The following is a 113,141-nucleotide window of genomic DNA, read 5'->3' as shown; positions in this document are numbered from 1 at the left end:
TCACGGCGGCATGGGCTTCATCGAAGAGACGGGCGCTGCGCAGTACTATCGCGACGCCCGTATCCTGACCATCTATGAAGGCACCACGGCGATTCAGGCGAACGATCTGATCGGGCGCAAAACGTTGCGCGACGACGGAGCGGTGGCGAAGGCGATCCTCGGCCAGATCGATCGGACGTTGGGAGAACTGCAAGACTGTGGGTCGTTCTCGTCCAATCCGGCGTTCCGGTCGTTGCATAAGCGGCTCACGGCCGGCCGCGAGGCTCTGGCAAACGCGGTGCAATTCATGCTCGATAACGCCAAACGCGATCCGAACGCAGTGTTTGCCGGCGGGGTGGCCTATCTGAAGCTGGCTGGCATCGTACTGGCGGGCTGGCAGTTTGCCCGCGCGCTGCTGGTGGCGGCCGAGAAACACGCCGACGACACATCGTTCTACGACTCGAAGATCGCAACCGCTCACTTCTTTGCCGATCACATCCTGCCCCAAGCCGTCGCGTTCGAGGCATCCATCGTCAGTGCGAAGAACAACGAAGGCATGTTGGCGCTGAGTGAAGACCAGTTCTAAAGAAAAGGCAGGCAGTCGTGACAGACGCAAATCTCATTGAGCAGTACGGCCCGCGCGAGTCGATGGAATACGACGTGGTGATCGTCGGCGGCGGCCCGGCTGGCTTGTCTGCAGCGATCCGCCTGAAGCAGCGCGCCGCGGACAAAGGCGTCGAGCTTGGCGTGTGCGTACTGGAAAAAGGCTCGGAGATCGGGGCGCATATCCTGTCGGGCGCGGTGATGGACCCGCGCGCCATCACCGAACTGATCCCGGACTGGAAGGAAAAAGGCGCGCCGCTTACCGTGGACGTGACCGAAGACCGCTTTCTGTTTCTGACGGAAACCGGCTCGAAAAGCGTGCCGACCTGGGCGCTGCCGGAGAACTTCAAGAACCACGGCAATTATGTGATCAGCCTCGCGAACGTCACGCGCTGGCTGGGCCAGCAGGCCGAAGCGCTGGGCGTCGAGATTTTTCCGGGCTTTCCGGCGGCTGAAGTGCTTTACCACGACGACGGTTCCGTCAAAGGGGTCGCGACCGGCAATCTGGGCATCGGCAAGGATGGCCAGCCGACCGAGAACTTCCAGCTCGGCATGGAACTGCACGCGAAATACACGCTCTTCTGCGAAGGCGCGCGCGGGCATCTGGGCCGTCAGCTGAACGATAAGTTCAGGCTGCGCGAAGGCGTCGATCCGCAGGTCTACGGGATCGGCATCAAGGAACTGTGGGAGATCGATCCGGCAAAGCACAAGCCCGGTCTCGTGATGCACACCGCCGGCTGGCCGCTGCAAAACGATACGTATGGCGGCTCGTTCCTCTATCACATGGATAACAACCAGGTGGTGGTCGGCTTCGTGGTCGGCCTCGGCTACACGAATCCGTATCTGTCGCCGTTCGAGGAATTCCAGCGCTACAAGACGCATCCGGCGATCCGCGCGGTTCTGGAAGGCGGCAAGCGCGTGTCATACGGCGCGCGCGCGATCACTGCGGGCGGCCTGATGTCGCTGCCGAAACTGGTGTTCCCCGGCGGCGCGCTGGTCGGCGACGATGCGGGCTTTCTGAACGCATCGCGGATCAAGGGTTCGCATGCGGCGATCAAGACCGGCATGCTCGCCGCCGACGCCGCATTCGATGCCGTACAGGCCGGCCGAACCAGCGATGAACTGACGGCCTACCCGGAGTCGTTCAAAACGTCGTGGCTGCATACCGAGCTGTACCGCGCGCGCAATTTCAAGCAGTGGATGAGCAAGGGCCTGTACCTGGGCACGCTGATGGTCGGCATCGAGCAGAAGCTGCTGGGCGGCAATGTACCGTGGACGCTGCATCATCAGCATTGGGATCACGAGATGCTCAAGCCCGCGTCGCAGTGCAAGCCGATCACGTATCCGAAGCCGGATGGCAAGCTGACGTTCGACCGGCTCTCGTCAGTGTTCATTTCGAACACGAATCACGAAGAGAACCAGCCGGCGCATCTGACGCTGAAAGACCCGACCGTGCCGGTGAACGTGAACTGGCGGACCTATGCGGGTCCGGAATCGCGTTACTGCCCGGCCGCGGTGTATGAGTTCGTGAAGAACGACGACGGCAGCGAGCGGCTCGTGATCAATGCGCAGAACTGCGTGCATTGCAAAACCTGCGACATCAAGGACCCGACGCAGAACATCGTGTGGGTCACGCCGGAAGGCGGCGGCGGGCCGAACTATCCGAACATGTGAAGCGTTACGCTTGCGCCCCCTATCGCCGCCGGGGACGCACGCCGGCTAGAACGTACCGCTGCGCGCGTCGGCGCCCATGCGGTAATTCCGGTTACTCTGATCAGGATTGCGGTTCACCAACGCTCGCGCATAGAGCGGATGGTGCAGACTCCGCACTTCATGTTCGAGCCTGAAGCAGTGCGCGCCGCTCACCGGATCGATCAGATCGGCGAAGCGGAATTGATGAGGTTCCTCGCCATACGTCAACTCGCGCGCGGCGAGTCGCGTGTAGGCTTCTGAGAAGTTTGCGATATAAATCTGGATGTGATGGCCATCGTATTCCGGACTTGCCGCGAGCGTCTCTGCGTAGACGATTTGCTGATGCGTGCCGACCGCGACTACCGCCAGCTGCAAACCGTCGGATTCGCGTGTCTGAACGGACGCATTCAACATCTCGCGGTAAAACGCGGCAATCGGCCCCGTGCAACCGACCGGCACATCGAGTTGCACATAAGCGATGCCGAGATCGATCCCTGACCATGGAACCTTCGCCTCACGCGCAGCCGGATCGAGGCAGTCGTAACGGTTGCCCCATGGACAGGTGACCTCTACGCGATCAGCCCGCTCGGTCCATCCGAACGCAGTGCCGTCCAGCACCGGCCGAACGTCGCGCAACCGCGCAAGCAGCGAACGACGCTCGCCCACCACGAGCGCAACATGCCCGCGCAGCCGCTGGGGGTTGCCCTGCGGCAAGTGGATCTGCGAACGGCCGATGTTGATCCACATGTTCGTCACGCCGGTCATCAGATAGGGATCGCGCGTGAGCCCAAGTCCGCTGACATAGAAAGCAGTCGCGAGACGCTGGTCGGGTATCGTGAGGTTGACATGCTCTAGCAACACCAGATTGCTTGTATCGTCGTGTGTGTAGTCGAACCGTTGCATCGGGTTGCCCTTGGACAATTCAAACATCCGCTACTGTGATGGGGACGGCGCGGCAGGCATTTGCCACGCGTCCTGCCGCGAAGCGTTGAATCGGAGAACGTTGCGCCAGTCGTCGATTATGCTCTTGCTATATGATGCATATCAATTGCGAGGTTGAAGCTTGCCGCTGACTACTTCGGATTTGGAAAGCCAAGCGCATCCGCCTTCGTTCTCAGTTCCGCGAAACGGCCGCCTGCCGGGCTCACGGCCGTGTCGGGGACAGCGCCGCCCGGCGTAACCTGGCTTTTATCCAGTTGTGCAATGCCCGTCACCGCCGAAGTCACGCTGGACACCGCACACGCCGCGCCGAACACGGCCTGCGTGACGGGGATGGCGGGCGCATCCGTGCGCGGGGCGGCCGCCAGATTCAACGCATAGGCCAGGTTGACAGTTCCCGGGTCGCTTGCCCGCACGCCGAGCGGGTCGAGCCCGAAGCGCCATGCAAGCAGCTGGTGAATCGAACTCGGATCGAACGGATAGCGCGACACACTGTTCGCACGCACGCGCGTACCCAACAACATGCAAGGCACGCGAAAGCCGAGTCGCCCGTCGTTGCCCACGGCGCTTTCAGCGGCCGACACCGGCCTCACGGGCGGCGCGACATGTTCCATGAAGCCACCCCATTCGTCATAGACGATGATCAAAAGCGTCTTGCTCCAGTTCGGGCCTGTCCGCAATGCATCGTAGATCTGTCCCAGCAGCACCTGGCCGTTGCGCACGTCGGCATGCGGATGGTCGTCGTTCGAGGTCCCTTGTGTTTCACCGCCGAAACTCGGATCGACCATGCAGAACGACGGCAGCGACCCAGACGCAGCATCGGTCAGGAACTGGGCAAACGGCTTGGAGCGTCCGACGTATCGGGTTCCATAGAGCGCCGTGAACGGCACGTCGTGAAAATAGTAGGTTGACGAAACGTTCTTCGCGTCGAGCCGGTCCCAGATGGTCGGTAACGACGACGAGTCGAGCGTGTCGCTCAGACGATCCGTTTCACCGCTATGCAGGTAGATCCGGTTCGGGTACGTGTCGGCGAGAATGCCGCTCATGTAGTAGTCGCAAACCGTGTATTGCGCAACAGCGCCTCGATAAAACTCGAGGTCAGCGGCCTGAAAATAGCCGATTGGCAGAAGGTCGCCGGGTGTGAGGCTGGTGCCCACTGTCCGCAGAAAGCCGTTCAGCGCGCCGTTGGCCAGATGGATGCGGCCGGCGTCGTACGAGTGGTTGGGGTCCGCAAATGCGCAGCCCTGGAACCCATAGGCAGGATCTGCCGTGAGCGCAAACGACGTGCGCGCTGTGCCGAACACATCGGTAAACGTGCGCCCTTGCTGCGCGCCCTCGGCGTTTGGAACCCAACCGAGCAGGTGGTCGAAGGAGCGATTTTCCATCGTGACCAGCACGATGTGGTCGATGCCGGAAGTCGCCGGATCGGGCAGTTGAGGACGCGGAAGGTTTGCGCGATCCGGCGGGATTGCGCCGACCACAGGATGCGTCGACCCGCTCGATCCGGCGCCGCCACCTCCGCTCCCGCAAGCCGACAACGCGACCGAACTTGCCAGTGCGGCGAGAATTTTTCGGCGCCCGGGATCGGGCGAATGGGTGGGCCGAGTGCTCATATTGTTATCTCCTATGGGTCCATGAGTGGGTCGCGCGGCCGCGTTCGTGCCGCCGTGGTGCGACGCCAATCGAGGGACGTAGCATTTATTGTTCCCCCTGCCGCCGTGTAGCGACGACCTTTGAAGATGAGCATGGCTTTACGTACGTCCCCGCAGCATGCCGACACCGTCGAAGCCCGACCGGCGCTCCAGGTGCCGGCTACCCGCCGCTAACCGCGGCTCAAGGAATCGTTGAGCAGTTCGAGCGTTTCGAGCGCTCCGCCCGCGAGTCCGATACCGCGATAGGCGGCAATGCCCGGATCATTGGGATTGATACGGATGATGTGAGAGCCGACACGCTCGCTGAAATGACGAACGGTGGGGATGGTCTTGCCGGCGCCGATCTCTACGACGACAAGTCGTTTGACCGAAGCGAGCCACGCATATAAGCGCGTCTCTTGCGCTTGCGTGCGCAGCGCGTTCCAGTCGAAGTCCCCGAACATGAGAATGTTCGGCCGCGCGATTGCTCCGCAGTGCGGACAGGCCGGCACATCGCCAAGCAGACGACAGTGAGCCTCGTCGACAATCGGTTCGAATGCCTGCGCCGACCATATCGCATCCGAACACAATTCGGAGCACTGCATCATGTGGATCGAGCCGTGGCATTCCGCTACGAGGCCGTCATGAAAACCGGCTTTCTGAAATTGACCGTCGACATTGCTGGTGAAAACCGCCGCTCCGTCCGGCATCGCTTCAGCCCAACGACGCAGTATCTGGAAGCCGCGGTGAGGCACGGTGCGCCGATAGAGCTGCAGTCGGTGTCCATAGAATCCCCAGTAGAGCTCCGGAGCGCTGGCTAATGCTCGCGGGTTGGCCATGTCCTGGAACGTCAATTGATGATCTTTCAACGGCGGATAGGCGCGCCAGAATCCCTGGGCGCCGCGAAAATCGGGCAGGCCCGAGTCCACTCCCATACCGGCACCGGCCGTGATCAGCAAGCCGTCCGCCTCACGCAGCCATGAGACCGCGCGCTTGAATTTCTCGCCTTCTTTCATTGGGTCAGCTCTCCTCAGGCGACAATGATGCGGTGGTCTCAGCGGTTCGGCAAGCGCATCGATTGCGCAACGACTGACACTGTTTCGGGGTCGGTGGTTGTCGATGTTCATCAGTGGGTGAGCAAACGCCGCTCGCGGTGCGGGCATGTGACCTGCTACCGGATCTCCTGTAGAGCCAACTATTCGACCGTCCATCCGACAGTCAACCCGGAGCCCGATAATGAAAGCCAAAGGACTGATTTGCGCGAGCGCTCTCGCCGTTCTCTGCGCGTCGCCGGGCACGTTCGCCCAGGTGGCCGGACTGCAACCGCTCGGCGGCACCGTCGAGCAGACCAATGCGCTGCTCAAGGGTTGGAGCGTGCGCCGTGCCCTCATCGACGAGCCGGTCTACAACGATCTCAACGACAAGGTCGGCAGCATCTATGACGTCATCATTTCGCCGGACCGCAAGGCAACGTACGCCGTTGTGTCGGTCGGCGGCTTCCTCGGCATGGGCAAGCACTATGTAGCGATCCCGGTCGATCACTTCGAGATTCGCGACGGCAATCTCTTCCTCGCGGGCGCGACGAAGGAAGCGTTGAAGTCGGTGCCTGAATTCGAGTACAACAAACTGGAAAAGGCGACCAGGCCGCATAAGGTGAAGGCAGAGTAGCGCCTGTCCGGCGACGGCGGTCTTCACGCTCGCGCCGGCGTGGACCGTCGCATTCAACGATTGCCGGCCGTCACCAGTTCGAGCGGCGTTTCGATCACCTTCGACAAGTCTCTTTGCTTTCTGCGCTCGGTCAGCGCCTTCAATGCCACATCGATGCCGAATACCGCTTGCCTGTCGGCAAACTGATTGACCGTCGCGAGCACGCGGCCGTCGGCGAGCAAGGGCTTGATGGCGTCGATGGCGTTATATCCGGTGACATACACAGCGCCGCTGCGGCCCGCGTCGCGAATCGCATCGACCGCACCCATCGCCATGTTGTCGTTGCCGCATAACAGCGCGCGTATCTGCGGATGCTCGCCGAGCATCTTCGATGCAACGTCGCGCCCTTTGCCGTATTCCCAGTTGCCGGGCTCGGTCGCGACGACCTTCACGCCGGCGGCGTCCATCGCGTCTTTGCTGCCGGCCGTGCGTTGCTTTGCATTGCGGTCCGCAGGAATGCCTTCAATGATGCCCACTTCGTCGCCCGGCCCCAGCTTCGCGGCAAGATAATTGCCGACCAGCGTCGCGCCTTTGCGATTGTCCGGCCCGACGAACGGCACCACAATGCCGGCCGACGCCTGGGCTGCGTCGTCGAGCGGATTGTCTATGGCGATCGTGATGATGCCGGCCTTGATCGCGCGCGCCACGACAACCGTCAGTGCCTTCGAGTCGGTCGGCGCAATGACGATCGCATTCATCTTCGCCTTGATCATCTCGCCGACCATCTGGATTTGCGCGGCCGTGTCGGTCTCTTTCACCGTTCCCCGAATCGTCAAGGCGAATTGCGACGCGTAATGCTCCTCATAGTTGCGCGCGGCGCCGACCATTGCCACCGTGAACGGATCGGCGAGCGACTTCAACACGAGTCCGATCTTGAGCTTGCCGCCTTGCGCGTCGGCGCGCGAGGCGCCGGCGAGACTCGCCGCGGCCAGCGCGCCGGCAATCAGCATGCGGCGTCGCGGATTGAGCGTCATCGCTTCCTCCTTTCAGGCCGGGCTCGGGAATGGCGCTCAACGATCCAATGCATGCGGATCGAGGCCCGCCCCTCTCAATGCCACCGTGATCCTCAAACGCCCGTCACCGCGAGCAAACGAGCCGCGATTTCGTCGAACAGCGGCCGGCTATCGATATCTTCATTCAGGCAGCGGTCCCTCAACGCGATCAGCGTCGCGGCGCCGGGCGCGTGCTGATCGCGTTCGTTGCATCGTTCGAGCAGTTCTTCGAGCAGACAACCATACGCTCTGACTTCGAGGCGCTGCAGCGCGATCGCGGTGGGGGCATCGTCGGCGGCATGAAAAGATGCTGCGCCGAAATCGCCCAGCAGCGCATGACCCTCGCCATCATGCAGGATATTGTGCGCATACAGATCGCCGTGCATGACGCCTCGCTGATGCAAATGACTCGCCGCCGCTGCAATGCCGTGCGCAATACCCAACAACGAGCCCAGCTCAAAGCGCGTGCCCGGATGGTAGATGTCGCGCGTGCACGATTCGAGGCTCGGCGGACCGGCGAGGTTCGTGTATTGCGGATCGATCAGCTCCATCACGAGACCGTGCGCGCCCGCGGGATGATCCTGCACTTTTCCCGTTAGCGGGATCAGGTTCGCATGGTCGCCGCCCTGAATGCAAGCGGCCATTTCGCAGTCGGGCAAGCCGTCGCTGGTCACGGCGCCCTTGAACACCTTGACGGCGACCGCGCGCGATGCGTGCTCGTCGCGGCGCATGAATTGCGCGCGATAGATGACGCCGGATGCGCCTTCGCCCAATGGCCGTTCAAGCGTCAACTCGTCCCAGCCAATGCCGGCGATCGGCGTATCGGTCAGCGCGGCCTTCTGCAGCGCCTCGCTGAACGGATTGCCGGCATAAGCGAGCCAGCAGAGCCGCGGCAGACGCAGCAGCCACGCCGGCAGTCCGCTCAGCCGGTTCGCCGCGAGCCGCAGCAGCTCGAGCCGCGAGCAGGCGGCCAGTTCCTCGGGCAGCGCGCGCAGCCGGTTGCCGGCCAACATCAGCTTCTGCAATTGCGTGCAGCCGCCAATCTGCGCAGGCAGCGCCTCTATCGCGTTGTCGGTGAGAATCAGCCAACGCAGCTGCCGTGGGAGCGCACGGCCGGACACCTTGCGGATACGGTTGGCCTTGAAGCCGACCATGCTCAATTGCGGGCACTCGCCCAGCACCTCCGGCAACTCCGTGAACGGGTTGTTGGACGCAAAGAGAATCCGCAATTTGCCCAGTCGCGGCAGATCGTCGGGGAGTGCCGTAAGCGCATTACCCGAGAGGTCGAGTACTTCCAGCGTGTCGGCGAGATCGAAAATCTCGCGCGGAAATTCGCGCAGGCCGCACGCCAGTTTGAGATGGCGCGAGCCCGTCAGTCGTCCGGCCCGCAGTTGTTCTAAAGTCGTCGTCACAGTGGTGGAAAAGATGTCTGGCTAGCGGTGCGCGCCATATCGAAGCTCCCGATTCTACTGAGTCATGGGCGAGACGCTAGCACGGCGTGGTGCGGCGGCGCCCCTATCGCGCGCCATGCCGCCGACATCTTATGAATCGAACGGCAAAGACGGTACAGTGACAGGCCGGCTGCAATCCAGCCAGCAGGCGTGAGCCCGAATCAAATAGCAAGAACTGGAACGTCTTCGGAGAGAACGGGTTTTACGCTGTCGAATAGGGGCGCGCTTTCAGTGCGGATTCGCTGACCGGCGTCACCCGCCTCTGTGCCGCCAATCAGCCAGGAGCAAGCAAAGTGACATACGCATACAAATTGATGGATTCGCCCGTCGGCCAGTTGAAGCTCGTCGCGAACGGCGAACGCCTCGCCGCGATCCTGTGGGAGAACGACAAGCCCAACCGGGTACGGCTCGGCGAATTAAGCGAAGAGAAAGAGCGTCCCGTACTGGTCGAAACCGAGCGGCAATTGAATGAGTATTTCGCCGGTACACGCCAGACATTCGATGTCGCGCTCGATTTTCAGGGCACGCCGTTCCAGCAAAAAGTCTGGCACGCGCTGTTGACCATTCCGTACGGGCAGACTCGCCGCTACGCGGAAATCGCGCAGCAGATCGGCAATGTCAATGCGGTGCGAGCGGTCGGCGCGGCGAACGGCAGGAATCCAATTTCCATCGTCGCGCCTTGCCATCGCGTGATCGGCGCGTCGGGCGAACTGACCGGTTTTGCGGGCGGCCTCGCCAACAAGATGCTGCTGTTGTCGCTAGAGGCCGGACAGACTTCATTGGAAGCGGCGGCTTCTGGTCAGACGCATGCGCAACCTCGAACTGAAACGCGATCTGCCGCGACAAAGGCCCAGGCAAAGGCCGCCCGCGATGTGCGGGGCCGGGGTACCCAGGCGGCGCTGTTCGGCAACTAGCCGCGAGCGCGCGGCAATGGGCCACCCGTTGGCCGGCATGAACCCGGATAACAGCGCTTAATGCATCTATCCTTAAGAAGCCCTTTGGGCATCAACTAGGAGGATGACATGCGCATGCTTCTCAACATACGAATCCCGCACGAACCGTTCAATACGATGGTGCGCGACGGCAGCATCGGCGACGTGATGGCGAAGATTCTCGAAGATCTGAAACCGGAGACGATCTACTTCACCGAGCAGCGCGGACACCGGGGCGCTGTGCTCGCGGTGAACATCGACGACGCATCGGCCATTCCGTCGCTCGCGGAGCCGTGGTTTCTCAAGTTCAACGCGGACTGCGAACTGCGCATTGCAATGTTGCCGGAAGACCTGATGAAAGCCGGGCTGGACAAGCTCGGCTCGAAGTGGAAATAGCGGGCAGACAGCGAGGCGGGTGACGCGCGTTCGCAATTCAGCGGCGCGCCTTCACCCGCCCATGCAATCGGTCACGAGCGCGCCCCGCAGTGCTCCCGAAGAATCGCCACCGCAGCCGTGGCCGCGACCTGGCAGCCGAGGACGATGTGCTCCTCTGCCGTATCTTCGATAAAGTCGTGACTCACCCCGCCGATGCTCGGCACGAACATCATGCACGCCGGCATGCAGCGCGCGATGACCTGCGCATCGTGCGCGGCCCCGCTCGGCATGCGCAGCCATTGTCCCGGCGCGATGCTGTCGGCGGCTCTGGCCAGATGGTCCGCGAGCGCCGCATGCATGGTCACCGGTGCCATCGGCGCGTCGAGGCTCGTCAGTTCCACGCTGACCTGATTGCGCGCATTGAAGTCGCGCACCAGTTCCGCGAGCTTGTTCTCCATTGCCTGCAAGCGCGCGGCATTGGCGTCGCGGAATTGCAGGTACATGTCGGCCGAGCCGGGCACCACACTCAACGAACCCGGATCGAGTTCGATGCGGCCCACAGTCCACACCGTATCGGCATCCGCGAGTTGCGCGAACGCGTGGTTCATCGTGCCGATAAAAGCGACCAGCGCAGCGCCAGCGTCGCGACGGATCGCCATTGGCGTGGTGCCGGCGTGATTGCGCTGCCCCGTGAAGCGCAAGCGCAACTCGCGCAAGCCGACAATCGTCGTGACGACGCCGATCGCTTTGCCGGCCGCTTCGAGGCGGCCACCCTGCTCGATATGCGGCTCCAGATAGGCCACGTGGCGCCCGGGTTCGAAGCGCACGCGCGGCCGTTCAGCCAGACCTGCGGCTTGTAGCGCATCTGCGAGGCGCTGGCCCTCGCGATTCGCGGCGCACCGAAGCGAATCGTCGATCGGATCGCCGACGAAACTGCGGCTACCGAGCAAGCCCGAAAACGTGCCCTCTTCGTCGATCCACGATGCCACGTCTATCGCGAGATGTCTGGTCGCGTCGCTTTGCGCGAGCGCGCGCGCGATCTCCAGTCCGTAGATCACGCCCATCGCGCCGTCGAGCCAGCCGCCGGTCGGTTGCGTGTCGGTATGAGAGCCGATCACGAGCGCCGGGCCGCTGTTGCGCGAACGCCCGAACACCGTCCCCACGCCGTCGATGCTCGCGTCGAGCCCCGCTTCCGTCATTCGTTCGACGAGCCATCGGCGCGACGCCAGGTCCACGGGCGAAAGCGCAAGCCGCACCACGCCGGGCCCGGTAGCACCGAAACTACGCAGCCGCTTGAGGTCGGCCAACAAGCGGTCCGGATCGATCGTCAGCACGTTTAGATCTCCTTTCATTGATGGGCGCGCTGCCCGGCCACCGTGCAGTGCGGCGGCGAAGCATGCCGTAAGCTTGGCCCATTAACATAAGCCAACCCGGATTATGCGGCGCGCCTCACCTCATTGATCGACTCCCGATAGAAAGAAGCCACGGCATGACCACACTCGAAGCATTCAATCAGGCGCTTTTTCTAAAGCTCAATGCGACGCCGTCGACACCCGCACCGCTCATCGGCCTTGCGCGCTTCATCGCCGACTATGCCATCTATCTCGTGCCGCTGGCGCTGGTCGCAATGTGGCTCTCCGGCGACCCACGCCGACGCGAAAGCGCGCTGCGGGCGTGCTGCGTGGCCTCGCTCGCACTAGGCATCAATCAGCTCATCGCTCTGGTGTGGCCGCATCCTCGGCCGTTCATGCTCGGCATCGGCCATACCTTACTCCACCACGCACCGGACTCGTCGTTTCCGAGCGACCACGCGACCATCTTCGCGTCGATCGCACTGAGCTTTCTGGTAGACGGCGTGCGCCGCTATGGCGTCGCCATGCTGTTGTCGGGTGTGGGGGTGGCGTGGGCACGCGTCTTTGTCGGCGTGCATTTTCCATTCGACATGGCGGGCGCGGTCGCTGTCGCATACGTAGCGTTTCTGCTGATCGCGCCGCTCTGGCGATGGTTCGGCGAGAGCACGACGCGAGCGCTGATCGCGGTGTACCGCAAGCTGCTGGCGTGGCCGATTGCGCGCGGCTGGCTGTCGCTTTAGCGCCGCGCATTCCGTTGGCCGCGGCAACGCCCGAAATTGCCGACGCCCCCGCGGCTTTTCCCCGCGCGGGCACGATGGCGCCAGGCTTTAGCGCACCAGACAAGGCCGCTTGTTATCAAACTTCCAGTTCGGAATCAGGTATTGCATAGCGACCCCGTCGTCGCGCGCGCCCAGGCCGTGCTGCTGATACAGCGCGTGCGCCTTTTCGATCTCGTCCATGTCCAGTTCCACGCCGAGCCCCGGCGCCTGCGGCACCTTCACCTTGCCGCCGACGATCTGCAACGGCTCGCGCGTCAGACGCTGACCGTCCTGCCAGATCCAGTGCGTGTCGATCGCCGTGATCTTGCCGGGCGCGGCAGCGGCGACATGGGTGAACATCGCGAGCGAAATGTCGAAGTGGTTGTTCGAATGCGAACCCCAGGTGAGTCCCCAGTCGTTACACATCTGCGCGACGCGCACCGAGCCCTGCATGGTCCAGAAATGCGGATCGGCCAGCGGAATATCCACCGACTGCAGCTGGATGGCGTGGCCCATCTGGCGCCAGTCGGTGGCGATCATGTTGGTTGCGGTCGGCAGGCCCGTCGCACGGCGGAATTCGGCCATCACCTCGCGGCCCGAATAGCCGTTTTCCGCACCGCACGGATCTTCCGCATAAGCGAGCACGTCGTGCTGATCGCGGCACAGGCGCACCGCTTCGGCAAGCGACCACGCGCCGTTCGGATCGAGCGTCACGCGCGCGCGGGGAAAACGTTCAGCCAGCGCGGTGACCGCTTCGATTTCCGCATCGCCGGCCAGCACGCCGCCCTTGAGCTTGAAATCGTTGAAGCCGTAGCGGGCCTGCGCGGCCTCAGCCAGCCGCACGACCGCTTCGGGTGTCAGCGCCTGTTCGGTACGCACGCGCTCCCAGTCGTCGCGCCCTTCGGCGCCGCTCGCGTACGGCAGATCGGTCTTGTTGCGATCGCCGATATAAAACAGGTAGCCCAGCATTTCCACTTCATCGCGTTGCTGGCCTTCACCGAGCAAGGCCGCGACCGGCACGCCCAGATGCTGGCCGAGCAGATCGAGCAGCGCGGCTTCGAGCGCGGTGACGGCGTGAATGGTCGTGCGCAGATCGAACGTCTGCAAGCCTCGGCCGCCCGCGTCGCGATCGGCGAACTGCGTGCGCGCTTTGTTCAGGACTGCTTGCAAATTGCCGATCGACTGACCGACGACGAACGCCCGCGCGTCGTCGATTGTCTTGCGGATATTCTCGCCGCCGGGGACTTCGCCGACGCCGGTGTGGCCCGCGCTGTCGCGCAGAATCACGATATTGCGCGTGAAGAACGGACCGTGTGCGCCGCTCAGATTCAGCAACATGCTGTCGCGGCCGGCGACCGGCACGACGCGCAGCTCGGTCACGATCGGCGTGGCGTTCGATCCGGAAGGTTTCGTGGACATGAGGATTGGCTCTGTTGGTGAGTAAGCCGGCGGCTGGACGTCATCGCAACCGTTGCGTGCGCTCGACGCGGACACCGGCGGGAAATCGGAAAACGCGTGACGCACGATCGACCGTGCTGCGCTCCAGTGTAGTCAATGCGCTTTGCTCTGCAATGTCTCGGGGAGCGCGCTGCGCTCGCCGCGGCGAGTGCGCGTGAAGAAACCGGCCGCGGCCGCGATCAGCGAGGCGACGCCCAGGCCATACAGGCCGCCGGTAATCGAACCGGTGTGCTGCTGCAGATAGCCGAAAGTGGCCGGCGCGAAGAACCCGCCGAGATTACCCAGCGAGTTGATCAGCGCGATCACGCCGGCGGCCACGCGGGCATCCAGGTAGCCCTGCGGAATCGGCCAGAAGAGCGAGGACGCCGCCTTGAAGCCGATCGCGGAAAAGCAGATCGCGACGAACGACGTGACCGGATTGCCGGAGGTCGACGCGAACAGACCGCAAGCCGCGATGACGAGCGCCACCGCGAGCCATGCCTGCTGGAAGCGCCATTTCGCCGAGAGCAACGCGAAGCAGTACATCGCCACCATCGCAATCAGCCACGGAATGGCGTTGAGCATGCCGACTTCGAAGTCGGACAGGCCGCCCATCTTGCGGATGATGGTCGGCAGCCAGAAAGTGGCCGCATAAATGGTCAGCTGGATCGCGAAATACAACAGGCAGAACAGCACGATCTGGGGGTCTTTCAGCAGCTTGAGCGTCGGCAGATGCGCGCCGCCGTGCGCTTCGCGTTCGGCCTGCTCCGCCGCGATCGAACTCGATAGAACGCTCTGTTCTTCAGCGGTGAGCCACGACGCGTCGCGAATATGCGACTTGAGCAGCATCCAGCTCACTGCGCACAGCACGATCGAAAATCCGCCTTCGATCAGGAACATCCACTGCCAGCCTTGCAGCCCGAAGCCGCGAATGGACAGCAGCGTGCCGGTAATCGGACCGGACAGCACGGATGCGAGTGCCGAGCCGGAGAGAAATACCGCCACCGCCTTGCCGCGCTCTTTCTGCGGCAGCCATTGCGTGAAGTAATAGACCACGCCGGGGAAGAAGCCGGCTTCGGCCACGCCGAGCAGGAAGCGCAGTACGAAGAAGGACGTGTCGTTCCACACGAACGCCATGGCCGCCGCCACCAGCCCCCACGTGCCCATGATGCGGGTGAGCCACGCACGCGCGCCGTACTTCTGCATCAGCACGTTCGACGGCACTTCGAACAGCGCGTAGCCGATAAAGAACAAACCGCTGCCCAGGCCATAGGCCGCGGCGCCGATGCCCAGGTCCGCATGCATGTGCGAATTGACGAAGCCGATGTTCACGCGGTCGATGTAGTTCGCGATGAACATGATGAGGAAGAGCGGCAGGACGTGCCGCTTCACCTTGGAAACGGCGGACTCGAGCGGGTTGATTGCGGCGGTGAGAGCAGAGGTCAAGGTTGTCTCCAGAGTCGATCGCGCGGGCGACCGTCGAACACGAGGCGGGCGGCGGACGCCCGGTGTCATATGTCGTCTGATGACATCTTATCGTTAATCGCGTGTCAGTTTCTATTGGGTGTTTACCCTGCGAAATGGGCTTCGTAGGCGTGATCAGTCGTTCTAAAGCGGTTCTGGAAGTTTCGGAACCGCCGAAAATACGACGTCTGATGACAGTACTGCTTTGCTACCACCAGTCTCGCGCCGAGCGCCCCTTCGACACCAAAAGCAGCCGTCGTCCCGCAGCAAGGTCCAGCAGGCAGCCAGCGCCGCCGTCCAGCCGGGAATCGAGTAAAGTCCTGTGCGATACTTTGCGGACAGTCCCGATTACCGCACCGCCGCTGTCGCCCGCACGTTCAAGCGTCCGCATCCCGCCGAACAGCCAACTAGCCACAAAATGTCCAGCCTAACTGAAAAGGTGGTGGCCACCCTTTCCGATGAAATCCGCCGTGGCGCCCTGCGGCCGGGCGACCGCATTCCCACCGAAGTCGCGATGATGAAGCAGTTGTCGGTGAGCCGCTCGGTGGTTCGCGAGGCAATCTCGCGCTTGCAGGCGGCCAACGTGGTGGAGACGCGCCACGGCATCGGCACCTTCGTGTTGGCGCCTGCGGCCGAGAAGCCGGTGCAGCTGGCCGCCGCCGACCTCACCAGCATGCTGGACGTGATGGCGATCATCGAATTCCGTATCGACGTCGAAGCGGCCGCAGCCGCGCTGGCCGCAGCACGGCGCACTGAACAGAACCTCAAGCAGATCCGCGCGGCGCTGGGGCGCTTCGAGTCAGAACTCGAACGCGGCAGCACCGATACGCTCGCGCACGACATCGAGTTTCATCTGCAGATCGCGCGAGCGAGCGGCAATCGCTACTTCTTCGACGTGCTCAGCCAGCTCGGCCGCGCAGTGAGCCCGCGCACCCGGCTCGGATCGGCCGAGATCGCGGAACTCGACCATATCGAGCACCTGCGCAACGTGCTCGGCGAGCACCAGATGATCTATCGGGCGATCGAACGGCAGGACCCCGACGACGCGCGCGCCGCGATGCGTATGCATCTGAGCAACAGCCGCGAGAGGCTGCGGCGCGCGCACGAGTTGAGTCGAGGCGAGGGCTGACTGCGGCGGTCGGGGTGGTCGCGGGTTCGCCGCATGCTCGGCTTGGCCGAGGCTCAATTTTCACGATACGAAACGGTGCGTTGCTGGGTAAAAACTCGTGCTGCGAAGCACAAACCTGGCATTTCGCAATGCCGCCCCACGTTGCACATCGCAAAATGACTCTCTCAATACACTGATTTTTAAAGGCTTTTTTTGCTGGACGGAAACACCGAAGACTCTCTTGCGCCGCTACTCGCTGACGTAGACTCTTTCACAGGAGCGCAGGATTCAGGCAGCCGAATTGAATGGGCCGGCAAACCGCGGTCGGCGGGGCCATCCAACCGATGCATGAATCCACTGCGCAGCGCGGTTTCTTTAATGGCAATTGGGAGACGAAAAATGAAAGGTTTCCGCTTCGGTTCGACGCAGGGCGCGTTTTACATTTTGCCGGCTCAGGATGGTTGGGAGGCAACCTACGGCAACGAAACGCTCGGTGAATTTTCGAGCCCGCAACAGGCAGCCGACGACCTCGCCCGCGGCTTGACCTGCCCGCATCTGTCGGAGAGCGACGACACGTCCACGCTCGAAATTCCAGAGAAACTGTCCGATTGGGAAATCGTCCACGTGTGATGGCGGTCATCACCGCTGGCCAAATGAACGCAGAAACGACGATGGCGCTCTCGAGCGCCATCGTCTTGCTTACTGCTTACTTAGTGGGTCGTTTGCCGCTTGCGCAGCCGCGTTGCCACGCAACGCCGACTCGACTTATGCGACCGAGTCCACGATTTTGTTCAGCGTCGCGCTCGGGCGCATTGCCCGGCTCGTCAGTTCCACATCCGGACGATAGTAGCCGCCAATGTTGACCGGCTTGCCCTGCACCGCACCCAGCTCTTCGACGATCTTCGCTTCGTTGTCGGCCATCGCCTTCGCGACGCCGGCGAACTGAGCCTCCAGCGCTGCGTCTTCGGTTTGCGCGGCCAGTGCTTCGGCCCAGTACATCGCGAGATAGAAGTGGCTGCCGCGGTTGTCGATACCGCCCACCTTGCGCGCCGGGGACTTGTCGTTGTCGAGGAACTTGCCGGTCGCCTGGTCCAGCGTCCTGGCCAGAATCTGCGCCTTCGGGTTGTGGTACGCATTGCTCAGGTGTTCGAGCGACGCGGCCAGCGCCAGAAATTCACCCAGCGAGTCCCAACGCAGGAAGCCTTCTTCAACCAGTTGCTGAACGTGCTTCGGAGCCGAGCCGCCCGCGCCCGTTTCAAACATGCCGCCACCGGCCATCAGCGGGACGATCGACAGCATTTTCGCGCTGGTGCCCAGTTCCATGATCGGGAACAGGTCGGTCAGGTAGTCGCGCAGCACGTTGCCGGTGACCGAGATGGTGTCTTTGCCGGCGCGAATACGCTCGACCGAGAACTTCGTCGCTTCGACCGGCGTCATGATGCGGATGTCCAGACCGCTGGTGTCGTGATCCTTCAGGTACTGCTCGACTTTCTTGATGATCTGCGCGTCGTGAGCGCGCGCCGCGTCCAGCCAGAAAACGGCCGGTGTGCCGCTCGCGCGGGCGCGGTTGACCGCGAGCTTGACCCAGTCCTGCACCGGCGCGTCCTTGGTCTGGCACATGCGCCAGATGTCGCCCGCTTCCACCGGCTGCTCGAGCAGCACCGTGCCGGCTGCGTCGGTCACGCGAACTACGCCGTTTGACGGGATCTGGAAGGTCTTGTCGTGCGAGCCGTATTCTTCGGCGGCTTGCGCCATCAGGCCGACGTTCGGCACCGTGCCCATCGTAACCGGGTCGAATGCGCCGTGCTTCTTGCAGTCTTCGATCACGGCCTGATAGACATCCGCGTAACAACGGTCCGGGATCACTGCTTTCACATCGTGCAGTCCGCCATCCGCGCCCCACATCTTGCCCGACTCGCGAATCATGGCCGGCATCGACGCGTCGACGATCACGTCGCTCGGCACGTGCAGGCTGGTGATGCCCTTGTCCGAATTGACCATCGCCAGTGGCGGGCGCTGCTCGTATTGCGCCTTGATGTCGGCTTCGATCGCCGCGACCGTTTCGGCCGGCAGGTCCTTCAGGCGCGCGTACAGGTCGCCGATACCGTTGTTCGGGTTGAAGCCGACCTTCGCCAGCGCGTCGGCGTGCTTGCTTAGCACGTCTTTGTAAAACACCGACACCACGTGACCGAAGATGATCGGATCGGACACCTTCATCATGGTGGCTTTCAGGTGCACCGAGAACAGCACGCCCTTGCTCTTCGCATCGGCGATTTCCGCTTCGATGAAGCTGCGCAGCGCTTTCTTGCTCAGCACGGAAGCGTCGATGATCTCGCCGGCCTGCACCGCCGTCTTGTCCTTGAGGACCGTCTTCGTGCCGTCGGCGGCCGTCAGTTCGATCTTCACGCTACCCGCTGCGGCGATCAGCGCCGACTTTTCGCTGCCGTAGAAATCGCCGCCGCTCATGTGCGCGACGTGCGACTTCGAGTCCGCGCGCCACGCGCCCATCTTGTGCGGGTGCTTGCGTGCGTAGTTCTTCACCGACAGCGGCGCGCGGCGGTCCGAATTGCCTTCGCGCAGCACCGGGTTGACCGCGCTGCCCTTGATCTTGTCGTAGCGAGCCTTGACGTCCTTCTCGGCGTCGGTGGTCGCGACGTCCGGGTAGGCCGGCAGCTTGTAGCCCTGGTCGCGCAGTTCCGAAATGGCGGCCTTCAGCTGCGGCACGGATGCGCTGATGTTTGGCAGCTTGATGATGTTGGCTTCGGGGCGCGTGGTGAGTCCACCGAGTTCCGCGAGATCGTCTGAGCCCTTCTGTTGCGCGCTCAGGTAGTCCGGGAATGCAGCAATGATCCGGCCGGCGAGCGAGATGTCGCGCGTTTCGACGCTGACGCCGGACGAGCGCGTGAACGCCTTGACGATCGGCAGCAGCGAATAAGTCGCCAGAGCAGGCGCTTCGTCGGTCAGGGTGTAGATGATCTTCGGCGGTGTGGACATGTTCGATGCTTTGCTAGATGAAGTGATAGACAGAGCGTGGGTAGCGCTGAGCCAGCGAAGTTGCGACGAAGCAGCAAAAACGCAGCGCAACCTACGGCACTACTTTTTACGGCCCGACCGTGAGTATATGCGCGTTTTGCTCCGTTCGCTGCGAAACAAACAGGTCCAGAGACCCTCGTCGAGGGGGACAAGCCCCGCCAGATAAGGCTTTCAGGCCGATGACAGCTGTCTTGAAACTGATGTCTTATAGATGACTTGCGGCGTCCCCAATGGCTTGGCCGGCACTGGGAAGGCGCGCAAAAATGGGATCGCAGTGCTTCGGCGCGCCCGCAAGGCGCCCTCACATCACCGCGGCCCGCTCATCGAAAGCTCGCGCAAACGTCACGCTGATGTGCACGCCCTTGCCGCCCGCGCCGGGCTTCAGCGCAATCTCGCCATGATGCGTGTCCGCGATTTCCCGCACGATCGCGAGGCCCAACCCCGTTCCTTCCGTATCCGCCGACGCCCGGAAGAACGGTTCGAACACCCGGCTGCGCGACTCCGCTGGAATGCCTGGGCCGTCGTCGAGCACGCTGACGGTCACGCTATCGGCGTCGGCCTGCACGGCCACCGTCACGTGGCCGCCGCTACCGGTGTAGCGAATCGCGTTCTCCGCGAGATTGGCGATCAGCGCCTGCAGCAGGCCGCGATGGCCGGCCACCGGTGCGGGACCGTTCAATTCGGCGCCGAGATCGATATTGCGCGCCTGCGCAAGCAGTGCGAGGTCTTCCACGACTTCCAACGCGAGCGGCACGAGGTCGACGGTTTCCATCGCGAGTTGGGTGTTGTCGGCGGCCTCGGCCTGCGCCAGCAGCAACAGCTTGTTGGTAAGCCCCACCATCGAACGATTGCTCCGGTGCATCGCGGCAAGCGCTTCGTCGAGCGCGGGATTCATGCCGTCCTGCTGACGCGCGAACTGCAACTGCGTGCCGAGCAGCGTCAGCGGCGTGCGCAACTGATGCGCGGCGTCGGCAATGAAACGCCGTTGCGCGGCCACCTGCACGCCGAGCCGCGCGATGCACTGATTGATCGCTTCGACGATCGGCCGCAACTCGGTGTGCAGACGTTCGACGCGAATCGGCTCGAGCTGCATGGGATCGCGGTCGGCAACTTCCTCTTTGACTTTCATCAGCGGGCGCAATTCGAACGTGAGTCCGATGCACACCAGCGCGACCGCCAGCACGATCATCGCGATCTGCCTCAGAAGTTGCGGCTGCCACAATTGCCGGGCCATCGCGTCGCGTGAACGCATGGTTTTGCCGACCGTGATCCGCACCGGGCGCGTCGCGCCATTGTCGTACATGAGCCGCACGATGCCGACCGCGCGTACCCGCTGACCGTGCAGCACCGTATCGTAGTGGTCCGGCGTGTCGGCCGCCTGCGACACACGCGGCGCGAAATCCGGCGTGCCCGCGAGGAGCCGCCCATCGTCGACGCGCACGCTGTAGAACACCTGGTCGCCATAGGGGGACGCGAACACTTCGAGTGCGGCGGGCGGCACGTCGACACGCAGAAAGCCATCGACCCATTCCACTTCGCCCGCGATCATCCGCGCAGACGAGATCAACTGATTGTCCTGCACCAGATCCGCCGTGCGCCGCACGTTGTCGTATTCGGCCTTGCCGGTGACGAACACATATAACGCGAGCGGCACCAGCAACCACCACAACAGGCGCATCCGCAGGCTATTGGTCATCGTCTTTCTTGCGCAGCAGATAGCCCAGCCCGCGCAGCGTGACGATAGCCGCGGAGCTGCTGTCGAGCTTCTTGCGCAGACGCGAAATGTAGATCTCGACCGCGTCCTCGCTCGGCTCGTCGGCGAGCGTGAAGATTGCATCGACCAGCGCCGGCTTCGTCACCGTTTTGCCGAGCCGCAGGATCAGCGCCTCCAGCACGGAACGCTCGCGCGGCGTGACGTGCAGCGGTGCGCCTTTCAGTGTGAACTGGCGCGTGTCGATGTCGAACGCGAGATCGCCGCACACCACTTCGCTCGCCTTCGACGGCGACTGGCGGCGAATCGCCACCTTGATCCGTGCGACCAGCTCGCGCACTTCGAATGGCTTGACGAGGTAATCGTCCGCGCCGGCACCGAGCAGGTCCACCTTTTCGTCGATCGACCCGCTCGCGGTCAGGATCAGCACCGGCGTCGCGTCGCCGCGCTGGCGCAAGCGGCGCAGCACGTTCTTTCCGGATAGCTTCGGCAGATTCAGGTCGAGCAGGATCACGTCGTAGTGATTGGTGCGCAGCAATTGATCGGCCGCGTCGCCGTCCTGCACCGCGTCGAGTGCGAACGCCTCCTGCTCCAACATCTTCGCGAGCCAGTGGGACAGCGTGGGGTTGTCTTCGATCAGCAGCAGCTTCATGGCGGGAACGGCAGGAGTCAGGCCGTCGATTGTGCCGTAAATCAAGCGGTTTGCGCGCTTGCCATGCGATTTGCGGCCTGCGCTCGCGCGCGGCCAGTCTGGGCTGGCAGCTCGCCTCGGGTTAACACCCATGATTTGCCCCACGCTCCGAAAGCTGCCAGAAGGTTTCCAGTTTTTATAATCGCCGTCATTCACCCAGAAAGCGCCGCGCGTCGATCATGCGGTGACTAAACCTAAGGAGACTGCTCCATGCGTAACTTGCGCCAGATTGCCGCTGTATCAGGTGTTGCGTTCACCCTCGCCGCCGCCTCGGCCGCCGCTCACGCCGAAAAGCTCACGATCATGGTCGGCGGCGCCACCAAGATCATCTATCTGCCGGCCAAGCTCACGGAACAACTCGGCTACTTCAAGGACGAAGGCCTCGACGTCGAGATTCTCTCGCAACCGGCCGGCGTCGATGCGGAAAACGAACTGCTCGCGGGCGCGGTGCAAGGCGTGGTGGGCTTCTACGATCACACGATCGACCTGCAAAGCAAGGGCAAGGAAGTTCAGGCGCTGGTGGTCTTCGGCCAGGTGCCAGGCGAAGTGGAGATGGTGTCCACCAAGGCGGCCGGCAACTTCAAGAGCATGGCCGACGCGAAGGGCAAAACCCTCGGCGTGACTGGGCTCGGCTCGTCGACCAGCTTCCTCACGCAATACCTCGCGCAGCGTGCGGGCGTGCCCTCCACGCAATACACGCTGCTGCCGGTGGGCGCGGACAACAGCTTCATTGCGGCCATCAAGCAAAGCCGCATCGACGCCGGCATGACGACCGAGCCGACCGTCTCGCAACTGCTGAAGACCGGCGACGCGAAGGTGCTGGTCGACATGCGCACGCTCGAAGGCACGCGCGCCGCGCTCGGCGGCACTTATCCGGCTTCGAGCTTCTACGTGCAGCGCGCGTGGGCCGAGTCGCATAAGGACGACGCCGCCAAGCTCTCACACGCGTTTGCGCGCACGCTGAACTTCATCTCGACGCATAGCGCCGAAGACATCGCCGCGAAGATGCCGAAAGACTATTACGGCAACAACAAAGACCTGTATGTCGGCGCGCTGAAGGCGTCGCTGCCGATGTTCACGAAGGACGGCAAGATGCCCGCCGACGGCCCGGATACGGTGCTCAAGGTGCTGTCGGCGTTCAATCCTTCGGTGAAGGGCAAGCACATCGATCTCGCCAAGACGTATAGCAACGACTACCTGTCGGCGCCGGTCAAGACCGCGGCGAAGTAAGTCGCTTTCAACATCATGAGCAAGCAGGAAAACCGAGAGGCCTCCCCGATGAATCAAGCTATGTCACGCGATACGCCAGCGATCGAAATGCGCAACGTGTCGTGCCGTTTCATTTCTCCGGACGGCAAGGCGACGATCGCATTGCGCGACTTCAGCATGTCTGTGGCACGCGGCGAATTCGTCGCGGTGGTCGGCCCCACCGGTTGCGGCAAGTCAACCACGCTCAGCATGATCACCGGACTGCTGAAGCCCACTACCGGCGAAGTGCGTGTCATGGGCGCGCCGGTGGACGGCATCGACCCGCGCATCGGCTTCGTGTTTCAGGCGGACGCCGTATTCCCGTGGCGCTCGGTGCTCGACAACGTGGCTGCCGGTCCGCTGTATCGCGGCCGTTCGAAGTCGGCCGCCTACGACGAGGCCAACGAATGGCTGCGCCGCGTGGGTCTGGACAAGTTCGGCAAGCACTATCCGCATCAACTTTCCGGCGGCATGCGCAAGCGCGTGGCGCTCGCGCAGACCTTCATCAACAAGCCGGAAATCCTGCTGATGGACGAGCCGTTCTCGGCGCTCGACATGCAAACCCGCACGCTGATGCAGGACGAACTGCTGCAATTGTGGGGGGGTGCGGGCTCCGTCGTGTTCGTCACGCACGACCTCGAAGAAGCGATTGCGCTCGCCGACCGCGTTTTCGTGCTCACCGCCCGCCCGGCAACGCTGAAGAAAGTGTACGAGATCGATCTGCCGCGTCCGCGCGTCACGTCGGAAGTTCGCTACGACCCGCGTTTCATCGAAATCTCGCGCGACATCTGGCACGACCTGCGCGAAGAAGTGCAGATCGGCTAATCAAGGAACGGCAAATATGTCTACTACCTCTCAACACATGATGCCGTCGGGCATCGATGCCGCGTCGCTCGCCCAGGTCGAACGCGTCGCGCAAAAACGCATCCGGCAGCGTCGCGCGCTGGTGATCACGCTGCGCGTACTCGTGCTGGTCGTCGTGCTCGGCGGATGGGAATTGTCCGCGCGCCTGAAGTGGATCGACCCGTTCTTCTTCTCGATGCCGAGCGCGATCTTCGATCAGATCGTCGACTGGTTCGTGAACGGCACCTCGCAGGGGCCGCTGCTCACGCAAGTGTGGGTCACGCTCGAAGAAACCGGACTCGGCTTCCTGATCGGCTCGGTGGCGGGCATTTTCTGCGGCATCGTGCTCGGCCGCAACAAACTGCTGTCCGATGTGTTTAGCCTCTACATCAAGATCGCCAACTCGATTCCGCGCGTGGTGCTCGGCTCGGTGTTCGTGATTGCGCTGGGTCTCGGCATGGCGTCGAAGGTGGCGCTGGCGGTGGTAATGGTGTTCTTCGTCGTGTTCGCCAATGCTTTCCAGGGTGTGCGTGAAGCGGATCGCTACATGATCGCCAATGCGCAGATTCTCGGCGCGTCGCGCCGTCAGGTGACGACTTCGGTAGTGATTCCGTCGGCGCTGAGCTGGATTCTCGCGAGCTTGCATGTGAGCTTCGGCTTCGCGCTCGTCGGCGCCGTGGTCGGCGAATTCCTCGGCTCGAAGCAGGGTATCGGTCTGTTGATCTCCACCGCGCAAGGGGCGTTCAATGCAAGCGGCGTATTCGCGGCGATGATCGTGCTGGCCGTGGTCGCGTTGGCCGCCGATTATCTGTTGACCGCAATCGAGCACCGTTTGCTGAAGTGGCGGCCGCAAGCGGTTTGAGCTAGCCCTATTGAGCGGGCAATTCGGCCCTGCATTTCCCGGTTTAGAAGATCGATGCCGTTCAGTCCAGTGCGGGGCTGAACGGCATTTTCTTTGGTAGCTCCGTCGCTGCACGCCCCAGTCACGAGGCTCGGCGCCTGACGTCACGCGCGGCGTTGCAGTTTAGCCAGTCCAGCACCGCAAGGCCCTTTCGCCGCCGCCCGTTTTGCGCTACGTTGACAACGCCGGCCAGTCGAGCAGATACAGCCGACACGGCGATACGCATGCGGAATCCATCCCCTCCACTACTGGAGCGACGAAGATGAGTGACGTGCACGACGGCGCACAGAAGGACCCGATCGATCATGTGGTCCTGCTGCTGATGGAGAATCACTCTTTCGATCAAATGCTCGGCTGTCTCGACGCGGTGCACCCAGGATTGGACGGCGTGCGCAACTCGGCGTCCCGCTCCAATGACGACGGCAAAGGGCATACATTCTTCGTTCGCGAGACGCGCGAGCGGCAAATGCACCTCGATCCGGATCATGGGCATCGTGCGGTGCTGGATCAGATTGCAGGAGGCAACAGCGGCTTCGTACGCTCCTTCACCCACGACTACCCGCACAGCAGTCACGCCGCGCGGCAAGACATCATGGGTTATTACCCGCTCGGTTTTCTTCCCGCGCTTCACACGCTGGGTTCGCGGTTCACCGTGTGCGACCGATGGTTTGCGTCGATGCCGGGCCCCACCTGGCCCAACCGCTATTTCGCGCTCACGGGTACCTCGAAGGGAGAGGTGGGCATGCCCTCGGGGCTCGATGCGCTCAATCCCGTGTGGTACAACGGCCAGGACCAGGACACGATCTTCGACCGTCTGAATGCCGCGCGCAAAACGTGGAAGATCTACTTCTACGATTTTCCGGCCTCGCTGCTATTGAAAAACCAGCGTCGGGCGGAGAACCTCGCCAACTATCACCTGTTCGACACCTTCTTCAGCGACGCGGCCGGTCCTGCCGACGCATTCCCGCAGTTCGTACTCATCGAGCCGAAGTACTTTGGCGAAGCGCAAAACGACGACCATCCGCCGCACAACGTGATGAAGGCACAGAAGCTGATTGCGGATACCTACAATGCACTGCGTTCCAACCGGGCGTTGTGGGAAAAAACATTGTTGGTTGTCCTTTACGATGAGCACGGCGGCTTCTACGATCACGTCGTGCCGCCGTCCGACGCTGTCGCGCCCGACGAGCACACCGGCAGCTTCAGCTTCACGCAGCTCGGCGTGCGGGTGCCCGCCATTCTGGTGTCGCCATGGTGCGAGGCAGGCGTGTGTCATGCGCAATTCGATCACTGTAGTGTGCTCAAGTATCTCTGCGACAAGTGGCAATTGCCGCCGCTCGGCAATCGCACGCGGGCCGCGGCCAGCATCGGTCTCGCGGTTCGCTGCACGGGCGAGCCCCGCACCGATACCCCGGCGTATATCCGCGTGAGCAATCAATCGCTGATCCCCCAGCATGTGGAGTTGGAAAAGAAATCGTCGAACGCCAACCAGCATGGGCTGCACCATTTCGCCGACCATTTGCATGCGGAACTGGATCGACTGGCGTCGAATGTGGTGAAGTCGGCCGCGGATTTCGCCCGCACGGAGAATGCGTGGGTTCGCTTCAAGAGCGCATTCGGTTCGGCGTTGATGAGTGTCGGACAGTGGCTCAGCCGGGACTTCTATCAAGCGAAAGCGCAGCGCGAGGCGCGTACGAGTCGGGCGTTCACGCGCTTATCGCAAGCCGCGCCTGGCGGCGGGAAAGCGCCGCAACGCGACGCGAGCGCGCCCAAACAGCAAGGTTGAGCACCGGACGCGAGCCCGCATGGGGTCGCCACGTTGCGGGTCTTTGTCTCAAAATTGGCAACAAACCTTGCCTGAATCGGCTCTTACTCTCTCCAGTTCACAAAACTACAATGCAATCACTGACTACGAACGAGAACGTTCGCAGCAAGACAAAAACCGAACTGGAGGTAGTTAATCATGAAATCGCTCATTCAAGCCGTTGTTATCGCCGCTGTGCTGGCCGCTCCTGTCGCTTCGTTTGCGCAGTCCAACCAGCCCATCACCCGCGCCCAGGTGCGCGCCGAACTGGTTCAACTCGAAAAGGCCGGCTATCAACCGGGTCACGCCGATCCGCACTACCCGGCTGACATCCAGGCCGCGCAAGCTCGTGTCAATGCGCAAGACGGCACCGCACAAGCGGCAGCAAGCGGCTTTGGCGGCACGGTAAGCGGCTCGACGCAATCGGGCCGTGTGGCTGCGGCCCCGGGTGCGAAGTCGATTTATTTCGGCCAGTAAGCAGCCGTCAAGCGGTAGCGAGTTACCAGCGAGTTGCCCGGCGACATCATCGCAGGCAGTATCTCGTGCACTCACCCGCACTTAGCGCGCCCTGAGGCGCGCACCCGACTCAAATGAACTGGCCCGCGACCGAACCATTGCGATCGCGGGCCAGTTTTTGTATTCCACACCTCCGTCATCGGGTTCCCGATGACTTCGCCCGGATCTTCGCGGTCTGGGCACTTTTTCGCGGCGCTATTGGTGCACTGTCGATATCTGGCTTGACGCGTGTTTCAGTCGTCAGGCCCCGCGATCGCGATCAATCGCGTGCAATCATATCGCCCACTCGACCACGGCCGGTTACGAGACAGCTCGACAGGAAATTCTCCGCCTGGCTGCTGGCCCCCGCCTCTGCAAAGCCTTTCTTCAACGCGTTCGATTTGACCAGTTCCGCGCCCTGGCGGCAGGTTATGGTCCCTGTCTCTCCCGCTTGCGCACGCATCAATGCCCTGTCCGCCATCAGATAGCCGAGCAGCAAAACCACGGCAATATTGAACGCTTGTCTCATGCTTCGCCTCCTTTCGAAAGAGACTAACGCGATCCAGCGATGCATGGTCCTAGGGGTTTCCCGATTCTGCCGTATTCAATGATGCAGATTAAATGAGCGGAGATCTCGCACGTCTCCTATTGAACCGCATACCCTAGTTCTTATTGATCCAGCGTTGATTGCGCTACGTTCAAAGGCGCGCTTCAATCTGCCCGATGCGTTTGTCGATCGCATTACGCACCCGAACATTCGACGGCACAAGCAGCACCGAGGACGCAATGATCCGATACACCGTGTTGCGCCGTACCTTCGAGACCTTCCGCGGATCGAGCCACGCATCGTTATCCACCAGCAACAGCAGGGTCTCGAGGCCAATCAGAATCGGCCATAAACAGGCAAGCCGCAAACGCACCGAAAATGCGGGAATCGCCAGCGTGTAGTCCAGCGCTTCGCGAAAGTGATCGAGCGTCTTGCGCAACAGGTCGACCAGCAGCGGCCGCGCGCGCAGCGAGTTGGCCGGCACCAGCAGATCCTGCACGCTCAACCCATGCCGATCCAGCAGGCTCTGCGGAAGATAGCAGCGGCCGATCCGCAAGTCCTTGCCGCAATCTCGCAGCACGTTGGTCATCTGCAGCGCTTTACCGAAGCGCACGCCCCGGCGCGCCATCGTGTCGAGCTGCTCGTTCAGCGTGCCCGGCATGTGCGCATAGGTCATCGTGGTCCAGAACTCGCCGACGCAACCCGCCACCAGATACGTATAGCGGTCGAGATCGTCATAGTCGCGCAGCGCGGCGATCTGGCCGGACTGTTCATCGGGGAAGGTGCGCAAATCGAATTCCATCCCTTCGGTCAGCATCGACACAATGCCGCGCACCGCCTTGCGATCCGCTTCGCTGAGTTGCAAGAGCACGTCGAGCGCAGGTCCCAACGATTCGAGCAGTGTCTTTTCGTCCGATTGCGTCTGCTGGCGCGCGACCTGGTCGGCCATGCGGCGTAACAGCGCGCCGTCATCGGTTGCGCCGTTCACCTGATCGCGCAGCGACAGCAGCAGCGCAAGACGTTGCTCGGGCGGGATCAGCGAGGTGTCGGCAATCGTGTCGGCCGCGCGCGCGAGCAGGTACGCGAGACCGATCGGATCGCGCATGCCGGCGGGCAGCACGCGCAGCGTGAGATAAAAGGAGCGTGAAACGCCTTTCAGGAGCGGGCCGAGAAGGAAGGCCCGGGTCGGATTCGGCATGGATGGAGGCGGGTCGGTATTGGGCCAGGAAGCGGGGCAAATATCAGGCGCTGCGGAATTGTATACGGCGAGGCGTCTTTGCGATGCGTCGGCGGCCTTTTCCGAGCGCGCATTGCCTCACGTTCGAGGCTGCCGGGCTGAACGCCGGTGGCGGTCCGCGCGCTGGACCTCGAAGCAAGCCGATCGGCGGGCATTGCCTGATGCAGGCAAACATGGCTACCCGTTACCGCTCCGCAATCGACGCATGGCTGACTTTTGAACCGAAGCTCGCTGCGCGGCGTCTGGGCCGGCGCCCGATTGTCGCGAGTATGGCGCAGTGATATCCGGGCTCGCCGTAAAATCACTTCCCGGAACACCCGGCTTGACGCTGTTCGTGGCAACAAATCAAGGCGCAGCGGCAATGGTCGAGCGGTCTAGTCTCCGCCATCAATGCTTCAACGCGACTGCGATCGTTTCCATCGAAAACCACCTCCAAGGAGTGTGCTGCTCCGGGCAGAGGCGGCTGCAATATTGCCGATGAGTGGTTGCAGCGCGCGATCGCAGGAATTAAGGAAATGCACGGCAGCGAGGACGCCCGCAGGGAAGTCGCACAACGGCAGTCGCCACGCCCGCACACTGAACGCTCGCCCACCGACGGATTGCACAATCAGAACGAACGCTCTGCGACGCTCGCCCACGCCATAAAGAACAAACCCGGCGCGCTCGGGCCGGGTTCGGGGTGACTGCTACTGTCCGGGCAAATACCGGCGCAAGTCCATCCGGCAAGGTAAGAGGATCAGGATCGCATTCACATTGGAGCGAGAAACAGACGCCCATGCTCCAGCTCCTGTTCCAATGAATTCTGCGGTATATCACCGGGCACTTTCATCGATGAATTCACATATAGTGCTCTGTCCAGAAACGGACCCACATTAGCGTGCAGATCCAATGCAGAGCGAGACGCAACGATAGCCCAGTCTGGATCCCACGCTTGAGCCAAGGCGGTTGCCACTTGCAGGACTTGATCGAATGAAGTCGTATCAAAGCGAGGCGGAAGCTTAAGAACGATCGCATTAGACAATCCAGCTACGGCTGAGTACAGCCCACACTTCATCGTCAAAGACGATGCTTCTTCATTGCCGCCGCCGTTCCAAACCGACATGCGATATCCCAACTCGTCAATGACTTCGCCGCCGACGTCCCTTCGATTACGCCCCTTCATGAACAATTCGACGAGCGCATCCGTTGACAGGTCAATGGGCTCTGCCTGCGTCGCTTCGGAACGACTACGGCCTAGCGGACGCCAACCTTTTAAATATCCGGAGGCCTGCGAAAGCGACACGAAGAACTGACCTGCGCGGCAGGCACAAGCATCGACTGGCTCCCGCCGTGAGCCCCAATAAGCAGCGGCAACGTAGGTTTCCAAAAGCATCGTCCTTTACTTTGGAGGCTGGTAAATAACCGAAACACCTTTAATGCCTTCGTCACTCAGCAGGTTCTTGATCGCCGTGGCGGCTGATGGCTCAGCCACGCTCCATTGGATCGATTGTCGGCGGGGCAAAAGCTGGCCGTCACCGGCACCACCCAGTTGGGCGGTAGCGCCACGCTGTCGGGCGCAAACATCACGACCGGCGGCACGACCACGGTATCGGGCGCGCTGAACGCCACCGCGCAGAACACGCTGGACCTGTCCGCCGGGCAACTGACCGTCGTAAAGGATGCCACCCTGACGGGCACAAACGTCTCGACGGGTGGTGCACTGATCGGCGGCAACCTGACGGCGAACGCGAGCAAACAGCTGACGACTGGCGGCAGCAATACGTCGGTTCAGGGTGCGGCGAACCTGACGGGCACCAACGGCGTCACAAATACCAGCAGCGTGCTGTCAGGTGGGCCGCTGACGGTCACGGGTGCAAACGTCACGAACGGTGCTGGCGCGAACCTGATCTCGACCGCCGCGACGACCGTCAACGCGACCGATGTGAATAACGCCGGCTCGATCGCCGGGCTGACGACGGCCGTCACCGCAAATGGCAGCCTGACGAACAACAATGGCGCGATCATCGGGACGAACGCGCTGAACGTCGCGACCGGCACCTGTCAATGAGTCAATGTCGCCACAAGCACAGGCTTACCAAACGCAAATCACTGGCGTTGCGGGGCAGGCGTACGTTGTCAGCTTCACACTGCCGTTGGACTGCGCGGTGCCAACCGACAGGCTGCCGCCGGCGGTCATGCTCAGATCCTGCACCGACTGCACGGTTGCACCCGCAGCAGAGATGTCGCCCGCGGCGTTCACCGCGTACTGGTTCGCCAGTGCGTTGCCGCTCATCGACACATTGCCTGCGCTCGTGAGCGTCGCGCCCTGCTGCGCATAGGTCGAGCCGGCGACGATATCCCCGTTCGACGTGACGACCAGATTGCCCGCAGTGGCCGCGAGAGGCCCGAGCGCACGCACCCCCACCCCGGCGGCGTTCGACACGATGAAAATCTGTCCGGCCGTAACGGAACCGTACCGGCTCGCGTCGATCGCGTAGCCGCTCGAGGTTGGGGCGACTGGCACGCCATTGGCGGCCGTCGCGTAGCTGTTCCCGGCCGCTCCTGCGCTGACCGGTGTAACGGTCTGGTTGCCGGCAATGACGTTGACGCGCTGGTCTGCATAAAGAGGCGCAGCGATTGAGACAGATTGCCCGATCAGATCGAGATTGCCGACGGTGCCTTCGATGCCGGCGCCCGGCGTACCGTTGGCGCCCGCTGGCCCGCTGATGCTGATGTCGCCGGATATGACGGCATACCCGAGCGCGGCCGCGTGGGTAAAGTCGGTTGACGATCCGCCCACGCCACTGAGAAACTGCGCGGCACCTGTGGTGAGCGTCAGGTTCGTCGCGTTCGTGACGCTCAGACCGTTAACGCTTATTCCATTCGGATTGCTTACGATCAGGGCGGCAGGCGATCCGAAAACTTCGAGCGGACCCGCCAGGACACTTCTGTATTGTGTGCCGGTCGACGTCACCTGCGCGAGAATCGTACTCGCGGTCCGTCCCGCCAGATTAGGGTTTGCGCCGAGCGTGCCGCCCAGCAGCGGCGTGCCGCTGACCAGGCTGTTATTGACCACGAGGCCTGTGCCATCCACATTCAGCGACTGAAAATTATTGACGCTGATGCCGTTTGCGTTGGGCGCGGTGATATTGACCGCGGGTACAGCCGTGCTTGTCTGCGTGAGAGAAGGCTGAAACTGGATCGGCGCGCGTGGATCAACGATGGGCGCGGCCTGTGCGACTTCGTCAAACAGGAAAGAGACTGATGCCGCGTACATCACGAATGCCATGACCGACGCGGTCGCGCGCATCCACAGCGGACGCCGCGATACGCCCGGCTGATAGCCGATTATGAAGTGGCGTGCTTCGAGTGCAGTGTTACGTTGTGCTAATCGGTGGAATCTCTCTCGGTCCAGTCGGCGCATGGGGTCCCGCGTTATTCGTATTATCTATGGTCGTGCTGCGCGAACTATAGCTGCGAATCGAATCCCGGAATGTCAACAAAGTTGTATGTGACAAAAATTCATAGTGGCTTTATTCAAAGCTGATAAGTTCGCGGGGGCTGACTGCAGGACTGCAGTGCGCGACATGGCGACCGATTTCAGGGCGGCACCATGACGACCGCGATCGCCGTACCGTTACTCGTGAGCATCATCATCGCCGTCCGTAATTGGCCGCGTCGAACTCGGGCACGCGCTTGCAGAACTCCCGTTCGAGGTCGGGATCCGGGTTGCAAACCAGGAGATCGACGGCGTCGTCGCTGCTCGCGACTCAGCCCATCCGCTCAGGAGCGGCGCCTCGGCCGATGAGAAGGCGCTCGCTCCGCGACAGCAACAAAACCGCCCCCAGCGCTTCGTAAGCGATGCCTCCATGTCTTCCTCCAATGCCAGCATTCATTGTCGTCGAGGTCGACGGAGTTACAGTGGATGCCATGGCGTCGCACTGCGCAGCCGGTGCGTGCTCGCGTCGGAACCGTTCAATAGTGGCGATCGCTGTCTCGCACATTGCGCCTGCTGCGCAGCTCAGAGCCCCGCCACAACGGCATTCGTTCGCCAACTGCTCCGCGCCCGGCTAGAATCGCGGACATCAATGCCGTTGCGCGTCACCGCTCGCCGCGGGAACGCAGATTGCTCATACTGATGGTTCGAGCTATTGGACGGCGCGAGCCCGAGCCTTCGCTTCTCCGCACCTACATAACAGATTGACAATGACTACCCCCGAATCCCAGCTACCCCTCCGGCCTGTCGAAATGCAATCCAGCGCGATCCGGGCCAACATGGAAACCGGGGTCCCCGGGTTCGACGATATCCTGGGCGGCGGGCTGGTCCGTGGCGGCGTTTATCTGCTCGAGGGCATGGCCGGTGCAGGCAAGACGATCCTGTCGAGCCAGATCGGTTTTCATCGCGTGGGGCAGGGCGACAAGGTGCTGTACATGACCTTGATCGCCGAATCGCACGACAAGCTGTTAGCGCACCTGAAAGGCCTGAGCTTCTTCGACGAGACCGCGGTCGCGCAGCAAATGCTGTTCGTGTCCGGCTATCACGAACTCATGCAGGGCGGCCTCGATGGCTTCCTCAAACTGATTGCGTCAAGCATTTACGACTACCGGCCGAGCCTGATGATCATCGACGGCTTTCGCAGTGCGCGCGAATTCAGTGAAACGGAGTTGTCGCTGTCGAAGTTCATTCACGAGCTAAATGCACTGGTCGCCGCGATGAATTGCACCACCTTGCTGCTCGCGCCGCTCTCAGGCAACGAACCGCATCCTGAGCACACGTTAGTCGACGGCCTAATCGAACTGAACCGCCATAGCGACGGCATGCGCCGTGCCCGCGAGATCGAAGTCCACAAGATGCGCGCGCGCAACCATCTGATGGGCAAGCATTTCTTCCGTATCGCCGAAAGCGGGCTGCTGATGTTCCCGCGGCTCGAAGCGCAGTGCGCGATGCCGCCGGGCCCGGCCAATCTGACGACGCGCCTCGGTTTCGGCTTGCCTCGTCTGGACAGCCTGCTCGGCGGCGGCTTCGCGCAGGGCTCCACGACCACGCTGATCGGACCATCCGGGGTCGGCAAGACCATGCTTTGCCTGCAGTTTCTCGCGGCCGGCCTGGCGCGCGGCGAGCGCTGCGTGTACCTGGGGTTCTACGAAGGTCCGCAACGGCTGATCGGCAAAGCCGAGGCGGTGTCCATCAGACTGTCCGAAGCGCATCGGGATGGCCGCCTCGTCATCCAATGGCAACCGGCGATCGAACTCGCGATCGACGAACTCGCGGCCAAGGCGCTCGATGCAGTCAAAAAGGTCGGCGCGTCGCGCATCGTGATCGACGGTGTAGAGGGGTTCCGCGATTCCGCGTTACGCAGCGACCGCTTCGGCTTGTTCCTGAACGCGATGCTGCATCAGTTGCGCGAAGCCGGCATTACGACGCTACTCACCGAAGAGCTGCCCCTTTACGCCGAGCCGGGTTACGCCAGAAGCGTGCGGGTCTCGGCGCTGACCGAAAACCTTATCCTGCTGCGCTATGCCGAGGCGGACACCGGCCTGCGGCGGATGATCTCCGTGGTCAAGCAGCGCGAGAGCGCGCATGACACGTCGCTGCGCGAACTGGTGATTACCTCGCAAGGACTCGATGTGATCGACGGCCCTGCCAATTCCACCGACGCGGGGTCAACGCCGGGGCTATCGACGACGCTGCAACCGCGGCGAAACACGTAGCCGCCATGAAAACCATTCTGGTCGTGGACGACGAGTTCGACATTCTCACGGTCTGGCGACTACTGCTGGAGCGGCACGGCTACGCGGTGATGACGGCGTCGAACGGCGCCGCGGCGCTGGAACTCATCAACGCTCGCCGGCCCGACGTCATCGTGTCCGACTGCATGATGCCGATCATGTCGGGATTGCAGTTATGCGCCGCACTGAATACGGATCCCGACTTGCGCTCGATTCCGATCCTTCTGTGCAGCGCGGCTTCGGATATTCCCGTGCAGCCGAACCCCACCATCGCGTACGCGCGCAAGCCGCTGTCGTTCGACGCACTGCTTGCGATTCTCGAACGAATTTCGTCATCGGCTTGAATCAAAGAGGCGGTACAGCAAGTGGGGCACTAGGCAAGCGCGGTGCGGCGGTGGCCGTTCATCGCGGGCCGCGCGGCTTGCGGCGGGAAGACGTTCCACGATCCGTCGTCATGGCGAAAGAAGAAGATCGACAGCAGGCCGCCTGGCCGCAGCGCCTGAACGCAGACATAACGCTGATGCGACGTCCTGTGACAAAACGCCACGACGCGCGCGGGCATCGACGGCGTAGGCGCGAGCCATTTGTCGACGGCCCAGTGCAAGGTCTTTTCGGTGGCAGCCATGATGGTCTCCTTGAATCCTTTTGCTCGAATCACTGAAATGCGGTGTCGTCCGGTACGTGCGTGGCGTCGCGCAGGATTACGCCAATTGCGCGGCACCGTGAACGCCCCTCACGCCACTCTCGATAAAAGCCTTCACCAGGCACGCGAGCGCAAGCACGCCGGCACGCGGATGGCGCAAGCAGCAGTGCACCTGTTCGCTGCGGCTTTCGCCGAGCAGGCACCATGCGCAGAAGTGTTCGCAGTTGTTGGTCAACAGGCGGTAGCGGTTTTCCCCGAGACGTGAGCGCGCGCGGCGCACGGCCTCGTCGCCGGCATAACGGGCGCTGGGCGTCGAGCGGATCGACAGCGGGTGGCCGGCGGCGAAGCAGGTCAACTCCACTTCCTCGACCGGGCCCCGATGCGCGGAGCCCGCGAAGCCCGCGTAGTGGACCACCCGCCCATTGCCGACGTAGATGCCGTGGTGTTCGTAGCCGCGCCGTTGTGTGACCAGATGCGCGCCGATCGGCAAGTCGATGGTGGACGTCGTAGCCTCACGTGAATCGCGGCCTTCCACGTTCGTCTTCAGAGGATGGGTGCTCATGGCTCGCCTCGTTTGCATTTCCAACACTGTTGCGAGGACCTTTGCATCATTCGGGCCATGTGCGGCCAACCCTTTATCCTCAGCACTTGCGGGCCTATTCAAGGGCGTTTGACCGAAGTCGGTGTCAGCGCTCAGCCAACAGAATTCGCGCAGATATGTTGGCGCGCGACACGCATGACGGCTCATTGGGATCACGGCGAGCGCCGTTTTGTACGCAGCGAAAAGCCGCGCGAATGTGTTGGGTCGCACACCGTTCGGAGGGCGTGGTTGTTGGCTGCCTGGCGACCTGTGCGAGCGCAGCGATCCTGCGGCGCTTCGCGCGAGCACGCAGAATCGCCGAGCAATCAAGGTGTTAGGGGAAACATGGCTGGCGCGGCCGCGCATTGGCATAGCGCTTGCACGATACCGTGCGAATCCTTCTAAACCGCGCGTCGCCTGCGCGGTCAACCGGAGAACGTCATGGCTTGCATCACAGTGAACGACCTCGCGCTGAATCTCGCACTCGACCGCAAAGCGATGGCGGCAATTCGCGGTGGCGGCGGTGCACCGTGGGTGTATGGCTGGATTCAGCCGTATGTGCGCGAAACGCCGAGCATTGGACCTGTCGTCAACCTGTACGAGGTGTCCAACAACTTCTATGCTAACCAGATGATCAATCAGTTCCAGTCGGTGGACGTGCGCAACACTGGCGCGAACTCGAACATCAGTGTCTCTCCCGACGCCCGCAGCCGAAACGATATGGTGTAGCCCTTGTGACCTGTGCAAGCCAATTTCGCTGGAGGTCGTCCGCGCGTTCCGACACGGGATGCGTGCGCGAAATCAACGAAGACGCCTGCCTCGATCAGCCCGACCCCGGACGCTGGGCCGTCGCCGACGGCATGGGTGGGCACGCGGTGGGCGATCTGGCGAGCCGTCTCGTGATCGACGCGCTAAGCCGGCTCGCGTCGCCGGTCAGCTTGAAAACGCTGATCGCCGACGCGCGCGCGCGGCTGCAAAGCGCGAACCGGGAACTGCGCGAGGAAGCCGCGCGCCGTCAGGTGCAGCGGATTGGGAGCACCGTCGTCGTGCTGCTTGCTTGCGACCGCTTCTGCGGCTATCTGTGGGCAGGCGACAGCCGTATCTATCTGTACCGCGAAGGACAGTTGCGGCAACTCACACGCGATCACAGCCAGGTCGAGCAGCTCAAATCGCTTGGGGTGCTCACGGATGAAGAGGCGCGGCACCATCCGGCGCAGCACATGATCACGCGCGCAGTCGGGGCAACGGACCAGTTGGAACTCGACGACGATGCGATCGAAGTCGCCGACGGCGACGTCTTTCTGCTATGCAGCGACGGGTTGAGCAACGAATTGAGCGACGACGAAATCGGCTCGGTCCTGAGCTCGACGGAGCGCGCGACCGCGTGCGAGGCACTGGTCGAACTAGCGCTCGCGCGCGGCGGCCGCGACAACATCACCGCGGTGGTCGTAGAAGCGCAAGACCCCGATGCGTCCGACAAGACCTTGCTGAATCCGTCGCCCTGAATTGCGCGGGGTCGTCTCGCTCAACCAGCGTCACGTCTCGTCTTCCTCGTCGCTCGTGTTATCGACGCCACCGCTCCTCGTCGCGGCGGCCGGCGCATTGCGGTTGCGAAAGTCTTTCGAATGCAGGCCGTGCTTTTTCAGCAGCATCTGCAAATGCGAGCGGTTCATGTCGATACGCCGCGCGAGTTCGGCAACGGTGCCGCTCACCTCGCGCAGGCCGCGCTCGAGAAAAGCCTTCTCCGCGTCATCGCTGGCGGCTCGCTTGGCGTCGCTCAGCGACATCAAATTGGCGACGCTGATCGGCTCTTCGCCGCTCGCGCCGGCAGCATTCGACGCAGCCGCCGAACCGGGCGCCGCCGGCCGCATGTCCAGCGGCAGATGATCGACGTCCGCCATGTCGCCCGCCAGACACGACACGCGATACATCACGTTACGCAACTCGCGGATATTGCCCGGATACGCGTAGTTCAACAGAAAGTCCCGCAAACGCGGGGTCAATCGCACGGGCCTGCGTTTCAAGATACCGGCCGCTTCGTCGCCGAACCACGCGATCAACAGCGGTATTTCATCGCGGCGCTCGCGCAACGGCGGCAGCGTCACGTGGATCACGCTCAACCGGTAGAACAGGTCTTCGCGGAACTTGCCCTGTTCGCTGAGCTGCCGCAGATTGCGATTGGTCGCCGCGACGATGCGCGTGTCGACCGCGATGGTTTCGTCCGAGCCCACGCGTTGAATCTCGTGTGCCTCCAGCACGCGCAGCAGTTTCACCTGGCCTGCGAGCGGCAACTCGCCGATCTCGTCGAGAAAAATCGTACCGGTATGCGCGCTTTCGAATTTGCCCTTGCGATCATTCGATGCCCCGGTGAACGCGCCTTTACGATGCCCGAATAATTCGGATTCCAATAGATTGTCTGGAATGGCGCCGCAATTCACGGAGATGAAAGGCTTGTCCGAGCGCGAGCCGTTTGCGTGAATCACCTTCGCCATCAACTCCTTACCGGTGCCGCTTTCGCCGTCGATCAACACGGGCAAGTCGGTCGGCGCGGCCTTCTCGGCGATTTCGAGCGACTCCAGCAAACGCGGATTGTCACCGAACGTCCCCTCGAAAATGAAGCTGCGCTCGAGCAGCGCCTTTCTTCGTGCACCGCGCGATTGATCGGCTGGCTGCTGCGCGTCGGCGGCCACGGCCGCCTGCACGAAACGCTCCTTGTGCGACAGCTGCATCACCTCGTCTCGCAACGAGGTGGCTTGCCGGAGCAGCTTGTCGATATCCGCGCGCTCAAGCCGCGACGACCAGCGCAACGTCGAGCGCAAAATCTCGATGCGCTCGATCAAGCCCGCATATGAGATCGCGGGGCTGGCCTCTTCAATCTGGTCGAGTATCTTCATCATCATGCACTCAACTGTTTCTGGACCAGTTGGTAATACATCCCGCCGCGCTGAATCAGTTCATCGTGACGGCCCTGTTCGACAATCGCCCCTTCGTACAGCACGAGAATCTTGTCCGCCCGCATGATCGTGCTGAGCCGGTGCGCGATGATGACCGCCGTGCGGCCCTTCAGAATGTCATGCATATTGCCGAGAATATTGCTCTCAGACTGCGAATCGAGCGCCGAGGTGGCTTCGTCGAAAACCAGCAGACGCGGGTCGTGATACAGCGCGCGCGCAATGCACAGCCGCTGGATCTGTCCGCCCGACAAACCGATTCCACGTTCGCCGACAATCTGTTCATAGCCAAGCGGCATCTTGCTGATAAACGCGTGCGCGTCGGCCGTCTTCGCGACTTCTTCTATCCGGCGTCGGTCGGGCGAGTCGTCACCGCTCGCAATGTTCTCGGCGATCGTGCCCGAGAACAGCAGATTGCTCTGCATCACATAGCCGATCTGCGCGCGGTAATACGCTTTATCGACCACGCCGAGATCGTAGCCGTCGATGGTCATCTTTCCTTCGCTCGGCGCGTAGAAGCCGACCAGCAACTTCGCGAGCGTGGTCTTGCCCGAGCCGCTGCGCCCCACTATCGCCACCAGCTCGCCGGGCTTGATGTCGAAGCTGATGTTTTCGAGTACATAAGCCGAGTCATTGTCGCCGTAACGGAAATAGACGCCGCTCAAACTGATTTCGCCTTGCAGCTCGGGCAGCATCACGCGCGACGGCAGGTCCTGCGGCCGCTGCTCGGGCTCGATATCCAGCACGTCGCCCAGGCGCTCCATCGCGACGCCCGCGTCGTTCAGCATGCTCCACAAACCGACGAGCCCCATCAACGGACCCAGCACGCTGCCCATGAACGCGTTGAACGCGATCAACTGTCCGATCGTCATTTCCCGCGCGAGCACGAGCGTCGCGCCGACCCACAGAATCGCAATCGTCGTCGCCGCATTCAGCAGCTGGCTGCCGAAGCCGACCAGAATGTTGAACGCATGCGCGCGATACTGTACTTCCAGCGCCTTTGCGTATTTCTTCTCCCAGCGCAAGCGCACCGGCCGCTCGATACCCATTCCCTTGATGGTCTCCACGCCGGCGAGCGCTTCCATCAGAAACGACTTGGATTCGGTCGACGCGGTGAACACTTCGCGCGCGTAGGCCTTGATCTTCGGCGTGGCCAGCACGGTCAGCGCCATGATCGGAATGACGAACGCAATCAATACGAGGGTCATCTTCACGTTGTAGACGAACATGATCGTGAAGTAGATGAACACCATCAGCAGGTTCAACGCGGTGGTGACCGTGGACTCGGTGAGGAATGCCCGGATCGTCTGGTTCTCCTGAAAGCGCGCGAAAATGTCGCCGGTCTTGCGCTTCGCGAAGAACGAGAACGGCAACGACATGGTGTGCTTGAAGAACTGCGACATCATCGCGAAGTCCATGTTGCGCACCATGAAGTTCGCGAGATAGGCGCGGATCGTCGACATCAACTGCGAAAACACGTTGGCGATGATCAGTCCGCCTATCAGCAGATGCAGCAGGCTGACGTTCTGATGCACGATCACGCCGTCGAGAATGTTCTGGATGATCAGCGGCGGAATCACCCCCAGCACCTGGATCACGAAGGTCGCGAGAAATAGATGGCCGAGTATCTTCTTGTACGGCTTCAGGTAGCCGACAAAGCGGATCCAGGGCGAGCGCGCCGCCGAAATCTGCAGCAGATGCGGGCCGCCGGTAAACAGAAGACACGTGCCGCTCCAGCCGCGCTCGAAATCTTCGACCGCCAACTTCCTGAAACCGAGCGCAGGGTCGGCCACCCATACATAATCCTTCGAGAGGCCGTACACCACGACGTAATGATAGCCCTCCCAATGCACGATGAACGGCAGGTCGAAGCCGCGCAGCGAATCGAACGTGCATTGCACGCCGCGCGCGGTGAAGCCAAGCGATTCGCCAGCCCGCGCAAGGCTATCCAGGGTCGCGCCCTGGGTCGTGACGTTGGCAAGTTCGCGCAGTTTGCCGAGCGTCATCGGGATGCTGTAGTGGCGGCATATCATCGCCAGACACGCGGCGCCGCAATCCATTTCTTCCGCTTGCTCGACCAGTGCGAAGCGCTTGATGACTTTCTCGCCGAACTCGGGCTTGCTCTGCAAGTCGAGCATCAACGGCAATTTGCGGCGTTGTTCGAGACGCTTTTGCCGCTGCAATTCGCGCTCGCCGTACCGGATGCGCTCGTCGAGCACTTCGCGCAGCTTCGGATTGCGTTCCAGAATGAAATGAACCGTGCGCTCCGGAATCACCAGCAGCCGCGTATCGGTCGCCGCCACGACCGACGCCATCTGCTCCTGACGCATCAAGCACGCTTTCTCGCCGAAGATCTCGCCTTCGCCGAGTGTCGCGAGCGTGTAGTCGTGGCCGTCCTCATGCCGGACGATACGCACCTGGCCTTGCCGGACCACGTAGAGGCGCCGGTCGTCGCGGCCGTCCTGCTTGAGAATCTCCTTGCCTGCGGCGACCCGCTTCACGCCGACGCTGCGTACGTACTCTTCCAGCTCCGCCTTGTTCAGCTTGCCGCGGAGATCGAACAGTTGCGCAACGAAGCCGCCCGCCGAATTGATCGCCACATAGCTCGCCACGAAAGCCAACGCGGCCTGGTTGCCGGCCATCACCGGCTCGATCGCGGCGCGCGGGATGAACAGCAACTCGGTTTTGGCCGAGGCCCGCACCGACGCTTCGTGAACATAGGTGCGCAACATCGCGATGTCGGCGAAGATCTCGCCCGACTTGCGCACGCCCATGCTGGTTTCCTTGCCGTGCTCTTCGGTGAAGATGCGCACTGAGCCGGTGCGCACGACGTAAAGACCGTCGGCCACCTCGCCCGCGGAGCAGACGGTTTCGCCGAACGAATAGAAGCGCGCTTGCGCATAGTCGGCAAGACGCTCGATCTCATCGCGCGAAAACGGCGAGAAGATTTCTACCGAGGCCAGAAATTCGGCGGCAGAAGGCGCGGTCTGGGGTACGTCCATGTGCTTGCGGATCTCCGTTCGGCCGACTTCGATTGCGTTGAATCTCGTGACGCGTTTCGCTATGAAGCGAACCGCGCGCAGCGGCTAGCGCGCTTCGATCACATGCTCCTGTGCACGCGCGATCAGCCAGCTCTCGCGCAAGAGCCGCCTGACTTCGGCGGCCACGTCCGCGTCGAGCGTCGCCGGATACTTGGCCGTTACCGCGAATATCTCGAAGCACGAGCGATCCGCCGACGCAAACGGCCCGAGCAGATCGCCCACCGCCGCATTGAATATCTTCGCTTCGATCTCCGGCTTCAAGGAACCGCGCAACACCTTGCCGATCACGCCGCCCGCTTCGCGGGTATCGGCGATCGAATGCTCGCGCGCCATCTCCGCGAAGCTATCGGGATCGTCGCGCAGGTATGAAATCATCTCCTTCGCCTTGCCCTCGCTGTCGAGCACGATATGGCTCACCTCGATGGCGTCGAACTTCGGCGAATTCAGCGCGAAATAATCGCGGATTGCGGCTTCGTTACCGACCTGGTCGAGCATCTTCTCCTGGTACAAGCCGTCGGTGATGAAGGCCTCGAACTCGTCGAGACTCACGTGCAGCACGTCGAGGTACTGGTTCATGTCGGTCGCGCGATGCAGCCCCCGCACGCGGCGGAATTGATCGGCGCGCTGCTGGATCTCGTCGGCGCTCACGGTGATGCCCTGCTTCTTCGCCGCATGCACGGTGAGCTTGTCGCGCACGATCTGCTCGATCAGGCTTTCGAACTGGCCGGTCAGTTTCAAAAGACGAATGAACTCGGACACGTCCACGACTTCATCATCGATACGCACTATCGCGGTCATTTCATTCGCTCCTTGTATTGAGGTGTGATCGACGTGCTCAGCCCGCCACCTGTCTGAACGGGTCGAGGCCCAGATCGATCAGGCGCCGCTCGCGCACCACGATCTCCGCGCTCGCGGTCATGCCGTAGCGCAATGGGTAACGGGTGTCTGCGATCTGGTAGTAGTTCTTGTCGAGCGTTACACGGCCTTCGTAGACCGGCTGCTTGTCCTGCGCCGACGGCTTGGTGGCCGGGGAGATATACGCAAGCGTGCCGCTGATGAGGCCATAGCGCTGGTACGGGAACGCGTTGAACTTCAGCTTGACCGGCAGGCCCTCGTGCAGAAAAGCGCGGTCGTGTTCGGCGATTTCGATCTTCAACACAGGCCGCGCGTCTTTCGGCGCAATGCCGCCGAGCGGCGCGTTCGCCTGGATCTTGTCGCCGCGCTGGGTCGACGTGACGTCCGTAATGACGCCCGAGACCGGCGCGAGGATCAGCAGAAAGTTGTCCTTGTCGATGTTCTCGAAGCGAATTCGCGCGGCGGCTTCGGCCACGAGTCGGGCGCTCTGCAATTGCAGGCGGAGCTTGTCTTCGGCATCGGTGATGTCGCGCACTGCCGAATCGTATTGAAGCTGCAGATCAGTCGTCTGCTGGCCGCTCGTTTCGAGTTGCGCATTCGCCTGCGCGTACTCGTGACTCAAGCGGAAGTCCAGTTCCGCGAGCTTCGATTGCGCGACCCGGTAAGCGTTGTCCGCTTCCAGTGCGGCGGTCCGCTTCTGCTCGACCTGCAATTCGGCGATGCCACCGCCGCCTGGCTGCGCGAATAGCGTCGAGTAGCGGTCCAGTTCCTGATGCGTGGCGTCGCGTACGCGGCGCGCATTATCGAGCGCGCTGCGCGCTTCGTCGAGTTCGGCCTTCTGCCCTTCGGCGAGCTTGCTGGTGCCTTCGGACACGCGGTTTTCGTGAAGACGCGCCTCGACTTCCATCTGTGCCTTCAAGGCCGCGGCCTTGCGCTCCATCAGCGCTTTCTTTTCCGGGAACTGCTTCCAGTCCCGCTCGGCGTCTTCGAGTTTGAGCTGCGCCTGCAGCGCATTGCTGGCCGCTTCAATCGCACCGCGTGCATTCAGCCGCGCCAGCACGTCGCCTTTGGACACGGGCTGTCCTTCGGCAATGTAAAGGTCGGCCAGTTCCCCATCGATTGGCGCATAGATGCGGCGCACTTCGGATTCCGGCGACAACGTGCCTTGCGCGCTGACGATGACGTCCGCGCGGCCGATGAACGACCACAGCAAGCCGGCCACCACCAGCGCGACCATCGCCCAGATCAGCGCGCGCGCGATCCGCACCGGCTCGGCGGTGAGAATCGCAATGCCTTCGACGCTGTGATCTTCCAGCGCCTCCGACAATGGCCTAGGGTGATGGTCGCGCTTCACTCTGCTCGCCTCCGATCAACGCCAGCTTCGCCTTCAGCAGTCCGGGGTCCAGCACCATGCGCAACTCCGTCAACGAGCGGCGCTGCAAATCGGCTTCGGCCTGGATGTCCGCGAGCAGGCGGTCGAAGTCCGCGGGATGGTCGGCCTTCAGCTGCGTGTAGATGCGCATGCCCTGTTGCGCGGATGCTTGCGCCTCGGACAGCAGACGCGCCTCGCTGCGAAAGCCCGGCGAGATGCCCGCTTCGAGCCGCTGCGTGCCGCCTATCGAACCGCTCGACCGATACTGCTTCCACAGGCTCTGCGCGCGCAGCATGAGGTCCTGGGCGCGGAGCAGCGCTTTGTCGTGCAGCGCGTCGACGTCCTTTTCGATCGACTGCACGAACCACGCATCGGTCTGCGGATCGAGACTCGCGTAGAACGACAGCAGGCGCTGGTCATGATCCTTGCCGCCGCGGGTCTTCTGCAAGTCGGTGTATTGGTCGAGCAACGCCCTCTTGTGCGCCGCTTCCGCCGCCAGCACGTCGGACCATGGACCCGCGGGCATCGACTGCAAACCCGCCAGCGCCTGCTGCGCGTCGCCGCGCTGCCACGCTGCGTTCACCGCGTCCTGCCGCTCGATCACGTCCGCGGACGGCAACCGGCTCGCCGCGAGTTGCTGGAACTGCGCCTGAAATGGCGGCGTGCTAAAACGTACCGACTTCAGCATTGCGAGCAACGGCACCAATTGACGGCTCAGCGCGGCATTCAGCAATGCGGTGTACTGGCGCAAATCTTCACGCACCCGGTCGAGTCCCGCGAGACGCGGATAGCGCTGCGCGTAATCGTCGAGTACGGGTGGCAGCGCGTCGGGCTTGTCGCGCGCGAGTTCGGTGCGGATCACGCCGTTCAGCCGGTCGATCGCGGCAACGTACACCGAATCGTCGCTCTCCAGCTTGCGCAGATGACTGAGCGCCTGCGCGTACGGCTCGGCGAACACCGGCACGTATGAGGCAATCCGGTCGAGCGCGCGCTGATGGCTCTTCGCGTCGTCGTCCCAGCGTTGCAGCAGCGCGTTGATCGTGGCTTCGTCCGCGTACATGCGAATCGGCGCGTCAACGCCGCCGCGCGCCGCAACGAAGCGCTCCAGGTCGCCCACCCATTGCAATTCGCCGACCAGCGACGCAGCGTCCGCGTTATTCGCACTCAACGACTTCATCTCCTTGAGCAGCGCGTCGGCCCGCTCGAACTGCGCCTTTGCCAACGCGTTCAGCCAGCCCGGCACTTTCGCTTTGAGCAGCGCTTCGGTGGCGAGCGCGCTCACCTTCGTGTCCGCCGGATGACTCGCCAGATAGCTCCGCGCCGCCGTGACCGCGCTCGTGTAGTCGCCGCTCGCCAGCAGATTCTTCAACTCGCGCTCCGACGAACCGTGCAGGTACGCCATCACGCCCACGGCCACCACCATGACGACGCCCGCGCCGCCCCAGCCCGCGATACGCTTGACGTGGGTGCGATCGTCATCTGAGAAGGCCTTGCCGAGTTCGCCCGCCAGCAGGCGCCAGCGCCGCCGCGGCCTGACTTTCGCGCCTGCCGCGGCGCCGGCTTTGTTCCCATCCTGCGCGCCGTTCGTCCGCTTGTTCGACGTGTTGTTTGCCGTGTTGTTCGCCCGGTTGTCAGGCCGGTTGGCGTGGCTAGCGTCGCGAGTCCCGCTGACGCCACTGCCAACGGCGCCTCCCCGCGCGGCCCCGCCCAGTGGGTCACGTTTGCCCTGCGCGGACACGGACGCTCGCGCGTCGTTCACTTCGTCTTCGCGTTGTAGCGCCGGGTCGACGCAAAAGATATCGAGGAACGAATGCGCGGCGCCTACGAACGTGGTCTTGTCGGTATCGGCCGCCTGCTCGGCGGCCGGGCTGAGCGATAGCTGCGTCACGGTAGGCTCGACTTCAGGGGGCTTGTGCAGCGACACCCTGTAGACGAAGTGATCTCCGCCAAATGCAACGACGTCGCCCTCCGCCAGCGGCAGCGCACATTCGTCCAGGCGCTTTCCGCCAACGAAGGTGCCGTTGGTGCTGCCGAGATCCTCGACGTATAGCTCGCTGCCCTTCCTGAAGATATGCGCGTGACGCCGCGAGATGTAATTGACCTGATGCGGATAGCGGTCCTTGTAGCGCGCAAAAACGTCGTCCGCCTTGCTGACGAGAAACGGGAAAGCCTGCACCTCGATCGGCTGCAGGCCCAGATCGTCGCGCTGCGGCACCAGCATCAGGCTCGGCGCGGGCGCAGCACTCATGCTTGCCACGATGCGTGCGCGCGGCTCGATGCCGACCCGGTAGCACAACTCGCCGCCGAAGCACAGTTCGTCTCCCGCTCGCACGCGCGCCGGCGTTTGGCGCACCGCGGCACCGTTGAGCGTGGTGCCGTTCTTGCTGCCGAGGTCGGCGACATACACCGCGCCGTGTTCCGTGAAAATGCGCGCATGACGGCGCGAGAGCCGCGCGATGCGCTCAGCCGGATAGTCGGTGAACGGGGCCTCGCTGCGGCCCACCGCGAACAGGTTGTCGACGATCCGGATCGCGTCGAGCGCCGGACGTTGCGGGGAGCCGACCGGTGACAACACCACGTCGAAGGCAGCGTCCACTGTCGCGCGCATCTCAGCAATCGGAGCTTCGCCGGCGGCCATTTTGTCTGGATCACTAAGCGTTTACCCGCTGCAGCGAAAGCGCAGCGGAAACGGCACGAAGGACAACAGCGCAACAGTATCGTTGTGATGAGCCGCATGAGATGAAGCGGCTCAACAATTGTAAGTCACGCATGGCGAGTGTCAATTTTCAGATCGTCGATGAGAAAGGCATGCAACGCGCGGTTCGGCGCGCACTTTCTGCATGGCACGCCGATTAGCTCAGTGCTCCGTTACTTCTCGTTCAATTGGCTTTGACTTGCGTCTCTACATCCACGCTCGGCCAGCCACCGCCGAGCGCTTTATAAAGCAGCACCGTGTCGGACAAAATCAGTTGATGGTTGGCGAGCAGCGCCTGCTGCGCTTCCAGCAAGGTCCGTTCGGTTTCGAAAACTTCCAGTTGCGACACGACGCCAAGCCGCAGTTGCGACTGAATCTGATCGGCGACGATCTGCAGGCGCGACACTTGCTCTTGCAATTCCACGCGCTGCGCCTTATGCGAACTCAGATTGACGAGCGCGTTCTCCACTTCCTCGAAAGCGCCCATGACGGCCACGCGATACTGCTGCTCGGCTACTGTCGATTGCGCCTGCGTCACCTTCACGTGAGCCCGTACGCCGGGATCGAAGATCGGAATGTTGATGCTCGGCATCAAACCGAACGTAAATGATTTCAGCAGGTTGTTCAGCGCGAAACTCGCCGAGCCGCCGTGCGCGGTGAGACCAATGGTCGGTAATTGGGCGAGCTTGGCCTCGCCGACGAGGTCGTAAGCCTCCAGCACCCGGAACTCGGCCGCCACCACGTCGGGACGCCGCGCGAGCAGTTGCGCGGGCAAGCCTTCCGGGACCGGCGGCAGTTGCACGCGTTCCTGCAAATGACCTTGGGGCAACTGGAATTCGCCGGCCGGCACGCCGATCAGCGTACACAGCGCGTTGTTGGCGACTGCGCGGAAGCGGCGCAGTTCGAGCAGGTCGTTCGTCAGCCGGTTGATCTCCGCCTGCTGCCGCAGAACCTGGGTTTGCGGAATGAGGCCGCTACGGCGCTGGCCGTCATAAATGGCGAGAATCTGTTTGTTCGTGACGAGCGTTTTTTGTTGCTGATCGATCTGGTCATCGAACTGCAGAATCTGAAAGTAGGTGCTCGCGACGTTCGCCACCAGTTCGAGGTAGCCTGCGCGCCAATCGGCCTCGCTGGCATGAAATTCGGCCTTTTGCGCCTGCACGCCTTTTTCGACTTTGCCCCAGATATCGATGTCCCAGTTCACCTGCGCCGCGACGTTGTACTGCCTGGTCAAGGCCTGGCCCGTGGTCTTTTCGAAATTGGCGCCGGCGCCGAGATCCACGGTCGGCAGCGCACCCGCTTTAGCTTCGTTGATCTGCGTGCCGGCCACGTCGATGCGTGCGGCCAGTACCTTGATGTCGAAGTTGCCGCCAATCGCCTTGGCGATCAGCGTATCCAGATACGGATCGTGGAACCCTTTCCACCAGTCTGGCACGATGGTCGCGGCAGCCGACACGGGCGCGCCCTTCTGATCCGACCACGACGCTTTGGCGGGCGTGTCCGGCCGCTTGTAAGCGGGCATGCTGACATCGACGCACGCACAAAGCGACAGCGCGCATGCCGTTGCGGCGCAGACGCCGCGCCACGCGGCGCCAATGCGAGCCCGGCCGCTCGCACGCGGCGGCGCAACCGCGCGCTCACGCTGCGTCGATGTCGTGAAGAAGCCCAAGCGCTGACAGACCGGTAAATCAAGCAACGCTGACACGATAGTCTCCGATGACACCTGCTTCGCTGCACGAAAAGAACGCTGCCTTCGGACAAGACATCTCCTGCGCGGCTTCGTCATCGAAGCGGGCGGGCAGGTTGGCGTGGGGAGCGGGCGGTGACGCGACGGGTGCGTGGAAAGGACGATTGAAGGAGCTGTTTTTTTAGTAAGCGGCCGGTGCAGTGGCACCACGCGCAGGCTGTCGGGGCCGCGCGTGGTCCGCGCTGCTTAGTGCACGTCTTAATGCACGTAGATGTTGTTGCTCGATTCGATACGCGGATTCATGGTCGTCGTGATGCCCGACACGAACGCCGCGTTGTTGCCGTTGGCATTCTGAAGCGTCATCGACGTGTTGATCAGCTGGGTGGCGTCGACGGTCTTGCTATTGTTCGGCGCATACACCGGCATGAAGTTGAAGTACGACGACGACGGATAGCCGTTGCCGCCGCGCACGGCGCTCATGGCCTTGCTGTCGAGTTCGGCGGTGATGGACAGGTCTTTGATCATCAGCGTGTTCATGGTAAATCTCCTGGGAAGGGAAAAGCGCAGTACTGCGTTTGGGTTCGAGCAACTTGTCTGCTCGGATGTCAATAACGCATGGGCTGTGCCAGTCTTGCTTTCCGATCCTAAGAAATCTCCAAAAGCACCGTGTATCAAGGGCTTGGGCGGGATGCCGCCACTTCTCGCACCCCCGTAGCGTCAACACCGCGATCACGCGATGGTGGTTCGCAGCCAACATCCGCCGACAAGCTGTTGGCCGCCGCGCGACCGTAGTCGAGCGGAGCGCGCTGCGCGCCGGCTCAGCGCGCAATCACCGTGATCTTCTTCGAATACACCGGCGGATTGTGCGGTACATGCATGTCATCGCCCATCAGCAGCTGCAACGTGTGCTTGCCCGGTGGAAGCTGAATCATCGTCTCGGTTTCACCTGCACCGAAGTGCAGATGATTGCGGTCCGACGGAATTTCCTGATCGAGCGGCGGCAAGTCGGTGTCGATCAGCAGATGATGATGGCCGGTGTTCGGATACTTGACGCCTTTCGGCGCCACCCCCATGAAGCGCAAGCCGAACCAGACACGGAAGGGCTTGTTGGCGGGCACGACCTGGCCGTCGTTGGGATAGCCGATATACGCGTGCGCGCCCGCAGGGGCCGGCGTCGTGCCGGCCGCAGCCAGTCCGGGCGCGGCCCATGCCGCCAATGCAGCCAATGCCATAAGCGCCGCGACCGCGATGATCTTGTACATGAGGTCTCTCCGTGTGGGCGAAGCCGTTTCCAGCTAACCGGTCGCGCTAGTCTTTTTGCACGGTGATGGTGATCTTCTTCGAATACACAGGCGGCACGTGCGGCACATGGTTGTGATCGCCGAGAATCAGTTGCAACGTATGCTTGCCCGGTGGCAACTCGATGCGCGCGTCCGTCTCACCCGCGCCGAAGTGCAGGTGGTTGCGATCCGAGGGTATCTCCTGGTCGAGCGGCGGCAAGTCGGTGTCGATCAGCAGATGGTGATGGCCGGTGTTCGGAAACACGACACCCTTGGGGCACACGCCCATGTTGCGCAAGCCCATGCGCACCCACAGCTTGCCGCCGTGAATCACCGCACCATCCGATGGCCAGATGATGTATTCCTGCGCGCCGGGCGGCGACGCGGTCTGCTCCGCCAGCGCGGCGCGCAATGGCGCGAAGCTGCCGAGCGTCGCGAGCAGCGCCGCGCACATGGCGGCACGCAACGCATGGCGGCGGCGCGCGTGCGGCGGACGGCCTGCGTCGAAAGCACTGGGAGTAAGGGTTTTTCTTCGCATAGCGCACTCTCTCGAAGAGCGGTCGTGGCCGCCTCGACTGCGTGAAGGCGAGCCACCTGCTGCGACTGGACCTCGCAGGCGCGGATGACTAAACGGCCGCGCTATTAAAACGACTGTCCGGCGTTACTTTGTGAGACTGCGCGGCGTTACTTTGTGAATTAGCTTAGGTCGTAACTTGCCAAAAAGATACGCCACGTTCGTTCACCGTAGGAGCGCCGTCCACACGCGATGGTTGTGACGCGCAAAGCGCGTGCTATCGTTATTGACAGGTCGCAGATGGATGGTCGGTGGCATCGATGCTTCGCCGGAATTGCCTGGGCGAATGCTGCGCGCAGCGCGGTTATCGAATGCCTAAGTTCTGTCCGGTACAAACAGGATGTGAAGATGTGGCGAATATTCCTGCTGGTGTGTATGGCCGCAGCAATACAGGCGCAATGGGGCAATGCTTGCGCCGCCGCGCCGCCACGCGAACACGCGCAGTGGATGGCGCCAGACGCACTGACCGGGGCCGTTGCAACTGCCGTGAACACCGCGGCCTCGCCACTTACGCCGCTCACGCCACCGCACCATCACTCGCAGTCCCGACGTATAGCGCTCGTGATTGCCAACGGCGCATATGGCGACTCCACCGGCCCGCTCGCCCACAATGCGCCGCGCGACGCCCAAGCCATGCGCGACTCGCTTCGTGCACTCGGCTTCGAAGTCGTCACGCTCACGAACGCCTCGCCGCAAGCGATGCGGCAAGCACTCGGCGAATTCCGCGAGCGCTTGCGCTCGGGCGGAGTTGCGCTGTTCTATTTTGGCGGACACGGCATGCAGATCGGCGGGCGGACTCTGCTGATGTCTGCCGGAGTGGATGCGCGCTTGCCGGCTTCGCTGGCAAGCCGCGGTATCGAGTTGCAAAGCGTATTGCAGGCGATGCAGGCGCCGCGCGCCGGCCGGCTCAATGTCGTGATTCTCGATACCTGCCTGAACGACCCATTCCTGCACGATGCAACCGCTGACCCACCCGCCCCGCCAACCGACACGCTGATCGCCTATGCGACCGCGCCTGGCAGCTTCGCGGCGGACGGGGCGAAGCACGGGATCTATACGAACGCATTGCTGCATGCGCTGAACGGAGCAGCGCCGCATACATTGGGCAGCCTGTTCGAACATGTCGCCGCGCAAGTTCAGTTTGCGACCCGCGGCGCGCAAAGACCGTGGATTGCTGCGGCGCTTCCTCTATCGGTCGAACTGGGCGGTGCTGCTCAGCGCGAGGCCAGCGCGCGGCTCGCGCGGGCCGATGACGAGGATCCCGTCGTCATGCTGCACAGCCGAGGCATCTTGCCGAAAGACAGTAGCGAGCAATACGAAATCACCTTCTGGGAATCGATCAAGGACAGCAACTACCCGGCCGACTACGAAGCGTATCTGAAGGCGTATCCGAACGGCCGCTTCGCGACGCTCGCTCATGCGCGTATCGACCGTTTGCGGGCGGCGGCGAGCGCGACGCCTGCAGCCACACCGGCGCAGCAAACGGCTCGACCGGCTGCGCCTGCCAGCGCACCAGGCAACGCCCCGGCGCCGGAGCACGCGCGCACGGCGCCCACTCCAACGCCCGCAGCGGCACCTGCCACCACGGCACCCGCCACGCCGCCCGCTGCCGCTGTCGCACAGAAACCCCCTGCCGCGCACGGCCCCAGCGCCGGCGAAAGTCGTGACTGCGCCATCTGCCCGATCATGGTTCCGGTGCCCGCTGGTTCGTTCATGATGGGCAACGGCGCCGACGATCCTTCCGAAAAGCCGGTCCATCATGTGAGCATCGGCGCGCCGTTTGCGATCGGCAAATACGAGGTGACGGTGGAGCAATGGAACGCCTGCGTGGCGGCCAATGCATGCCAGAAGCTGACGCCCGAGAGCAACGCGAATAAGGCCGCGCCGGCGCGCGACCTGAGTTGGGACGACGCGCAGCAATACGTCAAATGGCTAAGCAAAGCCACGGGCAAACCGTACCGTCTGCCGACCGAGGCCGAATGGGAATACGCTGACCGGGCCGGCACCACGACCGCCTACTGGTGGGGCGACCAGATGCGCAAGGGCAGCGCCAATTGCAAGGACTGCGGCGAGCCGTGGCACAAGGAAGGACCGGAGCCGGTCGGATCGTTCACGCCCAATCCGCTCGGCCTGTACGACATGAACGGCAGCGTCTGGGAGTGGACCGCCGACTGCTGGCACAACAACTACCAGGGGGCGCCCGTGGACGGTCACGCGTGGGACAGCCCCGGCTGCGACATGCGCGTGATCCGCGGCGGCTCATGGCGCGAAGGCAGCGGCTACATGCTCACCGCAACGCGCTTCAAGTACAGCGCGGGCGTGCGTCAGTCGCAGGATGGCTTTCGGGTCGTCAAAGAGCTCAAGTGACGCATGCGTACCGTACCGCGGCTTCGAAAACGATGCCTGGCGGTGCGATGAAGCAAGGTCGCATCGTTGGCTGCCTTCACGGCGCTCAGGGCGTGCGAGGCTTGGTCGTGATGGGTGCGAAGTCGGCGACCGTGCGATCCTGGCCGTATTTACCGCCAATTTGAGTGAGCCGCGTATCGAGCGCACGCAGATAATCAGCGCGCGGTTCGGCTTCCGGACGCGGCTTGTCGAATAGCGGCGCCGGCGTAATCAGCAGGACTACCATCTCCGCGCCGAACGGCTTCGAAATGATCCAGTCGCCAGCGCTGCCGATCGTGGCCGTGTAGTGCGGCGGCGCCTGATTGTCCTTCGCGCGCGGGCTCGGCACCATATGCACGACGCTGCCATCGAGCTGATAGTAGTCGACATTCACATACGAGTCGAAGCCCGGCGTAGTCACGTCCACCACCAGCGGCTCGCCCTCGCGCAACTGACCGCCGGCCGGCCGCACATGCACAGCCGCAGTACGCCCCGCTTGCCAGTTGCGAATCCAGTACGGCGCGAGCGTCTTGACCACCTCGCATTTGTCGTCGGCGAGCGGCTGGGCTTCGAGCGTCAGCGTATCGACGCCGGGCAACGACGCCAACGTGTCCTTCAGATGCGCCGCGCCATAGCGCTGTGAAATGAAACCCCGCACCGTTAGCGCGTGGTCCTGCACGTTGGCCGATAGTGCGGAGCATGGCACTTGCGCCAACATGGGCGCAATCGCGGCGAGGCTCAGCGCGGGCTTGGGCGCGGGCGCTAATGGCGTGGGCGCTGACGGAGTGGGCGATGTGGCGAGCGCGGTCGGCGGCGAGCTCGCAGCCGCTGTCGCGCTCGTCTCGGCAGGCGCTGAGCCTTGAGTCACGGAGGCCGCCGAGGTTGGCGCAACCCCTGGCGCAACGGATGCCGCCACGGTCGGCGCAACGCCTGGCGTAACGGCCACCGCCGAACCCGCATCCGCCGCGACGCTCGCCCGAGTCGCCCGATCCGCCAGCGCCCGCGACGCCGCCATATCCGTCGGCAGAGTGCCCTGCCGCCCCGGCCCCGAGCGCAACGCGAACACGCCGACCGCCGCCGCGCACACCACGGCCAAACTGGCCAGCCCCGCCTTCGCCAGCGCGCCCGACTTCTCCGCGCGGGCTTCGTTGTCGAACTCCGCGAGAAAGCGCACCACGCTCGGCATGCGCACGTTGCGATCGAACGACAACGCCGCGCGCAACGCGCGCCATTGTCGCGAATCGAGGTTGGGGGGCCGCTGTAACTTGAAGTCGGCGTTGCGGGCCTGGGTCGCCGAGAGCCGATCGAAAGGATGGTGGCCGGTCAGCAACTCGTAGGTGATGCAGCCGAGCGCATAGATATCGTCGCGCGGGTCCGGCTCGCGATGCTCGATCATCTCCGGGCTTGCATAGGCAGGCGTCAACGCGCCAAGGCTCCCCGGATCGAACACCGTCGCGTCGCTCTCTTCCTCGGGCCGCTGAAACACGCGCGCAATGCCGAAGTCGATCACCTTGACTTCGGCGCTGGTGGTCAGAAACACGTTGGCGGGCTTGAAGTCGCAATGGACGAAGCCGCGCTCGTGCGCATAAGCGAGCGCCGCGCACATGCCGCGCACGATCGGCAGCGCCGCACGCACCGGCATGCCCTGATAGCCCGGCGTGCGCAGCAACTGGCTGAGCGGCTTGCCGCTCAGATACTCCATGGTCAGATAGACGATCGGTCCGTCGCGGTCGAAGTCGTACACCGTGATGATGTTGCGGTGCGCGAGCACCTGCGCCTTGCGCGCTTCGCGCTGCAATGCGACGAGCGAATTGGGATTGCCGCGAAACTGGACGTTGAGCACCTTGATCGCGAGATACGGCTTGCGATCCGATGCTTCGAGCTTGCGCAGATCGAGTGCCTTGTACACGGTGCCCATACCGCCGACGCCGAGACATTCCTCTAGCACGAAACGGTTGTTCAGCGTGTCGCCGGTGCCTTTGATCGGGTCGTGCGCCATGGCACCCGGTGCGTTGGCGGTATTGCGTGCGTCGCCCGGATGGCTCCCGCTGCTCGCAGCGCCCCCACTCGCTGGACGCGCCGACGGAATCTCCACCGATGTCTGAATGCCCGTTTCGTCGCCCCCCGCCGCGACGTTCGACACGCGCAACTGCTCGATACGCCGCCGCACTTCCACGTATAGATCCTCGGGCAACGGCGCGTGACGATGCGCCGCGCCGAGCATCTCCAGCAGCTGCGTGGGACCGAGCCCTCCGGTCGTCAACGTGCTGTCGAGTCGAGCGACGAACTCGTCACGGGACAGCTCGCCGGTCTGATAGTCGTGAATCACACGCGCAAGGCTAGCCATTTGTGCGAAGCGCCGCCGCTGCCGTTGGGCCGGATCGCATGCGACCGAAGCCACGCGGGCTGATAGAAAACCTGTCGTAACCGGTTACATGTGCCGCTTCGATACTAGTCCCCGGCCCGCGCTTTCGCAAACCAGGATCGGCCCGTGCCGCGCCGGGCGGGCGCCGCCTGCCGGTGTCGCACGGCATCCGACAGCAAACGGCCGGGTGTCGGACCGGCGCCACCGCTTTTCGAGCGACCCCGCATGCCGCCGCGTTCTCTCCGCTCGCTCGATGCAAGCCGCAGGCCTTACGCAGTGGGGATTCGTCAACTTTATCAGGAATCTTGAATAAAACTGGCACAGCCCGTGCGTTAGTGACACCCGAGCAGACAAATTGCTCGAACCCAGTCGCAGGACCGCGATCATTCTTTCCAAGAGACTTACCATGAAGACGCTGACCATCAAAGACCTGTCCATTACCGAAGAACTCGACAGCAAGGCCATGAGCGCCGTGCGCGGCGGCTCCGGCCCGTCGGTCTCGTACTACAGCTTCAGCCCGGTCTATGCGCCGAACAACAGCAAGAAGATCGATGCGACGCAACTGATCAGCAACGAACTGAACCTGCAAAACGCCAACGGCAACAACGTTGCGTTCGCGGCCGGCATCACCTCGACGGTCGATCCGTACGTCCAGTCCAGCAACAACATCCACGCGTAACCTGCGACGAGGCGAAGCGTCCGTATTCGCGGAGCGCTTCGCCTCGCGCCGACCACGCCCATCTCTCGCGCAACTTTGGAGAATCACCATGTCATCCCTCATGATTCGCGATCTGCCCAGCGCCCGCGAACTCGACCGCCGCGCGATGTGCGCGGTGGTCGGCGGCACCGGCAGCAGTGTGCCCAGCCTTCAATCGGCGACCGGCCTCGGCGCTCTCGCCAACGTCAACGTCAATGTGAACATCAACCAGGAGTTGAACCAGATGCAGTACGTGAGCGTCTCCGCGCTCAACGGCAACGGCATGATCGGCGCCAACGTTCTGCCGCCGCTGCATCTGGACGTAAGCCCGGTCCTCAAGGGCACCAACAACGCGGCGGTGTGACAACCGGCAGCAGCGCGGGAACGGGGTACCCGACTGGCGCCAGGTCATCGCGGCTACGCGAGCCGCGCAACCCGCAAGCGGATTTCCTATACTCATAGTGCGACGAGACCACCGAATGCAAAACGACACACTCGAGCGGCGGCCGGACCATGACGATGGCCGGCCGCCCGACTTCATTTCTGGAGCCGCCATGGCAAAGCTCATCATCAAGGACCTGGCCGACAGCGTGGAACTCGACCGCGAGGCGATGGCCGCGATCGTCGGCGGGGCGCGCGTCGGTGTGCGCTCTACCAGCGCCGCGCCTCTGGTGCCGGCCTCGACGCGCATCGTCGAATATCCGCCCGGCTTTCCCACCGCACATCATGCGATTGCCAAGGCGGCCATGCCGCGCAATCGGCAACGCGGCTAGCACCGCATCGGGTTGGTCATGGCAGCGGCACGCGTGATCCACGCGTGCCGTTTGCGTTTGCGTTTGCGTCGTCAGAAGCTGCGTGGCGATCCAACCATTTGAGCGCGATGCGTCGGGACCCAGCCAACAGACCGGCGTGGCTTCGCATCGAGCGCGCGCCGTGCCGCACCCGTGTGCGGCGCACATCCTTGTCTGGCCTCGCGTTGCCGAAACCGGCGCAGTTGCGGCGCGAGCCGCGCCCGCAATGGCATAGGCCTTGCAGAAATACGGCTGAGCATCGCACCCTGCTCGCCCGACCATTTCAAGGAGTATCGCCATGAAAGCCACTGTCGTTATCAAAGATTTGCCCCGTCGCGCGCATAGCCCCCACGACGAAGTCACGCTCACCGCAGAACAGATGAAGACGCTGCGCGGCGGCCGTTCGGTAGTCGTCACCGTGGACAACGGCTCGACGGCCCACGTCGACGATTGGGACATCAACACCGCAATCTTCGAAGGCCGCATCAAAGGCACCTATTTGTAGGACGTGCGAGAGGTCCGCAATTAAAAACGCCGGTACCCGATCACATACATGTGCCCAGGGTGCCGGTGCCATTACCTGGTCAATGTCCGCTCGCGGCGACGCTGCCCTCGTCGCGCTCACCTATGATGCTTATGACGCCACGTGGTTTCTTGCGTGCGGTCCGGCAGCAGCCCACGCGATACCTCGCTATCCGGACAGCCCGATGGCGTAGCAGTTGCTCGCGGCACCCGGCAGTCGACGCGCCGCGCAACACCGGCGAGATTGCGGCACGCCACGAGCCGGCATCGCCGATCCATGCTGGAGACACGCCATGAAATTCATCGTGCAATGGAAAGGTCTGCCCACCGCGGAAAATGCGGTAATCGAACGCTTCATGAAATCCGGCGCCCCGTTGCCAGACGGCGTTCAGTTGCTAGGACGATGGCACGCCATCGGCGGACTGCGAGGCGTGTCGATCATCGAGACGGACGACACCAGCAAACTCGCGGCACTATCGCTCGCATGGGGCGACCTGCTGACGATGCGCATCTTCCCGGCGCTCACCGACGAGGAGTTGGGCGCCGCACTCGGCGCACACCAGGCGGGCCGCCAGTGAGCGCGGCCGCGCCGCTCGCCGATCAGCCCGATCACTCGAACTGACCACCGTCCTGTCATGCCCGCCCGGTTCACCGCGCTTCATTCCCCCGCGCCCAGGGGCCAACGGCTGCCGTTCCGCGAATCGCTGCTGGCGATGCTCGGCATCGCCTTCGTCGCGATGCTGGTGGCGCTGGATCAAACCATCGTCGGCACCGCGTTGCCGCGCATCGTCGCCGATCTGCGGGGCTTCGATCTGTATGCGTGGGTGGCGACCGCGTACATGCTCGCCTCCGTCATCACGATTCCGATCTTCGGGCGCCTGGGTGACCTGTTCGGCCGCAAGCCGTTTTTGATCGCGGCCATCCTGCTGTTCAGCGGTGCGTCGGTATTGTGCGGGCTTGCCGGCAGCATGCTCGCGCTGGTGATTGCGCGCGGTCTGCAGGGCATCGGCGGCGGCATTCTGATCGGCACGGTCTTCGCCACCGTCGCCGACCTGTTTCCGAATCCGAAGCTGCGGCTGCGCTGGCTGGTGTTCGTCACATCGTCGTTCGGCTTGGCCAACATGGTGGGCCCGACGCTCGGCGGCCTCTTGACGCAATACGGCGGCTGGCGGCTGGTGTTCTTCGTCAACGTGCCCATCGGTGTGGTGTCGCTGCTATTCGTGCTGCGCTATTTGCCGCCGCTGCGCGAGCTGCGGCGCAAGGGTCCGGTGCGGCTCGACTGGCTCGGCGCGCTCGTGCTGGCGGTCACGTTCGGCGCGGTGCAGGTGTTGATCGAAGAACTTCCGAGGCGCGGCGTCGACGGCACGACCATCGCGCTGGCCATCCTCACGGCAACTTGCACGTCGATCCTCTGGCTGTGGGAGCGGCGTGTCGGCGATCCGATCGTGCCAGTCGATATGCTGCTTGACCGCAAGCTATGCGCGCTGTTCGCCATGTCGGTGCTGGGCGGTTTCGCGCTCTTTTCGCTGGTGTTCTATGTGCCGCTGCTGTTTCAGGGCGGCTACGCGATGTCGGCACACGACTCGGGCATGCTGATCACGCCGCTGCTGCTCGGCACGACCGTTGGCAGCGTGCTGAACAATCGCATCGTCACGCGCATCCGGCGCGCGAACGCGATCATGTACGCGGGCTTTGCGCTGTGCGCGCTCGCCTGTCTCGGTGTGGTGGTGCTGCGGGGCACGGAACCGCATCTGGTCTGGATGTCGTGCATGGGCATAAGCGGCCTCGGACTCGGTCTGGTCGCCACCAGCCTGACCGTGTGCTCGCAGCAGATCGCCGCACACGGCAACGTCGGCGCGGCCACGGCATTGCTGCAATCGCTGCGCACGTTCGGCGGCATGCTCGGCACGGTGATGACCGGCGCGCTGCTCGGCCACCTCTACTCGCGCGGCGTGCATCGCTCGCTCGATTCGTACCAGGCGACGCAGTGGTTCAAATCGTTCGCGAGTCCCGAACTGCTCGTGGACCGCGCCGAACAGGCCGCACTGATCAATCGTCTGGTAAGCACCGGCCACGCGGGCGACGCGATGATGCACTCGGCGCGCGAAGCGCTCGTGCAGTCGATTCATATCGGCATTCTCGTCGCGGGCGGCGCCGCGCTGCTCGGGCTGTGCCTTGCCTGGTTCGTGCCGCCGGTGCGAGTCGGCCCGATGGAAACCGACGCGGACGTGGACGCACAGCCGCCCTCGCAGCCGCTCCCGCCCCCCGCCAGGCGCTCTGAGCGGCGCGCGGGATAGGTGCCGATGTCCCTGTTGCTTGCTGTATCAGTCGATATCTAATGCCGTTGTATATCGACCGATACAAAACTTCGACGCCTACGCACGAAGCGCATGAAGCCGCGGCGCTTGCGATCGCTTTTATCGCGGACTTCGTGGTATCGCGTTTCGGCACGGCGCGCCGCCTGTCTGCGTGAGCGGGATGGACGACGGGTTCGAGCGCTTGCGCATTCGACACCGCGCGCCAGGCATGCCGTTTGCTTGATAGAGTCAGCGGTACTGCTTTCAGCGCGATGCCGCCACAAGCGGCGTGGTTGGAAGCAGATCCTTGTCAACCAGACGGAGGTCATCAATATGTTGGGAACTATTCTTCTGATCGTGCTGGTTCTTCTGCTCATCGGCGCATTTCCGACCTGGCCGCACAGCCGCGCTTGGGGCTACGGTCCAACCGGCGGGCTCGGCGTTGTCCTGATCGTGGTGATCGTGCTGCTCATCGCCGGCGTCATCTAGCCAGCGCGAGCCGATCGCTAGCCAGGCTCAACTCAGTGCAGCCGCCGGCCCCCATGCAATGCGCCGCATGGGAGCCGGCGGCGCCGTCGCATTAGGACCCCCGACGCACCCTGTCACGCCGGAGCATCCAATGGAAAAGTTACTCGCCAACCAGGTCGCGTTGATCACTGGCGCCAATTCGGGCATTGGCCATGGCGTCGCAAGATCGCTGGCGCAAGCGGGCGCGGCCGTGGTGCTGAATTATCATTCGCATTCCGAAGGAGCCGAGCAGCTCGCCAGCGATATCGAGCAAGCGGGCGGCGCAGCGTTCGCGCATCGAGCGGACGTGTCCGATCCCGCACAGGTCGACGCGATGTTCGCTGCGTGCCGTGCGCGTTTCGGCAGTGTCGATATCGTGGTGGCGAATGCGGGCTTGCAGAAAGACAGCGCGTTCGCGGAAATGACGCTGCACGATTGGCAAACCGTGCTGTCGACCAATCTGACTGGCCAGTTCCTGACGAGCCAGGCAGCCGTCAAGGAATTCCGCCGACGCGGACCCAGCCCCGGGTCCAAAGCGTTGGGCAAGATCATTTGTATGAGCTCCGTTCACGAAGTGATTCCGTGGGCTGGACACGTCAATTACGCGGCTTCGAAGGGCGGCATCCAAATGTTCATGAAATCGCTCGCGCAGGAAGTCGCGCCCGAGCGCATTCGTGTGAACTCCATAGCGCCCGGTGCGATCCGCACGCCGATCAATGAGAGCGCGTGGGACACGCCCGACGCGCTCGCCAAACTATTGCTGTTGATTCCATATGGCCGCGTGGGCGACGTGGAGGACATCGGCAAGGCCGCCGTTTGGCTCGCTTCGGATGAAAGCGACTACGTGGTCGGCACGACCTTGTTCGTCGACGGCGGGATGACCTTGTATCCGTGCTTTGCCGATAACGGTTAGCGATGCGTCGTGCGGCCCGCTGCCTGCCTCACCCACATCTTGCGGCGTCACTTGAGTCAGGTCGGGCACGGTGCATGCTGAATCACCATCGTATTCAAACTTCGATACGAAAGGAGGTCACATCATGCCTTACCTACTCGGCTGGTTGCTTGGCGTACCGTTGATCGTACTCGTCATCCTTTATCTGATCTTTCACTAACCCACGCGCCGCAGGCGCATGCCGTCGATGCGACGGTCCCTCTATTGCGATGTAGTTCGATCAACGGCTGGATGAAAGGCGATGCCCACGTTTGCGGCGTCGCCTTTCGCATGTCTGCACCGGTTCACGCAGGCTTGGCGCTACCCGTTGGCAGACGCGCGTTTCTGCTTGCACTGCGCAAAATAGCGCGTAAAACTAGTTCACCAGTCCGCAAAATGCCATTTCTGCACACGTGCGCCGCGCGCACGAGGAAGGAGGGATTATGGCAAACACCGAGTACACACTGTCGCACCAGGACGTGGTGAAGGCCATCATCATTGATCAGGATATTCACGAGGGTTTCTGGACGCTCAACGTCAATTTCGACGTCGCGGCGAGCCACGGTCCCCGCGTGCCGGACCCCGGCTTTACTGTGACGATCAAAGGCATCGGCATCATGCGCGCGCCGCCAACCGATCCGTTTGCGATCGACGCCGCGCTCGTCAATCCCAATTCGCCTCGACCTGTGGAAGGAACTGTGCACATCACGTCGGCGGTCAACGGCGCGCATGGCAACGGCATGCAGTTTTGTCGCGACGTGTATCGCAATGTCGCAGTACAGAGTCCGATCAAAACGCCGATTAAAAGAGGTTGAGCGGACCAAGGCCTCGGCGGCTTGCAGTTCTCACCGTAGCGAAGGGCAAGTGCAATAACCTTCTCTGCGCGTGCCTTTCACCGCATATTGATCTCGTCCGGCATAGCTGTTTTCCTAAGTAAACTCGGATAGCGACCCGGCGCAACGACTCGGCACGTTGAAACGGGTCGTCACTGCAGGCAACTTCATGACGCTGATCGGCGAGATCGCCGCATACCGTGAACTGGCGAGCGGCGAACTGACTATAGTGCCGATCGCGCATCCGCTGTTCGAAGGCGCGCAGGCACGCGTACGGGTCAAAGCCGACAGGCCGCTCGCGCCCGGTCCGCTCGAATTGCTCAAATGGATCGAGCAGCGTATGCCGATGTTCGCGGCGCCGCAGGCGAATGAACGAAGCAAGCGCAAGACGCGTCAACGAAGTCGAGGCTGAGCCAGAAGATGGCGCAGCAGGCGCGATGCGGTCGCGCCGCATGGCGAGCGGCAGGAAGTCGAGGCGTTCTCTAACTCAGGTTTCTAAGCGTCAACCTGGCTTCAAGCCCGCCACTCACCCGGTTATGCAGCGTCAGCGTTGCGTCCATTGCAAGCGCGAGTTGCCGTGCGATAGCGAGACCCAGCCCCGTTCCGCCCGTGTGGCGATTGCGCGATGTTTCCAGCCGCGCGAACGGCTCGAACACTGCTTCGAGCGACTCATCCGGTATGCCGGGGCCGCGGTCGAACACGCTCACCGTGGTCTGTCCGTCGTGCAGCTCGGCGATGCTGATCTGCGCCGACCCGCCGAACTTCAACGCGTTGTCGACGAGGTTACCCACGATGCGGCGCAACGCCTGCGGGCGCGTCGTCAGCGACGTGCCGAAGCGGCCATGCAGGGACACGGGCTGGCCCGCGTCGACGTAGTCGCAAACGAGGCTGTCGAACAGCGCGTCGGGGTCGATCCGGCATGGCATCTCGGTGGTGCCGTGCATCGTGCGCGCGTACGTCACGCCCTCTTTGACCAGCGCCTGCATCTCGTGCAGATCCTGTCTGAGCTTGACAGCTTGCGGCTCGTCGTCCATCACGTCGATGCGCAAGCGCATGCGCGTGATCGGCGTTTGCAAGTCGTGCGAAATCGCCGCCAGGATCTGCATGCGCTCGGTCATATAGGTGGCGATGCGGTCCTGCATCGCATTGAAGGCACGCGCCGCGCGCGCGACTTCCGACGGTCCGCCTTCAGGCAGCCGGTTCGCCTTCAGGTCAGGACCCAGCGCATCGGCCGCCACTGCCAGCTGATGCAGCGGACGCGTCGCGAGCCGCACCGCCAGCCAGCAGCAGCCGGCGAGCACGATCAGTTGCAGCAGCAGCACGAGCGGCAGCCAGCGCGACAGCGGCGCACCCGACATCGGCCGCAGGTCGATGGTCAGCGGCGTGCCGTCGCTCAATCGCAGATGAACCTGCAGGCGTTCGCGCTCGCCAGGGACTGCGTTCACCGTCAACGGATAGCGCGTGCCGATGCCGTCGCCGATGGATTGCGCCACGCGCGCCGACAGACCTGCATCGACCGGCGCGCCGGCAACGCCCGGCCCAAGAATGAACTCATAGCTGCGCCGCGCGAGACGCGGCAGCCACTGCGCGCGCTCGTCGGCCGGCAAGTGATCGAGCAGTGCTACCGAACTCGCGACCTCGCGTTCTATATAGCCCATCATGACGTGCGTCATCGTCTGGTCGCGCTCGGTCATCGTGAGCCAGAACGATAGCGTCTGCGCCAGTGCGAGTCCTACGAACAGAATCACCGCGAGGCGCGCGAACAACGAGCGCGGCCAATGCAGCCACGCGCGCGCGTTCATTGCGGGTCCCCCACGGCGTTCACGGCGGCGGAAAACACATAGCCCTCGCTGCGCAGCGTCTTGATGTAGCGCGGCTCGCGCGCGACATCGCGCAAGCGCTGGCGCAGGCGGCTCACCATCAGGTCGATGGAGCGGTCGAACTGATCCGCCTGGCGCCCCTGGGTCAGGTTGAGCAATTGATCGCGCGTCAGCACCCGCTGCGGATGATCCAAAAACACGCGCAGCAAACGGTACTCGGCGCCGCTCAGCGCGACCATCGTGCCCTCCGCGTCCAGCAGATGGCGCGCGGTGGTGTCGAGCCGCCAATCGCCGAATTCCAGCATTTGCACAGATTCCGTCACCTGCATGCCCGGCGGCAGCATGCGCGCGCGGCGCAGCACCGAGCGAATCCTCGCGAGCAATTCGCGCGCGGCAAACGGTTTGGTCAGATAGTCGTCGGCGCCCATTTCCAGGCCGAGAATCCGGTCCGCTTCTTCATCGCGGGCCGTGAGCATGAGGATGGGCACCGCGCGGAATTTGCCGGCACGCAATTCGCGGCACAACACCAGTCCGTCTTCGTCAGGCAGCATCAGATCCAGCACGATCAGATCGGGCGCGCCCTGGTCCAACGCGGCGCGCATCTGACGGCCGTTGGCGGCGAGCGAAACGCGGATGCCGTTCTTCTCGAGGTAGCCGGCGAGCAATTCGCGAATGCCGCGGTCGTCGTCGACGATCAGTACGTGATCGGTAGTGTCCATCTTGGCGTTGTCTCTCGTGATCTTTCATTCGCGCCCGGCTCGTATGAAGCGGCGAATCGTCCCGCGCATGCACCATTGTCACGGCATGGCTGCTTTATAGCCTGGCTTGTACGGCGAATTGTGTCGCAGTGTATCCCGGCCTGCCGCAGACACAAAACATTGCAAGCGCACGCCATTGCCGACATATGCCGGATACGCACGGGCGTTCCAATAGGCCATACCAGCCAACCGAAGGACTTGACATGCTCTCCCCACTCAAGACACTCGCTATAGCCGTAACTTTTGCCGCCGGGGCGGCTACAGGCACCGCCGCTCTCGGCGCACCGTTGAAGGACGGGCCGCCCGCCCCGGAATTCACCGGTATTTCAACATGGCTGAACAGCGATCCGATCACGCTTGCGCAATTACGAGGCAAGGTTGTACTGGTCGACTTCTGGACATACACCTGTATTAATTGCATCAATACGCTGCCGTACGTGAAGACGTGGAATCAGAAATACAAGGATCGAGGCCTGGCGGTGATCGGGGTGCACACGCCCGAATATCCGTTCGAGCGCGATACCGACAACGTCAAGACCGCGATCAAGCGCTTCGGTATCACTTATCCCGTGGCGCAGGACAACCAGTACGCGACGTGGAGCGCTTACAACAACCAGTACTGGCCGGCGTTTTATCTGCTCGACAAGAAAGGCAAGGTGGCTTACACGCACTTCGGCGAAGGCGACTATGCGCAAACGGAAGCCGCGATTCAGGCTTTGCTCGCCCAAAAGGATTGATGCTGGCTCTTTGCTGTGATGTCGGGACGGGCCCCAGGCGATGCGTGCTGACCGGACTCGATAAAGTGTTGTACACCGGCAAGACTCACACCACCGGCGGCCGCGATGGAGCGTCGCGCAGCTCCGATGGCCGGCTCGACGTGAAACTCTCGCCGCCCGCCAGTGCCGCCGGCGGTACGAATCCGGAGCAAATGCTGGCTGCGGGCTGGTCGGCCTGCTTCATCGGCGCGATGGGGCTCGCTGCCAGGAAGATGGAAGTCGCGCTGCCGCATGACACGTCCGTCGATGCGGAGATCGATCTCGCGATGAGCGGTGACGCCTATTTTCTGCGGGCGCGTCTGAACGTCAATCTGCCGGGTGCCAATCGCGAAGTCACAGAGGCGCTGGCCGAGATGGCGCACCAGACCTGCCCCTACTCGAAAGCGACGCGCGGCAATATCGACGTTGTGATCACGGTCGTCTAAAAGCAGTGGCGCGCTGCTCCAGTGCGGCGCGCAAAAAAATCGCGATGAGCGAGACCTCCACTCATCGCGATTCTTTTCGCGCCAATCTCACGACACCGCGCGCCGGCGATTGACCACGCCGTGGTGTCGACGCCGGCGCGACTAACTACAGGCGCGTGACATCGATGATCGCGTCGGCGAAGGCCTTCGGCGCTTCCTGCGGCAAGTTGTGTCCAATGCCGCCGTCAAGGTTGCGGTGCTGATACCTGCCCGTGAATTTCTTCGCATAGGCGGCCGGCTCCGGATGCGCCGCGCCGTTTGCATCGCCTTCCATTGTGATGGTCGGCACGCCGATCGTCGGCGCCGTCGCCAGGCGCTTTTCCAGTTCATCGTATTGCGGCTCGCCCTGGGCCAGCCCCAGGCGCCACCGGTAGTTGTGAATCACCACGGCCACATGGTCGGGATTGTCGAACGATTGTGCCGAGCGCTCGAACGTCGCATCGTCGAACTGCCATTTCGGCGAGGCCGTTTGCCAGATCAGCTTGTTGAAGTCGTGCCGGTTCGCTTCATAGCCCGCATAGCCGCGCTCCGTGGCGAAGTAGAACTGATACCACCACGCCAGCTCCGCCTTCGGCGGCAACGGCGCATGGTTCGCTGCCTGACTGCCGATCAGGTAGCCGCTCACCGACACCATTGCCTTGCATCGCTCAGGCCACAGCGCCGCGATGATGTTGACCGTGCGCGCACCCCAGTCGAACCCGCCCAGCACCGCCTTGTCGATTTTCAGTGCGTCCATCAGCGCGATGATGTCCACCGCGACCACCGCTTGCTGAGCATTGCGCGGCGTATCGGCGGAGAGAAAACGCGTCGAACCATAGCCGCGCAGATACGGCACGATCACGCGGTAGCCCGCGGCCACCAGCAGCGGCGTCACTTCCGCGAAGCTGTGAATGTCGTAAGGCCAGCCGTGCAGCAGAATGACGACCGGCCCGTGATGCGGGCCCGCCTCTGCGTAGCCGACATTCAGCGTGCCGGCGTTGATCTGGCGAATCGGCCCGAACGCCGCGACAGCTGCCCCCTTCGTACTGCCCGTCGCGGCATTGGACTGCGCGTGAGCGAGTCCGCTCAGGCCCAGCTCCAGCAGGCTGATACCGGCAACGGTGGTCCCCAGCAGACGGCGACGGCGCATATTGATCGGGTCCGGCATGGCTATTCTCCTTTTGACGCAGTTCTAACTATAGAAAGCGGGCTTTTAATCGTGAAGCCCAACGTGACGTGCCGCGATGACTGCAGCGCGGCCGTTGAACGTATCCCTGCTTATGGCTTCGCGTAGACCGCGCCAAGACCGATGACATCCGACTGCGTGTCGCGCGAAGTCGATGCCGAAGTGCCCGCCGCCGTACCACCGTACGACGACGCGGACAGGCTCTGTTGCGCATTCAGACGTGCCTGCGCCGCATCGATGTTCTTCGGATATTGAGCCTGATCGCTGGCGGGGTTGTAGCCGGCGCGCTCCAGCTCGACCAGTTGCGCGCGGACATCGGCACGGTTAAGCGGCTGGTTGGACTGCGCGAACGACAAAACGGGAATGGCGACTAGCGTGGCGACGACAAGCGATTGAACGACCTTCATGATTTTCACCTCGAGAGAATGGATTGCCGCAAACATCTGTTTGCGTTCCTGTTCTGCAAAACCAGTGGGTCTGGCCTGGAGGTATTAGACGTCGCGGACGTATCGGGCTTGTGTCCGCAATCAGGAGCAATGCAACGTTATGTACCGACTGACGACGTGGATACATTGCGATACAAAAACGCGGAGGATCGATCAGGACATCGGCAGCTAAAGAACGTAGTACGAGCGGGGCCGTTGATGCTATCGCGCGCCCGCGCTCGTTCGTCGAGTCATGCTACCCGCAGCGGCTTCTGCCAGGCGGCCAGCACGGCGCCGGCCGCAAGCAGCAACGCGGAATAAACCAGGCCTCGCGCAAGACCGGCGCCGTCCGACACCCAGCCGATCACCATCGGCCCAACGATCTGTCCAAACGCGAATACGATCGTGAAAGCGCTGATGCCTTTGGCCCAGTGACTCGCCGGCAGGTTATGGCGCACGAACGCCGTGGTCGACGCGACCGCCGACAAAAACGTCGCGCCGAACAGCAGCCCCGACACGAACGCCACCCACGGTTGCGCGAACAGTGCGGGCAGCACCGTCGCGAGGGCCAGCAACGCATTGAGCACCGCGAGCGCCTGACCGCCGCGCATCCGGTCGAGCAGCCCGGACCACACACGCGCCGACACCACGGTCGCCACGCCGAGCAGCAGATAAAAGCACGTTACGACCGTCGCGCTCATCCCTGCATTGCGCAGCAGCGCGACGATGAACGTCATATAGCCGATATAGCCGACCCCGAACAAGCCATAGCCCGCCAGCGCCGCGCCGAAACGCGGCCAATGCAGCCCCGCTACGAGGCCCGGCCCGCGCCCCGCCGCTGCGACGCTCGCGTGCACGCTTTCGATTCTGCGCGCCGCGCCGATCGCCACCGTCGCGAACACTGCGCATGCGGCCGCCAGTGCGAACCACGCAAATTGCCAGCCGTGCGCGGCGTTGACGATACTCAGCGGCACCAGCACCGAGGACGCCACGATGCCCCATCCCGTGCCGCCGTAGTACAAGCCGAGGACGAGCCCCGCGTCGTGCGGTCGGGCCGACGCGAGGCGAGCGGCGAGCACGCCGCCACTGATGAAGATCGCCGCGCTGCTGACGCCGGTGATCATGCGCAACGTCAGCAGCGAATCGGTGTCGGCGATCAGTCCGCTGCCGGCCATTAGCAGCGCGGTGGCCGCACAACCGCCGCAGAACAATGCGCCGGCCGACCAGCGGCGCGCGAGTCGCGGGAACGCCAGCGCTCCGAGTAGATAGCCAAGGGCATTGGCCGTGTTCATCGCACCGGCTTGAGCGAAGCTCCAGCCGAGGTCGAGCTTCATCGACGGCAACAGCAGTGCGTAGGCGAAGCGCGCGAGTCCTAGCGCAATGGCGCTGCCCAGCGACAGAGCGGCGGCGAGCGTGAGGGTCGGCAGGCGCTGCGCCGTTTCGGTGGATGCGGGGTTCGGTGCGGTATCGAGGGTGGTTGGCGGCATGGGCGGGTGCGACTGACCTGAAGTTCTGCAAAACGGTTGGACTGGAGGGGTGATTGTGGCTTCGCGCCATCATACCCGGGGACGGTTTGCGGGACTGGCCGTTAGTTGCGTTTCAAAGCGGCAATCGCATACCCGCATCTTTCTCCCGATGGTCGATCCGTCTTGCGTTTTCAGCGGCTGTAGCAGCGGTTCAGTTGCGTGGACCGACTCGCTCATCGCCGCACGTGTGCCGCGGAAATATCATTGCAGACCACGCCCGGCGCGCCACGCAAACGGGTCCTCGCGACTCGACCCACGGACATCCGCAGCGCGCCGGCATCGTCAGCCGGCTTTCTGCTCTTTCGGCACGCCGAGCAGCAATGCCACGCCGCTCACAATCAGCAACATGGTGAGCAGATACAGCGCATTGTCCATGCTGCCGGTGTGCGTCTTGATCAGACCGATCACCCACGGACTGACGATCCCGCTGGTAATGCCGATGCTGCTGATCAACGCAATGCCGGCAGCAGCAGCCGTGCCGGACAGATAGCTGGACGGCACCGTCCAGAAGATCGGCAGCGCGGCGAAGATCAGCACCGCGGCGAGCGAGAGGATGGCGAGCATCGCAGGAAAGCTGCTCAGATGCAGCGTCAACAGCGAGAGCGCCACGCCGCCGCCGATCGTGCAAGCGGCAAAGTGACGCCGACGCTCGCCGCGCCGGTCCGAATGACGTGCAATCAAAATCAGCCCCACTGCCCCGACCGCATTCGGGATCACGGTGTACAGGCTGATCGCCAGCATGTCGTGCACGCCGAAGTCGCGAATCATCAGCGGCATCCAGAAATTCAGCGTCAACGACGCACAGGTCAGCGCAAAGTAGATGAACGCGAACAGGTAGACGCGCGGGTTGCGCAACGCCTGCATCAGCGAGCGCGACGAATGCGCGTCTGCGTGCGAGGCGTGACGGCGCTCGTCGTCGCGCTGCGCGATCAGCCGCGCCTTCTCCGCCGCGCTCAGCCAGTTCGCGTGCTGAGGGCCATCCACCAGATAGAAGGCGGCGAGCAGACCCAGCACGATCGCGGGCGCGCCTTCGATCACGAACATCCACTGCCAGCCGAACAGTCCCAGCACGCCAGCCATGTCCCGCATGATCCAGCCGGACACCAGGCCGCCCAGCACGCCCGCCACCGCGACGCCCGCAAAGAAGATCGACAGCACGGCCGCGCGCCGCCGCGCGGGATACCAGTAGGTCAGGTACAGCACGATGCCGGGAAAGAAGCCTGCTTCAAACACGCCGAGCATGAAGCGCATCACGTAGAAGTGCGTCGGCGTGGAGACCATCATCATGCCGACCGAGGCGATGCCCCACAGCAGCATGATCCGCGTGAAAGTCCGGCGCGCGCCGAAACGCGCGAGCAGAAGATTGCTCGGCACTTCGCACAGCACATACCCGATGTAGAAGACCCCCGCGCCGAGACCATACATTGCGTCGCTGAAACCGAGGTCGTGCTTCATCTGCAATTGCGCGAAGCCGATGTTGATGCGATCCAGAAACGACACGACGTAGCACAGGAACAGAAACGGAACGATTCGCAGCGTCACCTTGCGATACAGCGGGTCGTCGTAAGTGGTGCCGGACGCATCCGGCTCCAGCGCGGGGGCGAAAGATTGGCTCATCGGTTTTCTCCAAACGTGAGGGTCCAACGGACCCGGTAGGTCCGGCGTCTTGATGCGCCGCTTGGGTGTTGTGCCGAGACGGCACGCGCGCGCAGCGATGCGCCGCGTGGCCGTTGTGAGTGGCGCGGCATCGCGGCCGCGCGCGTTCTGCTTGCTGCTTGCCTCTTTACACCGGCTTAGGCGGCCAGCGGATGTTCGGGCTGATTCGGGACCGGAGCATCGGCCACACCTTCGCGCGCGTACTGCATGGCCTCGATCAGCGTCGCGTAGTCGCCGATATGGTTGGCAAGCAGCAGGATCAATTGCGCATTCGCTGATTGGCTCTGCGCGTCGTTCAGATCGCGATGCATGTCGATCAGCGCCTCATAGAAATCGTCGGGGCGCTCGAGATTCGGTTGGGTGTTCAATGCCATGTCTGTCTCCTGCTTTTTGACTCGTACGCTGATGCGCTCATGCAGTCATACGGTTGCGGCGCTTGTGCGCTTATGCGCGCACCCGCGAGCTTGCGCGCTCAGGCCGTGCCTGCTACGCACAGCGCGCGCTTGAACGCCTGCTCGATAGCGTTCGAGTCCACTTTGCGCCAACGCCCGCACACATGCTGGTCCGGCCGAATCAGGTAGAACGTGCCGTGCGTAGCGTCATAGCGTGCGTTCGCCAAACCCTCGGCGTCGTGGACCACACGCACGCCCGGCCACGGCGCGGGCCGCACATCGCCGCGTGTCACGACGACGAGCCTGAACGGAATCGGCCGCTCACGCAGTGCGTCCAACGCGGCGCGCGTCGCCGGATCGATATCTTGCTCGCCGCAGAACAGCACGCCGGTGAACTGCTGCCCGAGCTGCTGCAACAACCACCCCGCCTGGCCGTCCACCTGCACGGGTGCATCGGCGCACGACGCGCCCGGCACCATCGCGCCGTCGAAACGGTCCCCGTCCGCCGTGTTCAGCGGGGAATCGTGCAGCACCGCCGGCACCGAGAGCCGCCCGCTATTGGTCAACTGACGCGCGAACGGATGATGCCGCGAGAGCTTCAGCACCGCATCGCGGAACACGCGGCTCACCGGACTTTTCGGCGTAATGAAATCGGTGGAGCGGGTGGAGTTGCGGATGTTCTCGTCGGCGGCGAATTCACGTTCGCTGGCATACGTGTCGAGCAAAGCATCGGAGGCCTTTCCTTCGAGCACCATCGCCAGCTTCCATGCGAGGTTTTCCGCGTCCTGCACGCCGCTGTTCGCGCCGCGCGCGCCGAACGGCGACACGCCATGCGCAGAGTCGCCCGCGAACAGCACGTTGCCGTGCCGAAAGCGCTCCATGCGCAAACACGAGAACGTATAGACGCTGACCCATTCCAGTTCGAACTTCGCGTCCGCGCCGAGCAATGCGCGCACACGCGGAATCACGCGCTCGGGCGTTTTCTCCAGGACGGGATCGGCGTCCCATCCGAGCTGGAAATCGATCCGCCACACATTGTCCGGCTGACGATGCAGCAACACCGATTGATTCGGATGGAACGGCGGATCGAACCAGAACCAGCGCTCGGTCGGAAAGTCCGCTTCCATTTTCACGTCGGCGATCAGGAAGCGGTCCTTGAAGGTCACGCCCTTGCTGTCGAGTCCCATCAGCTTGCGCACCGGACTGCGCGAGCCGTCGGCAGCGACCACGTAACGGCCGCGCAACGGGTACTGCCCGTTGGGCGTTTCGACCGTCAGGGTCACGCCGGCCTCGCAAGTGCCGGGTGTGCCGTTCTGCTCTACGCCGACCACTTTGCTTTGCCAGCGGATCTCGAGATTCGGCATCTCCTGCGCGCGTTCGAGCAGAAAGCCTTCGACGTAGTACTGCTGCAGATTGATGAACGCAGGCCGACGATGACCGGCCTCCGGTTGCAGATTGAACGTGTACACCAGCTCGTCTTTCAGGAACACCTTGCCGACATTCCAGCTGATGCCCTTGTCCACCATCTTCTGACCGCAGCCCAGGCGGTCGAAGATGTCGAGTGTGCGCTTCGAAAAACAGATCGCCCGCGATCCTGTGGACAACGAACAATCGTCATCGACCAGCACGACCGGCACGCCCTGTTGCGCGACGTCGATCGCGGTGGCAAGGCCGACCGGCCCCGCGCCCACCACGATCACTGGATGGACCGCCTGCCGCGCGTCCGGGTGTTCGCTCTGTTCGCGGCACGGCTGGTATTCGAACGACAGCGTCTGGTAGTTGATGCTCATCTCGTGTCTCCGTCCATCTCTGTGCGCTGCATCGCTACGCTTCGATTGCGATCAGGCTTGCAGCGCGTCCCACATGTCCTTGTCGCGTTGCGCGGTCCAGATGCGCGGATGCGTGATGCCGCTCGCTTCGTCGAATGCGCGTGAGACATCGAACGGCAGACAATGCTCGTAGATGAACACGTGGCCGAATTTGGGGTCCATCGCCTTACGCGTGAGCGCCATCGCGGCCTTCAGATCGAGCTTCTGCGCGACGGCTTCGCGGCCCTGTTCGAGCAGCGTGGTGACGAAGTCCCTGGTGTAGTCGAGACCCTTGTTGACGTCTTCAGGTGTGGTCAATGCGGGTCCGCGGCCGGGCACCAGCTTGTCGGCCCCCAGCGCGCGCAGTGCTTCGAGCGTGGCCGGCCATTGTGCGAGCTGCGCGTCGCCGCAATAGCAGGCCGCGTCGTATTCGACCAGGTCGCCGGAGAACAGCACCTTCTGCGACGGCAGCCACACCACCGTGTCGCCCTTCGTATGACCCGCCCCAAGATGCGCGATGCGCACTTCGAGCTTGCCGAGGAATAGCGTAATTTCTTTTTCGAATACCAGAGTCGGCCACGTGAGGCCCGGCACGGTTTCGACGCCGGCAAACAGACGCGGGAAGCGCTCGATTTCCGATTTCATGTCGGCCTCGCCGCGCTCGACGATCATCTCGTACGTGCCGCGGCTCGCGATCACCTGCTGCGCGCCTTCCGCGAAGTACGCCGACGCGCCGAGCACGCGCACCGCGTGGTAGTGCGACAGCACGACGTATTTGATCGGCTTGTCCGTGACGCTGCGAATCTTCGCGATGAGGTCTTGCGCCATGGCCGGCGTGGCGGTGGTGTCGACGATCAGTACGCCGTCGTCGCCGATGATCACGCCCGAGTTCGGATCGCCTTCGGCGGTGTACGCGTAGGCATTCTCGGACAGCTGGGTCCACGTGACTTTCTTGACTTCCAGGTCGGCCTGGGATGCGAATGCCTTTGCCATGCTCATCTCCCTCAATGGTTGGACGTGAGGCGAGACGGCCGGCTGCGTGCGCCGACGGCATGAAAGAACTGTCTCGCCCCGTTTTGACTCTATGACTGCACCGGTGTGTCGGGGTGAATGCATCTTATGGCCGCGCCAGTTTATTTGTCAATAGCGAAATGTATCGTTATATGCAAATTTCACGAGGCCCATGCCTGAAGCAGGATGGCGCGGCCATTCGAAGGGGTTGTTCGGCTAACATGACCCTTTTCAGAGACGAGAACGCGAGTGTGAGCAAAGCAGCGAAACCGGCCGCGGGCAAAGGCGCGCGAGGCGACGAAACGGCGGACGGCGGCAAGACGCAGCGCGGCATTCAAAGCGTCGAAGTGGGCGGCCGGGTGTTGCTGGCGCTCGCCCGGGCGCGCGCGCCGCTGGCCTTGTCCGACCTTGCCGCCGCCGCGCAGATCGCCCCGGGTCAGGCGCACGCCTATCTGGTCAGCTTGAGCCGCCTGGGTCTCATCAAACGCGACGAACTCTCCGGCCGCTATGAGCCCGGGCCGCTGTCGTTGCGGCTCGGTTTGCTGCGACTCGAAAACCAGCCGGCGTTTCGCGCCGCCGTGCCGCGCGTCGCCGCGCTGGCCGAAGCCATTGGCTTTAGCGTCGCGATCTGTATCGCCGGGCCGCAAGGGCCGACCATCGTTCGCTATGAACACGGCGGGTTTCCGCTGCACGTCAACTTGCATGTGGGCACGGTGATGTCGCTGCCGGCGACGTCGACGGGACGCGTGTTTTGCGCGTTCTTGCCGGCCGACGCGCTGGCCGCGATGTGGGCCAATCAGGCGGGCGCTGCTCCTGGCGCCATGACGCCGCCCGCGCAAAGCGCCGCCTTCGAAGCGGCGTTGAACCGGATTCGCGCGCGTGGTCTGGAGTCCAGCGTGGATGCGCCGAGTCCGGGCATCAGCAGTTTGAGCGCGCCGGTGCTGGATGGCGACGGCCGCCTGGCGCTTGCGTTGACGGTGATCGGCTCGACCGGCGCGATCGACGTCGCCGCCGACGGCGCGGTTGCCCGCGCGCTGCTCGCCGCGACGCACGACATCGGCGCGCAACTTGCGGCAGCGCGTTCCATCACAGCTTCTTTCCCAACGTGACCGACTCTCCCGACCCTTCCCATTCCTCTGCCGATGCGAAACCGCAGCGCGGCATCCAGTCACTGGACAGCACCGGCGACTTGCTGAGCGCGCTGGTTTCGGCCGCGCGACCGTTGAGCTTGCGCGATCTGGCGGCGCTGGCCGGCATGCCGCCGGCCAAGGCGTTTCCGCATCTGGTGAGTCTGCTGAAAATCGGCTTGCTCGACCGCGATGCGGCGGGTTGTTTCGAAGCCGGACCGCTCGCTCTCGAATTGGGCTTGATCGGCCTGCAGCGCCTGTCGCCGACGCGAGAGGCGGAGCCCGAAGTGGTCGAATTGGCCGCATCGACCGGAATGAGCGTCGCGATGGCGGTGCTGGGGCCGCTCGGTCCGACCGTCGTGCGTCTGGAGGAATCGGCGCGGCCGCTGCATGTGAGCTTGCGGGTCGGCTCGGTGATGTCGCTCGTGAATACGGCGATTGGCCGCGTATTCGCCGCACATGTCGCGGATGATGTGCTAGCGGGTCTGCTCGTGCAGGATCACCTGCGGCTGGCCGGGGATGCTTCGACTGCGCAGGCGGCATCGCGAACCGTGGCCCTTGCAAGCGGTGCGGACACGGCGCCGGAGTTCGCGCCCGCCAGCACCGCTTACGCACATCGACTCGCGCAAATCCGCACGGATGGCATCGATACGGCCTTGAGCCGGCCCGTGCCCGGCATCGACACCCTGGCTGCACCGGTGTTCGACCATACCGGCAGCATTTGCCTCGTGCTCGCGTCGATGGGCCCGAGCGGCAGTTTCGCGAGCGACCCCGCGGGCACACCGGCGCAGACACTGCGCGCCGCGACCTTGCGGTTATCGCGAAGATTTGGCTGGATAGCGTCGACGGGCGAGAGCCTCGCCTAAGCGCATGCGGCAGAGCGCGGGCGGATCAGTCTCCCGTCCGCTCGGGCTCGTGCGAGGCCAACCTGGCCTTGGCATGCCGCATCTTTTCGAGCGTCTTGGGACCGGCTTTCAGCGCGACGCCGATCGCGAGCGCGTCCATGATGCACAGATGCACGAGCCGCGACACGCCCGGCGTGTTCGGATCGATCGGACTAGGCACGCGCAGCAGCAGCGGAATATCGACTAGCCACGCGAGCCGCGAGCCGACATTGGTCAACGCGATCGTGGTCGCGCCGCGCTCCTTGGCGATCTGGATGCTCTCGTTGACTTCGACGCTGCGTCCCGAATGCGAAATCGCGAAGGCCACGTCGCCCGGCTCCAGCAGGCCGGCGTAAAGCCGCTGCAAATGACCATCCGTAAAGGCGCTCGACGCAATGTCGATGCGCAGGAAACGTAACGCCGCATCTTGCGCGACCAGCCCCGAGCCCGAACCCACGCCGAAGAAAAACACCCGCCCCGCACTCGACAACGCCGCGATCGCGCTCTCGACCACCGCCGGGTCGAGCGCACCGCGCGCATGCGTAATGCCGTCGATCGCCGCCTCGCCGACCTTGTCCATCAGGGTCTGCACGTCGTCGTCGCGCGCCACCGCCGTGGATGCGTACGGCATGCCGCCCGCCACGCTTTGCGCCAGCCGCATCTTGAAGTCGCGCAGCCCATGTGCGCCGATCGCGCGGCAAAAACGCGTGACGGAAGGCTCGGACACCTCGGCACGCTGCGCGAGTTCGGTGATGCTCGCACGCATCGCGAAGTCGACGTCGCTCAGCACCATGTCGGCGACCTTGCGTTCGGCGGGCCGCAAACTGCCAAGCGCACCGCGGATGTGGGGAATCAAGTTCGGTGCGGACACCCGGTGTTCCTCGAGGGTTAAATGAATCCGCGTGGCTCGCAGCTTCGATCGGCTCGAGCCGACCTGAGCCGGCATCAAGCGGCAACGCGCGGTTCAGGCCAACCTGCGTCCACTCTCCGTATCGAACAGATGAATATGTTCGGCCGGCAAACGCAGCGCGACTCGCTGACCGGGCTCGACCTTCGAGCGCTGGCGAGTCGTCACGCACCACGGGTTGCCGCCTATTTTCCCGTACAAGTGCGTCTCCGCGCCAGTCGGCTCCACTACTTCGACGTCCATCGCGGCGTCGGGTGTCCGAGTGGTGGTCTCGATGTGCTCCGGCCGCACGCCGAGCGTGAGCTTCGCGCCGGGCGCGGCCGATGCGCTCACGCTTTCCAGCACGATCTCCGCACCGTCTGCGAGCTTTAACACCTGGCCGGGCCCTTGCGCGCGATTCACGACCACCCCTTCCGCGAAATTCATCGACGGCGAGCCAAGGAAGCTCGCGACGAACAGGTTCGCCGGATGGTCATACAGTTCCAGCGGCCGGCCAATCTGCTCGATCCGCCCTGCGTTCATGACGACGATGCGGTCGGCCATCGTCATCGCTTCGATCTGATCGTGCGTGACGTAGATCACCGTGTTCTTCAAGCGCTGATGCAGCGCCTTGATTTCCGTGCGCATCTGCACCCGCAGCTTGGCGTCGAGATTGGACAGCGGCTCGTCGAACAGGAACAGCGACGGTTCGCGCACCACCGCGCGGCCCATCGCGACCCGTTGCCGCTGCCCCCCCGACAGCGCGCGCGGCAAGCGGTCCAGATAGCCGCCAAGATTCAGCATCTTCGCGGCGGCCTCGATGCGCGGTTTGAAACTCGCGGAGGACTCCTTACGAATCCGCGGTCCGAACGCGATGTTTTCATAGACCGACAGATGCGGGTAAAGCGCGTAGCTCTGGAACACCATCGAGATATTGCGCTGCTGCGGCGCGAGGCTGTTCGCGCGCGTGCCGCCGATCATCAGGTCGCCGCCGCTGATCTCCTCCAAACCCGCGATCATCCGCATCAGCGTGCTCTTGCCGCAGCCCGACGGCCCGACCAGCACGACGAACTCGCCGTCGTCGATGGCGAGATCGATGCCGTGGACCACCTGGGTATCGCCATAGCGCTTGAAGATGCCGCTCAGTTGCACTGCTGCCATGCTGTCCTCATTGTCTTGCTGCGTTGAGCCGGCCGCCTTGTTGCGGTTCGGCAGAACGTGACGTGAAATGGCTTAGAACGATTCGAGCGTCAGTTCTTCCGCCATCAGCCGATTGCCGGCCATCAGACCGCCGTCTACCGGCAGCGCGACGCCGGTGATCACGCGCGCCATCGGCGACGCGAGAAACAGCACGGCGTCGGCGATGTCGTCGGGCGTCGCGAAGTCGCGCAACGGATACCACTTTTTCAGGTCCTCGAACACCTGCGGATTCTTGTCGACGCGCGCCTGCCACGCCTGCGTCTTCACCGTGCCCGGACACACGATGTTGGCGCGAATGCCATAACGGCCCAGTTCGATCGCCAGTGCCTTCGTGTAGCTGATCAAGCCGGCCTTGGCGGCGCTGTAGGCCGGATGACCGAGCGCGGCCAGCCCGTTTACAGAGCCGATCAGCACCAGCGCGCCGCGCTGCCGTTCGATCATCGACGCCCGCACCGCTTCCACCGTGTGGTACGTGCCGTTCAGATTCAGATGGACGTCGCGCTGCCAGCTCGCGGCGTCCGTGTTGGCGAGCGTCGTGCCCAACGCTGCGCCGGCGTTCGCGACCATCACATCCACCGGCCCCCGGATGCGCACGGCGTCGGACACCGCTTGCTGCACGGCGGCGGCATCGCCGAGATCGACGGCGACCGGCGTCACCTGGGCCTCGCCCAGTTGCGCGGTCAGTGCCCGCAGCGCGGCTGCGTCGAGGTCGAGCGCCAGCACCGTGTCGCCCTGCTCCACGAAGCGCCTGCAGAGCACGCTCCCAATGCCGCCGCACGCCCCGGTCACCAACACCACACGGTTCATTTCCGCCTCCCTCTGGGCGCGCCGCCGGTTCGAGACCGGCGCACTAGCCTGTAAATTTCCTACAAATCCGGTCGCATCACTTGAACGCAGCGATCCCGAAGTTTGGATATCGGCGGGATCGCGTTATGCAGGATATCCCTGCGTTACAGCATCTTATGCACAAATCCGGCCGAGAAAAAATATCGTTGACCCTACGTGACAAGCAATTTTGCGTCATGTAGGATTTTTTCAAACAATTCAACCCCAGCCGCCGGCGACGGCAGCAGACCACCCCACCATCGCAGGATGGGACCGGAGGCAAGCGCTCAAGCGCTCACTCCGTTCGACACAGGAGAGAGAAATGTCGTTGCATGCCCGTGCTTCCCTCGCGCTCGGCAAAGTCGCCGTGGCGCTCGCTTTCGCCGGTATCGCCGTCGCGGCCCACGCCGACACGGTCCGCGTCACGGTCGCCCATTACAGCGACGCGACCGCACCGTACTTCGAAAAAATGGCCCGCAACTTCGAGAAGGCCAACCCCGGCACGACCATCAAGATCGAAGACGTGAACTGGGATACGCTGCAACAGAAACTGCAAACGGACATCTCCGGCAACGCCAACGCCGACCTGGCGATCGTCGGCACGCGCTGGCTGCTCGACTTCGTGAAGGACGATGTGGCCGAACCGCTCGACGGCTACATGGACGCCAGTTTCAAGGCCCGCTTCATTGGTCCGTTTCTCGCGCCGGGTCAGATCAACGGCAAGACTTATGGCCTGCCTATCGCCGCTTCCGCGCGCGCGCTGTACTACAACAAGGACCTGCTCGCGAAGGTCGGCTATCCCGACGGCCCGAAGACCTGGAACGACGTGATCGACGCGTCGAAAAAGCTCAAGGCGCAAGGCGTTGCGGGCTTCGGTCTGCAGGGCAAGGAAATCGAAACCGACGTCTACTATTACTACGCGCTGTGGACCAACGGCGGCGACGTGGTCGGCAAGGACGGCAAGGCGGCGTTCAATTCGCCGGCCGGTATCAAGGCGGCCACGCTGTACAAGTCGATGATCGACCAGGGTCTGACGCAACCGGGCGTAACCGGCTATAGCCGTGAAGACGTGCAGAACCTCTTCAAGCAGGGCCGCGTCGCGATGATGATCTCCGCGCCGTTCCTCGCCAAGCAGATCAAGAAGGAAGCGCCGAACCTCAAGTACGGCATCGACCCGATCCCGATGGGCACCACGCACGCCACGTATGCGGTCACGGATTCGATCGTGATGTTCAAGAACTCGAAGGTGAAGAAGTCGGCGTGGAAGTTCCTCGACTATCTGTTCACGAAGGAACCGCGCGTCGCGTTCACGTCGACCGAAGGCTTCCTGCCGACCACCAAGGCCGAGGCGACCGATCCGGCGTTCAACGATCCGGACACCAAGGCGTTCGTCGCACTGCTGCCGACGGCTCACTTCGCGCCGACGGTGACCGGCTGGGAAGACACCGCGAAAGCCGTGACCGATGCAATGCAATCGATCTACCTTGGCAAGGCGCAGCCGGCCGATGCATTGAACGCGGCGGCCGCGCAAGCGAACAAGTCGCTCGGCCACTGATGCTCACAGACTGAACTGATGTGACGTGCTAGCGCGCAACGCGCGCCGCCCTTGCCCAGGGCGGCGCGCGTCGCTCCCGTGATGCACGTGCAGCACGACCCGCCCCATCCCGTCGCGCCCGCGCATGGAGCGCGCACGCGTCTTACCATCGAGCACGCATGAGCCGTTCCGCTTCTTCGCGCTTGCAAGCGCCCTGGTTGCTGATTGCGCCGAGCCTGGTGCTCGCGCTGTTCATCATCAGCTATCCGATTTTCAACATCGTGTGGCAATCGCTGCATGAAGTGTCGCGTTTCGGCGCGATTCGCGACTTCACGGGTCTGCAGAATTTCTACAACGTGTTCAGCGACCCCGTGTTTCTCGCATCCACGCGACGCACGCTCATCTGGACCGTGTGCGTGGTCGGCGGCACGGTGCTGATCTCGGTGCCGGTGGCGCTGGTGCTGAATCAGGATTTCCACGGACGCGGCGTAGCACGCACGATCGTCATGCTGCCGTGGTCCGTGTCCCTGACGATGACCGCCGTGGTCTGGCGTTGGGCCTTCAACGACGACTACGGGATGGTCAACGTCACGTTGCAAAGGCTCGGCCTGATCGGCGGTCCGATCCATTGGCTCGCGACGCCGGAGCTGGCGTTTCCGGTTGAGATCGCCGTCGGCATTCTGGTGTCGATTCCGTTCACGGTGACGATACTGCTGGGCGGCCTTTCGTCCGTGCCCGGCGATATCTACGAGGCGGCGCGCATCGACGGCGCGAGCGCCTGGCAGCAGTTCCGCCAGCTCACCATGCCGCTGCTGCGCCCGTTCATCAACATGACGATTCTGCTGAACGTGATCTACGTGTTCAACTCGTTCCCGATCATCTGGGTAATGACGCAAGGCGGCCCCGACAACAGCACGCACATTCTCGTCACGTATCTCTACGAGCTGGGCTTCCGGCTCGGACGTCCCGGCGAAGCGGCGGCGGTCTCGCTGATCATGCTCGTCATGCTGTTCGTTTTCTCGATCGCCTATCTGCGCCTGCAGCGCGCGAAAGAAGGAGACCTGTCATGAGGCTCGACGCCAAGATGAGGCGCTCGCTGTGGTGCTGGCTCGCGTTGTCGCCGCTGGTGGTGGTCGTGCTGTTTCCGTTCACGGTCATGTTCTTTACCGCATTGAAGCCGGCTTCGGAGATTTTCGTGTATCCGGCGCGCTGGCTGCCCGTGCATTGGCAATGGCGCAATTTCGTCGACATGTGGGACGCGGCGAATTTCGGCGTCGCATTGCGCAACAGCACGGTCATCAGCCTGCTGTCGACAATGCTCGCCCTCGCGGTAAGCCTGCCGGCCGCTTATGCGCTCGCGCGCTTTCCGTTTCGCGGACGCGGTCTGTACCGGCAGTTTCTCCTGGTCACGCAGATGCTCTCGCCGATCCTGCTCGTGGTCGGTTTGTTCCGCCTCGCCGCGATGATCCCGTTCGGCGACGGCAACCTCGTCGACTCGAAGATCGGCGTGATCGTTTCGTATGCGGCTTTCAATATCGCGTTTGCGGTGTGGATGCTGTCGTCGTACTTTCAGACCGTGCCGCGTGATCTGGAAGAGTCGGCGTGGCTCGAAGGATGCGGGCGGACCAAGGCCGTGTTCAAGGTGTTCCTGCCGCTCGCCGTGCCGGCGATCGTCGTAACCGCGATCTTCACGTTCATCAACGCGTGGAACGAGTTTGCGGTGGTCTATACGCTGATTCGCTCGCCGGAAAACAAGACGCTCACCGTGCAGGTGACGGACATGGTCGCGGGCAAGTATGTGGTCGAGTGGCATCTGGTGATGGCCGCTACGCTCTGCGCGACGTTGCCCGTATCGATCGTGTTTGCCTGGTTGCAGCGGTATCTGGTGAAGGGGCTGGCGCTGGGGGCCGTGAAGTGACGCTCGTGCCGCTTTGATAACAACGCTTTGTACCAACTTCAGGCAGCGCGTGCGGCGCCCGGCGATTCGACTCGTCGTGGGCGGCGCCGCACATCGTCATAGGGAACGTGGCGAGGCACGTTGCCCTGCGCAGCTGGAGAATCAGTCGGTGCCGCGCACGATGCGCAAATCGCGCTCGACGCCGTCACCCAAAGCTTCGAGCGCCTTCTTGTAGGCATCGCTCGAATAGGCGGCCAGCGCCGCTTCGTAGCTCGGAAACTCTATCACCACGGTGCGCTCCTTCAAGCCCTGTTCGCGAGCCTCTTCTGCTACACCGCGCACGAGGAACTTGCCGCCGGCTGCCGCCACCGCGGGCGCGGCAAGCTGCGCATAGGCGGCGAGCTTCGCCGGGTCGTTGGTCTTGCGGTAGGAAGACACCCAATATCCTTTGCTCATTCGAATCTCCTTTGTACAACGGTTTAAGTGCAGTCGCGGCTTTACATATTAGCAAAGAGATTGGCGTGCTTGCGGGCATGCGTGACTGCCTGCCCCGCGTGCCGCGTCCGCTTAGCTATTCAGCGCGTTGTGCACTACGATTGCTTTTGCACGTTTCGAGCGTCACTACGTGAGCACCTGACGGACCGCAATGCAGCTATCTTAATGGTCGAAGGAGACATCGAATGAACGAGCAATATGCGTCGTTTTGTCCGTGCTGCGGCAGTGCAGTGCATCGGGCAATGAGTCGCCGGACTTTCATGAGCCTGATCGCCGGCAGCGCCGCGGGGCTCGCCATGCCGGCGGCGTTTGCAGACACACCAGCGGCGCCAGCCATTCCTTACGACTCCATTGCCGAACCCGTACATCTACCTAAAGACACCTACTTCGGCGAATGCTCCGGCGTCGCGCTGAACTCGCACGGGCACATCTTCGTGCTGTCTCGCGGCAACAGCACCGGGCCCGCGTATGGTGCCGCCGCCGCGCAACTCCTGGAGTTCGCACCCGACGGACGCTTCGTTCGCGAGATCGGCCACCACCTGTATGCGTGGTCGTTCGCGCACACCGTCAAGGTGGACCGACAGGACAACATCTGGGTGACGGACAAAGGCTCCGACATGGTGATCAAGTTCCCGCCGGACGCCCGCGTCGCGATGGTGTTCGGCCGCAAGCAGGAAGCCTCCGACGAGGACACCGCTCCCCTCAAGCACCCGAATCCGCCGCTGCCGTCCGATCCTGGGCGCTTTCGCCAGGTGACGGATGTCGCGTGGGACGCGGCCGGCAACACCTACATCAGCGACGGCTATATCAACTCGCGCGTCGCGAAGGTCGACCGGGACGGCAACTGGGTGAAGTCATGGGGCGACCGCGGCACAGGTCCGGGCCCGTTTCATACGCCGCACAGCATCGCGGTCGATGCGCACAACAACGTCTATGTCGCGGACCGCAGCAACCGGCGCATCCAGGTGTTCGACACCGAAGGCACGTTTTTGCGGCAATTCACTATCGACGTGCCGGTGCCGCCGGATGCGCGTCCGGCGATCGGCAACATGCCGGACGAAGCGGCGATCGCGGCCGGCACCTTCGCGCCCGGCTCGCCGTGGGCGATCTGCATTTCACCGGGGCCGAACCAGGTGCTCTACAGCGCCGACGCTTTTCCGGGCCGCATCTACAAGATGACGCTCGACGGCAAGGTGCTCGGCGTGCTGGGCAAAGCGGGCAAGCAGCCGAAGCAGTTCGGCTGGATTCATCAGATGGCGTGCCCGGCGGAGAATACGTTGTTCGTCGCTGAACTGCTGAACTGGCGTGTGCAGAAGCTGATTCTGCACACTTGAGCCGCGGTTACCTCGAGTGGTTGGCGCACGCCGATGGCAGTGGCGGCGCACCTATGCGCCGCCATGACCAAGCGACCGGAATCGCGCTCCCTTTGACAAGCCTGGAGTCCTCTTTGAAATTCGATACGACAACCGTCCGGCTGGTCCTGGCGATCGTCGAGGAGGGCAGCATCTCGCGTGCCGCCGACAAGCTCAATCTGGCCGTGGCCGCCGCGTCGCGACGCGTATCGGATCTCGAGGAGCAACTCGGTGCGCGGCTCTTCAGGCGCGTGCCGCACGGGGTCGAAGTCACCGAATCGGGCGGCAAGCTACTGCAATACCTGCGGCAGATCGACAATCTGATCGACCGTCTGGAAGGCGACGCGCAAGCGCTCAACCACGGCCTCGACGGCCGCATCATCATTGGCGCGCCGAAGGCGGTCGTCATTCAGTTCCTCGCGGGCGAGATCGCCGACATTCAGCACAAGTATCCCGGCATCACGCTGAAGATCGTCGAAGAGAACAGCAAGATCGTGCAGCAACTGCTGCGCGACAAGGTGATCGACGTGGGCATCTACGAGAAGAAGAGCGGCTTTCTGGACCTTCCCCAGATTCCATACAGGAACGACCGCCTGGTGCTGGTATATAGCCGCGCGCACTTTCAGTTTCACGACGAGCCGATCGGCATCGACGATATTCTCGATGTGCCTATCGTGAGTCTCGGCAAAGGGTCGGCGGTGCTGTCGGCCGTGCAGCGCGCGTATCGCAGCCGGGGACGGCTATTTGCCAACAACTTCACGGTCAGCGGTTTCGACACCATGCTCGCAATGGTGCGGCATGGGCTCGGCGTCGGCCTGATGCCGCCTGAAGTGCTGCGCAGTTTTCATCCCGAGCCCTCGCTCGCGTCCGCCGCGTTGCAGGGAGACTGGCATCAGCGCAGCTACGTGCTCTCTTGCGTCGAGGGACATGCGCAGGAGCAGACGCTGAGCAACGTGGTGAACCGCCTGGTCGGCAAAATGGCTTAGTTCGCACGCTCTCCGGTTTCGCGGCACGCGAAACCAGGCATGACTGGACCATTCTTGCGGCGGCTTTTTCTGTCGGCGAAAGTGGCGCATCAAGCTCATGCAGGAGACGAGATGTTGCCGCCGCATACCTGGCGCGATCGCCGCAGCGCCATCGCGCATGCCGATTCATACCCGCTTCGCCTGCGTCGTCAACTGCACAACCGCCTGCATCAGCGATTGCCTGGCCTGTGCAGCGCACGCGTGCTGACTGCAAGTCCTGCGACCACGCTCGCCTGATCTAACCGTACCGTTCGCTACGCGCCAACGCCAGCGCACGGTTTGATCACCACTTCAACCAGAGAACCTCGACATGACCGAATCGAAACATCTACCGTTGGAAGGCATCCGTGTGCTCGACGTGAGCCAGGTGATGGCCGGACCGTTCGCCTGCATGCTGCTTGCCGACATGGGCGCCGACGTCATCAAGGTCGAGCCGCCGGAAGGCGATCAGACGCGCGGTGCGATGGGCTTCAAGATGAAGGGCCCCGACAGCATGGGCTTTCTGAACATGAACCGCAACAAGCGCTCGCTGACGCTCGACCTCAAGAGCGACGAAGGACGCGAGTTCTTCTACCAGCTTGCCAAAACGGCTGACGTAATCGTCGAAAATTACCGGCCCGGCGTGGTGCAGCGTCTGCGCATCGACTATGAATCGATCAGAAAGATCAACCCGAAGATTATCTACGCCAGCATTTCCGGCTTCGGACAAAGCGGACCGTGGGCCTCGCGGCCGGGCTTCGATCTGATGGCGCAGGCCATGTCCGGCGTGATGAGCGTAACGGGCTACAAGGACGGCAAACCCGTCAAGGCAGGCGTGCCGGTGGCCGACATCGGCTGCGCACTGTTCGCGGTGTACGGCGTGCTGTCGGCGTACATCGGCGCGCAAAAAACCGGCGAGGGCCAGCACATCGACGCGTCGCTGTTCGACTCGGTGATGGCGTTCTCGATCTGGGACATGTCCGATTACTGGGGCACGGGCGTGCCGCCGACGCCGCTCGGCACCAGCAACAAGATGAGCGCACCCTACCAGGCGGTGAAGGCGCGCGACGGGTACTTCGTGATGGGCGCGACCAACCAGAAGCTGTGGACGAAGCTGTGCGAACTGCTGCAACGCCCGGACCTGGTCGAACACGCGGATTACGCAACCGTATCGCTACGACTGAAGAACCGCGAGGCAATGATCGAGGTACTGGAGCAGGAATTCGCGAAGCGCAACAGCGCCGACTGGGTCGACGCGATGCTCGCGGCCGGCATTCCGGCGGGCCCCATCCTTTCGTACCCCGAAGCGTTTGCAAGCGAGCACGCCCAGCACCGCCGCATGTGCATGGAGATCGACCATCCGAACGAAGGTAAGGTCAAGAACATCGGCTTCCCCGTCAAGATGCTCGGCACGCCGCAAACGGTGCGCCGCCATCCGCCGCTGCTCGGCGAGCACAATGACGAGATCTTTGCCGAGATCAACGGGAGGGCATCATGAGCGAGCCCGTCACGCTAACCGTCCATCCGTCGGGCGCCGCGGAGATCGTGATCGACCGGCCCGAGCGGCACAACGCGATGACGCTCGACATGTACGAGTCGCTGCTGACGCTGATCGCACAGTGCGAACAGAACAGCAGCGTGCGCTGCATCCTGTTTCGCGGCGCGGGCGGCAAGTCGTTCATTGCCGGCACCGACATCGCGTACTTCAAGGACTTCCGCGACGGCCGCGATGGCATTGTCTACGAGGCCTTCGTCGAACGCGTGATCGACACGGTGGAGCGCATTGCCAAGCCCACCATCGCCGTGATCGACGGGTGGGCGGTAGGCGGCGGCCTCGCGCTCGCGACGGCTTGCGACTTCAGGCTGTGCAGCGACACCTCGCGCCTGGGCGTACCTATCGCGAAGACGCTGTCGAACACGCTGTCCTCACGCAACCTCGCGCGACTTCAGGCGGCGCTCGGCGTGCCGCGCGTCAAGAAGATGCTGCTGCTCGCCGATTACCTCGGCGCCGCGGAAGCGCTGGAATGCGGGTACATGTATGGCGTTTTCACGCAGGACGCTTTGCAGGATGCCGCGCATGCGCTGGCGCAACGGCTTATCGCGCTGTCGCCGGTGACGCAGAAAGCGGTGAAGGAGAGCCTGCGCCGCATCGTGGTCGAACAGCGGTTCGACGACGAAGATCTGATCGAAGAAGTGTACGGCAGTGCCGGGTTCAGGGACGCCGTGCTCAGGTTCACGTCGGGCTCGTCGAAATAGCGACCAACGAAATCAACATGGATGCGAGCCGTGCCATGGACATCGCGTATGACCGCTCCCGTACGGCGAGCGGCTTCATGAGCGGGACCGGCTTCGCCGCCGCGATCGTCGGTCTGGTCGTGCCTGCTGACCTTCAGGGATGAAGCCGGACGCCCCGTTCGTCGACGAGCCGAAGTCTGCTGCTGCGCTTCGGTGCCCGCAGGGAGCGACGCTGCCGCGTTTGCCGTGGTGGGCAAGCGCTGGTAAAGGATCGCGGCGCCATTTCGCGTGCATCCACTGCTTCGTGGGCGCGGCCGCAGCGCGACCGCGCTCGCCAAACGATGCCCACCCGACATGCTGATTTAGTCGTAGTGGCGATGCTTATGGTGCTTGCGCGAACCGTAGCCACGCGAGTAATCACCCCCATATGAGTTCGAGCGCGACATGTTGCCACCGAGTGCCGAACCCGCGCCGCCGCCCAGCGCCGCGCCGACCAGGCCGCCGCCACGGCCACCCATTGCATTGCCGGCCGCTGTGCCCGCACCACCGCCCAGCGCCCCGCCGATGATCGCGCCCGTGCGCTCACGGCGATTCGACGTCACGGCGCCACCGGCCCCGCCGCCCACTGCGCCGCCGAGCACAGCGCCCGTGCTGCCGCCCACCGCGCCGCCAAGCGCCGCGCCTGCCACACCGCCCAGTGCGCCGCCAAGCGCGTTGTTCATATCGCCGGCAACTGCCGACAACGATGCCGCAGCTGTGAATGCAGCAACGGCTACCAATTGGATGATTTTCTTCGACATAAGAGGTCTTTAATTTTTTTGAGACGGCGCCGAGTATAACCGGCCATTCGAACGGCTTTGTAACTGCCGCGGCGTGGCCCGGTAAGACGTGTAACAAATGATCCCGCGGATCAGCCAGCGCTCGTTGCGGGCGCATGAGTCGCAGAGTTGAGTGACGGTTTTAGTTTATTTTGGATCACTGAATAAATTGCATGACAACACGCGCAGGGCGGAGTCGCAGAACCACCGCATGAAAAGCGCTCCAATGCACCGATTGCAGCGCCGCGGCAACCCATCTCTGTCCGGGCAACCGTTACTGCGTGGGCGGCTGCGGATTATTCGCCGGATCGGTATCGAATTTGTGCACACGGTGGACACCATTTGCGCCGACCAGCTTCAACAGTTCTGTTTCGATGGCATCCGCGATTTCTTTGCCATAAACTTCGTCGCCCTTCACATAGACCGTAAATGACCGCAGATATTTCGCTTTCTTCTCCGGATTCCGGATCGTGTCCCGAGTCCATTGATAGAGCGGATACTTCTCCGTCCCCAGTCGTTCCGCCTCGCTGACGTAATCGGCGAATGCATCGAACTGGCATTTCAACGTTGCGCCGTGTCTGCGCAGAACCTCGCTTAGCGCAGCATTTGCCTCGTGGCACGGGCGGGCCCGCAAAGCGTCAGCCAGTTCAGGCGAGACGGTGATCCTCAACTGAAATTGCAATGGGCCGGTCATATCTACCTCGATGATTTAACTCGGCGCCGGACCTCAACGCCGCGCGCTCACAGTCTTGTCCGCCAAATGCGCAGCCGGGTTCGCGGCAATCTGCTCGATTTCGCTGCCGCGCAGTGGACCGCCCAACAGAAAGCCTTGCGCGTGCGTGCATCCGCACACGCGCACGAAGTCCAGTTGTTCCTGCGTTTCGATCCCCTCCGCCGTAGTCGGAATGCCTATTTCCCGCGCCAGCGCGACGATCCCGCGCACCACCGCCGCGGATTCGCGACCATGCACGGACTCCTTGACGAAAGAGCTGTCGATTTTCAGCTTGTCGAACGGAAAGCGCACGAGCGTCGACATGGTCGAAAAGCCGGTGCCGAAATCGTCGAGCGCCAGGCCGATGCCCAACGCGCGCAACCTCGCGACGTTGCGCCGCGTCACGGTGTCGTCGTTCAATAGCACCGTCTCCGTCACCTCGATGTTCAGGCGATCCGGCGGCAGCCTTGTCCTGCGCAGAATCGCCGCGACCGTCGACGCAAACGACTCTTCGCGCAACTGCACCGGTGACACGTTCACCGCGACCACGACCTCGTCGCGCCATGTCGCTGCTTCCGAGCACGACTGCAGCAACGCCCATTCACCCAATGCGAGGATCAGGCCCGTGCGCTCGGCGGTCGGAATGAACGCGACTGGCGAAAGCTCGCCGCGAGTCGGGTGGGTCCAGCGCATCAGCGCCTCCCGGCCGGAAACCGTACCGTCGCTGAGATCGACGATTGGCTGATACTCCATGCGCAAACCATTGAACGTCTTCAGCGCGCCTTCAAGGTCGCTGCGCAGCAAACTCAGGCTTTCATCAGATACGTGCCTGTCGGCATCGAACAACGCGAATGCGCTTTTGCCGCTGCGTTTGACCGCATACAGCGCGCGGTCCGCGCAGATCAGCAATTGTGGTCCGGTCTTCGCGTGCCGCGGATAGAGCGAAACACCGACGCTCGCGCCGATATGCACGAGCGCTTCGCTCAACGTGAACGGGCGCGCGAGTGTCTTGACGATGCGCTCGGCCAGCACACGCACCTCGCGCGCCTGACTCATGCCATCGGCGATGGCGACGAACTCGTCGCCGGCAAGGCGTCCCACCAGCTCGCCGCTCGGCAGCGTCTCACGCAAACGGCTCGCCGCCTCCTGCAGAATCTGATCGCCTGCTGCATGGCCGAGGCTGTCGTTGATCGCTTTGAAACCATCGAGATCGATCAGTAGAACAGCGAACGGCTGATCGTGCCGCATCGCGCCCATTTCCGTGCGCTCCAGCAGCAGTTCGCTGATACGTGCGCGATTGGGCAAGCCGGTGAGGCTGTCAAGGCGAGCCAGGCGGTGACTATTTTCGCGGGCCAGCAGCAAAGCGACGGTATCGCGATTGCTGCGCAGCGCCACGGTGAAAAAACCCGCTGCGCAGAACGGCGCCTGAAACAGCAGCACGAGCTTGCCATTGCCCGGCGACAGCGCCGCACCGAGACCCAACAGGCTGAGAATGAAAGTGATTTGCAACAGCACGAGTCGGGGCGTGCCCGCATTGCGACCGGCCAATCCGCCGATCACGCCGACCGCGCAAACGTTGCCCAGCAGAAAAAGCGTCGGATTTCCGCTGATATTGCACAGTAATGTGCCAAAGCCGAATAGCACGCTCCATAGCAGACTCACCAGTAAAAATGCGGAGGTCGGCGTCGGCCGGTCTTGTGCGCTGCGCCTGCGGCATAGCCAGATCAACGTGAGGCGCGCTATCAGCAAGGCGACCACGGCGATGCCCCACGCGGCGTAAAGCGGAATCGGATACAGATAGAAAGCGGTTGCGCAAACGCTGATTTCGCAAATCGACGCGAATATGATGGATGCGGTTCGCGTAAATAAATGCGCGAGCAAGATCTGGCGGTTGTCTGGACTCAGGTTGTGAGCACAAGACACGACCCATTTGAAAAACGAAGACCTTGGTTCGCTGAAAGCCATGCCCTGCGCATTTGACGGTGAGTGGATTCAAACGGGGTTTGCGCGGCAATTATCACGTAAACTTAAAGCGTCAGGTCGATTAGTGGCAGTGATTGTGTGTGGCATAGAGCGCACGGACGGAAAACGACGCGCATCAATAAGAATACCCGATAGCGCCCGCGGCGCAGCAGAGTAGTGCGCGGTCTTTTCTTCGGCCGGCGGCGGTTCGAATGTAATGCCGCTGCATCACTGAAAGGTTGTTTTTCGAAGTAAATGCGCGAATGCGGCGACAATTGCTGTAATGCAATGCGGCAATGACTGGCCGTGGATATCATCAATTGCACCACTGCCGGACTGGCAGGTCGGAATACTCGAATAGCGTTGCCGGCGTCGTGTTTGGACAGCCTACAGCATCTACTGCGATGTCGATTTGCGACGGCTGCGGCTATCGCAAGGCATTCGCGCCGGCCTGCGCGGCCTGAGCGTGCTGCTCGGACTGCATTCCTGAGACACCGGATATCGCGGCGCAGGCGCTAGGGTGTTATTGAAGCTATGTGGAAGCTGGCCGCTTAACGCGCTACGGATTGCCCTTGAGCCTGAATGGCGCCAGGAACTCTTGCACATCGACTTGCTGCCCCTGCAGAAGCAGCAACCTCGCGTGAAGCACGAGGTTCTCGAGAACGAGCTTGGCAGTGCTTAGCAGATATAACGCATGGATGTCCGCGACCGGCATGTTGCACGCCTCGACCGAATGATGGCGCTCCACGAGTGCGCTCATCACGAGTTGCCGCAGGCCCTGCTCGTCAAACAGCAGATCCGCGTAGTCGATCGGGTCCTCCGCTTCGACTTCACGCAGCATCTCCACCAGCGTTTCGGTACTGACTTGCATATGTCGGCTCCATGTCGTCGTCAAGGACCAGCATCGTCAAGCTTCGTCGTCCAGCACGCTCAGAGTAGCGCGTCAATTCGTCGGCGTCCAGCATGGATGGTTCGCGGTGCACCGTTATTGCGACTCTTCCGGTCTTTTGCCAGGTTCTCTGCGCTTCGGTAACAAGTGAATAGCCGGTTGAAATACGGCGACTGCCTTTTTGCCACGTCGCCGGGCAATCGCTCGGTGTTGGGTGTCAGTGCGATCGAGCGCCCGTATCCATCAATGCATACGGCTATCGAATCAGGCGATCGGACCTAGCCGCCGTGTGAAGTTCAGCGAGCCGTCCCTTCGTCCGTCGCCGTGACGGAATCGACTTGCACGGCCGGTAGCCTGTCAGCGCCGGCGGTTTCCGCCATACGGCCCGTGACATGCACGACGCGATTCTGCAACCGGGCCGCCGTCGCCTGATCCACGCCTACGAGTTGCCAGATATGCTTGCCGTCGGTGACGACGGGGTACGTGAACGGCTCGTTACCGCGAAGCGTCAACGTGCCGCGCAAGTCGACCCGATCTCCCCGATGCGCGGTCCCCGCACACGCGACGCTAGCACACAGCACGAAAGCAGCGAGAAGAACATTTCGGAGCATGGCGGTGAACTGAGCCTGTATGGACGCGTTATCGGAACTGGATTGATACACGCCCCAGCATGCCATGAAAAAAGCCGTCGCTGGAAGCGGACGGCTTGGTCGATTGCAAAACCGCGGCAGACGCGACGATGCCACGCCGCGACGTTACTGCACGATCACGGATAACGTCACGCCGGGCGGCAGTGTCACCGTTTCCTGATAGGTGCTCGCAACGTGCGAGCGCGCGGCCGCAAAGCTCGCGTAGCCCAGCAGCACGCCCGGCGACGCCGACGGCAACGCACGGGCCATCTTCGACGGGTCGATGAACGGCAGCGTGAAGCCGCCTTCCACGCGCGACGCGAAGCTGTACTGCGCGAAGTTCGCCGCGAGCGGCAACTGCGCAGCGGCCGCGACGGTGAAGTGCCGCAGTTCCTGCGCGACGCTCGAATCCGCGCGAGCCTGCCTGATCGCGTCATTCAGGATGTCGATCGAGGCGGTCGCGTTCCTGTCGTTGAGCAGGTTTTTGTAGAAGCCAAGGCCGAGCTGCCGGTTCAGGAATCCGCCGAACGAACCGTTGGTCGTATAGCTGTCGCATGTGACGTCGCCTGCGTCCCATGTCGTCAGACCGCAGGTATAGCTGCCGTGGTTGTTGTAGGTCAGATAGCTGACGAGGCGGTCGTCGCGGACCGAGTTGTAGGTTGGGTCGATGTTGAAGCTGACCCAGTCTTCCATCATCATCGCCGACATTTCTTCGAGCCAGGTGTCGTACGTGTACTGCATACCCATCAGCATGTCGCGGCGGTAGAAGTTCTGCATATGCGTGCTTTCGTGCGCCATCACGGTCTGCATTGTCTTCATGCCGGCGGTGCCCGCCAGATACAGCGTCTCGGAATCCAGGTACAGCGAGAGGTCCGCATTGCTATGTGCCGTTGAGCCAGTGCCCTGATTGACGAAGTTGTTCAGCGCCCAGAAATAGCCGACCGTGCCGTACGGCCGCAAATCGTGGTTGAAGTTGGCCACGACGAGGTCGATCGGCTGCGATGCGCCGATCATCCCGGCCGCGCTCACCGCGCCCCACAACGGACCACCAATGCCGGTGACCATGTCATACACCCCGCCCGTGCCCGCATAGTTGCGCAGCAGGGTGTCGACGATCGTCGGCGTGATCTTCCCGGCGCCGTACTCCGCCGTCTCGACCCAGATATTGACCTTCGACCCGTCGGTCGTCGTGCCGATAGCCTGCAGCGCCATGTGACGCAGCGTACCGTCCGCCAGCCAGAAGTCGCGCAGATCGCCGATGTTGTAGGTGATCGCCGCGCGCTGCACTTTGCTGACGACATCCGCTGACCGACTCGCCGCCAATGCCGCGTTTTGCTGCGCGAGCGCCTTCCAGCCGGTCGAATTGAATTCGCGGACGGCTTGCATGTTCGGGTCCTCGCTAATCCGCGATGCCAACAGGTCTTTGAGCGTCGCGGTCACCATGTCGGCTGACGGGGTGCTCACGCTGGTATCGATGGGCACTGGCAAGATGGCCTGATTGCCACCCTCGTTCGTGAAGACAAGCGTGACATTGCGGCCCGACGTGCCCGCTATGGACACGTTGACTGTATTGGCCTGCGTGCTTGCGTTAAGCGCCTGCCACAATCCGACGCCGCTTCCCGCGTAGGTCGAATCGCCGGTCGCGCCGCAACTCGTGCAGGCGGCGTGAAGCTTGCCGTCCGCAGCCGGCGTCAGAGTGACCGGCGGCGTGCTGCTGACGAGGTTCGCGCTGGCGCTGGTGGCGCTCCCGTCGATAGCGCTGCTGTTCTGACTGGCGCCACTGGCAGTTCCGCTGTTGCCGCTATCGCCGCCACCCCCGCCGCATGCCGTGAGGCTTGCCGCCAAAGACAGCCCCACAAACAGCGTGAAGATACCTTTCCCCGGCCCGATTCGCATATCGTTTCTCTCCACTGCCTGGTTCTTGCCGTGTAAAAGCCTTTACTTCCAGAGGACCGCTCAGACCGAGCAGAGACATCCCCGCGTTATCGGCAAAAACTCGGGGAAATTTAGGGGTGCTTCGCCTTTCTCGCATCACGCTGGTCATATGGATCGCCCGTACAAGCGCGCCGCGAAATTTACTTGACACTTAAACTATCTACGCCTAAATTAACGTTCAGGCGGAAAACATTGGGGAACGAGCATGCGCATTGTCTGTATCGGCGGGGGGCCGGCCGGGTTGTACTTCGGCTTGTTGATGAAAAGCCGCAACCCGGATGACGAAGTCACGGTCGTCGAGCGCAACCGCCCGTACGACACGTTCGGCTGGGGCGTGGTGTTTTCCGACCAGACCCTCGGCAACCTGCGCGCCGCCGACGCCCCCAGCGCGGACGCGATCCTCGACGCGTTCAATCACTGGGACGACATCGAAATCCATTTCCGGGGCCGGAAAATCCGCTCGTCGGGCCACGGCTTTTGCGGCATCGGCCGCAAGCGGTTGTTGAACATCCTGCAGGCCCGCTGCGAAGAACTCGGCGTCAAGCTCGTATTCGAGACCCAGGTAACGGACGACAGCGTCTACGAAGCCGACCTCGTCATCGCGTGCGACGGCCTGAATAGCGTGATCCGGCAAAAGTACGCGGCCACCTATCAGCCGGACATCGACACGCGCGACTGCCGCTTCGTGTGGCTCGGCACCAAAAAGCTATTCGACGCGTTCACGTTCGCGTTCGAAGAAACCGAATTTGGCTGGTTCCAGGCGCATGCCTATCGTTTCGACGATCAGACTTCCACCTTCATCGTCGAAACGCCGGAGCGCGTGTGGCGCGCCGCCGGTCTCGACGAAATGAGCAAGGAAGACAGCATCGCATTCTGCGAGAAGCTGTTCGCGAAGTACCTGGACGGCAACGCGCTGATGTCCAATGCTGCGCATCTGCGCGGCTCGTCGCAATGGATCCGGTTCCCGCGCGTGGTCAACGGTGAATGGGTGCATTGGCGCCGCAATGCCAACGGCTCGCAAACGCCGGTGGTGCTGATGGGCGACGCCGCGCATACCGCTCACTTCTCGATCGGCTCGGGCACCAAGCTCGCGCTCGAAGACGCGATCGAACTCGCCAACAGCATGGGCGCACATCCGGGCGATTTGCCCGCTGCGCTCAAGCATTACACCGAGGTGCGCAGCATCGGCGTGCTGCGCATCCAGAACGCCGCGCGTAATTCGACGGAGTGGTTCGAGCACGTCGACCGCTACACGTCGTTCGAGCCGGAACAGTTCGCGTATTCCCTGCTCACGCGCTCGCAGCGCATTTCGCACGAAAACCTGCGCGAGCGCGACGCGCACTATCTGTCGGGATTCGAAGACTGGCTGGCCCGGCGCGCCGGCGTCGAGCGCGCGCCGGACCGTCGTTCGGTGCCGCCGATGTTCACACCGTTCAAGCTGCGTGGCGTGACGCTGAAAAACCGTGTGGTGGTGTCGCCCATGGCGCAATACTCGGCGGTCGACGGCGTGGCCGGCGACTATCACCTGATGCACCTCGGCGCGCGTGCAATGGGCGGCGCCGGTCTCGTGATGACGGAGATGACCTGCGTGTCGCCCGAAGCGCGCATCACGCCCGCCTGCCCCGGCATGTACGCGCCCACGCATCTCATCGCGTGGAAGCGCATCGTCGATCTGGTGCATCGGCAGTCGGACGCGAAGATCGGCATCCAGCTCGGCCATTCCGGCGCCAAAGGTTCGACGCGCGTCGCGTGGGAAGGTATCGATCTGCCGCTCGCCGAGGGCAACTGGCCGCTCGTGTCCGCCTCGCCGCAGCAGTATTTGCGCGGCGTCAGCCAGCAATCGCGCGAAGCCACCCATGAAGAGCTGCGCGAGATCGAAACGCAATTCGTCCACGCCGCACGCATGTCGGTTGAAGCGGGTTTCGACTGGCTCGAATTGCACTGCGCGCACGGCTACTTTCTGTCGAGTTTCCTGTCACCGCTCACCAACCATCGCACCGACGAATACGGCGGCTCGCTCGAAAACCGTTTGCGCTATCCGCTGCAGGTGTTCAAAGCGATCCGCGCCGTCTGGCCGCAAGACAAGCCGATTTCGGTGCGAATCTCCGCGACCGATTGGGTCGAAGGCGGCACCACGCCTGACGACGCGGTACAGATCGCGCGCGCCTTCAAAGCCGCCGGCGCCGACATGATCGATGTGTCGTCGGGTCAGGTGAGCAAGGAAGAAAAGCCCGTGTACGGCCGCATGTTTCAGACGCCGTTCGCGGACAGGGTGCGCAACGAAGCCGGCATCGCCACGATCGCGGTCGGGGCGATTTCCGAAGCGGATCACGTGAACAGCATCATCGCCGCGGGGCGTGCGGACCTGTGCGCCATTGCGCGTCCGCATCTGGCCAATCCGGCGTGGACGCTGAACGAGGCGGCGAAGATCGGTTATTTCGATGTCGCGTGGCCGAAGCCATATACGGCCGCCAAGTCGCAACTCGAACGAAATGTGGAACGCGAGCGCGCGCAGGTCGCCGCGAACGCGGGCCTGTCTGCGCAAGAACGCGCCCAACGTGCCGAGGGAACATCGTGAGCGATTTGACTACGCCCCACTGCCCGCTTGCGGGACAACACGCGGTGGTGACCGGCGGTGGTAGCGGCATCGGCGCGGCGGTCGCGCAAGCGCTGTTGCGCGCCGGCGCACGCGTCACACTGATGGGCCGCAACGTGGAGCGGCTCGAAACACAGCGTGAGAAATGGCGCGCATTGGGCGATGTGGGGTGCATCGGCGTCGACGTCACGCAAGAGGAGTCGGTCGCGAATGCGTTCAACCGCGCGGGCGCGGTCGACATCCTCGTCAACAATGCGGGCCAGGCGCAGGCCGCACCGTTCACGCACACCGACATCGCGCTGTGGCGGCGCATGCTGGACGTGAACCTCACCGGCGTCTTTCTCGGCACGCGCGCGGTGCTGCCCGGCATGCTCGAACGCGGGCGCGGCCGCATCGTCAACGTGGCCAGCACCGCGGGGCAAATCGGCTACGCGTATGTCGCCGCGTACTGCGCCGCGAAGCACGGCGTGATCGGCCTGACACGCTCGCTCGCGCTGGAAGTGGCGACCCAAGGCATCACGGTCAACGCGGTCTGCCCCGGCTACACGGAAACCGAATTGCTGCATGCGTCGCTCGAACAGATCACCAGCAAGACCTCGCGCACCGAACAGCAGGCACGCGAAACCTTGCTTCGTTCCAATCCGCAGCATCGCTTCGTGAGTCCCGAGCAGGTCGCCAACAGCGTGCTGTGGCTATGCCACCCGGGCTCGGACGCGATTACCGGGCAATCCATTTCCATCTCCGGTGGAGAAGTGATGTGAGCAAGCCGACCAACAGCAAGAAGCCCGTGGCCGTCACGGAAGCAAAGCCGCCGCGCAAAGGCGTAGCCAAACTCGCGGAGAACGTCGTGGACCTGGAAATGAGCACGGGCGTGGACAGTCACATGGGTTTGCGTCTGTGGCTGCGCATGCTGACGACGACCAACCTCGTGCAAGCCGAATTGCGCAAGCGTCTGCGCAACCAGTTCGACACGACGCTGCCGCGCTTCGATCTGATGGCGCAACTCGAACGCCACCCCGAAGGTCTCAAGATGACCGAGCTGTCGCGCCGTTTGATGGTGACGGGCGGTAACATCACCGGCATAACGGACCAGCTCGAAAAGGAAGGCCTGGTGTCGCGCTACACGGACCCGAACGATCGCCGTTCGATCAGCGTGTGCCTCACGCCCGCCGGCCGCAAGGCCTTCGACAAAATGGCGGTCGCGCACGAGCAATGGGTCGTCGAACTGTTCGGCGGCCTGAGCCTCGATGAGAAGTCGCGCACCCATCAGCGCCTTGGCAAACTCAAGCAACATCTGCTGGACAGCCTGAAAGACTGAAGCACAGCACCTATTCACGTGGGATCAGACGAAGCGAAAGCGCCAACTCTGACCGACATTGGAGACGCCATGACACGATCCAACGCCGACGCGCTGCTAGCCGGCAACCGCCTGACACTCGCCGGATACGAGGCGAGACATTTCGGCTGGTCGGTGACCGCCAAGGTCGGGACGATCACGCTCAACCGTCCGGAGCGCAAGAACCCGCTGACCTTCGAATCGTACGCGGAGCTGCGCGACCTGTTCCGGCAACTGAGCTATGCAACCGACGTAAAGGCGGTCGTCATTCACGGCGCAGGAGAGAACTTCTGTTCCGGCGGCGACGTGCACGACATCATCGCGCCGCTGATCGATCTGCCAATGCCGGAATTGTTGCTCTTCACGCGCATGACCGGCGACCTCGTCAAAGCAATGCGCCATTGCCCGCAACCCTTGATTGCAGCGGTCGACGGCGTGTGCGCCGGCGCGGGCGCGATTCTCGCAATGGCGTCCGACATGCGGCTCGGCACCGCGCGCAGCAAGCTCGCGTTCCTGTTTTCGCGCGTCGGCCTGGCGGGCTGCGACATGGGCGCTTGCGCAATCTTGCCGCGCATCATCGGCCAGGGGCGCGCCGCCGAACTGCTCTTCACCGGCCGCTCGGCGAGCGGTGACGAGGGCCACGCATGGGGCTTCTATAACCGCCTGTGCGAACCGGCTGCGCTCATCGAAGAAGCGCAAAAGCTCGCCGCCGATCTGGTCGCCGGTCCCACTTTCGCGCACGGCATCACGAAGACAATGCTGCACCAGGAATGGAGCATGAGCATCGACGAAGCGATCGAGTCCGAAGCACAGGCCCAGGCGATCTGCATGAGCACGCGCGATTTCGAGCGCGCGTACAGCGCTTTTGCCGCGAAGTCGCGTCCGGTTTTCGAAGGAGATTGAGTTGAGCGTCGACAATCAACAGGACTTGCATGGTGCGCTCGCGTGGCCGTTTTTCGAGCCGCGACATCGCGAACTGGCCGAAGGTATCGAAGCATGGTGCCGCACGAATCTCGCACGCGAAGATCACGCGGATACGGATGCGACCTGCCGGCGCCTCGTGCGTGAGCTGGGTGCGGCGGGCTGGCTGAAGTACGGCGTGGGCGGTGTCGCGTACGGCGGTCACGGCGACACGATCGACACGCGCGCCGTATGCCTGCTGCGCGAAACGCTTGCCAAACACTCGGGCCTCGCCGATTTCGCGCTCGCCATGCAGGGGCTCGGCTCGGGCGCGATCTCCCTCGGCGGCACGCATGAGCAAAAGACCCGCTATCTGCCGCGCGTCGCGAACGGCACCGCAATCGCCGCGTTCGCGCTATCGGAACCGGAAGCGGGCTCGGACGTCGCGGCGATGGCACTGTCGGCGCGTGAAGACGGCGACGCCTATGTGCTCGATGGCGACAAGACGTGGATCTCCAACGGCGGCATCGCCGACTTCTACGTGGTGTTCGCGAGAACCGGCGAAGCGCCGGGCGCGCGCGGCATCAGCGCTTTCATTGTCGACGCCGAAACGCGCGGGCTCGAGATCGCCGCACGCATCGACGTGATCGCGCCGCATCCGCTCGCGCGTCTGCATTTTGCGGGCGCCCGCGTGCCGCGCAGCCAGATGCTCGGCGCGCCCGGCGAAGGCTTCAAGCTCGCAATGCGCACGCTGGATATTTTCCGCACCTCGGTGGCCGCTGCGTCGCTGGGCTTCGCTCGTCACGCAATGGCCGAGGGTCTCGCGCGGGCGTCGTCGCGCAAGATGTTCGGGCAAACGCTCGGCGACTTCCAGCTCACCCAGGCCAAGCTCGCGCAGATGGCGTTGACCATCGACAGCAGCGCGCTGCTCGTTTATCGCGCCGCGTGGCTGCGCGATCAAGGCGAAAGTGTCACACGCGAAGCGGCGATGGCAAAGTGGCATGCGAGCGAAGGCGCGCAACAGGTGATCGACGCGGCCGTGCAGATTTTTGGCGGCATGGGCGTGCAAAGCGGCAGCGCCGTCGAGATGCTGTATCGCGAGATTCGTGCGCTGCGCATTTACGAAGGCGCGACCGAAGTGCAGCAGTTGATCATCGGCCGCGATCTGTTGAAAGCGTATGCCGCCGCCGGAGCGCCACGCCGATGAATGCGACCTTCGAACGACCCGTGCGAATCCGTTTCTCGCACTGCGATCCGGCGGGGATCGTGTTCTTTCCGCAGTATCTGGTGATGACCAACGCGCTGGTCGAAGACTGGTTCAACGAAGGCCTGCGCGTCGATTACGCGCACATGATCGCGCAGCGCCGGGTCGGCTTGCCGATCGTCAAACTCGACTGCGAGTTCGCGCGGCCGAGCCAGATGGGCGACACGATCATGCTGACGCTCAGCGTGAGCGCGATTGGCCGGCGCTCGATCAGCATCGAAATCGTCGGCCATTGCGGCGGCGAAACCCGCTTTCGCGCGAAGCAGGTGCTGGTGACCACGTCGCTCGAAAGCGGTACATCCATCGACATTCCCGCCGACATCGCGAGTGCGCTCGCGACGTTCGCTCCTCAACCCGAATCCCTCGAGGCGCATCGCTCATGAAACAAGCTCTTCTTCCCGCCGGCTGGATCAAGCCGCGCGGCTATGCGAACGGCGTCGCGGCCAGCGGCAGGCAGGTGTTCATCGCCGGCCAGATCGGCTGGGACGAACAGGCGCAGTTCCGCAGCACCGACTTCGCCGCGCAAGCCATCCAGGCACTCAGAAACGTAGTGGCCGTGCTGCACGAAGCAGGCGGCAAGCCCGAGCACCTCGTGCGAATGACGTGGTACGTCACCGACAAACGCGAATATCTCGCGGCCTTGAAAGACATCGGCCGTGCGTTTCGCGAGTTGATCGGCGATTACGATATCGCGATGAGCGCGGTGCAGGTCGTCGCGCTAATCGAAGACGAAGCGAAGGTCGAAATCGAAGCGACCGCCGTGATTGCGCCGTGAGCATCGAACGAAAACACGCGCACGGCAACCGCCCAAGCCAATTGAAGCGCATTTAGCCGGCTCAACGCCCGGGAGACTCGAGATGGAACCGTCAGCACACGTCGATACTTTCGCGCGCGACAATCTTCCGCCGCAGGACCAGTGGCCCGTCTTTCTGCTCGACAATCCGGACGTGGCCTATCCGGCGCGACTGAACTGCGCGACCGAGCTGCTCGAGCGGACCATCGAAGCCGGCTATCGCGACCATCCTGCGGTGTGGTCCGACGTGGACGGCGCGCCACGCGCGACCACCTACGGCGAACTGCTTGCGCTCGTCAATCGCAGCGCTCACGTGCTGGTCGACGAAATGGGTTTGCAGCCGGGCAACCGGGTGCTGCTGCGCGGACCCAACACGTTGCAGATGGCCGTCACCGCGCTAGCGGCGCTGAAGGCGGGTCTGGTCCTCGTGCCGACCATGCCTTTGCTGCGCGCAAAGGAACTGAAGCAGATCATCGACAAAGCGCAGATCGGCGCGGCATTATGCGACGCGCGCCTGACCGAAGAACTGGCGCGCTGCGCCGATCCGCGCGACGAGTTCTACTGCGCGAGCCTCGAACAGACGCGCCTGTTCCACGACACTGCTGCCGATTCGCTCGATACCCTCGCGCTCGACAAGCCCGAGCACTTCACCGCGTGCGACACCGCGGCCGACGACGTCTGCCTGATCGCCTTCACGAGCGGCACGACCGGCGCGCCAAAAGGCTGCATGCACTTTCATCGCGACGTGCTGGCGATGTGCGATCTGTTCCCGCGTCATGTGCTCAAGCCCGCGTCGGACGATGTGTTTTGCGGCACGCCGCCGCTCGCGTTCACATTCGGTCTTGGTGGGCTGCTGTGCTTTCCGCTGCGGGTGGGTGCGTCAACGGTGCTGATCGAAAAGCTCACGCCCGAGACGCTGTTGCAAACGGTCGAACGCTTTCACGCGACCATCGTGTTCACCGCGCCGACCTTTTATCGGCAAATGGCGCCGCTCGTCGCGCGTCATGACGTTTCTAGCCTGAGAAAGAACGTGTCGGCCGGCGAAGCGCTGCCGGATTCCACACGGCGGCTGTGGCGCGAGGCGACTGGCATCGACATGATCGACGGCATCGGCGGCACCGAGCTGATCCACATTTTCATTTCGGCGCAGGGTGAAGAGATTCGTCCGCATGCAATCGGCCGCGCGGTGCCCGGCTACGTCGTGCAGGCCGTCGACGACGCGATGCAACCGGTGCCGCCCGGCACGATCGGCAAACTTGCGGTGCGCGGTCCGACCGGCTGCCGCTATCTCGCCGACGAGCGGCAGGCGAAGTTCGTGCGCGACGGCTGGAATCTGCCGGGCGACTCGGTCTATCTCGATGAGGACGGCTATGTGTTCTACCAGGCGCGCGCCGACGACATGATCGTTTCCGCCGGCTACAACATCTCCGGTCCCGAAGTGGAAAGCGTGCTGCTGCAACACGACGCGGTGTCCGAATGTGGGGTGATCGGCGTGGCCGACGAGACTCGCGGACAGATCGTCAAGGCGTTCGTCGTGCTCAACCCGGCTTATGAGCCCAATGACACACTAGTCGCGCAATTGCAGGATTTCGTGAAAAATAGCGTGGCGCCGTATAAATATCCACGGCTCATCACGTTCGTCGATGCGCTGCCGCGTACCGAAACGGGTAAGCTCAAACGCTTTGAATTGCGCAGGATGACTTGATCTGATTTGTCGCGCGAAAGTATTTTGCGTGCAGTCGGGGGTTAGCGCTCAAGCTGACTATGATCGACACATATAGGTGGACGGAACAGGAGACACACCGCATGGCCGCCTCTTTCATTGAAGTCGTCGCCCAGGATGGCGGCCGTTTCAACGCCTACGTCGCGCGTCCGGCGCAAGGCTGCGGACCCGGCCTCGTGCTGCTGCAGGAAATCTTCGGCGTCAACGACGCAATGAAGGCAACGGCCGACCGCTACGCCGAGGAAGGCTATGTGGTGCTCGTGCCCGACTTGTTCTGGCGCATCAAGCCGGGCATCGAACTCGGTTACGGCGACGCCGATGTGCAGCAGGCGCTCGGCTATCTCGATCAGTTCGACGTCGATCTCGCCATCGCCGATATCGCCGCGACCGTCGCCGCATTGCGCGCAATGCCCGAGCATGCCGGCAAAGTCGGCACGCTCGACTACTGCCTTGGCGGCAAGCTCGCGTTCCTGAGCGCAGCGCGCACCGACGTCGACTGCGCGGTCAGCTACTACGGCGTCGGGCTGCAAGCGCACCTGAACGAAGTGCCAGCGGTGCGCTGCCCGATGGTGTTCCATTTCCCCGAAAACGACGCGCTGTGTCCGCCGGCAACACGCGAGCAAATCAGCGCCGCATTGCGCACGCGCCCGCAAATCGAGCAGTACGTGTATCCCGGTTGCGATCACGCGTTCGCCGCACCGGCGCGCGCGCAGTACGACAAGCCCGCCGCGATGATGGCGTATTCGCGCACGCTCGCGCTGCTGCGCAAGGTGCTCGGTCCGGTCTACGATCTGAACGCGCTGTGGGAAGCGCACTGCTACCACGAGTTCGCCACGCGCGACGTCGATGCGGTGATGCCGACCATGGTCGCCGAGCCGTATGTCAACCACGTGCCGACGATGACCGGCGGCGTCGGTCATGACAGGCTCAAGCGCTTCTACACGCATCACTTTGTCAACTCGAATCCGCCGGATACGAAGCTGATTCCGATTTCACGCACGATCGGCGCGGACCGTATCGTCGACGAATTCATTTTCAGCTGCACGCATAGCTGCGAAATCGACTGGCTGTTGCCGGGCGTCGCGCCGACAGGCAAGTACTTCGAAGTGCCGATGCTGGCGGTGGTGTGCTTCCGCGGCGACAAGCTCTACAACGAGCACATCTATTGGGACCAGGCTTCGGTGCTGGTGCAAGTGGGCTTGCTGAACCGCGAGGGACTGCCGGTCGCCGGAATCGAGAGCGCGCGCAAGCTGCTCGACGAAAGCTTGCCGTCGAATGAACTGATGGGCAGTAAGGCGCGAGTTTGAACCGCTGGAGTAAGGGGCGCTAATGAGGGACGCAATGTGCGAGCAGACCCACAGTTCGGCACAACGTCCCTACGTAGTGGAACGCGAAACTCGCGAATGCCGGACTCAACCATCGCGTTGCTCTCGATAGACGGCCCGGGATGCGCCAGCCGCGGCATCTGCCACCGCGGGCCAAGTCCCTCAAAACCGCAAGCGCGATCAAACGCTGCGCGTCATCAATGGCTATGCTGGCTTCGTGCTGACATGAGGGCCGATATGAACCCGGTCGGAAAAGCGCTCTGGTTTATCGAAAGCCATTTTGCAAGCGAGTTGACGCTCGACGACATCGCCCAGTGCGCTTGCGTATCGCGCTTCCATCTGGCGCGCGCTTTCGAAGCGGCCACTGGACTTTCGGCGATGCGCTATGTGCGCGCGCGCCGTCTGAGCGAAGCCGCGCGACGCCTCGCCGACGGCGCGCCCGACATCCTCGCGCTCGCCATCGACGCCGGTTACGGTTCTCACGAAGCATTCACCCGCGCGTTTCGCGAGCAATTCGGACTCACGCCCGAAGCGCTGCGCACGCGTGGCCGACTGGATGACATCGCCATCGTGGAGCCGATCAAAATGGACGAAACTCTTCTCTCGCATCTGGAGCCGCCGCGCTTGGAAAACGGCAAGCCGTTTCTGGTCGCAGGTCTGAGCGAGCGCTATACGTGCGACACCAGCACGGCGATTCCATCGCAATGGCAGCGCTTTGGCGCGTACTTCGGCAAGGTGCCGGGGCAAGTGAGCAGCGTCGCCTATGGCGTGTGCTACAACGCGGACGACGCGGGCAATTTCGATTATCTATGCGGCGTCGAAGTCAGCGATTTTTCGGCGCTGCCGACGCAGTTGAGCCGCATACGGATCGCCGCGCAGAGGTATGCGGTGTTCAGTCACCGCGAGCATGTTTCCGCGATTCGCCGCACGTTGAATACGATCTGGAATCAGTGGCTGCCGGCGTCGGGGCATGTGCCCGCGGATGCGCCGAGTTTCGAGCGCTATGGCGAGCAGTTCGATCCGATGAGTGGAATGGGAGGCCTGGAAATCTGGTTGCCGGTGAAGGGATAGCTTGCATAGTAGCGAGGTCATCCGAACACCCGAGCCCATGCCGCACGAAGGCGCCGCGCGCGGTCTTCGAAAAGATATGACGCCGCGAGCGCCAGCAGACCTGAAATCGCACCCGTCACGAGGTGCTCGACATACGGGATACGGTAGTGGCTCGCGTGCGAGTAGGCATCGCCTAACGTTGTCAGCAAGCCGACGACCAGCGCGTTACCGAATCGATGTGAATAGAGCTTGGCAGCAGGCGTAAAAGTTAGAAGTATGGCCAGAAGTCCGGTGAGCAGACCTGTACGGAACGCGATGGTCCAGTGGGCCAGGCTCATGACATTGCCCCAACTCCCCGGCATGCAGGTCATGCACGCGCTGGTAGGCTGCCAGAGACGCTGGATGAACAGCTTGAGGCGGCGCTTCCACTCGGTTGACATGATGCATTTCCCATCGGTGCTGCTTCAACGTCCGACGCTACCTTCAAGTTCCGTTGCAGCAGTTTCCACGTTTTTGACCCGCTTTTCCGGCTCGTCGCCGATGCGTTCGCAGTAACGCTGACGTCCCTGGAATATTACACCGCGGCAAGACTGCCGCCGTTTGATCGGGACCGGAATTCGGCGTGCGCGTTGAACCGTGCGCCACCATCGGCCGGCCACTTCCCAACCGAGTCATTGCGGACTGCCATGTATGGCTAACAAGAGCCGCCGCCCGTCATGCGCTCGCCATCAACCCGCGATAAACGCTACGATGTACGTCCGATCCGAAGCCGACGCGTCCCTCGCCCGGCGTCGATCCATCCTTTAACTCATCGAGCCCGTTGCCTTGACTATTCACATTCGCCCCGCCACCGCCGCCGACGCGGCACTGATTCTTCGCTTCATCACCGAACTCGCGGTGTACGAAAAAGCCGAGCACGAAGTCGTCGCCGGCGTCAAAGAGATCGAAGCCAGCCTGTTTTGCGCCGGCGCTCCCGCCAGGTCCCTCATCTGCGAAATGAACGGTGAGCCGGTCGGCTTCTGCGTCTACTTCTTTTCGTACTCCACGTGGCTCGGCAAACAGGGGCTCTATCTGGAAGACCTCTACGTGTCGCCGGCATCGCGCGGCAGCGGCGCGGGCAAACAGATGCTGCGTCACCTCGCGCAAATCGCCTGCGAGACGGGTTGCGGGCGCTTCGAATGGAGCGTGCTCGACTGGAACGAACCGGCAATCGGCTTCTATGAGTCGATCGGCGCGAGCGCGCAAAGCGAGTGGGTGCGTTACCGGTTGGCGGGCAATGCGCTCAAGGCGTTTGCCGAGGGCGCCAACTGACGCATCGCGTAGCGGCGCGAAAGGGTCGCGCCGCTGCAACCCAAGACGAAGTCTCGCTGTGAGGCCGACAAGCGGCTCCACATGACGGTGCGGATATCGTCGCCTTCAGTCAGGCCTCGATGGCAGGCGCGGCAGAGCGAGGCGCGTCCCGCCGAGGAATGAGCAGACAGCTTGGCCGCCGCTATCGACGCAGCCACGACGGCGGCGAAAACGCCGCAACAAGAGGAGGAGCAAAAGCGTTCGAGGAGGACGGCAGCCAGCGATGCAGGCCGCCGTCCCGTGCATCTGTCAATGTGGCGCTTTGCCGTTGGGCACGGCGTCGAGCGGTTTGTGCTGTTCTTCGCCGAGTCCCGGGAAGAATGCGTTCCAGGCGGCGCGTACGCCTTGGGCCGCGGTGGCCTCGGTGTCGACGGATTCGGCCGCACCCTCGGCGGCTGTGGATGGATCGGCGGATAAGCCGCGCCAGTGCGTAAACACCAGTGGCGGTTTCTCGGTCCACAGGCCGTCGCCAAATCTTGCAAACGCCGTGTCCCCGCTCGTCAACTGCACCTCGTACCAGCCGTCACGAACGGGCGTGTGGGCGGCGAGTTCATACCACGGGGTCGGTTCGATTTCCTTCATGTCGTCTCCGGTCGGATAAGCGTGATAGAAAACACAACCAAGCGATTCTTCATACCCGCGCCTGACAGCGGTTGGCACAGCCGGCCACGCGATGTTGCAATGCGCTGCGCCGGGTATGAGTTGCGGGCAATTCGTCGACCTCCTATGTCTCGACCTCGCCGCGCATAAACGACACGATAGCGCGACATGGGCCACGCGGACAAACGCAAAAACTTACTTGCGCAATACGGCGTTCGGCGCGGCCGCCGAAGCGGCTTTCGACCCGCGCGGCGGCTTGCCTTCGAGCTCGCGCGCGAGCGCGGCCAAGGTGTCGATGGCGGGCGCGAGTCGCTCGGCGGGCGTATTGCCGTAGCCGATCACCAACCCATTCGTTTGCGCGCGCGGGCGCAGCGCGAAGCCCGATAGCGCACGCGGATTCAGCCGTGCCGCGTTCGCGCGTTCAGCAAGGAGCCGATCGGCAAGCCGCGTCGGCAAGCGTAGCGTCAGGTGCATGCCGCAATCGCCGCCGAGAATATCGGCCGGTGGGAAGTGGGCAGTAAGCGCATCGCGCAGCGCCTGCTGGCGCTCACGATACAACCGCCGCATGCGCCCCAGGTGCCGCCCGAACTCGCCGCTTTCAATGAAACGCGCGAGCGCCAATTGCTCCAGCCGATGCCCGCCGCGCAGCATCTCCTGCAACGCGACGGCGGTGTGTGCAGCGATCGCGCGCGGCAGCACGACGAAGCCGATGCGCAGCGCCGGAAACATGGTCTTGCTAAACGAGCCGACGTAGAGCACCGGCGCATCGTCGACGAGGCCTTGCATGCTGGCGATCGGCTCGCCGGTATGGCGAAATTCGCCGTCGTAGTCGTCTTCGATCAGCCATGCGCCGCAACGCCGCGCCTGCGCGATCAGTTCCAGACGGCGCGCCACCGACAGCACCGCACCCGTCGGGTACTGATGCGCGGGCGACGTATAGATCAGCTTCGGTGGATGTGCGCGCCATGCGCTGGGCGGCGCGGCCATGCCCTCCGCGTCGACGGGAACCGGCAGCGTGTGCAGGTCGCCCAGGTTGAACGCGGCCTTTGCGCCGCGATAACCGGGGTCCTCCACCCATGCGCGGTCGCCCGGATTCGTGAAGAGCCGCACGCACAGATTCAACGCTTCCTGCGCGCCTTCGGTGATCACCACCTGCGCGCCCTCGCAGCGCACGCCGCGCGCCATCCGCAGATGCGCGGCGATCGCATCGCGCAACGCCGGTTCGCCCGCCGGCGTGCCGTAGCCGAGCGCGAGCGGCAACGCCTCGTCCATCGAACGGTCGAGCGCGCGCCGCCACGCGCGCAGCGGGAAGCGATCCAGCGCGGGCATGCCGGGGGTCAGCGCAAACGTGTTGTCGGCATGCGTGCCGGTCGCGGCGAATTGCGCGACGCGCGCCGCGTAGGCGAGCTCGGGCAGAGGCAGCGTGAGCTGCGGCTCGCCGCGCGCGGCCGGACTGGACAGCGCGCTCACGCGCGTGCCCTGTTTATCGGCGATCACGTAGCCGACTGCGGCCAGATGGTCGTAAGCGATCACCACCGTGTTGCGCGACACGCCCATCTCCGCCGCCAGCAATCGCGACGACGGCAACAGCGAGCCCGCGGGCAAACGCCCAGCGAGAATCGCGCGCTGCAAACGCTCGATCAGTTGCTTTTGCAGCGGCGCGGGCTTCGCGCCGCCGCTGGCCGCCGACAACCCCGACGGCGCATGCACGAGGGGACCGATAATCTCGATCATGGCGTCTGGATCTACTGAATGGCTTAATCGTGGATCTTTTGAACATACCACGTTTGCCGTATCGTTCAGCACATCGATGGTCCTACACGCGCTTGACGAACGAGAGGAGAGCAGACATGGAACCCAGACACAACGCGTTCGGCCAGCCCATCGGCGCACCGGTGCCAGGTTGGAACGACGCCCGGCCGCCAGGCCGGGAACCGCTGACAGGCCGCTATTGCCGGATCGAACCCGTCGACGTCGAGCGTCACGCCGCCGAGCTATTCGACGCGTACAGCTCGGCGCCCGATGGCCGCGACTGGACCTATCTGTCGGTCGGTCCGTTCGACAGCCTCGCGGCCTACCGTGAGCATCTGACGCGCGCCGCCGCGTCCACCGACCCGCTGCACTATGCGGTGATCGATCTGGCGAGCGGCAAGGCGGTCGGCACGCTCGCGCTGATGCGCATCGACGGGGCGAACGGCGTGATCGAAGTCGGCCACGTCACGTATTCGCCGCGCCTGAAGCGCACGCGCATCGCCACTGAGGCGATGTTCCTGCTGATGAACGAGGTATTCGGCAAGCTGGGCTATCGGCGCTTCGAATGGAAGTGCGATTCGTTGAACGAGCCGTCGCGTGCGGCTGCGCTGCGCTATGGTTTCACGTTCGAGGGGATTTTCCGCCGGGCGATCGTGTATCGCGAGCGCAATCGCGATACCGCGTGGTTTTCGATCATCGACAGTGAATGGCCCGCGCTGCGCTCGAGTTATACGCGCTGGCTGGATGCGGGTAACTTCGATGCGCAAGGTCGGCAGTTGGAACGGCTGGTGGACTTGATCGAGCGGCAGAGGGCGGCGGCTTGAGTGAGCCCGGTTCTACACCGCGACGCTCGCCGCGTCGCCCCTTGTGACAACGTGGGGAACGCCTTGCCTGACGTCTCGATGTGGGTCGCCTAGACTACGCTCATTGCACTGCACGCCGCAGCCAGCATCCACGCGGAGCCCCACCCCATGAAAGCGATCCGGTTCAAATCCTTCGGCACTCCCGAGGTACTCGACTACGTCGATCTGCCCGCACCGCAAGCCGATGCCGAGAACGCCGTCGTGCGGATCATCGCCGCCTCGGTGAATCCGAGCGACGTCAAGAACGTGGCCGGCCATTTCGAACACACCGTCTTGCCGCGCACGCCGGGGCGAGACTTTAGCGGCGTGGTAGTCGACGGTCCGCCAGCGTGGCTCGACGCCGAAGTGTGGGGTACGGGTGGCGACATCGGCTTCACGCGCGACGGCACGCATGCCGAGTTCATCAAACTCCCGCTTGCCGCGCTCTCGCGCAAACCCCCCACGCTCAGTCACCCGGAGGCCGCCGCGATCGGCGTGAACTTCGTGGTCGCGTGGCTCGGCACCGTCGAGTACGCGCAATTGCGCGCGGGCGAAACCATCGCGGTGATCGGCGCGGGCGGCGGCGTCGGCGGCGCGGTGGTGCAGATCGCGAAAGCGCGCGGCGCGCGCGTGATCGCAGTCGATCGTCACCCGCTCGACGCGACGACGCCAGCGGGGCGCCTGATCGACGACTACGTGCCGTTCGACGAACACGTCACCGAGCGCTTGCGCGCACTGACCAACGGCGCTGGGACCGCGGTGGTGTACGACACGGTCGGCGGCGTCGCGTTCAAGACCGCGCTGAGTCTCGTCAAACGGCGCGGCCGGGTGCTCGAAATCAGCGCGACCGGCAAGCGCCGCGTCGAATTGGATCTGATCGACTTCTATCACAACGAGACCCAGTTGCTCGGCGTGGACAGCGCAAAGCTAGGCGTCGCGGAATCGGCGCCGTTGATGACCGCTCTGGTGGAAGGCTTCGAGAGCGGCAAGCTGACGGGGCCTGCCATCGCCAGGACGTGTCCACTCGAACGGGCTCGCGAAGCCTATGAGGCAGTGGCCGGCGGCACACGTGGCCGGGTCGTCATCGTCATGTGACTGCGGGCGCGGCGACGGGTGTGACGGCCCGCCTGTTGCCGGGAAACATCCGCCGTGAAAGCGCTGCTGCTGCCGCTGGCCGTAGGCATCGTGTGCGTCCGGCCGACAGCGTGACGAGCGAGCCAAGTGGTCCGCGCCGCGGAGCCTGGCGCGGCTCTGGCTACTCGCTACGCCCGGCAGCGAGCCCGTCAACGCCTCGGCACGTCGGCCCGCGCCGGTCGTGAATGCGCTGGCCGGCGGCCTGCGGCAAGCGTTCGCGCAAGGCCGGGCATTCCGCTCAGGTCCGCGCGGCTCTCTTCTTCGAGCACGCATTGAACGCCCTGCGCCACTCTCCCGCCGCGCTTTTCCGTCACTGCGCGCGGCGCGTTAAGATTGAGGCCCCCGGGCCCGCGCGCCGCCCAGTCACGATAGTCAAAGCATTGTCTCGGAGAACCGGATGTCTGAAGAATATGAAGTGCATGGTCCGCACGACCACGCCGTCGCACACGCAGCCCATCATGACGCGGATCCGTTCGCGAGCCGGATGGCCGTAATGACGGCGATCCTCGCGACGATCGGCGCGCTTTGCGCGTACCAGAGCGGCAACAGCGAAAATCTCGCGCTCTTCTACAAGAACGAAGCCGCGATCAAGAAAACCGAAGCGTCGAACCAGTGGAACTACTACCAGGCCAAGGGCGAGAAAGAGAATCTCGCTGAACTCGGCGCGGCGCTGTCGGCAGGCAATAGCGACGCGCACGCGAAGTTTCTCGCCGACGTCCAGAAATACACCGAACAGAAAACGCCGATCCGCGAGAAGGCCGAAGCGATCGAAAAGGAGGTCGTCGAAAACGACAACCGCAGCGAAGCGCTGCTGCACGGCCATCATCGCTGGGCGCAGGCCACGCTGTTGATTCAGGTCGCAATTGCGCTGTGCGCGATCACTTTGCTGACCCGCAAGAACTGGATGCGCAATCTGTCGTTCGGCGTCGCGACCGCGGGCGTGCTGACGGCGGGCATCGCGTTTTTCGGGGGTTGAATCCGCGCTTGTCTCTGTCCGGGACATCTTGCCGCGCGCGAGTTCGCCCGGCGCCACAGCGCCATAACAGGGCGTGTCGTATGGTCGACGGTACCGCCGTTCTCGGCGTGTTCTCCGTGTATATCGCCGGCGTGGTGAGCCCGGGCCCGAACTTCGTCGCGGTCGCGCACAAGGCGGCTTCGGCCTCGCGCTTCGAGGCGCTCGCGGTGGTGGCCGGCATCGTGCTGGTCAATCTGTTCTGGGCGAGCTGCGCGATTCTGGGCGTGGGCATCGTGTTTGCCGCGTTCCCGTGGCTCGCGCTCGTGGTCAAGCTGGCCGGCGCCGCGTATCTGATCGGGTTCGGCGGCCGGCTGATCGTCAACGCCTCGGCACGTCAGCCCGCGCTGGTCGTGAATGCGCCGGCCGGCGGCCTGCGGCAAGCGTTCGCGCAAGGCTTCGCGACCAACATCGCGAATCCGAAGTCGATGGCGTTCTTCGCCGCCGTGTTCTCGTCGGCCGCGCCCGCGCATGTGAGCTTGGGCACGTTCGCCGCGATGCTCGGCATGGTGTGCGTCGTCGCGAGCGGTTGGTATGGTTTCGTCGCACTCACACTGTCGCATGCGCGGATTGCGGCAGCGTACCGGCGCGGCAAGGCGTGGGCCGATCGTTTCTGCGGCGCTCTGATCGTCGCATTGGGCGTGCGTCAGTTGATCCGCTAGCCAGCGGATCATCCAGCGCCCGATTGCGCGAGGCCGCGCGCACGTTCGAGCAGCAGATCCCGTTCGCGTGCATTGCGCGTCATTCCGGCCGCGCGTTCGAACTCGGCGCGCGCCTCTTCCATGCGCCCCAGTTTGACGAGCAGATCGGCGCGCACGCTCGGCAGCCAGTGATAGTTCGCGAGCGCGGGGCCGGCGGCCAACGCATCGACGATCTCCAGTCCCGCAGCCGGTCCGAAGGCCATTGCCACCGCCACCGCCCGGTTCAACTCGACCACCGGCGACGGCGCCACCTGCCCGAGCGCGTCGTACAACGCGACGATCCGCGCCCAGTCGGTATCTTCGGCGCGGCGAGCGCGCGCATGACAGGCGGCCAACGCGGCTTGCAGAGCGTACGGACCGCGTGCGCCGCCCAACGCGTGGGCGGCGTCAAGCGCGTCCAGCCCGCGGCGAATCAGCAGCGGGTCCCAGCGGCTGCGATCCTGATCGAGCAGCAGCACCGGCCGGCCCTGCGCATCGGTGCGCGCGCGCATGCGCGAGGCCTGAATCTCCATCAACGCGACGAGGCCATGCACCTCGCTTTCGTCGGGGACCAGACCGCTCAACACGCGGCCGAGGCGCAGCGCTTCCTCGCAGAGCGCGGGACGCATCCAGTCGTCGCCAGCCGTGGCCGAATAGCCTTCGTTGAAGATCAGATAAATGACTTGCAGCACCGACGCCAGCCGCGCCGCGCGCGCGTCCGCTTGCGGCACCTCGAACGGCACCTTGGCTGCCGACAGCGTGCGCTTGGCCCGCACGATCCGCTGCGCGATGGTGGCTTCGGGCACGAGAAACGCGCGCGCGATTTCGTCGGTGGTGAGGCCGCCGAGCAGGCGCAGCGTGAGGGAGACGCGCGCATCCGTCGACAGCACCGGATGGCACGCGGTGAACACCAGCCGCAGCAAGTCGTCGCCGATATCGTCGGCGCGCGCGGCG

At 63.3% G+C, this 113,141-nt stretch carries 105 protein-coding genes and 1 pseudogene (2 of these 106 cut by a window edge); 56 read left to right on the top strand and 50 right to left on the bottom strand.

The window, feature by feature from the left end; genetic code table 11:
• Window positions 1-565: the 3' end of an acyl-CoA dehydrogenase gene (locus ABQJ48_RS10030; protein ID WP_367837726.1), read on the top strand. 1,238 nt of this gene lie to the left of the window's left edge; 565 of the gene's 1,803 nt are visible here — the last part of the coding sequence; its start codon lies beyond the left edge, outside the window; the stop codon is at window positions 563-565.
• 62 nt (window positions 566-627) lie between these two features.
• On the top strand, window positions 628-2,256 hold the full coding sequence (locus tag ABQJ48_RS10025; protein ID WP_473094124.1) for an electron transfer flavoprotein-ubiquinone oxidoreductase: 1,629 nt from the start codon (window positions 628-630) through the stop codon (window positions 2,254-2,256).
• Window positions 2,257-2,301: 45 nt separating this feature from the next.
• On the opposite strand, the gene ABQJ48_RS10020 is transcribed toward ABQJ48_RS10025, so the two are convergent.
• From ABQJ48_RS10020 to ABQJ48_RS10010, 3 genes are all read right to left on the bottom strand, one after another.
• Window positions 2,302-3,195 carry a VOC family protein gene (locus ABQJ48_RS10020; protein WP_367837723.1) on the bottom strand — a complete coding sequence of 298 codons (894 nt, stop codon included), beginning with the start codon at window positions 3,193-3,195 and terminating at the stop codon, window positions 2,302-2,304.
• Between the two features lie 152 nt (window positions 3,196-3,347).
• Window positions 3,348-4,826, bottom strand: a complete 1,479-nt coding sequence (locus ABQJ48_RS10015) for an alkaline phosphatase family protein (RefSeq protein WP_367837722.1) — start codon at window positions 4,824-4,826, stop codon at window positions 3,348-3,350.
• Between the two features lie 209 nt (window positions 4,827-5,035).
• A complete protein-coding gene (locus ABQJ48_RS10010; protein WP_367837721.1) occupies window positions 5,036-5,860 on the bottom strand; it encodes an SIR2 family NAD-dependent protein deacylase in 825 nt (274 codons plus the stop codon).
• Between the two features lie 220 nt (window positions 5,861-6,080).
• Between ABQJ48_RS10010 and ABQJ48_RS10005 the strand changes: the two genes are divergently transcribed.
• On the top strand, window positions 6,081-6,512 hold the full coding sequence (locus ABQJ48_RS10005; RefSeq protein ID WP_367837720.1) for a PRC-barrel domain-containing protein: 432 nt from the start codon (window positions 6,081-6,083) through the stop codon (window positions 6,510-6,512).
• A gap of 53 nt (window positions 6,513-6,565) precedes the next feature.
• Here the strand turns inward: ABQJ48_RS10005 and ABQJ48_RS10000 are convergent, their stop codons facing one another.
• On the bottom strand, window positions 6,566-7,525 hold the full coding sequence (locus tag ABQJ48_RS10000) for a substrate-binding domain-containing protein (protein WP_367837719.1): 960 nt from the start codon (window positions 7,523-7,525) through the stop codon (window positions 6,566-6,568).
• Between the two features lie 92 nt (window positions 7,526-7,617).
• A complete protein-coding gene (locus ABQJ48_RS09995) occupies window positions 7,618-8,955 on the bottom strand; it encodes a leucine-rich repeat-containing protein kinase family protein (protein ID WP_367837718.1) in 1,338 nt (445 codons plus the stop codon).
• Between the two features lie 332 nt (window positions 8,956-9,287).
• Here ABQJ48_RS09995 and ABQJ48_RS09990 point away from each other — a divergent pair, with 332 nt between their 5' ends.
• Together ABQJ48_RS09990 and ABQJ48_RS09985 are read left to right on the top strand one after the other, a co-directional pair.
• Window positions 9,288-9,908, top strand: coding sequence for a methylated-DNA--[protein]-cysteine S-methyltransferase (locus tag ABQJ48_RS09990; protein WP_367837716.1), 621 nt, complete (start codon window positions 9,288-9,290; stop codon window positions 9,906-9,908).
• Window positions 9,909-10,016: 108 nt separating this feature from the next.
• The gene (locus ABQJ48_RS09985; RefSeq protein WP_367837714.1) at window positions 10,017-10,322 is read left to right on the top strand and encodes a panthothenate synthetase; all 306 of its coding nucleotides are present in this window, start codon (window positions 10,017-10,019) and stop codon (window positions 10,320-10,322) included.
• Between the two features lie 71 nt (window positions 10,323-10,393).
• Here ABQJ48_RS09985 and ABQJ48_RS09980 read toward each other — a convergent pair whose 3' ends face one another.
• Window positions 10,394-11,635, bottom strand: coding sequence for a Zn-dependent hydrolase (locus tag ABQJ48_RS09980; protein WP_367837881.1), 1,242 nt, complete (start codon window positions 11,633-11,635; stop codon window positions 10,394-10,396).
• A gap of 155 nt (window positions 11,636-11,790) precedes the next feature.
• Here ABQJ48_RS09980 and ABQJ48_RS09975 point away from each other — a divergent pair, with 155 nt between their 5' ends.
• Window positions 11,791-12,393 carry a phosphatase PAP2 family protein gene (locus ABQJ48_RS09975; protein ID WP_367837712.1) on the top strand — a complete coding sequence of 201 codons (603 nt, stop codon included), beginning with the start codon at window positions 11,791-11,793 and terminating at the stop codon, window positions 12,391-12,393.
• A gap of 87 nt (window positions 12,394-12,480) precedes the next feature.
• Here the strand turns inward: ABQJ48_RS09975 and gudD are convergent, their stop codons facing one another.
• Together gudD and ABQJ48_RS09965 are read right to left on the bottom strand one after the other, a co-directional pair.
• A complete protein-coding gene (gene gudD, locus ABQJ48_RS09970; protein WP_367837711.1) occupies window positions 12,481-13,830 on the bottom strand; it encodes a glucarate dehydratase in 1,350 nt (449 codons plus the stop codon).
• A 132-nt stretch (window positions 13,831-13,962) separates the two neighbouring features.
• Window positions 13,963-15,294 carry an MFS transporter gene (locus ABQJ48_RS09965; RefSeq protein ID WP_367837709.1) on the bottom strand — a complete coding sequence of 444 codons (1,332 nt, stop codon included), beginning with the start codon at window positions 15,292-15,294 and terminating at the stop codon, window positions 13,963-13,965.
• Window positions 15,295-15,730: 436 nt separating this feature from the next.
• On the opposite strand from ABQJ48_RS09965, the gene ABQJ48_RS09960 reads away from it, so the two are divergent.
• Window positions 15,731-16,441, top strand: a complete 711-nt coding sequence (locus tag ABQJ48_RS09960; protein ID WP_367837707.1) for a FadR/GntR family transcriptional regulator — start codon at window positions 15,731-15,733, stop codon at window positions 16,439-16,441.
• 378 nt (window positions 16,442-16,819) lie between these two features.
• Complete coding sequence (locus ABQJ48_RS09955; protein WP_367837706.1) at window positions 16,820-17,050, top strand: hypothetical protein; 231 nt, start codon at window positions 16,820-16,822, stop codon at window positions 17,048-17,050.
• A gap of 135 nt (window positions 17,051-17,185) precedes the next feature.
• Here ABQJ48_RS09955 and ABQJ48_RS09950 read toward each other — a convergent pair whose 3' ends face one another.
• From ABQJ48_RS09950 to ABQJ48_RS09940, 3 genes are all read right to left on the bottom strand, one after another.
• Complete coding sequence (locus tag ABQJ48_RS09950) at window positions 17,186-19,414, bottom strand: NADP-dependent isocitrate dehydrogenase (protein WP_367837705.1); 2,229 nt, start codon at window positions 19,412-19,414, stop codon at window positions 17,186-17,188.
• A 340-nt stretch (window positions 19,415-19,754) separates the two neighbouring features.
• Complete coding sequence (locus tag ABQJ48_RS09945; protein WP_367837703.1) at window positions 19,755-21,149, bottom strand: sensor histidine kinase; 1,395 nt, start codon at window positions 21,147-21,149, stop codon at window positions 19,755-19,757.
• Window positions 21,139-21,816, bottom strand: a complete 678-nt coding sequence (locus ABQJ48_RS09940) for a response regulator (protein WP_367837880.1) — start codon at window positions 21,814-21,816, stop codon at window positions 21,139-21,141. The genes ABQJ48_RS09945 and ABQJ48_RS09940 overlap by 11 nt, the downstream gene beginning before the upstream one ends.
• Window positions 21,817-22,065: 249 nt before the next feature.
• On the opposite strand from ABQJ48_RS09940, the gene ABQJ48_RS09935 reads away from it, so the two are divergent.
• The 5 genes from ABQJ48_RS09935 to ABQJ48_RS09915 all read left to right on the top strand — a co-directional run bounded on the left by ABQJ48_RS09935 (window position 22,066) and on the right by ABQJ48_RS09915 (window position 27,128).
• The gene (locus ABQJ48_RS09935) at window positions 22,066-23,085 is read left to right on the top strand and encodes an ABC transporter substrate-binding protein (protein ID WP_367837702.1); all 1,020 of its coding nucleotides are present in this window, start codon (window positions 22,066-22,068) and stop codon (window positions 23,083-23,085) included.
• 48 nt (window positions 23,086-23,133) lie between these two features.
• Entirely contained in the window at window positions 23,134-23,928 is a 795-nt protein-coding gene (locus tag ABQJ48_RS09930) for an ABC transporter ATP-binding protein (RefSeq protein WP_367837700.1), read from the top strand.
• 16 nt (window positions 23,929-23,944) lie between these two features.
• Window positions 23,945-24,808: an ABC transporter permease gene (locus ABQJ48_RS09925; RefSeq protein ID WP_367837699.1), complete on the top strand. Its 864-nt coding sequence runs from the start codon at window positions 23,945-23,947 to the stop codon at window positions 24,806-24,808.
• Between the two features lie 301 nt (window positions 24,809-25,109).
• The gene (locus ABQJ48_RS09920) at window positions 25,110-26,633 is read left to right on the top strand and encodes an alkaline phosphatase family protein (RefSeq protein WP_367837697.1); all 1,524 of its coding nucleotides are present in this window, start codon (window positions 25,110-25,112) and stop codon (window positions 26,631-26,633) included.
• Window positions 26,634-26,810: 177 nt separating this feature from the next.
• Window positions 26,811-27,128, top strand: coding sequence for a DUF4148 domain-containing protein (locus tag ABQJ48_RS09915; RefSeq protein ID WP_367837695.1), 318 nt, complete (start codon window positions 26,811-26,813; stop codon window positions 27,126-27,128).
• 298 nt (window positions 27,129-27,426) lie between these two features.
• On the opposite strand, the gene ABQJ48_RS09910 is transcribed toward ABQJ48_RS09915, so the two are convergent.
• The 3 genes from ABQJ48_RS09910 to ABQJ48_RS09900 all read right to left on the bottom strand — a co-directional run bounded on the left by ABQJ48_RS09910 (window position 27,427) and on the right by ABQJ48_RS09900 (window position 30,302).
• The gene (locus ABQJ48_RS09910) at window positions 27,427-27,675 is read right to left on the bottom strand and encodes a hypothetical protein (RefSeq protein WP_367837693.1); all 249 of its coding nucleotides are present in this window, start codon (window positions 27,673-27,675) and stop codon (window positions 27,427-27,429) included.
• A gap of 169 nt (window positions 27,676-27,844) precedes the next feature.
• On the bottom strand, window positions 27,845-28,891 hold the full coding sequence (locus ABQJ48_RS09905) for a phytoene/squalene synthase family protein (RefSeq protein ID WP_367837692.1): 1,047 nt from the start codon (window positions 28,889-28,891) through the stop codon (window positions 27,845-27,847).
• A gap of 787 nt (window positions 28,892-29,678) precedes the next feature.
• Entirely contained in the window at window positions 29,679-30,302 is a 624-nt protein-coding gene (locus ABQJ48_RS09900; protein WP_367837690.1) for an Imm52 family immunity protein, read from the bottom strand.
• A 105-nt stretch (window positions 30,303-30,407) separates the two neighbouring features.
• On the opposite strand from ABQJ48_RS09900, the gene ABQJ48_RS09895 reads away from it, so the two are divergent.
• The gene (locus ABQJ48_RS09895; RefSeq protein WP_367837688.1) at window positions 30,408-30,977 is read left to right on the top strand and encodes a hypothetical protein; all 570 of its coding nucleotides are present in this window, start codon (window positions 30,408-30,410) and stop codon (window positions 30,975-30,977) included.
• A 24-nt stretch (window positions 30,978-31,001) separates the two neighbouring features.
• On the opposite strand, the gene ABQJ48_RS09890 is transcribed toward ABQJ48_RS09895, so the two are convergent.
• Window positions 31,002-32,198 (bottom strand): two-partner secretion domain-containing protein, encoded by a 1,197-nt coding sequence (locus ABQJ48_RS09890; protein WP_367837687.1) that lies wholly within the window; start codon window positions 32,196-32,198, stop codon window positions 31,002-31,004.
• Window positions 32,199-33,115: 917 nt separating this feature from the next.
• Between ABQJ48_RS09890 and ABQJ48_RS09885 the strand changes: the two genes are divergently transcribed.
• Both ABQJ48_RS09885 and ABQJ48_RS09880 read left to right on the top strand, forming a co-directional pair.
• On the top strand, window positions 33,116-34,621 hold the full coding sequence (locus ABQJ48_RS09885) for an ATPase domain-containing protein (protein ID WP_473094122.1): 1,506 nt from the start codon (window positions 33,116-33,118) through the stop codon (window positions 34,619-34,621).
• 5 nt (window positions 34,622-34,626) lie between these two features.
• Window positions 34,627-34,983, top strand: a complete 357-nt coding sequence (locus ABQJ48_RS09880) for a response regulator (protein WP_367837686.1) — start codon at window positions 34,627-34,629, stop codon at window positions 34,981-34,983.
• A gap of 29 nt (window positions 34,984-35,012) precedes the next feature.
• On the opposite strand, the gene ABQJ48_RS09875 is transcribed toward ABQJ48_RS09880, so the two are convergent.
• Window positions 35,013-35,264: a hypothetical protein gene (locus ABQJ48_RS09875; RefSeq protein ID WP_367837685.1), complete on the bottom strand. Its 252-nt coding sequence runs from the start codon at window positions 35,262-35,264 to the stop codon at window positions 35,013-35,015.
• Between the two features lie 76 nt (window positions 35,265-35,340).
• Window positions 35,341-35,844 carry a lecithin retinol acyltransferase family protein gene (locus ABQJ48_RS09870; protein WP_367837684.1) on the bottom strand — a complete coding sequence of 168 codons (504 nt, stop codon included), beginning with the start codon at window positions 35,842-35,844 and terminating at the stop codon, window positions 35,341-35,343.
• A gap of 459 nt (window positions 35,845-36,303) precedes the next feature.
• On the opposite strand from ABQJ48_RS09870, the gene ABQJ48_RS09865 reads away from it, so the two are divergent.
• Complete coding sequence (locus ABQJ48_RS09865; protein ID WP_367837682.1) at window positions 36,304-36,591, top strand: hypothetical protein; 288 nt, start codon at window positions 36,304-36,306, stop codon at window positions 36,589-36,591.
• 5 nt (window positions 36,592-36,596) lie between these two features.
• A complete protein-coding gene (locus tag ABQJ48_RS09860; protein WP_367837680.1) occupies window positions 36,597-37,367 on the top strand; it encodes a PP2C family protein-serine/threonine phosphatase in 771 nt (256 codons plus the stop codon).
• 30 nt (window positions 37,368-37,397) lie between these two features.
• On the opposite strand, the gene ABQJ48_RS09855 is transcribed toward ABQJ48_RS09860, so the two are convergent.
• From ABQJ48_RS09855 to ABQJ48_RS09815, 9 genes are all read right to left on the bottom strand, one after another.
• Entirely contained in the window at window positions 37,398-38,759 is a 1,362-nt protein-coding gene (locus ABQJ48_RS09855; RefSeq protein WP_367837878.1) for a sigma-54 interaction domain-containing protein, read from the bottom strand.
• A complete protein-coding gene (locus ABQJ48_RS09850) occupies window positions 38,759-41,815 on the bottom strand; it encodes a peptidase domain-containing ABC transporter (protein ID WP_367837679.1) in 3,057 nt (1,018 codons plus the stop codon). The genes ABQJ48_RS09855 and ABQJ48_RS09850 overlap by 1 nt, the downstream gene beginning before the upstream one ends.
• Before the next feature lie 84 nt (window positions 41,816-41,899).
• Window positions 41,900-42,652 carry a peptidylprolyl isomerase gene (locus ABQJ48_RS09845; protein WP_367837677.1) on the bottom strand — a complete coding sequence of 251 codons (753 nt, stop codon included), beginning with the start codon at window positions 42,650-42,652 and terminating at the stop codon, window positions 41,900-41,902.
• 37 nt (window positions 42,653-42,689) lie between these two features.
• Window positions 42,690-44,063, bottom strand: coding sequence for a beta-barrel domain-containing protein (locus ABQJ48_RS09840; protein ID WP_367837676.1), 1,374 nt, complete (start codon window positions 44,061-44,063; stop codon window positions 42,690-42,692).
• Entirely contained in the window at window positions 44,041-46,719 is a 2,679-nt protein-coding gene (locus ABQJ48_RS09835) for an FHA domain-containing protein (RefSeq protein ID WP_367837675.1), read from the bottom strand. The genes ABQJ48_RS09840 and ABQJ48_RS09835 overlap by 23 nt, the downstream gene beginning before the upstream one ends.
• A gap of 241 nt (window positions 46,720-46,960) precedes the next feature.
• A complete protein-coding gene (locus ABQJ48_RS09830) occupies window positions 46,961-48,562 on the bottom strand; it encodes an efflux transporter outer membrane subunit (RefSeq protein ID WP_473094121.1) in 1,602 nt (533 codons plus the stop codon).
• A gap of 159 nt (window positions 48,563-48,721) precedes the next feature.
• Window positions 48,722-49,000, bottom strand: coding sequence for a hypothetical protein (locus tag ABQJ48_RS09825; protein WP_367837673.1), 279 nt, complete (start codon window positions 48,998-49,000; stop codon window positions 48,722-48,724).
• Window positions 49,001-49,281: 281 nt separating this feature from the next.
• Window positions 49,282-49,725, bottom strand: a complete 444-nt coding sequence (locus ABQJ48_RS09820) for a DUF4399 domain-containing protein (RefSeq protein ID WP_367837671.1) — start codon at window positions 49,723-49,725, stop codon at window positions 49,282-49,284.
• A gap of 46 nt (window positions 49,726-49,771) precedes the next feature.
• Window positions 49,772-50,281, bottom strand: a complete 510-nt coding sequence (locus ABQJ48_RS09815) for a DUF4399 domain-containing protein (RefSeq protein WP_473094120.1) — start codon at window positions 50,279-50,281, stop codon at window positions 49,772-49,774.
• Between the two features lie 384 nt (window positions 50,282-50,665).
• On the opposite strand from ABQJ48_RS09815, the gene ABQJ48_RS09810 reads away from it, so the two are divergent.
• Window positions 50,666-52,684: an SUMF1/EgtB/PvdO family nonheme iron enzyme gene (locus tag ABQJ48_RS09810; protein WP_367837669.1), complete on the top strand. Its 2,019-nt coding sequence runs from the start codon at window positions 50,666-50,668 to the stop codon at window positions 52,682-52,684.
• Window positions 52,685-52,769: 85 nt separating this feature from the next.
• On the opposite strand, the gene ABQJ48_RS09805 is transcribed toward ABQJ48_RS09810, so the two are convergent.
• Window positions 52,770-55,049 carry a serine/threonine-protein kinase gene (locus ABQJ48_RS09805; protein WP_367837667.1) on the bottom strand — a complete coding sequence of 760 codons (2,280 nt, stop codon included), beginning with the start codon at window positions 55,047-55,049 and terminating at the stop codon, window positions 52,770-52,772.
• Window positions 55,050-55,473: 424 nt separating this feature from the next.
• Between ABQJ48_RS09805 and ABQJ48_RS09800 the strand changes: the two genes are divergently transcribed.
• From ABQJ48_RS09800 to ABQJ48_RS09755, 10 genes and pseudogenes are all read left to right on the top strand, one after another.
• Window positions 55,474-55,746, top strand: a complete 273-nt coding sequence (locus ABQJ48_RS09800) for a hypothetical protein (RefSeq protein ID WP_367837666.1) — start codon at window positions 55,474-55,476, stop codon at window positions 55,744-55,746.
• Window positions 55,747-55,834: 88 nt separating this feature from the next.
• Window positions 55,835-56,128: a hypothetical protein gene (locus ABQJ48_RS09795; protein WP_367837664.1), complete on the top strand. Its 294-nt coding sequence runs from the start codon at window positions 55,835-55,837 to the stop codon at window positions 56,126-56,128.
• Window positions 56,129-56,318: 190 nt separating this feature from the next.
• Window positions 56,319-56,537, top strand: coding sequence for a hypothetical protein (locus tag ABQJ48_RS09790; RefSeq protein ID WP_367837663.1), 219 nt, complete (start codon window positions 56,319-56,321; stop codon window positions 56,535-56,537).
• A gap of 316 nt (window positions 56,538-56,853) precedes the next feature.
• On the top strand, window positions 56,854-57,060 hold the full coding sequence (locus ABQJ48_RS09785) for a hypothetical protein (RefSeq protein WP_367837662.1): 207 nt from the start codon (window positions 56,854-56,856) through the stop codon (window positions 57,058-57,060).
• Between the two features lie 310 nt (window positions 57,061-57,370).
• Window positions 57,371-57,655, top strand: a complete 285-nt coding sequence (locus ABQJ48_RS09780) for a DUF3303 domain-containing protein (protein ID WP_367837661.1) — start codon at window positions 57,371-57,373, stop codon at window positions 57,653-57,655.
• Window positions 57,656-57,712: 57 nt separating this feature from the next.
• A complete protein-coding gene (locus ABQJ48_RS09775) occupies window positions 57,713-59,374 on the top strand; it encodes an MFS transporter (RefSeq protein ID WP_367837660.1) in 1,662 nt (553 codons plus the stop codon).
• A gap of 333 nt (window positions 59,375-59,707) precedes the next feature.
• Complete coding sequence (locus ABQJ48_RS09770; RefSeq protein ID WP_367837658.1) at window positions 59,708-59,863, top strand: DUF3309 family protein; 156 nt, start codon at window positions 59,708-59,710, stop codon at window positions 59,861-59,863.
• A gap of 130 nt (window positions 59,864-59,993) precedes the next feature.
• A complete protein-coding gene (locus tag ABQJ48_RS09765; protein ID WP_367837656.1) occupies window positions 59,994-60,794 on the top strand; it encodes an SDR family oxidoreductase in 801 nt (266 codons plus the stop codon).
• Window positions 60,795-61,255: 461 nt separating this feature from the next.
• Window positions 61,256-61,627, top strand: coding sequence for a hypothetical protein (locus ABQJ48_RS09760; RefSeq protein WP_367837655.1), 372 nt, complete (start codon window positions 61,256-61,258; stop codon window positions 61,625-61,627).
• Window positions 61,628-61,775: 148 nt separating this feature from the next.
• Window positions 61,776-62,057, top strand: a pseudogene (locus ABQJ48_RS09755) (LysR family transcriptional regulator); the annotation flags it as partial.
• A 70-nt stretch (window positions 62,058-62,127) separates the two neighbouring features.
• Here ABQJ48_RS09755 and ABQJ48_RS09750 read toward each other — a convergent pair.
• Both ABQJ48_RS09750 and ABQJ48_RS09745 read right to left on the bottom strand, forming a co-directional pair.
• Window positions 62,128-63,447, bottom strand: coding sequence for an ATP-binding protein (locus ABQJ48_RS09750; protein WP_367837653.1), 1,320 nt, complete (start codon window positions 63,445-63,447; stop codon window positions 62,128-62,130).
• On the bottom strand, window positions 63,444-64,184 hold the full coding sequence (locus ABQJ48_RS09745) for a response regulator (RefSeq protein ID WP_367837651.1): 741 nt from the start codon (window positions 64,182-64,184) through the stop codon (window positions 63,444-63,446). The genes ABQJ48_RS09750 and ABQJ48_RS09745 overlap by 4 nt, the downstream gene beginning before the upstream one ends.
• Before the next feature lie 242 nt (window positions 64,185-64,426).
• Here ABQJ48_RS09745 and ABQJ48_RS09740 point away from each other — a divergent pair, with 242 nt between their 5' ends.
• Together ABQJ48_RS09740 and ABQJ48_RS09735 are read left to right on the top strand one after the other, a co-directional pair.
• Window positions 64,427-64,960 (top strand): thioredoxin family protein, encoded by a 534-nt coding sequence (locus ABQJ48_RS09740; RefSeq protein WP_367837649.1) that lies wholly within the window; start codon window positions 64,427-64,429, stop codon window positions 64,958-64,960.
• 47 nt (window positions 64,961-65,007) lie between these two features.
• Window positions 65,008-65,424, top strand: coding sequence for an organic hydroperoxide resistance protein (locus ABQJ48_RS09735; protein ID WP_367837875.1), 417 nt, complete (start codon window positions 65,008-65,010; stop codon window positions 65,422-65,424).
• Between the two features lie 145 nt (window positions 65,425-65,569).
• Here ABQJ48_RS09735 and ABQJ48_RS09730 read toward each other — a convergent pair whose 3' ends face one another.
• The 7 genes from ABQJ48_RS09730 to ABQJ48_RS09700 form a co-directional block, all read right to left on the bottom strand.
• Window positions 65,570-66,610: an alpha/beta fold hydrolase gene (locus ABQJ48_RS09730; RefSeq protein WP_367837647.1), complete on the bottom strand. Its 1,041-nt coding sequence runs from the start codon at window positions 66,608-66,610 to the stop codon at window positions 65,570-65,572.
• Window positions 66,611-66,720: 110 nt separating this feature from the next.
• The gene (locus ABQJ48_RS09725; protein WP_367837645.1) at window positions 66,721-67,035 is read right to left on the bottom strand and encodes a DUF4148 domain-containing protein; all 315 of its coding nucleotides are present in this window, start codon (window positions 67,033-67,035) and stop codon (window positions 66,721-66,723) included.
• Window positions 67,036-67,304: 269 nt separating this feature from the next.
• The gene (locus tag ABQJ48_RS09720) at window positions 67,305-68,540 is read right to left on the bottom strand and encodes a YbfB/YjiJ family MFS transporter (RefSeq protein ID WP_367837644.1); all 1,236 of its coding nucleotides are present in this window, start codon (window positions 68,538-68,540) and stop codon (window positions 67,305-67,307) included.
• A gap of 321 nt (window positions 68,541-68,861) precedes the next feature.
• On the bottom strand, window positions 68,862-70,196 hold the full coding sequence (locus ABQJ48_RS09715; protein ID WP_367837642.1) for an MFS transporter: 1,335 nt from the start codon (window positions 70,194-70,196) through the stop codon (window positions 68,862-68,864).
• Between the two features lie 176 nt (window positions 70,197-70,372).
• A complete protein-coding gene (locus tag ABQJ48_RS09710; protein ID WP_367837641.1) occupies window positions 70,373-70,609 on the bottom strand; it encodes a DUF2783 domain-containing protein in 237 nt (78 codons plus the stop codon).
• A gap of 98 nt (window positions 70,610-70,707) precedes the next feature.
• Window positions 70,708-72,417 (bottom strand): FAD-dependent oxidoreductase, encoded by a 1,710-nt coding sequence (locus tag ABQJ48_RS09705; RefSeq protein WP_367837640.1) that lies wholly within the window; start codon window positions 72,415-72,417, stop codon window positions 70,708-70,710.
• 51 nt (window positions 72,418-72,468) lie between these two features.
• Window positions 72,469-73,428, bottom strand: a complete 960-nt coding sequence (locus tag ABQJ48_RS09700; protein WP_367837638.1) for an MBL fold metallo-hydrolase — start codon at window positions 73,426-73,428, stop codon at window positions 72,469-72,471.
• A 239-nt stretch (window positions 73,429-73,667) separates the two neighbouring features.
• Between ABQJ48_RS09700 and ABQJ48_RS09695 the strand changes: the two genes are divergently transcribed.
• Both ABQJ48_RS09695 and ABQJ48_RS09690 read left to right on the top strand, forming a co-directional pair.
• Window positions 73,668-74,555, top strand: a complete 888-nt coding sequence (locus ABQJ48_RS09695; RefSeq protein ID WP_367837636.1) for an IclR family transcriptional regulator — start codon at window positions 73,668-73,670, stop codon at window positions 74,553-74,555.
• The gene (locus ABQJ48_RS09690) at window positions 74,552-75,439 is read left to right on the top strand and encodes an IclR family transcriptional regulator (RefSeq protein WP_367837634.1); all 888 of its coding nucleotides are present in this window, start codon (window positions 74,552-74,554) and stop codon (window positions 75,437-75,439) included. Before ABQJ48_RS09695 ends, ABQJ48_RS09690 begins: the two co-directional genes overlap by 4 nt.
• A gap of 25 nt (window positions 75,440-75,464) precedes the next feature.
• On the opposite strand, the gene ABQJ48_RS09685 is transcribed toward ABQJ48_RS09690, so the two are convergent.
• The 3 genes from ABQJ48_RS09685 to ABQJ48_RS09675 form a co-directional block, all read right to left on the bottom strand.
• Complete coding sequence (locus tag ABQJ48_RS09685; protein ID WP_367837632.1) at window positions 75,465-76,328, bottom strand: MurR/RpiR family transcriptional regulator; 864 nt, start codon at window positions 76,326-76,328, stop codon at window positions 75,465-75,467.
• A gap of 93 nt (window positions 76,329-76,421) precedes the next feature.
• Window positions 76,422-77,504 carry an ABC transporter ATP-binding protein gene (locus tag ABQJ48_RS09680; RefSeq protein WP_367837630.1) on the bottom strand — a complete coding sequence of 361 codons (1,083 nt, stop codon included), beginning with the start codon at window positions 77,502-77,504 and terminating at the stop codon, window positions 76,422-76,424.
• Window positions 77,505-77,576: 72 nt separating this feature from the next.
• The gene (locus ABQJ48_RS09675; RefSeq protein WP_367837628.1) at window positions 77,577-78,350 is read right to left on the bottom strand and encodes an SDR family oxidoreductase; all 774 of its coding nucleotides are present in this window, start codon (window positions 78,348-78,350) and stop codon (window positions 77,577-77,579) included.
• A gap of 340 nt (window positions 78,351-78,690) precedes the next feature.
• On the opposite strand from ABQJ48_RS09675, the gene ABQJ48_RS09670 reads away from it, so the two are divergent.
• From ABQJ48_RS09670 to ABQJ48_RS09660, 3 genes are all read left to right on the top strand, one after another.
• Entirely contained in the window at window positions 78,691-79,923 is a 1,233-nt protein-coding gene (locus ABQJ48_RS09670; protein ID WP_367837626.1) for an ABC transporter substrate-binding protein, read from the top strand.
• Between the two features lie 158 nt (window positions 79,924-80,081).
• Window positions 80,082-80,972, top strand: a complete 891-nt coding sequence (locus ABQJ48_RS09665; RefSeq protein ID WP_367837624.1) for a carbohydrate ABC transporter permease — start codon at window positions 80,082-80,084, stop codon at window positions 80,970-80,972.
• Window positions 80,969-81,820: a carbohydrate ABC transporter permease gene (locus tag ABQJ48_RS09660; protein ID WP_367837622.1), complete on the top strand. Its 852-nt coding sequence runs from the start codon at window positions 80,969-80,971 to the stop codon at window positions 81,818-81,820. Before ABQJ48_RS09665 ends, ABQJ48_RS09660 begins: the two co-directional genes overlap by 4 nt.
• Window positions 81,821-81,961: 141 nt before the next feature.
• Here the strand turns inward: ABQJ48_RS09660 and ABQJ48_RS09655 are convergent, their stop codons facing one another.
• Window positions 81,962-82,255: a DUF1330 domain-containing protein gene (locus ABQJ48_RS09655; RefSeq protein WP_367837620.1), complete on the bottom strand. Its 294-nt coding sequence runs from the start codon at window positions 82,253-82,255 to the stop codon at window positions 81,962-81,964.
• 224 nt (window positions 82,256-82,479) lie between these two features.
• On the opposite strand from ABQJ48_RS09655, the gene ABQJ48_RS09650 reads away from it, so the two are divergent.
• From ABQJ48_RS09650 to ABQJ48_RS09630, 5 genes are all read left to right on the top strand, one after another.
• Window positions 82,480-83,628 carry a peptidyl-alpha-hydroxyglycine alpha-amidating lyase family protein gene (locus ABQJ48_RS09650; protein WP_367837618.1) on the top strand — a complete coding sequence of 383 codons (1,149 nt, stop codon included), beginning with the start codon at window positions 82,480-82,482 and terminating at the stop codon, window positions 83,626-83,628.
• A 113-nt stretch (window positions 83,629-83,741) separates the two neighbouring features.
• Window positions 83,742-84,632 carry a LysR family transcriptional regulator gene (locus ABQJ48_RS09645; RefSeq protein ID WP_367837616.1) on the top strand — a complete coding sequence of 297 codons (891 nt, stop codon included), beginning with the start codon at window positions 83,742-83,744 and terminating at the stop codon, window positions 84,630-84,632.
• A 349-nt stretch (window positions 84,633-84,981) separates the two neighbouring features.
• Entirely contained in the window at window positions 84,982-86,148 is a 1,167-nt protein-coding gene (locus tag ABQJ48_RS09640; protein WP_367837615.1) for a CaiB/BaiF CoA transferase family protein, read from the top strand.
• Entirely contained in the window at window positions 86,145-86,906 is a 762-nt protein-coding gene (locus tag ABQJ48_RS09635; RefSeq protein ID WP_367837614.1) for an enoyl-CoA hydratase, read from the top strand. Before ABQJ48_RS09640 ends, ABQJ48_RS09635 begins: the two co-directional genes overlap by 4 nt.
• A 17-nt stretch (window positions 86,907-86,923) precedes the next feature.
• Window positions 86,924-87,049, top strand: a complete 126-nt coding sequence (locus ABQJ48_RS09630) for a hypothetical protein (protein WP_367837613.1) — start codon at window positions 86,924-86,926, stop codon at window positions 87,047-87,049.
• A 198-nt stretch (window positions 87,050-87,247) separates the two neighbouring features.
• Here ABQJ48_RS09630 and ABQJ48_RS09625 read toward each other — a convergent pair whose 3' ends face one another.
• From ABQJ48_RS09625 to ABQJ48_RS09600, 6 genes are all read right to left on the bottom strand, one after another.
• Window positions 87,248-87,685 carry a hypothetical protein gene (locus ABQJ48_RS09625; RefSeq protein ID WP_367837612.1) on the bottom strand — a complete coding sequence of 146 codons (438 nt, stop codon included), beginning with the start codon at window positions 87,683-87,685 and terminating at the stop codon, window positions 87,248-87,250.
• A gap of 292 nt (window positions 87,686-87,977) precedes the next feature.
• Complete coding sequence (locus tag ABQJ48_RS09620; RefSeq protein WP_367837610.1) at window positions 87,978-88,397, bottom strand: hypothetical protein; 420 nt, start codon at window positions 88,395-88,397, stop codon at window positions 87,978-87,980.
• A gap of 33 nt (window positions 88,398-88,430) precedes the next feature.
• Window positions 88,431-90,380 carry a putative bifunctional diguanylate cyclase/phosphodiesterase gene (locus ABQJ48_RS09615; RefSeq protein ID WP_367837609.1) on the bottom strand — a complete coding sequence of 650 codons (1,950 nt, stop codon included), beginning with the start codon at window positions 90,378-90,380 and terminating at the stop codon, window positions 88,431-88,433.
• Between the two features lie 556 nt (window positions 90,381-90,936).
• A complete protein-coding gene (locus tag ABQJ48_RS09610) occupies window positions 90,937-91,248 on the bottom strand; it encodes a hypothetical protein (RefSeq protein ID WP_367837608.1) in 312 nt (103 codons plus the stop codon).
• A gap of 314 nt (window positions 91,249-91,562) precedes the next feature.
• Window positions 91,563-91,877 (bottom strand): hypothetical protein, encoded by a 315-nt coding sequence (locus ABQJ48_RS09605; protein WP_367837607.1) that lies wholly within the window; start codon window positions 91,875-91,877, stop codon window positions 91,563-91,565.
• 144 nt (window positions 91,878-92,021) lie between these two features.
• Window positions 92,022-93,791: a M30 family zinc metallopeptidase gene (locus ABQJ48_RS09600; RefSeq protein WP_367837605.1), complete on the bottom strand. Its 1,770-nt coding sequence runs from the start codon at window positions 93,789-93,791 to the stop codon at window positions 92,022-92,024.
• A 244-nt stretch (window positions 93,792-94,035) separates the two neighbouring features.
• Here ABQJ48_RS09600 and ABQJ48_RS09595 point away from each other — a divergent pair, with 244 nt between their 5' ends.
• From ABQJ48_RS09595 to ABQJ48_RS09550, 10 genes are all read left to right on the top strand, one after another.
• Window positions 94,036-96,408, top strand: coding sequence for a bifunctional salicylyl-CoA 5-hydroxylase/oxidoreductase (locus ABQJ48_RS09595; RefSeq protein ID WP_367837604.1), 2,373 nt, complete (start codon window positions 94,036-94,038; stop codon window positions 96,406-96,408).
• Between the two features lie 5 nt (window positions 96,409-96,413).
• Window positions 96,414-97,187, top strand: a complete 774-nt coding sequence (locus ABQJ48_RS09590) for an SDR family NAD(P)-dependent oxidoreductase (protein ID WP_367837874.1) — start codon at window positions 96,414-96,416, stop codon at window positions 97,185-97,187.
• Window positions 97,184-97,744, top strand: coding sequence for a MarR family winged helix-turn-helix transcriptional regulator (locus ABQJ48_RS09585; RefSeq protein WP_367837603.1), 561 nt, complete (start codon window positions 97,184-97,186; stop codon window positions 97,742-97,744). Before ABQJ48_RS09590 ends, ABQJ48_RS09585 begins: the two co-directional genes overlap by 4 nt.
• Window positions 97,745-97,813: 69 nt before the next feature.
• Window positions 97,814-98,665, top strand: coding sequence for an enoyl-CoA hydratase family protein (locus tag ABQJ48_RS09580; protein ID WP_367837602.1), 852 nt, complete (start codon window positions 97,814-97,816; stop codon window positions 98,663-98,665).
• A gap of 1 nt (window position 98,666) precedes the next feature.
• Entirely contained in the window at window positions 98,667-99,869 is a 1,203-nt protein-coding gene (locus ABQJ48_RS09575) for an acyl-CoA dehydrogenase family protein (RefSeq protein WP_367837601.1), read from the top strand.
• Window positions 99,866-100,309, top strand: a complete 444-nt coding sequence (locus tag ABQJ48_RS09570; RefSeq protein ID WP_367837600.1) for an acyl-CoA thioesterase — start codon at window positions 99,866-99,868, stop codon at window positions 100,307-100,309. Before ABQJ48_RS09575 ends, ABQJ48_RS09570 begins: the two co-directional genes overlap by 4 nt.
• On the top strand, window positions 100,306-100,701 hold the full coding sequence (locus ABQJ48_RS09565) for a RidA family protein (RefSeq protein ID WP_367837599.1): 396 nt from the start codon (window positions 100,306-100,308) through the stop codon (window positions 100,699-100,701). Before ABQJ48_RS09570 ends, ABQJ48_RS09565 begins: the two co-directional genes overlap by 4 nt.
• A gap of 82 nt (window positions 100,702-100,783) precedes the next feature.
• Window positions 100,784-102,424, top strand: coding sequence for an AMP-binding protein (locus ABQJ48_RS09560; protein WP_367837598.1), 1,641 nt, complete (start codon window positions 100,784-100,786; stop codon window positions 102,422-102,424).
• A 101-nt stretch (window positions 102,425-102,525) separates the two neighbouring features.
• Window positions 102,526-103,749 carry a dienelactone hydrolase family protein gene (locus ABQJ48_RS09555; RefSeq protein WP_367837597.1) on the top strand — a complete coding sequence of 408 codons (1,224 nt, stop codon included), beginning with the start codon at window positions 102,526-102,528 and terminating at the stop codon, window positions 103,747-103,749.
• 255 nt (window positions 103,750-104,004) lie between these two features.
• On the top strand, window positions 104,005-104,838 hold the full coding sequence (locus tag ABQJ48_RS09550; protein ID WP_367837596.1) for an AraC family transcriptional regulator: 834 nt from the start codon (window positions 104,005-104,007) through the stop codon (window positions 104,836-104,838).
• Window positions 104,839-104,855: 17 nt separating this feature from the next.
• Here ABQJ48_RS09550 and ABQJ48_RS09545 read toward each other — a convergent pair whose 3' ends face one another.
• Entirely contained in the window at window positions 104,856-105,257 is a 402-nt protein-coding gene (locus ABQJ48_RS09545) for a hypothetical protein (RefSeq protein WP_367837595.1), read from the bottom strand.
• Window positions 105,258-105,642: 385 nt separating this feature from the next.
• Between ABQJ48_RS09545 and ABQJ48_RS09540 the strand changes: the two genes are divergently transcribed.
• Window positions 105,643-106,128, top strand: a complete 486-nt coding sequence (locus ABQJ48_RS09540; RefSeq protein ID WP_367837594.1) for a GNAT family N-acetyltransferase — start codon at window positions 105,643-105,645, stop codon at window positions 106,126-106,128.
• Window positions 106,129-106,416: 288 nt separating this feature from the next.
• Here ABQJ48_RS09540 and ABQJ48_RS09535 read toward each other — a convergent pair whose 3' ends face one another.
• Together ABQJ48_RS09535 and pdxR are read right to left on the bottom strand one after the other, a co-directional pair.
• Window positions 106,417-106,749 carry a hypothetical protein gene (locus ABQJ48_RS09535; RefSeq protein WP_367837593.1) on the bottom strand — a complete coding sequence of 111 codons (333 nt, stop codon included), beginning with the start codon at window positions 106,747-106,749 and terminating at the stop codon, window positions 106,417-106,419.
• A gap of 213 nt (window positions 106,750-106,962) precedes the next feature.
• On the bottom strand, window positions 106,963-108,501 hold the full coding sequence (gene pdxR, locus ABQJ48_RS09530; RefSeq protein WP_367837592.1) for a MocR-like pyridoxine biosynthesis transcription factor PdxR: 1,539 nt from the start codon (window positions 108,499-108,501) through the stop codon (window positions 106,963-106,965).
• 116 nt (window positions 108,502-108,617) lie between these two features.
• Between pdxR and ABQJ48_RS09525 the strand changes: the two genes are divergently transcribed.
• From ABQJ48_RS09525 to ABQJ48_RS09510, 4 genes are all read left to right on the top strand, one after another.
• Window positions 108,618-109,343, top strand: a complete 726-nt coding sequence (locus ABQJ48_RS09525; protein ID WP_367837591.1) for a GNAT family N-acetyltransferase — start codon at window positions 108,618-108,620, stop codon at window positions 109,341-109,343.
• 147 nt (window positions 109,344-109,490) lie between these two features.
• Window positions 109,491-110,456 carry a quinone oxidoreductase family protein gene (locus ABQJ48_RS09520; RefSeq protein ID WP_367837590.1) on the top strand — a complete coding sequence of 322 codons (966 nt, stop codon included), beginning with the start codon at window positions 109,491-109,493 and terminating at the stop codon, window positions 110,454-110,456.
• 436 nt (window positions 110,457-110,892) lie between these two features.
• Window positions 110,893-111,471, top strand: coding sequence for a DUF4337 domain-containing protein (locus ABQJ48_RS09515; RefSeq protein ID WP_367837588.1), 579 nt, complete (start codon window positions 110,893-110,895; stop codon window positions 111,469-111,471).
• An 80-nt stretch (window positions 111,472-111,551) separates the two neighbouring features.
• Window positions 111,552-112,169 (top strand): LysE family translocator, encoded by a 618-nt coding sequence (locus ABQJ48_RS09510; RefSeq protein ID WP_367837586.1) that lies wholly within the window; start codon window positions 111,552-111,554, stop codon window positions 112,167-112,169.
• Between the two features lie 8 nt (window positions 112,170-112,177).
• Here ABQJ48_RS09510 and ABQJ48_RS09505 read toward each other — a convergent pair whose 3' ends face one another.
• On the bottom strand, window positions 112,178-113,141 hold the 3' portion of the coding sequence (locus ABQJ48_RS09505; RefSeq protein ID WP_367837585.1) for an RNA polymerase sigma factor. 323 nt of this gene lie beyond the right edge of the window; 964 of the gene's 1,287 nt are visible here — the last part of the coding sequence; its start codon lies beyond the right edge, outside the window; it ends in the stop codon at window positions 112,178-112,180.

Origin of the sequence: Paraburkholderia suaedae (assembly GCF_040812055.1) — a bacterium.
Classification (GTDB): Bacteria; Pseudomonadota; Gammaproteobacteria; order Burkholderiales; family Burkholderiaceae; genus Paraburkholderia.
The sequence above is the reverse complement of the archived record's forward strand: the minus strand, read 5'-3'. Positions and strand labels throughout refer to the sequence as shown.

What these genes read in the sequence shown, in the direction of transcription:
- ABQJ48_RS10025 (WP_473094124.1), top strand. Translation starts at nt 628, where the DNA reads ATGGAATACGACGTGGTGATCGTCGGCGGCGGCCCGGCTGGCTTGTCT.
- ABQJ48_RS10015 (WP_367837722.1), bottom strand. Translation starts at nt 4,826, where the DNA reads ATGAGCACTCGGCCCACCCATTCGCCCGATCCCGGGCGCCGAAAAATT.
- ABQJ48_RS10010 (WP_367837721.1), bottom strand. Translation starts at nt 5,860, where the DNA reads ATGAAAGAAGGCGAGAAATTCAAGCGCGCGGTCTCATGGCTGCGTGAG.
- ABQJ48_RS10005 (WP_367837720.1), top strand. Translation starts at nt 6,081, where the DNA reads ATGAAAGCCAAAGGACTGATTTGCGCGAGCGCTCTCGCCGTTCTCTGC.
- ABQJ48_RS10000 (WP_367837719.1), bottom strand. Translation starts at nt 7,525, where the DNA reads ATGACGCTCAATCCGCGACGCCGCATGCTGATTGCCGGCGCGCTGGCC.
- ABQJ48_RS09985 (WP_367837714.1), top strand. Translation starts at nt 10,017, where the DNA reads ATGCGCATGCTTCTCAACATACGAATCCCGCACGAACCGTTCAATACG.
- ABQJ48_RS09975 (WP_367837712.1), top strand. Translation starts at nt 11,791, where the DNA reads ATGACCACACTCGAAGCATTCAATCAGGCGCTTTTTCTAAAGCTCAAT.
- gudD (WP_367837711.1), bottom strand. Translation starts at nt 13,830, where the DNA reads ATGTCCACGAAACCTTCCGGATCGAACGCCACGCCGATCGTGACCGAG.
- ABQJ48_RS09960 (WP_367837707.1), top strand. Translation starts at nt 15,731, where the DNA reads ATGTCCAGCCTAACTGAAAAGGTGGTGGCCACCCTTTCCGATGAAATC.
- ABQJ48_RS09955 (WP_367837706.1), top strand. Translation starts at nt 16,820, where the DNA reads ATGAAAGGTTTCCGCTTCGGTTCGACGCAGGGCGCGTTTTACATTTTG.
- ABQJ48_RS09950 (WP_367837705.1), bottom strand. Translation starts at nt 19,414, where the DNA reads ATGTCCACACCGCCGAAGATCATCTACACCCTGACCGACGAAGCGCCT.
- ABQJ48_RS09945 (WP_367837703.1), bottom strand. Translation starts at nt 21,149, where the DNA reads ATGACCAATAGCCTGCGGATGCGCCTGTTGTGGTGGTTGCTGGTGCCG.
- ABQJ48_RS09940 (WP_367837880.1), bottom strand. Translation starts at nt 21,816, where the DNA reads ATGAAGCTGCTGCTGATCGAAGACAACCCCACGCTGTCCCACTGGCTC.
- ABQJ48_RS09935 (WP_367837702.1), top strand. Translation starts at nt 22,066, where the DNA reads ATGCGTAACTTGCGCCAGATTGCCGCTGTATCAGGTGTTGCGTTCACC.
- ABQJ48_RS09930 (WP_367837700.1), top strand. Translation starts at nt 23,134, where the DNA reads ATGAATCAAGCTATGTCACGCGATACGCCAGCGATCGAAATGCGCAAC.
- ABQJ48_RS09925 (WP_367837699.1), top strand. Translation starts at nt 23,945, where the DNA reads ATGTCTACTACCTCTCAACACATGATGCCGTCGGGCATCGATGCCGCG.
- ABQJ48_RS09920 (WP_367837697.1), top strand. Translation starts at nt 25,110, where the DNA reads ATGAGTGACGTGCACGACGGCGCACAGAAGGACCCGATCGATCATGTG.
- ABQJ48_RS09915 (WP_367837695.1), top strand. Translation starts at nt 26,811, where the DNA reads ATGAAATCGCTCATTCAAGCCGTTGTTATCGCCGCTGTGCTGGCCGCT.
- ABQJ48_RS09910 (WP_367837693.1), bottom strand. Translation starts at nt 27,675, where the DNA reads ATGAGACAAGCGTTCAATATTGCCGTGGTTTTGCTGCTCGGCTATCTG.
- ABQJ48_RS09905 (WP_367837692.1), bottom strand. Translation starts at nt 28,891, where the DNA reads ATGCCGAATCCGACCCGGGCCTTCCTTCTCGGCCCGCTCCTGAAAGGC.
- ABQJ48_RS09900 (WP_367837690.1), bottom strand. Translation starts at nt 30,302, where the DNA reads ATGCTTTTGGAAACCTACGTTGCCGCTGCTTATTGGGGCTCACGGCGG.
- ABQJ48_RS09890 (WP_367837687.1), bottom strand. Translation starts at nt 32,198, where the DNA reads ATGGCATTCGTGATGTACGCGGCATCAGTCTCTTTCCTGTTTGACGAA.
- ABQJ48_RS09885 (WP_473094122.1), top strand. Translation starts at nt 33,116, where the DNA reads ATGACTACCCCCGAATCCCAGCTACCCCTCCGGCCTGTCGAAATGCAA.
- ABQJ48_RS09880 (WP_367837686.1), top strand. Translation starts at nt 34,627, where the DNA reads ATGAAAACCATTCTGGTCGTGGACGACGAGTTCGACATTCTCACGGTC.
- ABQJ48_RS09875 (WP_367837685.1), bottom strand. Translation starts at nt 35,264, where the DNA reads ATGGCTGCCACCGAAAAGACCTTGCACTGGGCCGTCGACAAATGGCTC.
- ABQJ48_RS09870 (WP_367837684.1), bottom strand. Translation starts at nt 35,844, where the DNA reads ATGAGCACCCATCCTCTGAAGACGAACGTGGAAGGCCGCGATTCACGT.
- ABQJ48_RS09865 (WP_367837682.1), top strand. Translation starts at nt 36,304, where the DNA reads ATGGCTTGCATCACAGTGAACGACCTCGCGCTGAATCTCGCACTCGAC.
- ABQJ48_RS09855 (WP_367837878.1), bottom strand. Translation starts at nt 38,759, where the DNA reads ATGATGAAGATACTCGACCAGATTGAAGAGGCCAGCCCCGCGATCTCA.
- ABQJ48_RS09850 (WP_367837679.1), bottom strand. Translation starts at nt 41,815, where the DNA reads ATGGACGTACCCCAGACCGCGCCTTCTGCCGCCGAATTTCTGGCCTCG.
- ABQJ48_RS09845 (WP_367837677.1), bottom strand. Translation starts at nt 42,652, where the DNA reads ATGACCGCGATAGTGCGTATCGATGATGAAGTCGTGGACGTGTCCGAG.
- ABQJ48_RS09835 (WP_367837675.1), bottom strand. Translation starts at nt 46,719, where the DNA reads ATGGCCGCCGGCGAAGCTCCGATTGCTGAGATGCGCGCGACAGTGGAC.
- ABQJ48_RS09830 (WP_473094121.1), bottom strand. Translation starts at nt 48,562, where the DNA reads ATGACGAAGCCGCGCAGGAGATGTCTTGTCCGAAGGCAGCGTTCTTTT.
- ABQJ48_RS09825 (WP_367837673.1), bottom strand. Translation starts at nt 49,000, where the DNA reads ATGAACACGCTGATGATCAAAGACCTGTCCATCACCGCCGAACTCGAC.
- ABQJ48_RS09820 (WP_367837671.1), bottom strand. Translation starts at nt 49,725, where the DNA reads ATGTACAAGATCATCGCGGTCGCGGCGCTTATGGCATTGGCTGCATTG.
- ABQJ48_RS09815 (WP_473094120.1), bottom strand. Translation starts at nt 50,281, where the DNA reads ATGCGAAGAAAAACCCTTACTCCCAGTGCTTTCGACGCAGGCCGTCCG.
- ABQJ48_RS09810 (WP_367837669.1), top strand. Translation starts at nt 50,666, where the DNA reads ATGTGGCGAATATTCCTGCTGGTGTGTATGGCCGCAGCAATACAGGCG.
- ABQJ48_RS09805 (WP_367837667.1), bottom strand. Translation starts at nt 55,049, where the DNA reads ATGGCTAGCCTTGCGCGTGTGATTCACGACTATCAGACCGGCGAGCTG.
- ABQJ48_RS09800 (WP_367837666.1), top strand. Translation starts at nt 55,474, where the DNA reads ATGAAGACGCTGACCATCAAAGACCTGTCCATTACCGAAGAACTCGAC.
- ABQJ48_RS09795 (WP_367837664.1), top strand. Translation starts at nt 55,835, where the DNA reads ATGTCATCCCTCATGATTCGCGATCTGCCCAGCGCCCGCGAACTCGAC.
- ABQJ48_RS09790 (WP_367837663.1), top strand. Translation starts at nt 56,319, where the DNA reads ATGGCAAAGCTCATCATCAAGGACCTGGCCGACAGCGTGGAACTCGAC.
- ABQJ48_RS09785 (WP_367837662.1), top strand. Translation starts at nt 56,854, where the DNA reads ATGAAAGCCACTGTCGTTATCAAAGATTTGCCCCGTCGCGCGCATAGC.
- ABQJ48_RS09780 (WP_367837661.1), top strand. Translation starts at nt 57,371, where the DNA reads ATGAAATTCATCGTGCAATGGAAAGGTCTGCCCACCGCGGAAAATGCG.
- ABQJ48_RS09775 (WP_367837660.1), top strand. Translation starts at nt 57,713, where the DNA reads ATGCCCGCCCGGTTCACCGCGCTTCATTCCCCCGCGCCCAGGGGCCAA.
- ABQJ48_RS09770 (WP_367837658.1), top strand. Translation starts at nt 59,708, where the DNA reads ATGTTGGGAACTATTCTTCTGATCGTGCTGGTTCTTCTGCTCATCGGC.
- ABQJ48_RS09765 (WP_367837656.1), top strand. Translation starts at nt 59,994, where the DNA reads ATGGAAAAGTTACTCGCCAACCAGGTCGCGTTGATCACTGGCGCCAAT.
- ABQJ48_RS09760 (WP_367837655.1), top strand. Translation starts at nt 61,256, where the DNA reads ATGGCAAACACCGAGTACACACTGTCGCACCAGGACGTGGTGAAGGCC.
- ABQJ48_RS09750 (WP_367837653.1), bottom strand. Translation starts at nt 63,447, where the DNA reads ATGAACGCGCGCGCGTGGCTGCATTGGCCGCGCTCGTTGTTCGCGCGC.
- ABQJ48_RS09745 (WP_367837651.1), bottom strand. Translation starts at nt 64,184, where the DNA reads ATGGACACTACCGATCACGTACTGATCGTCGACGACGACCGCGGCATT.
- ABQJ48_RS09740 (WP_367837649.1), top strand. Translation starts at nt 64,427, where the DNA reads ATGCTCTCCCCACTCAAGACACTCGCTATAGCCGTAACTTTTGCCGCC.
- ABQJ48_RS09730 (WP_367837647.1), bottom strand. Translation starts at nt 66,610, where the DNA reads ATGCCGGACCCGATCAATATGCGCCGTCGCCGTCTGCTGGGGACCACC.
- ABQJ48_RS09725 (WP_367837645.1), bottom strand. Translation starts at nt 67,035, where the DNA reads ATGAAGGTCGTTCAATCGCTTGTCGTCGCCACGCTAGTCGCCATTCCC.
- ABQJ48_RS09720 (WP_367837644.1), bottom strand. Translation starts at nt 68,540, where the DNA reads ATGCCGCCAACCACCCTCGATACCGCACCGAACCCCGCATCCACCGAA.
- ABQJ48_RS09715 (WP_367837642.1), bottom strand. Translation starts at nt 70,196, where the DNA reads ATGAGCCAATCTTTCGCCCCCGCGCTGGAGCCGGATGCGTCCGGCACC.
- ABQJ48_RS09710 (WP_367837641.1), bottom strand. Translation starts at nt 70,609, where the DNA reads ATGGCATTGAACACCCAACCGAATCTCGAGCGCCCCGACGATTTCTAT.
- ABQJ48_RS09705 (WP_367837640.1), bottom strand. Translation starts at nt 72,417, where the DNA reads ATGAGCATCAACTACCAGACGCTGTCGTTCGAATACCAGCCGTGCCGC.
- ABQJ48_RS09700 (WP_367837638.1), bottom strand. Translation starts at nt 73,428, where the DNA reads ATGGCAAAGGCATTCGCATCCCAGGCCGACCTGGAAGTCAAGAAAGTC.
- ABQJ48_RS09695 (WP_367837636.1), top strand. Translation starts at nt 73,668, where the DNA reads ATGACCCTTTTCAGAGACGAGAACGCGAGTGTGAGCAAAGCAGCGAAA.
- ABQJ48_RS09680 (WP_367837630.1), bottom strand. Translation starts at nt 77,504, where the DNA reads ATGGCAGCAGTGCAACTGAGCGGCATCTTCAAGCGCTATGGCGATACC.
- ABQJ48_RS09675 (WP_367837628.1), bottom strand. Translation starts at nt 78,350, where the DNA reads ATGAACCGTGTGGTGTTGGTGACCGGGGCGTGCGGCGGCATTGGGAGC.
- ABQJ48_RS09670 (WP_367837626.1), top strand. Translation starts at nt 78,691, where the DNA reads ATGTCGTTGCATGCCCGTGCTTCCCTCGCGCTCGGCAAAGTCGCCGTG.
- ABQJ48_RS09665 (WP_367837624.1), top strand. Translation starts at nt 80,082, where the DNA reads ATGAGCCGTTCCGCTTCTTCGCGCTTGCAAGCGCCCTGGTTGCTGATT.
- ABQJ48_RS09660 (WP_367837622.1), top strand. Translation starts at nt 80,969, where the DNA reads ATGAGGCTCGACGCCAAGATGAGGCGCTCGCTGTGGTGCTGGCTCGCG.
- ABQJ48_RS09655 (WP_367837620.1), bottom strand. Translation starts at nt 82,255, where the DNA reads ATGAGCAAAGGATATTGGGTGTCTTCCTACCGCAAGACCAACGACCCG.
- ABQJ48_RS09650 (WP_367837618.1), top strand. Translation starts at nt 82,480, where the DNA reads ATGAACGAGCAATATGCGTCGTTTTGTCCGTGCTGCGGCAGTGCAGTG.
- ABQJ48_RS09640 (WP_367837615.1), top strand. Translation starts at nt 84,982, where the DNA reads ATGACCGAATCGAAACATCTACCGTTGGAAGGCATCCGTGTGCTCGAC.
- ABQJ48_RS09635 (WP_367837614.1), top strand. Translation starts at nt 86,145, where the DNA reads ATGAGCGAGCCCGTCACGCTAACCGTCCATCCGTCGGGCGCCGCGGAG.
- ABQJ48_RS09630 (WP_367837613.1), top strand. Translation starts at nt 86,924, where the DNA reads ATGGATGCGAGCCGTGCCATGGACATCGCGTATGACCGCTCCCGTACG.
- ABQJ48_RS09625 (WP_367837612.1), bottom strand. Translation starts at nt 87,685, where the DNA reads ATGTCGAAGAAAATCATCCAATTGGTAGCCGTTGCTGCATTCACAGCT.
- ABQJ48_RS09620 (WP_367837610.1), bottom strand. Translation starts at nt 88,397, where the DNA reads ATGACCGGCCCATTGCAATTTCAGTTGAGGATCACCGTCTCGCCTGAA.
- ABQJ48_RS09615 (WP_367837609.1), bottom strand. Translation starts at nt 90,380, where the DNA reads ATGGCTTTCAGCGAACCAAGGTCTTCGTTTTTCAAATGGGTCGTGTCT.
- ABQJ48_RS09610 (WP_367837608.1), bottom strand. Translation starts at nt 91,248, where the DNA reads ATGCAAGTCAGTACCGAAACGCTGGTGGAGATGCTGCGTGAAGTCGAA.
- ABQJ48_RS09605 (WP_367837607.1), bottom strand. Translation starts at nt 91,877, where the DNA reads ATGCTCCGAAATGTTCTTCTCGCTGCTTTCGTGCTGTGTGCTAGCGTC.
- ABQJ48_RS09600 (WP_367837605.1), bottom strand. Translation starts at nt 93,791, where the DNA reads ATGCGAATCGGGCCGGGGAAAGGTATCTTCACGCTGTTTGTGGGGCTG.
- ABQJ48_RS09595 (WP_367837604.1), top strand. Translation starts at nt 94,036, where the DNA reads ATGCGCATTGTCTGTATCGGCGGGGGGCCGGCCGGGTTGTACTTCGGC.
- ABQJ48_RS09580 (WP_367837602.1), top strand. Translation starts at nt 97,814, where the DNA reads ATGACACGATCCAACGCCGACGCGCTGCTAGCCGGCAACCGCCTGACA.
- ABQJ48_RS09570 (WP_367837600.1), top strand. Translation starts at nt 99,866, where the DNA reads ATGAATGCGACCTTCGAACGACCCGTGCGAATCCGTTTCTCGCACTGC.
- ABQJ48_RS09565 (WP_367837599.1), top strand. Translation starts at nt 100,306, where the DNA reads ATGAAACAAGCTCTTCTTCCCGCCGGCTGGATCAAGCCGCGCGGCTAT.
- ABQJ48_RS09560 (WP_367837598.1), top strand. Translation starts at nt 100,784, where the DNA reads ATGGAACCGTCAGCACACGTCGATACTTTCGCGCGCGACAATCTTCCG.
- ABQJ48_RS09555 (WP_367837597.1), top strand. Translation starts at nt 102,526, where the DNA reads ATGGCCGCCTCTTTCATTGAAGTCGTCGCCCAGGATGGCGGCCGTTTC.
- ABQJ48_RS09550 (WP_367837596.1), top strand. Translation starts at nt 104,005, where the DNA reads ATGAACCCGGTCGGAAAAGCGCTCTGGTTTATCGAAAGCCATTTTGCA.
- ABQJ48_RS09545 (WP_367837595.1), bottom strand. Translation starts at nt 105,257, where the DNA reads ATGTCAACCGAGTGGAAGCGCCGCCTCAAGCTGTTCATCCAGCGTCTC.
- ABQJ48_RS09535 (WP_367837593.1), bottom strand. Translation starts at nt 106,749, where the DNA reads ATGAAGGAAATCGAACCGACCCCGTGGTATGAACTCGCCGCCCACACG.
- pdxR (WP_367837592.1), bottom strand. Translation starts at nt 108,501, where the DNA reads ATGATCGAGATTATCGGTCCCCTCGTGCATGCGCCGTCGGGGTTGTCG.
- ABQJ48_RS09525 (WP_367837591.1), top strand. Translation starts at nt 108,618, where the DNA reads ATGGAACCCAGACACAACGCGTTCGGCCAGCCCATCGGCGCACCGGTG.
- ABQJ48_RS09520 (WP_367837590.1), top strand. Translation starts at nt 109,491, where the DNA reads ATGAAAGCGATCCGGTTCAAATCCTTCGGCACTCCCGAGGTACTCGAC.
- ABQJ48_RS09515 (WP_367837588.1), top strand. Translation starts at nt 110,893, where the DNA reads ATGTCTGAAGAATATGAAGTGCATGGTCCGCACGACCACGCCGTCGCA.
- ABQJ48_RS09510 (WP_367837586.1), top strand. Translation starts at nt 111,552, where the DNA reads ATGGTCGACGGTACCGCCGTTCTCGGCGTGTTCTCCGTGTATATCGCC.